At 36.3% G+C, this 115,343-nt stretch carries 110 protein-coding genes, 1 pseudogene and 3 riboswitches (1 of these 114 running past the window's edge); of the genes and pseudogenes, 47 read left to right on the top strand and 64 right to left on the bottom strand.

Translation table 11 applies throughout. The features are described 5' to 3' along the window. A protein-coding gene (gene nhaC / locus BM012_RS04920; RefSeq protein WP_061803485.1) for a Na+/H+ antiporter NhaC crosses the window boundary here: on the bottom strand, window positions 1-72 show its start. It extends 1,308 nt beyond the left edge of the window; only the first 72 of its 1,380 coding nucleotides appear in the window; the start codon lies at window positions 70-72; its stop codon lies beyond the left edge, outside the window. A gap of 414 nt (window positions 73-486) precedes the next feature. On the opposite strand from nhaC, the gene BM012_RS04915 reads away from it, so the two are divergent. After that, complete coding sequence (locus BM012_RS04915) at window positions 487-2,607, top strand: ATP-dependent Clp protease ATP-binding subunit (RefSeq protein WP_061803829.1); 2,121 nt, start codon at window positions 487-489, stop codon at window positions 2,605-2,607. 41 nt (window positions 2,608-2,648) lie between these two features. Here the strand turns inward: BM012_RS04915 and BM012_RS04910 are convergent, their stop codons facing one another. Then, complete coding sequence (locus tag BM012_RS04910; protein WP_061803484.1) at window positions 2,649-3,020, bottom strand: hypothetical protein; 372 nt, start codon at window positions 3,018-3,020, stop codon at window positions 2,649-2,651. 332 nt (window positions 3,021-3,352) lie between these two features. Between BM012_RS04910 and BM012_RS04905 the strand changes: the two genes are divergently transcribed. Next, on the top strand, window positions 3,353-4,945 hold the full coding sequence (locus BM012_RS04905; protein ID WP_161939291.1) for a PAS domain S-box protein: 1,593 nt from the start codon (window positions 3,353-3,355) through the stop codon (window positions 4,943-4,945). 24 nt (window positions 4,946-4,969) lie between these two features. Here BM012_RS04905 and BM012_RS04900 read toward each other — a convergent pair whose 3' ends face one another. Continuing rightward, on the bottom strand, window positions 4,970-5,428 hold the full coding sequence (locus BM012_RS04900) for a MarR family winged helix-turn-helix transcriptional regulator (RefSeq protein ID WP_061803483.1): 459 nt from the start codon (window positions 5,426-5,428) through the stop codon (window positions 4,970-4,972). A 246-nt stretch (window positions 5,429-5,674) separates the two neighbouring features. On the opposite strand from BM012_RS04900, the gene BM012_RS04895 reads away from it, so the two are divergent. From BM012_RS04895 to BM012_RS04885, 3 genes are all read left to right on the top strand, one after another. Further along, window positions 5,675-7,201, top strand: coding sequence for an ATP-binding protein (locus tag BM012_RS04895; RefSeq protein ID WP_061803482.1), 1,527 nt, complete (start codon window positions 5,675-5,677; stop codon window positions 7,199-7,201). 76 nt (window positions 7,202-7,277) lie between these two features. Next, window positions 7,278-8,051, top strand: coding sequence for a DUF4931 domain-containing protein (locus tag BM012_RS04890; protein WP_061803481.1), 774 nt, complete (start codon window positions 7,278-7,280; stop codon window positions 8,049-8,051). Between the two features lie 130 nt (window positions 8,052-8,181). Beyond that, window positions 8,182-8,913: a ZIP family metal transporter gene (locus BM012_RS04885; protein ID WP_061803480.1), complete on the top strand. Its 732-nt coding sequence runs from the start codon at window positions 8,182-8,184 to the stop codon at window positions 8,911-8,913. Between the two features lie 155 nt (window positions 8,914-9,068). Here BM012_RS04885 and BM012_RS04880 read toward each other — a convergent pair whose 3' ends face one another. The 6 genes from BM012_RS04880 to BM012_RS04855 form a co-directional block, all read right to left on the bottom strand. Further along, window positions 9,069-9,323: an aspartyl-phosphate phosphatase Spo0E family protein gene (locus BM012_RS04880; RefSeq protein WP_061803479.1), complete on the bottom strand. Its 255-nt coding sequence runs from the start codon at window positions 9,321-9,323 to the stop codon at window positions 9,069-9,071. 369 nt (window positions 9,324-9,692) lie between these two features. Next, complete coding sequence (locus BM012_RS04875) at window positions 9,693-10,217, bottom strand: cupin domain-containing protein (protein ID WP_061803478.1); 525 nt, start codon at window positions 10,215-10,217, stop codon at window positions 9,693-9,695. A 12-nt stretch (window positions 10,218-10,229) separates the two neighbouring features. Continuing rightward, window positions 10,230-10,862: a methylthioribulose 1-phosphate dehydratase gene (locus tag BM012_RS04870; RefSeq protein WP_061803477.1), complete on the bottom strand. Its 633-nt coding sequence runs from the start codon at window positions 10,860-10,862 to the stop codon at window positions 10,230-10,232. Beyond that, complete coding sequence (locus tag BM012_RS04865) at window positions 10,859-11,521, bottom strand: 2-hydroxy-3-keto-5-methylthiopentenyl-1-phosphate phosphatase (protein WP_061803476.1); 663 nt, start codon at window positions 11,519-11,521, stop codon at window positions 10,859-10,861. Before BM012_RS04865 ends, BM012_RS04870 begins: the two co-directional genes overlap by 4 nt. Next, window positions 11,518-12,735, bottom strand: a complete 1,218-nt coding sequence (locus BM012_RS04860; RefSeq protein WP_061803475.1) for a 2,3-diketo-5-methylthiopentyl-1-phosphate enolase — start codon at window positions 12,733-12,735, stop codon at window positions 11,518-11,520. The genes BM012_RS04865 and BM012_RS04860 overlap by 4 nt, the downstream gene beginning before the upstream one ends. Before the next feature lie 71 nt (window positions 12,736-12,806). Further along, window positions 12,807-12,905: riboswitch (SAM riboswitch) on the bottom strand. Between the two features lie 76 nt (window positions 12,906-12,981). Continuing rightward, entirely contained in the window at window positions 12,982-14,154 is a 1,173-nt protein-coding gene (locus BM012_RS04855; protein ID WP_061803827.1) for a pyridoxal phosphate-dependent aminotransferase, read from the bottom strand. 205 nt (window positions 14,155-14,359) lie between these two features. Continuing rightward, window positions 14,360-14,497: riboswitch (SAM riboswitch) on the top strand. A 127-nt stretch (window positions 14,498-14,624) separates the two neighbouring features. Between BM012_RS04855 and mtnK the strand changes: the two genes are divergently transcribed. From mtnK to BM012_RS27015, 3 genes are all read left to right on the top strand, one after another. After that, entirely contained in the window at window positions 14,625-15,836 is a 1,212-nt protein-coding gene (gene mtnK, locus BM012_RS04850; protein WP_061803474.1) for an S-methyl-5-thioribose kinase, read from the top strand. A gap of 16 nt (window positions 15,837-15,852) precedes the next feature. Then, entirely contained in the window at window positions 15,853-16,899 is a 1,047-nt protein-coding gene (mtnA, locus tag BM012_RS04845; protein ID WP_061803473.1) for an S-methyl-5-thioribose-1-phosphate isomerase, read from the top strand. A 132-nt stretch (window positions 16,900-17,031) separates the two neighbouring features. Further along, window positions 17,032-17,154, top strand: coding sequence for a hypothetical protein (locus BM012_RS27015; RefSeq protein WP_019392904.1), 123 nt, complete (start codon window positions 17,032-17,034; stop codon window positions 17,152-17,154). Window positions 17,155-17,179: 25 nt separating this feature from the next. Here BM012_RS27015 and BM012_RS04840 read toward each other — a convergent pair whose 3' ends face one another. From BM012_RS04840 to BM012_RS04815, 6 genes are all read right to left on the bottom strand, one after another. Continuing rightward, window positions 17,180-17,680 carry a methylated-DNA--[protein]-cysteine S-methyltransferase gene (locus tag BM012_RS04840; RefSeq protein ID WP_061803472.1) on the bottom strand — a complete coding sequence of 167 codons (501 nt, stop codon included), beginning with the start codon at window positions 17,678-17,680 and terminating at the stop codon, window positions 17,180-17,182. Next, window positions 17,677-19,875: a PAS domain-containing sensor histidine kinase gene (locus BM012_RS04835; RefSeq protein ID WP_061803471.1), complete on the bottom strand. Its 2,199-nt coding sequence runs from the start codon at window positions 19,873-19,875 to the stop codon at window positions 17,677-17,679. The genes BM012_RS04840 and BM012_RS04835 overlap by 4 nt, the downstream gene beginning before the upstream one ends. Before the next feature lie 143 nt (window positions 19,876-20,018). After that, complete coding sequence (locus BM012_RS04830) at window positions 20,019-20,720, bottom strand: LutC/YkgG family protein (protein WP_061803470.1); 702 nt, start codon at window positions 20,718-20,720, stop codon at window positions 20,019-20,021. After that, entirely contained in the window at window positions 20,717-22,141 is a 1,425-nt protein-coding gene (locus tag BM012_RS04825; protein ID WP_061803469.1) for a LutB/LldF family L-lactate oxidation iron-sulfur protein, read from the bottom strand. Before BM012_RS04825 ends, BM012_RS04830 begins: the two co-directional genes overlap by 4 nt. A 15-nt stretch (window positions 22,142-22,156) precedes the next feature. Next, on the bottom strand, window positions 22,157-22,873 hold the full coding sequence (locus tag BM012_RS04820) for a (Fe-S)-binding protein (RefSeq protein WP_061803468.1): 717 nt from the start codon (window positions 22,871-22,873) through the stop codon (window positions 22,157-22,159). A 122-nt stretch (window positions 22,874-22,995) separates the two neighbouring features. Next, on the bottom strand, window positions 22,996-24,777 hold the full coding sequence (locus BM012_RS04815; protein WP_061803467.1) for an L-lactate permease: 1,782 nt from the start codon (window positions 24,775-24,777) through the stop codon (window positions 22,996-22,998). A gap of 290 nt (window positions 24,778-25,067) precedes the next feature. Here BM012_RS04815 and BM012_RS04810 point away from each other — a divergent pair, with 290 nt between their 5' ends. After that, window positions 25,068-25,847 carry a YtvA family blue-light photoreceptor gene (locus BM012_RS04810; RefSeq protein WP_061803466.1) on the top strand — a complete coding sequence of 260 codons (780 nt, stop codon included), beginning with the start codon at window positions 25,068-25,070 and terminating at the stop codon, window positions 25,845-25,847. A 36-nt stretch (window positions 25,848-25,883) separates the two neighbouring features. Here BM012_RS04810 and nadE read toward each other — a convergent pair whose 3' ends face one another. The 3 genes from nadE to BM012_RS04795 all read right to left on the bottom strand — a co-directional run bounded on the left by nadE (window position 25,884) and on the right by BM012_RS04795 (window position 29,212). Beyond that, the gene (gene nadE, locus BM012_RS04805) at window positions 25,884-26,717 is read right to left on the bottom strand and encodes an ammonia-dependent NAD(+) synthetase (RefSeq protein WP_061803465.1); all 834 of its coding nucleotides are present in this window, start codon (window positions 26,715-26,717) and stop codon (window positions 25,884-25,886) included. Window positions 26,718-26,809: 92 nt separating this feature from the next. Beyond that, the gene (locus tag BM012_RS04800) at window positions 26,810-28,330 is read right to left on the bottom strand and encodes a nicotinate phosphoribosyltransferase (RefSeq protein ID WP_061803464.1); all 1,521 of its coding nucleotides are present in this window, start codon (window positions 28,328-28,330) and stop codon (window positions 26,810-26,812) included. Between the two features lie 162 nt (window positions 28,331-28,492). Continuing rightward, window positions 28,493-29,212, bottom strand: coding sequence for a FadR/GntR family transcriptional regulator (locus tag BM012_RS04795; protein ID WP_061803463.1), 720 nt, complete (start codon window positions 29,210-29,212; stop codon window positions 28,493-28,495). 209 nt (window positions 29,213-29,421) lie between these two features. Between BM012_RS04795 and BM012_RS04790 the strand changes: the two genes are divergently transcribed. Beyond that, window positions 29,422-31,191: a B12-binding domain-containing radical SAM protein gene (locus BM012_RS04790; RefSeq protein ID WP_061803462.1), complete on the top strand. Its 1,770-nt coding sequence runs from the start codon at window positions 29,422-29,424 to the stop codon at window positions 31,189-31,191. A 27-nt stretch (window positions 31,192-31,218) separates the two neighbouring features. Here BM012_RS04790 and BM012_RS26285 read toward each other — a convergent pair whose 3' ends face one another. From BM012_RS26285 to BM012_RS04785, 3 genes are all read right to left on the bottom strand, one after another. Continuing rightward, complete coding sequence (locus BM012_RS26285) at window positions 31,219-31,365, bottom strand: hypothetical protein (protein ID WP_161939290.1); 147 nt, start codon at window positions 31,363-31,365, stop codon at window positions 31,219-31,221. Further along, the gene (locus BM012_RS26280; protein WP_167360131.1) at window positions 31,365-31,535 is read right to left on the bottom strand and encodes a hypothetical protein; all 171 of its coding nucleotides are present in this window, start codon (window positions 31,533-31,535) and stop codon (window positions 31,365-31,367) included. The genes BM012_RS26285 and BM012_RS26280 overlap by 1 nt, the downstream gene beginning before the upstream one ends. A 114-nt stretch (window positions 31,536-31,649) precedes the next feature. Then, complete coding sequence (locus BM012_RS04785) at window positions 31,650-33,011, bottom strand: TrkH family potassium uptake protein (RefSeq protein WP_061803461.1); 1,362 nt, start codon at window positions 33,009-33,011, stop codon at window positions 31,650-31,652. Window positions 33,012-33,198: 187 nt separating this feature from the next. On the opposite strand from BM012_RS04785, the gene glcD reads away from it, so the two are divergent. Together glcD and BM012_RS04775 are read left to right on the top strand one after the other, a co-directional pair. Continuing rightward, on the top strand, window positions 33,199-34,611 hold the full coding sequence (gene glcD / locus BM012_RS04780; RefSeq protein ID WP_061803460.1) for a glycolate oxidase subunit GlcD: 1,413 nt from the start codon (window positions 33,199-33,201) through the stop codon (window positions 34,609-34,611). Further along, window positions 34,608-35,945, top strand: coding sequence for a (Fe-S)-binding protein (locus BM012_RS04775; RefSeq protein WP_061803459.1), 1,338 nt, complete (start codon window positions 34,608-34,610; stop codon window positions 35,943-35,945). Before glcD ends, BM012_RS04775 begins: the two co-directional genes overlap by 4 nt. A 17-nt stretch (window positions 35,946-35,962) precedes the next feature. Here BM012_RS04775 and phaC read toward each other — a convergent pair whose 3' ends face one another. The 3 genes from phaC to phaR form a co-directional block, all read right to left on the bottom strand. Then, the gene (gene phaC / locus BM012_RS04770) at window positions 35,963-37,024 is read right to left on the bottom strand and encodes a class III poly(R)-hydroxyalkanoic acid synthase subunit PhaC (RefSeq protein WP_040058519.1); all 1,062 of its coding nucleotides are present in this window, start codon (window positions 37,022-37,024) and stop codon (window positions 35,963-35,965) included. A 112-nt stretch (window positions 37,025-37,136) separates the two neighbouring features. Further along, complete coding sequence (gene phbB, locus BM012_RS04765; protein WP_082802550.1) at window positions 37,137-37,880, bottom strand: acetoacetyl-CoA reductase; 744 nt, start codon at window positions 37,878-37,880, stop codon at window positions 37,137-37,139. Between the two features lie 68 nt (window positions 37,881-37,948). Beyond that, window positions 37,949-38,665, bottom strand: coding sequence for a polyhydroxyalkanoic acid synthase subunit PhaR (gene phaR, locus BM012_RS04760; RefSeq protein ID WP_061803457.1), 717 nt, complete (start codon window positions 38,663-38,665; stop codon window positions 37,949-37,951). A gap of 297 nt (window positions 38,666-38,962) precedes the next feature. Here phaR and phaQ point away from each other — a divergent pair, with 297 nt between their 5' ends. The 3 genes from phaQ to BM012_RS04745 all read left to right on the top strand — a co-directional run bounded on the left by phaQ (window position 38,963) and on the right by BM012_RS04745 (window position 40,323). Further along, window positions 38,963-39,403 (top strand): poly-beta-hydroxybutyrate-responsive repressor, encoded by a 441-nt coding sequence (phaQ, locus tag BM012_RS04755; RefSeq protein WP_061803456.1) that lies wholly within the window; start codon window positions 38,963-38,965, stop codon window positions 39,401-39,403. Window positions 39,404-39,518: 115 nt separating this feature from the next. Then, a complete protein-coding gene (phaP, locus tag BM012_RS04750) occupies window positions 39,519-40,031 on the top strand; it encodes a polyhydroxyalkanoic acid inclusion protein PhaP (RefSeq protein WP_061803455.1) in 513 nt (170 codons plus the stop codon). Window positions 40,032-40,137: 106 nt separating this feature from the next. Continuing rightward, on the top strand, window positions 40,138-40,323 hold the full coding sequence (locus BM012_RS04745) for an alpha/beta-type small acid-soluble spore protein (RefSeq protein ID WP_019392882.1): 186 nt from the start codon (window positions 40,138-40,140) through the stop codon (window positions 40,321-40,323). Window positions 40,324-40,370: 47 nt separating this feature from the next. On the opposite strand, the gene BM012_RS25810 is transcribed toward BM012_RS04745, so the two are convergent. From BM012_RS25810 to BM012_RS04720, 4 genes are all read right to left on the bottom strand, one after another. Next, window positions 40,371-41,513 carry an anti-sigma factor domain-containing protein gene (locus BM012_RS25810; protein ID WP_061803454.1) on the bottom strand — a complete coding sequence of 381 codons (1,143 nt, stop codon included), beginning with the start codon at window positions 41,511-41,513 and terminating at the stop codon, window positions 40,371-40,373. Next, window positions 41,510-42,241, bottom strand: coding sequence for an RNA polymerase sigma factor SigI (gene sigI, locus BM012_RS04730; protein ID WP_225985064.1), 732 nt, complete (start codon window positions 42,239-42,241; stop codon window positions 41,510-41,512). The genes BM012_RS25810 and sigI overlap by 4 nt, the downstream gene beginning before the upstream one ends. A 218-nt stretch (window positions 42,242-42,459) precedes the next feature. After that, entirely contained in the window at window positions 42,460-43,266 is an 807-nt protein-coding gene (locus BM012_RS04725) for a TerC family protein (RefSeq protein WP_061803452.1), read from the bottom strand. 280 nt (window positions 43,267-43,546) lie between these two features. Then, window positions 43,547-44,185 (bottom strand): DedA family protein, encoded by a 639-nt coding sequence (locus tag BM012_RS04720; protein ID WP_061803451.1) that lies wholly within the window; start codon window positions 44,183-44,185, stop codon window positions 43,547-43,549. A 216-nt stretch (window positions 44,186-44,401) separates the two neighbouring features. On the opposite strand from BM012_RS04720, the gene BM012_RS04715 reads away from it, so the two are divergent. The 3 genes from BM012_RS04715 to BM012_RS04705 are packed head-to-tail and all read left to right on the top strand — an operon-like array spanning window position 44,402 to window position 48,127. Further along, window positions 44,402-45,910 carry a spore germination protein gene (locus BM012_RS04715; protein WP_061803450.1) on the top strand — a complete coding sequence of 503 codons (1,509 nt, stop codon included), beginning with the start codon at window positions 44,402-44,404 and terminating at the stop codon, window positions 45,908-45,910. 5 nt (window positions 45,911-45,915) lie between these two features. Next, window positions 45,916-46,998 (top strand): Ger(x)C family spore germination protein, encoded by a 1,083-nt coding sequence (locus tag BM012_RS04710; protein ID WP_061803449.1) that lies wholly within the window; start codon window positions 45,916-45,918, stop codon window positions 46,996-46,998. Window positions 46,999-47,017: 19 nt separating this feature from the next. Next, window positions 47,018-48,127 (top strand): GerAB/ArcD/ProY family transporter, encoded by a 1,110-nt coding sequence (locus BM012_RS04705; RefSeq protein ID WP_061803448.1) that lies wholly within the window; start codon window positions 47,018-47,020, stop codon window positions 48,125-48,127. A gap of 17 nt (window positions 48,128-48,144) precedes the next feature. Here the strand turns inward: BM012_RS04705 and msrB are convergent, their stop codons facing one another. From msrB to BM012_RS04685, 4 genes are all read right to left on the bottom strand, one after another. Further along, window positions 48,145-49,104 (bottom strand): peptide-methionine (R)-S-oxide reductase MsrB, encoded by a 960-nt coding sequence (gene msrB, locus BM012_RS04700; protein ID WP_061803447.1) that lies wholly within the window; start codon window positions 49,102-49,104, stop codon window positions 48,145-48,147. 145 nt (window positions 49,105-49,249) lie between these two features. Beyond that, complete coding sequence (locus tag BM012_RS04695; RefSeq protein WP_064504963.1) at window positions 49,250-49,675, bottom strand: MarR family winged helix-turn-helix transcriptional regulator; 426 nt, start codon at window positions 49,673-49,675, stop codon at window positions 49,250-49,252. 191 nt (window positions 49,676-49,866) lie between these two features. Then, on the bottom strand, window positions 49,867-50,355 hold the full coding sequence (locus BM012_RS04690) for a MerR family transcriptional regulator (RefSeq protein ID WP_061803446.1): 489 nt from the start codon (window positions 50,353-50,355) through the stop codon (window positions 49,867-49,869). A 154-nt stretch (window positions 50,356-50,509) separates the two neighbouring features. Continuing rightward, window positions 50,510-51,670 (bottom strand): hypothetical protein, encoded by a 1,161-nt coding sequence (locus tag BM012_RS04685; RefSeq protein WP_139210306.1) that lies wholly within the window; start codon window positions 51,668-51,670, stop codon window positions 50,510-50,512. 452 nt (window positions 51,671-52,122) lie between these two features. Here BM012_RS04685 and BM012_RS04680 point away from each other — a divergent pair, with 452 nt between their 5' ends. Together BM012_RS04680 and BM012_RS26725 are read left to right on the top strand one after the other, a co-directional pair. Then, window positions 52,123-53,418 (top strand): NCS2 family permease, encoded by a 1,296-nt coding sequence (locus BM012_RS04680; protein ID WP_061803444.1) that lies wholly within the window; start codon window positions 52,123-52,125, stop codon window positions 53,416-53,418. A gap of 103 nt (window positions 53,419-53,521) precedes the next feature. Further along, window positions 53,522-53,707: pseudogene (locus BM012_RS26725) on the top strand (NAD(P)H:quinone oxidoreductase, type IV); the annotation flags it as partial. A 24-nt stretch (window positions 53,708-53,731) separates the two neighbouring features. Here BM012_RS26725 and hpaB read toward each other — a convergent pair. From hpaB to BM012_RS04660, 4 genes are all read right to left on the bottom strand, one after another. Continuing rightward, window positions 53,732-55,165, bottom strand: a complete 1,434-nt coding sequence (hpaB, locus tag BM012_RS04675) for a 4-hydroxyphenylacetate 3-monooxygenase, oxygenase component (protein ID WP_061803443.1) — start codon at window positions 55,163-55,165, stop codon at window positions 53,732-53,734. A 256-nt stretch (window positions 55,166-55,421) separates the two neighbouring features. Continuing rightward, entirely contained in the window at window positions 55,422-55,664 is a 243-nt protein-coding gene (locus BM012_RS04670) for a DUF2164 domain-containing protein (protein WP_019392868.1), read from the bottom strand. Window positions 55,665-55,728: 64 nt separating this feature from the next. Next, entirely contained in the window at window positions 55,729-57,354 is a 1,626-nt protein-coding gene (locus tag BM012_RS04665) for a M20/M25/M40 family metallo-hydrolase (protein WP_061803442.1), read from the bottom strand. Between the two features lie 426 nt (window positions 57,355-57,780). Then, complete coding sequence (locus tag BM012_RS04660) at window positions 57,781-58,026, bottom strand: hypothetical protein (RefSeq protein WP_019392866.1); 246 nt, start codon at window positions 58,024-58,026, stop codon at window positions 57,781-57,783. 86 nt (window positions 58,027-58,112) lie between these two features. Continuing rightward, window positions 58,113-58,214, bottom strand: a riboswitch (SAM riboswitch). A 237-nt stretch (window positions 58,215-58,451) separates the two neighbouring features. Here BM012_RS04660 and BM012_RS04655 point away from each other — a divergent pair. The 6 genes from BM012_RS04655 (at window position 58,452) to BM012_RS04630 (ending at window position 63,058) form a co-directional block, all read left to right on the top strand. Next, a complete protein-coding gene (locus BM012_RS04655; protein ID WP_061803441.1) occupies window positions 58,452-59,177 on the top strand; it encodes a YgjP-like metallopeptidase domain-containing protein in 726 nt (241 codons plus the stop codon). A 93-nt stretch (window positions 59,178-59,270) separates the two neighbouring features. Continuing rightward, a complete protein-coding gene (locus BM012_RS04650; protein ID WP_061803440.1) occupies window positions 59,271-59,627 on the top strand; it encodes a LapA family protein in 357 nt (118 codons plus the stop codon). A 90-nt stretch (window positions 59,628-59,717) separates the two neighbouring features. Further along, complete coding sequence (gene lepB, locus BM012_RS04645) at window positions 59,718-60,281, top strand: signal peptidase I (RefSeq protein WP_061803439.1); 564 nt, start codon at window positions 59,718-59,720, stop codon at window positions 60,279-60,281. Between the two features lie 335 nt (window positions 60,282-60,616). Beyond that, a complete protein-coding gene (locus tag BM012_RS04640; protein ID WP_064504962.1) occupies window positions 60,617-61,198 on the top strand; it encodes a YiiX/YebB-like N1pC/P60 family cysteine hydrolase in 582 nt (193 codons plus the stop codon). A 74-nt stretch (window positions 61,199-61,272) separates the two neighbouring features. Continuing rightward, window positions 61,273-61,644, top strand: coding sequence for a PilZ domain-containing protein (locus BM012_RS04635; RefSeq protein WP_061803437.1), 372 nt, complete (start codon window positions 61,273-61,275; stop codon window positions 61,642-61,644). Between the two features lie 109 nt (window positions 61,645-61,753). Further along, window positions 61,754-63,058 (top strand): MFS transporter, encoded by a 1,305-nt coding sequence (locus BM012_RS04630; RefSeq protein WP_061803436.1) that lies wholly within the window; start codon window positions 61,754-61,756, stop codon window positions 63,056-63,058. Between the two features lie 30 nt (window positions 63,059-63,088). Here the strand turns inward: BM012_RS04630 and BM012_RS04625 are convergent, their stop codons facing one another. Both BM012_RS04625 and BM012_RS04620 read right to left on the bottom strand, forming a co-directional pair. Continuing rightward, a complete protein-coding gene (locus BM012_RS04625; RefSeq protein ID WP_061803435.1) occupies window positions 63,089-63,907 on the bottom strand; it encodes a squalene/phytoene synthase family protein in 819 nt (272 codons plus the stop codon). A gap of 99 nt (window positions 63,908-64,006) precedes the next feature. Beyond that, window positions 64,007-64,561, bottom strand: coding sequence for an ion channel (locus BM012_RS04620; protein ID WP_161939289.1), 555 nt, complete (start codon window positions 64,559-64,561; stop codon window positions 64,007-64,009). A gap of 492 nt (window positions 64,562-65,053) precedes the next feature. On the opposite strand from BM012_RS04620, the gene BM012_RS04615 reads away from it, so the two are divergent. Next, complete coding sequence (locus BM012_RS04615; RefSeq protein WP_061803433.1) at window positions 65,054-65,542, top strand: sigma-70 family RNA polymerase sigma factor; 489 nt, start codon at window positions 65,054-65,056, stop codon at window positions 65,540-65,542. Between the two features lie 21 nt (window positions 65,543-65,563). On the opposite strand, the gene BM012_RS04610 is transcribed toward BM012_RS04615, so the two are convergent. Together BM012_RS04610 and BM012_RS04605 are read right to left on the bottom strand one after the other, a co-directional pair. Beyond that, window positions 65,564-66,019 carry a hypothetical protein gene (locus tag BM012_RS04610; protein ID WP_061803432.1) on the bottom strand — a complete coding sequence of 152 codons (456 nt, stop codon included), beginning with the start codon at window positions 66,017-66,019 and terminating at the stop codon, window positions 65,564-65,566. A gap of 70 nt (window positions 66,020-66,089) precedes the next feature. After that, window positions 66,090-66,722, bottom strand: a complete 633-nt coding sequence (locus BM012_RS04605) for a TetR/AcrR family transcriptional regulator (protein ID WP_061803431.1) — start codon at window positions 66,720-66,722, stop codon at window positions 66,090-66,092. 159 nt (window positions 66,723-66,881) lie between these two features. On the opposite strand from BM012_RS04605, the gene kynU reads away from it, so the two are divergent. The 7 genes from kynU (at window position 66,882) to BM012_RS04575 (ending at window position 73,909) form a co-directional block, all read left to right on the top strand. Further along, entirely contained in the window at window positions 66,882-68,168 is a 1,287-nt protein-coding gene (gene kynU / locus BM012_RS04600; protein WP_061803430.1) for a kynureninase, read from the top strand. 36 nt (window positions 68,169-68,204) lie between these two features. Continuing rightward, a complete protein-coding gene (kynA, locus tag BM012_RS04595; protein WP_061803429.1) occupies window positions 68,205-69,044 on the top strand; it encodes a tryptophan 2,3-dioxygenase in 840 nt (279 codons plus the stop codon). A 17-nt stretch (window positions 69,045-69,061) separates the two neighbouring features. Next, a complete protein-coding gene (gene kynB, locus BM012_RS04590; RefSeq protein ID WP_061803428.1) occupies window positions 69,062-69,685 on the top strand; it encodes an arylformamidase in 624 nt (207 codons plus the stop codon). Window positions 69,686-69,832: 147 nt separating this feature from the next. Continuing rightward, window positions 69,833-70,510, top strand: coding sequence for a hypothetical protein (locus BM012_RS25805; RefSeq protein WP_061803427.1), 678 nt, complete (start codon window positions 69,833-69,835; stop codon window positions 70,508-70,510). A 108-nt stretch (window positions 70,511-70,618) separates the two neighbouring features. After that, window positions 70,619-71,017 (top strand): hypothetical protein, encoded by a 399-nt coding sequence (locus tag BM012_RS25800; protein ID WP_061803426.1) that lies wholly within the window; start codon window positions 70,619-70,621, stop codon window positions 71,015-71,017. A 16-nt stretch (window positions 71,018-71,033) separates the two neighbouring features. Further along, a complete protein-coding gene (locus tag BM012_RS04580) occupies window positions 71,034-72,389 on the top strand; it encodes a M20/M25/M40 family metallo-hydrolase (RefSeq protein WP_061803425.1) in 1,356 nt (451 codons plus the stop codon). A gap of 119 nt (window positions 72,390-72,508) precedes the next feature. Continuing rightward, on the top strand, window positions 72,509-73,909 hold the full coding sequence (locus BM012_RS04575) for a right-handed parallel beta-helix repeat-containing protein (RefSeq protein ID WP_061803424.1): 1,401 nt from the start codon (window positions 72,509-72,511) through the stop codon (window positions 73,907-73,909). Window positions 73,910-73,948: 39 nt separating this feature from the next. Here the strand turns inward: BM012_RS04575 and BM012_RS04570 are convergent, their stop codons facing one another. Continuing rightward, entirely contained in the window at window positions 73,949-74,713 is a 765-nt protein-coding gene (locus BM012_RS04570; protein ID WP_061803423.1) for a MerR family transcriptional regulator, read from the bottom strand. A gap of 110 nt (window positions 74,714-74,823) precedes the next feature. Beyond that, window positions 74,824-75,213, bottom strand: coding sequence for a tautomerase family protein (locus BM012_RS04565; RefSeq protein WP_061803422.1), 390 nt, complete (start codon window positions 75,211-75,213; stop codon window positions 74,824-74,826). Window positions 75,214-75,538: 325 nt separating this feature from the next. Between BM012_RS04565 and tagU the strand changes: the two genes are divergently transcribed. Continuing rightward, window positions 75,539-76,480, top strand: a complete 942-nt coding sequence (gene tagU / locus BM012_RS04560; protein ID WP_061803421.1) for a polyisoprenyl-teichoic acid--peptidoglycan teichoic acid transferase TagU — start codon at window positions 75,539-75,541, stop codon at window positions 76,478-76,480. Between the two features lie 171 nt (window positions 76,481-76,651). Further along, on the top strand, window positions 76,652-77,125 hold the full coding sequence (locus BM012_RS04555; RefSeq protein WP_082802530.1) for a MarR family winged helix-turn-helix transcriptional regulator: 474 nt from the start codon (window positions 76,652-76,654) through the stop codon (window positions 77,123-77,125). Window positions 77,126-77,457: 332 nt separating this feature from the next. Here the strand turns inward: BM012_RS04555 and qoxD are convergent, their stop codons facing one another. From qoxD to BM012_RS04500, 11 genes are all read right to left on the bottom strand, one after another. Then, the gene (qoxD, locus tag BM012_RS04550; RefSeq protein ID WP_082802529.1) at window positions 77,458-77,775 is read right to left on the bottom strand and encodes a cytochrome aa3 quinol oxidase subunit IV; all 318 of its coding nucleotides are present in this window, start codon (window positions 77,773-77,775) and stop codon (window positions 77,458-77,460) included. 2 nt (window positions 77,776-77,777) lie between these two features. Further along, entirely contained in the window at window positions 77,778-78,395 is a 618-nt protein-coding gene (gene qoxC, locus BM012_RS04545; protein ID WP_061803419.1) for a cytochrome aa3 quinol oxidase subunit III, read from the bottom strand. Window positions 78,396-78,398: 3 nt separating this feature from the next. Beyond that, window positions 78,399-80,351: a cytochrome aa3 quinol oxidase subunit I gene (gene qoxB, locus BM012_RS04540; protein WP_061803418.1), complete on the bottom strand. Its 1,953-nt coding sequence runs from the start codon at window positions 80,349-80,351 to the stop codon at window positions 78,399-78,401. 57 nt (window positions 80,352-80,408) lie between these two features. After that, entirely contained in the window at window positions 80,409-81,314 is a 906-nt protein-coding gene (gene qoxA / locus BM012_RS04535; RefSeq protein ID WP_061803417.1) for a cytochrome aa3 quinol oxidase subunit II, read from the bottom strand. 290 nt (window positions 81,315-81,604) lie between these two features. Continuing rightward, entirely contained in the window at window positions 81,605-83,401 is a 1,797-nt protein-coding gene (cstA, locus tag BM012_RS04530) for a carbon starvation protein CstA (RefSeq protein ID WP_061803416.1), read from the bottom strand. 134 nt (window positions 83,402-83,535) lie between these two features. Then, window positions 83,536-84,273, bottom strand: a complete 738-nt coding sequence (locus BM012_RS04525) for a LytR/AlgR family response regulator transcription factor (RefSeq protein WP_061803415.1) — start codon at window positions 84,271-84,273, stop codon at window positions 83,536-83,538. Beyond that, complete coding sequence (locus BM012_RS04520) at window positions 84,251-86,005, bottom strand: sensor histidine kinase (RefSeq protein WP_061803414.1); 1,755 nt, start codon at window positions 86,003-86,005, stop codon at window positions 84,251-84,253. Before BM012_RS04520 ends, BM012_RS04525 begins: the two co-directional genes overlap by 23 nt. A 98-nt stretch (window positions 86,006-86,103) precedes the next feature. Continuing rightward, window positions 86,104-86,802, bottom strand: coding sequence for a CpsD/CapB family tyrosine-protein kinase (locus tag BM012_RS04515; RefSeq protein WP_061803413.1), 699 nt, complete (start codon window positions 86,800-86,802; stop codon window positions 86,104-86,106). Further along, the gene (locus BM012_RS04510) at window positions 86,795-87,523 is read right to left on the bottom strand and encodes a YveK family protein (RefSeq protein WP_061803412.1); all 729 of its coding nucleotides are present in this window, start codon (window positions 87,521-87,523) and stop codon (window positions 86,795-86,797) included. Before BM012_RS04510 ends, BM012_RS04515 begins: the two co-directional genes overlap by 8 nt. Before the next feature lie 490 nt (window positions 87,524-88,013). After that, window positions 88,014-88,904, bottom strand: coding sequence for a UTP--glucose-1-phosphate uridylyltransferase GalU (gene galU / locus BM012_RS04505; RefSeq protein ID WP_061803411.1), 891 nt, complete (start codon window positions 88,902-88,904; stop codon window positions 88,014-88,016). Between the two features lie 347 nt (window positions 88,905-89,251). Next, a complete protein-coding gene (locus BM012_RS04500) occupies window positions 89,252-89,980 on the bottom strand; it encodes a CpsB/CapC family capsule biosynthesis tyrosine phosphatase (protein ID WP_061803410.1) in 729 nt (242 codons plus the stop codon). 172 nt (window positions 89,981-90,152) lie between these two features. On the opposite strand from BM012_RS04500, the gene BM012_RS04495 reads away from it, so the two are divergent. Next, the gene (locus tag BM012_RS04495) at window positions 90,153-90,620 is read left to right on the top strand and encodes a VanZ family protein (RefSeq protein WP_064504976.1); all 468 of its coding nucleotides are present in this window, start codon (window positions 90,153-90,155) and stop codon (window positions 90,618-90,620) included. A 371-nt stretch (window positions 90,621-90,991) separates the two neighbouring features. On the opposite strand, the gene BM012_RS04490 is transcribed toward BM012_RS04495, so the two are convergent. From BM012_RS04490 to BM012_RS04480, 3 genes are all read right to left on the bottom strand, one after another. Continuing rightward, on the bottom strand, window positions 90,992-92,341 hold the full coding sequence (locus tag BM012_RS04490) for a nucleotide sugar dehydrogenase (RefSeq protein WP_082802528.1): 1,350 nt from the start codon (window positions 92,339-92,341) through the stop codon (window positions 90,992-90,994). A gap of 16 nt (window positions 92,342-92,357) precedes the next feature. Further along, window positions 92,358-93,656 (bottom strand): glycosyltransferase family 2 protein, encoded by a 1,299-nt coding sequence (locus BM012_RS04485; protein WP_082802527.1) that lies wholly within the window; start codon window positions 93,654-93,656, stop codon window positions 92,358-92,360. 470 nt (window positions 93,657-94,126) lie between these two features. Beyond that, the gene (locus tag BM012_RS04480; protein WP_064504975.1) at window positions 94,127-96,910 is read right to left on the bottom strand and encodes a bifunctional diguanylate cyclase/phosphodiesterase; all 2,784 of its coding nucleotides are present in this window, start codon (window positions 96,908-96,910) and stop codon (window positions 94,127-94,129) included. Between the two features lie 218 nt (window positions 96,911-97,128). Between BM012_RS04480 and BM012_RS04475 the strand changes: the two genes are divergently transcribed. Further along, the gene (locus BM012_RS04475) at window positions 97,129-97,719 is read left to right on the top strand and encodes a YdbC family protein (protein WP_061803407.1); all 591 of its coding nucleotides are present in this window, start codon (window positions 97,129-97,131) and stop codon (window positions 97,717-97,719) included. Between the two features lie 75 nt (window positions 97,720-97,794). On the opposite strand, the gene BM012_RS04470 is transcribed toward BM012_RS04475, so the two are convergent. Further along, window positions 97,795-97,998, bottom strand: a complete 204-nt coding sequence (locus BM012_RS04470; protein ID WP_061803406.1) for an alpha/beta-type small acid-soluble spore protein — start codon at window positions 97,996-97,998, stop codon at window positions 97,795-97,797. A 234-nt stretch (window positions 97,999-98,232) separates the two neighbouring features. Between BM012_RS04470 and BM012_RS26025 the strand changes: the two genes are divergently transcribed. The 4 genes from BM012_RS26025 to BM012_RS04450 all read left to right on the top strand — a co-directional run bounded on the left by BM012_RS26025 (window position 98,233) and on the right by BM012_RS04450 (window position 101,788). Continuing rightward, a complete protein-coding gene (locus tag BM012_RS26025) occupies window positions 98,233-98,436 on the top strand; it encodes a hypothetical protein (RefSeq protein WP_139210303.1) in 204 nt (67 codons plus the stop codon). 888 nt (window positions 98,437-99,324) lie between these two features. Beyond that, entirely contained in the window at window positions 99,325-99,885 is a 561-nt protein-coding gene (locus BM012_RS27010) for a BclA C-terminal domain-containing protein (RefSeq protein ID WP_061803404.1), read from the top strand. A gap of 149 nt (window positions 99,886-100,034) precedes the next feature. Further along, the gene (locus BM012_RS04455) at window positions 100,035-101,129 is read left to right on the top strand and encodes a tetratricopeptide repeat-containing glycosyltransferase family 2 protein (protein ID WP_201030242.1); all 1,095 of its coding nucleotides are present in this window, start codon (window positions 100,035-100,037) and stop codon (window positions 101,127-101,129) included. Window positions 101,130-101,293: 164 nt separating this feature from the next. Next, window positions 101,294-101,788 carry a hypothetical protein gene (locus BM012_RS04450; RefSeq protein WP_061803402.1) on the top strand — a complete coding sequence of 165 codons (495 nt, stop codon included), beginning with the start codon at window positions 101,294-101,296 and terminating at the stop codon, window positions 101,786-101,788. A gap of 84 nt (window positions 101,789-101,872) precedes the next feature. On the opposite strand, the gene rpiA is transcribed toward BM012_RS04450, so the two are convergent. From rpiA to BM012_RS04435, 3 genes are all read right to left on the bottom strand, one after another. Next, window positions 101,873-102,538 carry a ribose-5-phosphate isomerase RpiA gene (gene rpiA, locus BM012_RS04445; protein ID WP_061803822.1) on the bottom strand — a complete coding sequence of 222 codons (666 nt, stop codon included), beginning with the start codon at window positions 102,536-102,538 and terminating at the stop codon, window positions 101,873-101,875. 152 nt (window positions 102,539-102,690) lie between these two features. Continuing rightward, entirely contained in the window at window positions 102,691-103,125 is a 435-nt protein-coding gene (locus tag BM012_RS04440; RefSeq protein ID WP_061803401.1) for a hypothetical protein, read from the bottom strand. Window positions 103,126-103,213: 88 nt separating this feature from the next. Continuing rightward, window positions 103,214-103,738, bottom strand: coding sequence for a DUF1643 domain-containing protein (locus BM012_RS04435; RefSeq protein ID WP_061803400.1), 525 nt, complete (start codon window positions 103,736-103,738; stop codon window positions 103,214-103,216). Window positions 103,739-103,969: 231 nt separating this feature from the next. On the opposite strand from BM012_RS04435, the gene trhA reads away from it, so the two are divergent. Then, on the top strand, window positions 103,970-104,614 hold the full coding sequence (trhA, locus tag BM012_RS04430) for a PAQR family membrane homeostasis protein TrhA (protein WP_061803399.1): 645 nt from the start codon (window positions 103,970-103,972) through the stop codon (window positions 104,612-104,614). Window positions 104,615-104,900: 286 nt separating this feature from the next. Then, window positions 104,901-105,197: a hypothetical protein gene (locus tag BM012_RS04425; RefSeq protein WP_061803398.1), complete on the top strand. Its 297-nt coding sequence runs from the start codon at window positions 104,901-104,903 to the stop codon at window positions 105,195-105,197. Window positions 105,198-105,204: 7 nt separating this feature from the next. Here the strand turns inward: BM012_RS04425 and BM012_RS04420 are convergent, their stop codons facing one another. Further along, the gene (locus BM012_RS04420) at window positions 105,205-106,155 is read right to left on the bottom strand and encodes a TIGR03943 family putative permease subunit (protein WP_061803397.1); all 951 of its coding nucleotides are present in this window, start codon (window positions 106,153-106,155) and stop codon (window positions 105,205-105,207) included. A gap of 10 nt (window positions 106,156-106,165) precedes the next feature. Then, window positions 106,166-107,143, bottom strand: coding sequence for a permease (locus BM012_RS04415; RefSeq protein ID WP_061803396.1), 978 nt, complete (start codon window positions 107,141-107,143; stop codon window positions 106,166-106,168). 243 nt (window positions 107,144-107,386) lie between these two features. Between BM012_RS04415 and BM012_RS04410 the strand changes: the two genes are divergently transcribed. From BM012_RS04410 to BM012_RS04400, 3 genes are all read left to right on the top strand, one after another. Next, window positions 107,387-108,547, top strand: coding sequence for an NAD(P)-binding domain-containing protein (locus BM012_RS04410; RefSeq protein ID WP_061803395.1), 1,161 nt, complete (start codon window positions 107,387-107,389; stop codon window positions 108,545-108,547). 102 nt (window positions 108,548-108,649) lie between these two features. Continuing rightward, window positions 108,650-109,816: a GTP-binding protein gene (locus BM012_RS04405; RefSeq protein WP_061803394.1), complete on the top strand. Its 1,167-nt coding sequence runs from the start codon at window positions 108,650-108,652 to the stop codon at window positions 109,814-109,816. A gap of 14 nt (window positions 109,817-109,830) precedes the next feature. Further along, the gene (locus BM012_RS04400; protein ID WP_061803393.1) at window positions 109,831-110,793 is read left to right on the top strand and encodes a metal ABC transporter solute-binding protein, Zn/Mn family; all 963 of its coding nucleotides are present in this window, start codon (window positions 109,831-109,833) and stop codon (window positions 110,791-110,793) included. A 31-nt stretch (window positions 110,794-110,824) separates the two neighbouring features. On the opposite strand, the gene BM012_RS04395 is transcribed toward BM012_RS04400, so the two are convergent. Together BM012_RS04395 and BM012_RS04390 are read right to left on the bottom strand one after the other, a co-directional pair. Next, on the bottom strand, window positions 110,825-112,192 hold the full coding sequence (locus BM012_RS04395; RefSeq protein ID WP_061803392.1) for a S8 family peptidase: 1,368 nt from the start codon (window positions 112,190-112,192) through the stop codon (window positions 110,825-110,827). Between the two features lie 13 nt (window positions 112,193-112,205). Then, a complete protein-coding gene (locus BM012_RS04390; RefSeq protein WP_061803391.1) occupies window positions 112,206-115,106 on the bottom strand; it encodes a type 2 lanthipeptide synthetase LanM family protein in 2,901 nt (966 codons plus the stop codon). Window positions 115,107-115,343: the final 237 nt, after the last annotated feature.

The following is a 115,343-nucleotide window of genomic DNA, read 5'->3' as shown; positions in this document are numbered from 1 at the left end:
ACAAACAAAAATGAGGGCTAATATAAGAACAATAATTCCGAGCGCCTCTATAAAGGATAATTTCTTTTTCATGCTGATACGAGACTCCTTTTCTACTTCAACGCTTTTGTGCAACAGAGTAAATTATAACGCCTTCCACTGTCTTCTGTAAATTTTCTTTTATTTCAGTTTTTAAGAGCAGTTTACTTGCGTAAAAAAACGGGAAGATTTATACTGAACCTCACAATTTAATATCAATTTCTCAAAAAAAGAAGAGCAATTTTCTTGTTATCATCACCAGCAAAGTGTATGATAAGAATCATAAAGGTCAAAGATAGTCAAACAAAACTCTTGATAAACAAAATTAAAAGGTGTACAATAATCTTACAAAGGTCAAAGATAGTCAAAGTCAAAGCAAAATTTTTGACTTTATTACTCTATTTTTGGTATAACTTTTAAAATTACTATTGGTTTTATAGAGACAGAAATATAGGAGGCAGATATATGATGTTATGTCAAAACTGTGGTCACAACAAAGCCAATATTCAGCTAAATCTTCAAATTAATGGTGAACGTAATCAATATCAACTTTGTCATACATGCTATCAAGAACTACAACAAAAACATAAGACTCCTGCAGGATCTGGAGGTGGATTTATGAACATTGATGATTTATTTAAACATTTAGCATCATCTTCTTCACAACCTGAACAACAGAACACTCCATCCTCTTCACAAAATGGTGGTGGAGGAGGCTTCCTTGATCAATATGGAAGAAATGTTACAAATGCAGCGAAAGCTGGTCTTATTGATCCAGTCATTGGTCGTGACGAAGAAGTAGAACGTGTAAGTGAGATTTTAAATAGAAGAAATAAAAACAATCCTGTTTTAATTGGAGAACCTGGTGTTGGTAAAACAGCCATTGCTGAGGGTCTTGCTTTAAAAATTGCAAATGGTGATGTACCAAGCAAGCTAATGAATAAGGAAGTTATTCTTCTTGATGTAGCATCTCTTGTTGCAAATACAGGAATTCGAGGTCAATTTGAAGAACGCATTAAATCGCTAATTACAGAACTACAGTCTCGTAAAAATATTATTCTCTTTGTGGACGAAATCCACTTACTTGTTGGCGCTGGTTCTGCGGAAGGTTCAATGGATGCTGCTAACATCTTAAAACCTGCTCTTGCTCGCGGCGAGCTTCAACTTATCGGAGCAACAACGCTAAAAGAGTATCGCAACATTGAAAAAGATGCTGCGCTAGAGCGTCGATTCCAACCTGTAATGGTTCATGAACCTTCTGAAGAGGAAGCTGTTGCTATTCTTCAAGGTATTAAAGAAAAATATGAACAATATCATGGAGTAACGTTTACAGATGAAGCGCTAAAAGCATGTGTATCTCTTTCACATCGTTATATCCAGGACCGCTTCTTACCTGATAAAGCAATCGATCTTCTTGATGAAGCTGGTTCAAAAATGAACTTAAAAGCTGGCGTGCGAGATCATAAAGAAGTTGAAGCTCGTCTAGCTGAGATTGCAAAGGAAAAAGAAGCAGCGCTGAAGGAAGAAAAATACGAAGTTGCAGCTAAACTTCGTGATGAAGAAGTGAAACTAGATGCTTCTCTCAAAGGCAATAGTAACGACTCACTTACTATTGAAATTTCTCACATTGAAGAAATTGTAGAGAAGAAAACCGGCATTCCAGTTGGAAAACTTCAAGAAAATGAAGCAACTAAAATGAACAACTTAGCTGACAGCTTAAATAGCCACGTGATTGGCCAAAAAGAAGCTGTTTCTAAAATTGCTAAAGCAATCCGTCGTTCAAGAGCTGGGTTGAAAGCAAAACATCGTCCAATTGGTTCTTTCCTCTTTGTAGGACCAACAGGTGTTGGTAAAACTGAGCTTACGAAAACACTTGCAAAAGAGCTGTTCGGTACGAAAGATTCAATGATTCGGCTTGATATGAGTGAATACATGGAGAAACATGCCGTCTCTAAACTTATCGGTTCACCTCCTGGTTATGTTGGACATGAGGAAGCTGGTCAGCTTACTGAAAAAGTGCGTCGTAACCCATATTCACTAATTTTGCTTGATGAAATTGAAAAAGCACATCCAGATGTTCAACATATGTTCTTGCAAATTATGGAAGATGGACGTCTAACAGACAGCCAAGGACGAACAGTAAGCTTTAAAGATACTGTTATTATTATGACAAGTAATGCAGGGGCTGGCGTTAAGAAAATTACGGTTGGGTTTGAAAATAGCGCTATAAAAGATACTTCTGTTCTTGAGTCACTTTCCGCTTACTTTAAACCAGAATTTCTTAACCGCTTTGATAGCATTGTTGAATTCAATTACCTTGAAAAAGAAGATCTTATTAAGATTGTAGATTTAATGGTTGAAGAACTTAACGAAACGCTAAAAGAACAAAATATTGATGTCACTATTTCACAAGAAGTGAAAGAAAAAATTGCTGAACTTGGATATCATCCAGAATTCGGCGCTCGTCCGCTGCGTCGAGCAATTGAAGAACATCTTGAAGATGCTATTACAGACCGTATTCTTGATGAGCCTGACGTGAAAACACTGAATATTATTATTGAGAATGACGATATTGCAGTCAAAGCATAAATAAAAAAATCCCCTCTTAGCTAAGAGGGGATTTTTTTATATTATTGCTGATCGTCTGCGTTGTCTTCACCTTCAGTTTGATCATCACTATTATCATCTGTATTTCCTTCTTCAGTTTCAGCTGCGTCATCTGTTGCATCATCCGCCGCAGCCGGCTCCTCTTCTGTAGAGGTACTATCATCTGTAGAAGTTTCTTCCTCAGTAGAAGCGTCCTCTTCTGTTGAAGTTTCTTCGTCTGTTGAAGTCTCCTCTTCTGTACCAGACGTATCTTCACCAGTACCGCTTGTTTCTGTTTCTTCAGTGTTGTCTGTGTTGTTTTCCGTTTCGTCTTCTCCATTTGCATTACAAGCTGTCACAAGCGTTAGAGCTAAAGCAGAACCAACTAATTTGATTAACAAACCTTTGTTTTTCATATGCAAGCTCCCCTTTTCTAATTCAGATTTTGGGCAATACATGGTAAGTTGTCCGCCCTACAGAAATTATATATAATTCTCTTTGTCGAAAGGAGTATTTTACCATTTTATCATTCAATCTTTACAGCTTCTTCATTCATTTACGTTGTGTCTACACTACATAGGAAAATAGAGCTGTCTTTCTTAACAATCTTAACAATTAGAAAAAATCTATTATAATTTTTACGTCGTTTTTTTTAACTTTATCAAAACTTATCCTTTATTATGGTATGATGGGAATGTTAAACATTTGTCGAATATTTGTGAAAGGTCGATGTAGGATGTCAGAAAGTATGAAGTTGATCCAAAATCGGAATACGATTTTAGTAAAGCTATTGTGGTTCTTCTTTATGGCAGATCTTATTGCCATTTTTACTGTTAACTCGAAAGTGGAAGTTGTGTATACTTTTATCGGGTTTTCAGCAATTGTGGGATTATGTTTGCTTATTCCATTATCTGCACTTATTCTCTATTGTAAAAATCATGCGATAACAATGTATAGCATTATTACAGCATTTTATATTTATATCGTATATCTGATTATGTCTAACCCTTCTTGGGTAAATTACCTTTTTCTACTACTCGGCATTATGATTTGCTTCTTTTATCAAGATGGAAAATTAATCGTTTTGTCGTCAATTGTATCCATTCTGTTACTCGGATACTTTTATACAACTCAGTTTTCTCTCATAGTAGAATCCATGACAAAGTTTGATGTTATTTATTTCATTCTATTTATCATATTTTCAGCTATTTTATACGGATACTATGCTCGGTTTACCAATCGACTATGGTTGAAAGTATTTAGCGAAGTCAAAGAGAAAGAGGAAGCGCTTCACTCAGCACAAGAGCATTTTCAAGCTTTTTTTATGTATAACAATGACGCAATGGTTGTTGTAGACTTACTAGGAAATGTTATTAACGTAAATCCAGCTTATGAACGAATTTATGGATGGAAAAAAGAAGAAATCTTAGGGGAGTTTCTCCCTTCCATTCCGAGAACGCACATAAAAGAAGCGAGGCAGCGCTTTTGTCGTGTTGAAAATGGAGAGCGAATCATTGGATTTGAAACCGTCGACATGTGTAAAGATGGAACGCTCATCCATGTAGAGATCACGATATCTCCCATTTATGACCAGTTTGGGAAGGTGATTGCTCTTTCTGAGATTTGTCGGGATATTACGGAAAGGAAAGCAACAGAAGAACTTTTAAGACAGCGTGATAAGCTTGTCTTAGCTGGAGAAATGGCTGCTGGAGTAGCACATGAGGTACGTAATCCGCTCACATCCTTGAACGGATTCATTCAGCTTATTCATGAGACAGATTCAAAGCATAGAACATATACAACAATTATGCTATCGGAATTAAAGCGAATTAATGATATCGTAGGCGAATTTCTTTTGCTTGCAAAGCCCCAATCCCTTCATATGGAAATTGGCCTTCTTGAAAAAGTATTGTCAGATGTTACTCTCCTGTTTAAAACAGAAGGTGCCTTAAATAATATTTCAATCTCTCTTGAACCATTTCAAGAACCAGCTTATATTCAAGGAGACACAAATCAGCTTAAACAAGTTTTTATTAATTTGCTCAAAAACTCGCTTGAAGCTATGCCTAACGGGGGGAAAATTGTCATCACGCCAAAGACTACAGAAGACGGCTTTGTGGACATATTTATTAAGGATAACGGAGTTGGAATTTCCAAAGCCCTTCTTTCTAAAATTCAAGAACCCTTTTTCACAACAAAAGAAAAAGGCACAGGGCTTGGACTTGTCATTATTCAAAATATTCTTCATCAACATCAAGGATCATTTGTCATTTATGATTCAAAGATAAATGAAGGAACAACAGTAAGAGTTCGTTTACCTGTCGTAAATATTTCACAGTAAAAAGGCGCTAAAACTAGCGTCTTTTTATTTATGAAAAGAACTTGCGTGAAGTCCTACCTTTTTCAAAAGCTCAATAGCAGTCTCTTTTTCATCTTGTGATAAAGGATTGAAAAGTTCATGTATTCTCTCAGCATGAGGTTTAAAAATATCTTCAATAATCTTCTTACCTTCATCGGTAATTTCTGCATATGTAACACGTCTATCTGTTGGACATGCTACACGTTTTAAAAACCCCTTCTTTTCTAACTTATCTACAACATAGGTAATACTACCGCTAGCTAATAAAATTTTTCCTCCTATTTGCTGAAGTGGCTGTCCTCCTTTATGATAAAGAAGTTCTAATACCGCAAACTCTGTTGGGTTCATACCATAACCTTGAATAATGTGTTGCACTTGGTCATTTACTGATCTACTTGCTCTAGATAAAACGATAAAAAGCTTTAACGATTGGTCAAGCTCTTTATTTGTTAATTCATTTCCCATCTCTAAACTCACCCTCTATTTATCTCAACTTCAAGATATAATCATACTAAATTAGAAATTTATTTGTCAAACCTTACTTACAATTTATTCTACTTTCTTCTCTTAGCTTTTCATTTACCTTTAATATCCATTATACAAGAAATTTTCCCCTCTTCCTACTCTTATGAAACGTATACAAAGATAGTTTTACTCTTTTTCATTTGATATAATCAAAAAATGGATAATGTATAAAGGAGCTATTCGAGTTTGATACTTCGATCACTTTTTTCTAAATGGCGAACATCTCATTTACTTTTATATTTAGTCATTGTATTAATCCCTTCCCTTCTTATCAGTACAGTTGCAACCCAATGGCGGATAAACGTTTTACAAGAACAAGAAACAAAACAAGCGCTTCACATTGCATCTCTGCATAAAAATTACGTGGATCGCTTTATTAGTGAAATTATTACGAGTATTGAAACAATGGCAATCTCTTCTTATGCTGAAGATCAGTCTTTTGAACAGCTTCAAACTATCTTTGAAAGAGCACAGCAGAAGGACGCAAGGTTATCCGGTATTTACTATTACGATGTAGATGGAAATACAAAATTTGGTTCAAATGCTCTGCTGCAACCTTTTAATGTAAGTGACCATCCCTTTTTCAAAGAACTTCTAGAAACTAGAAATACAACGATTTCAAATGCCTATTACGAGCCAACAACAGGCCGATATATTATTACAATTGCTACTCCATTACTTGATGACCAAGGCGAAATTAAAGCTGTAATCGCAGCAAATTTGCGTGTTCGGTATGTAGCAACCGTTTTAGAAGAGCTTACACCAGATGAAAGTGTGAAGCTGCTTGATGAAAACAATAAAGAAATTTTCCATACCGGGAAAGGCCTGAAAACCGAACACAAAACAACAATAGATACCCAGCTTGAGCGAGTTCCGTGGACAGTTTCTGTAGCTACTTCTAATGTTAACCAAGGAACCTTTGGCCCATTCTTTGCTCTTTCCTTTTTTGGTTCTTTTATTGTGATGAGCGTTCTTTTTTTAAACTTTAGAATTAGAATGCTAAAAAGACAGGCGCTTCAAGAAAGAATCCAAAATGAAGCTCAAAAACTTGAACTTGTTGGAACTCTTGCAGCAAGTACTGCACATGAAATTCGAAATCCCTTAACAGGAATTAAAGGTCTTGTAGCCCTTTTAAGCGAAAAACATAAAGGAGAACAAGATCAGTTTTATTTTTCAGTTATTCAAACAGAAATTGAACGAATCAATGAAATTGTTAGCGAATTTCTTATTCTTGGGAAACCTGTCGTAGAAAAACAAGGATACTATCACCTACAACAAATACTATCCGATGTTACACCTATTATAAAATCAGAAGCTAACTTACATAATATCGAGGTCAAAACAAACCTTCCAACAGAGCCTCTTTATGTTCTTTGTACGAGAGATCATTTAAAACAAGTTATTTTGAATTTAGCAAAAAACGCCTTAGATTCAATGCAAGAGGGAGGAACATTAACCCTTTCTCTTTCCAAAAGACAGGAAGTTGCCATTTTGCATGTCCAAGATACGGGTACTGGGATATCAAAAGAAATGCTTTCAAAAATTTTTCATCCTTTCTTTACGATGAAAGATACAGGGACAGGACTTGGACTTGTTGTTTGCAAACGAATTATTGAAGCTATTGATGGGACAATTGAAATCGATAGTACAGTAGGAAAAGGAACAAATGTTATTGTCACAATCCCAATTCAAACAAAGCACACCGAAAGTTAAAAATTCATGTTACTTTCGTTTTACTCTCTCATTTGCGATAATAAAAGAAATCTATGTATAGGTTAGTGGTGAAAATATGACACGAGCACATCTTATTTTTGATTCATCAATTGGAAAACAAAAACCTGAAACAATTGTTAATAGACAAAATCCTTGTCCATTTTGTAATGTAGAAGCTCTCACTCATATTATGGATCAAAAAGACTCCATTATTTGGCTTGAGAACAAGTATCCGGTTTTACAAGATGCATTTCAAACCGTCATTATTGAAACAGATGAATGCACATCAGAACTTTCTTTATATTCAAAAGAACACCTTCATAAGCTCATCGACTTTGCGTTAAAAAAGTGGAAAGAAATGCAGGAAAATAGCCAATATAAATCTGTTCTATTTTTCAAAAACCATGGTCCTATGTCTGGAGGTTCTTTGCGTCATCCACATATGCAAATTGTAGGACTTAAAAATGTTGATGCATATAGAGAATTAGACGAGCGACAGTTCGAAGGATTAACTATTCATGAGGAAAACGGGGTAATATTTAACCTTTCTACTCTCCCAAGAGTTGGTTTTTTCGAATTTAATGTTCGTTTAAAACAAGGTGGAGAGCAAACAATATTCGCTGATTTGCTGCAAACGGCTGTTCACTATGTATTACATCATTTTCATAGAAATTGTACGAGCTATAATTTATTTTTCTATCCCCTTGAAAATAAGGAAGTTGTTGTGAAAATTCTACCGAGATTTTCAACCTCTCCTCTTTTTATGGGCTACGATATTGCTCAAGTTTCTAACAAGCTCTCAGACGTCGTCCAACAAGTTCAAGAACTGTACTTTTCTCAAAAAAAATAACTTAAATAAGCTATATTCCTTCTTTGAGAGGAATATAGCTTATTACAGCACAAGACATCCCTTCTTATGCATATTGTAAAAAAGTGACTCTCTATGATCATTGACGACTATTAAAGGAGCTTAAACATTTATGAAGGAAGTTTTAATTGGGAGCATTTTATCAGCTCTTTCAACAGGTTTAGGAGCTCTTCCTATCTTATTTATTCAACATCTCTTAACACACAAATGGCGCGATACTTTATTAGCTTTTACAGCTGGTGTTATGACAGCTGCCGCTACAATGAGTCTTATTCCAGAGTCGCTCCAAACAGGCGGTCTTCTCCCTTTAACAATTGGATTATTGTTAGGAACCATTGCTTTAACATTACTTGAACGTAATATCCCTCATATTAATTTAGAACACCAAAAAACAGGAATTCAGTTTGATGAGAAAGCTTTCCTGATCGTTGCAGCGATTACTTTGCATAACATTCCAGAAGGTCTTTCGGTTGGAGTTAGCTATGCTTCTGATGTGGATAACACAGGTAACTTAATTGCTCTTGCCATTGGATTGCAAAATGCGCCTGAAGGATTGCTTGTTGCTTTATTTTTAGTGCAGCAAAAAATGAATCGTTTCAAAGCTTTCATTATAGCAACACTAACAGGTACTGTAGAAATAGTTGCGGGTCTTCTTGGCTTTTATCTTACATCTTTCTTCGACTCTCTCGTTTCCTATGGTCTTGCTTTTGCAGCAGGAGCGATGCTTTATATCATTTATAAAGAACTGATTCCAGAAAGTCACGGAGATGGTAATGAACAGACCTCCACTCATTCTTTTATCATTGGTGTTCTTTCCATGATTCTGCTCATCAATTTATTTTAAATTATAAAAAGCCTGATTGAATTATGATCCATTCAATCAGGCTTTTTATATATATTTTTTTATACAAATTATCTTGGCATACTCTATAATAATCATAAACTCTTAGTTGTTAAGCTTTTCTCTTCTCTATGTTGAAAAACGATAAAACAAATCATTTATTTAGAAAAAGCAAGTGACGTTGGTAAAATAGTAAAGAAAGGCCTCTTGTCTTCTTGCTTTTGCTCAAGACATCGCTGATATCTATTTAATAGCTCGTCCAATTCTTGGCTGCAGACAATGGTATCTTTATGTGTATAACCTTTTTGCTCAGCAAGTTTACACATCTCTTGTCTTTTGTGTAAAATTTCGCCCAGCAATGCCTCTGCTTTACCATTACTATACATTTGCAACATTTTATCCTCCCTTGCCATTAAAAGTAACCCCCTTATGCTTCATTACAAATTCTACTAAAATTGTAAACAGGTTTGCAATAAGAAAAAAAACTTTTTCATTACTTCTTAACAGCTTTGTAAAACAAATGTCGTAAATAACATGATTCACATAATGTTACAGCATAGATGTGATATACAAAAAGACGTATATGAGAAGCTACTAAGAGTATAGCTATATTCTTTTGTTTAGATTAACAGTATATTTTGATTTTGTAAAATGATAGCATTTATTGGAACAATACCCCACAAAATACCGTCTAAACATAAATATATTATATAGAAAAGTGTGCCTTTTTAAATAAAAAATGATTTCTGCATTTTTGCAGAAATCATTTCTTTAAGAGCATATTATTTAGTATCAGCGTAGATTGGTACCCATCCTTCTGTTGTAACAAAAATACGGATTGCAACAACTTTTCTGTCATCCATAAGGGTAAAGTAATGCTGAATATTTTCAGGAACGGAAATAAGATCGCCGGGTTCAAGCTCAACATCGAAAAAGTGGCCATCTTTTCCTTGGATAACAAAAATACCGTGTCCACTTACAATAAATCGAACTTCATCATCTGTATGATGGTGTTCACGCTGAAAGTTATTTAGCAGTTCATCTAGATTGGGAGTTGCATCAGATAAAGAAATAACATCTTGAGCTTTATAGCCACGACGATCCGAAATGTCTGCAATTTCTTCTTTAAATGTTGTTAAAATCTCTTCTTTTTCTTCTTCTTTTAAACGATAATTCTCTTGCAGGTGAAGAGGTAATTTTGAAATATCCCAATTCTCATAGATTACTTCTTGACTTTGCAAAAATTCCGCAACTTCCTCTTGATTTTCAATGCGTGCATTTGTTTTATGTAAACGAATGTTTGCCATGTTTTCTCCTCCTTAGTTTGTAAACTGAATTTGTTTTGCAAAAAGCTTAAGTTTTAATAGATAACTACATAAAAACTCATATGCTTCTAAATGACGTTTAGCTTCAAAAGATGTTTTTCCCCATACTGTGATTCCATGATTGCGAATTAATACAGCTCCTGTATCTTCCTTAATATGCTTTTTAAATACATCACCAAGTTTTTGCAAATCCGCAAAATTCGGGATGATTGGAATCTCTACTTTCGCATCTTCTTCCCAAAGTCCTAATGCTTTAATAATCTCCTGTTTTGTAAACACAACTTTTCCCTGATCACCATAAAGCTCTGAAACAACGTTGTTATCAACTGTATGCACATGCAAAACACATCCTGCCTTAGTTTTCTCATAAATAGCCGTATGGAGGACAGTTTCTGCAGAAGGTTTAAGCCCTGTTTTTTCTGCAGGAAAACCATTTTGATCTACAAGTAAAAAGTCTTCGTTTGTGCGTTTGCGCTTATCTTTTCCGCTTGCTGTAACAAGAAATGTTGTAGGACTTTCCGTTACTCTAATTGATAAGTTACCGCTTGTGCCAAAAAACCAGTCTCTTTCTGCCAATTCATCCTTGATATCAGCTAATTCAAGCCACTTTTCTTCGTACCCACTCATTTTAGTTCCTCCCTCACCTGATTAATCTCAGAGATAACATCATAAAATGTGTCAAATGAAGCATGTGGAAGCTCTAATTTTTCACATTTCTCTAACAAGTAATCTCTAGCAATTACGTAATCAGCTTGCTTTGCAGCTTGAAGATCTGTTACAGAGTCGCCAATAACAATTGTAAATGCCTCATCTTTTTGCAACGTTCTTAACAGTGATGGTTTACAGCACCCACAACCGTTATTACACTGACTATCACAGCTATGTGGCCAACGAATTTTTACATTCTCTCCGCTAAAATCTCCTTCATTGCAATAAATAAAGCCTTTTTCTATATATGGAGAGAGAATGGGATGAACAAAAAAGTCAATACCTCCACTTACAATATAAAGAGGAATGTTATGTTCTTTCGCATACAAAACAAATTCACTGAAGCCATCGCGAATTTGCGCATTTTCTAGTACATACTCTGTCATATCTTCTTTAAGAGACGATGGTAAAAGATTAAACATCTTTCCAACTCCATCTTTGATGGCAATTTCTTCAGCAAGCACTTGATCTTTTAATGTAACCCATTCTTCCGGCGCGAATTTTTTCATGATTTCAATAATATTATCTTTAGATGTAACCGTTCCATCAAAATCACAAAACAAGATCAAATTCTTCATTTCACAACCTCTTTAGCTCCCCAAAGCTCAATCGCTTCTTTGAGGTCTTGGCTTGTTTTTGAAGCCTCTTGTAATGTTACTCCAGACACCGCAGCATCAATGGCTGCTCTGAATGCTTTCCCTCCACCGACTGCTCCATTTGGGTGTCCATGTACGCCTCCACCAGCATTAATTATCGTATCCTTTCCAAAATCATGATAAATAAGAGGCACAAGACCTGGATGAATCCCAGCTGATGGAACAGACCATCCTTTTTTCAGAGAGCTAGTTGCTGTTAGATATTCATGGGTCTTAATTGCCTCATGGTGATCAAGGGCAACACTTCCATATGGGGAAGGAAAAAGGGAAAAATCAGCTCCTACTAAACGATTAAGTTTTCCAAAAAGCAATGAAGCACTTACTCCGTAAAAAGGTGATGAAGTCATTGCGCCACTAAACGCTGGGTGCGCCATAATTGGCAGCCCGATTTCTTCATCTTCTCGAAGAGATTGCAAAACATCTAAGCCGTATGAATAAACGTTAAACAAAAGAGCATCTGCTCCAAGTTCTTTAGCACGCTTTGCTTTATCTTTTAGTTCAAATGTTTTGCCAGATAAGTTTACAGCATAAAGCGTTCTTTTCCCTGTCTGTTCATAAACATCATCAAGTACTTTCTTTCCTTCACTAATTCGATTTTCAAAAGGTGTGAGTTTATTTTCAAATAAAATCTCATCATCCTTAATTAAATCTACGCCACCTAATGCCTGGCTTTTTAACTGATTTTTCAAGTATGACATGTCACGTCCAATCACACCTTTAAAAATACTCATCACTAGAGGGCGATTGTGAACGTTAATTTTTGTACGTATTTCTTCGATGCCAAAGCGAGGTCCTGGAAATACTTTTGTTAGTGCTTCTGAAAGTTTTAGATCAATAAGTTTAATCTTCCCGTCTAAAGAAAGTTTTCCAAAAACTGTTGTTAGAATAGCTGGTATGTCATGAGAAAAGTTAGCAGAAGGGTAAGCAATAGCCATTTCTGCTTTATAACCTCCCTCTTCTTCTCCAATGATTTCTGTATACACAACGCGACCTTTGTGTTGTTTTAACTGCTCTCTTTCTAAAAGAGGCAAGTCTGTCCATGACCCAACAGTAAGGCCTAACGCTATCTTTTCTGCCTGTTCTTCGATTTTTCCATTTTTTAAAATACTATGATATATTGCAATTACTTCGCTCATGTAGCGTCACCTCTTTATGTAAAAATAAAACCTCTCTTCAATCACTGATTGAAGAGAGGTTTTGTATGGTCCTCTTATCTCTCAGCATTGCTGTAAGATTTAGCACCGTACTTTATAGCCGGTTGCCGGGCTTCACAGGGCTTATTCCCTCCACCTACTCTTGATAAGAATTATATTTATGTTTAGTTGTTTATGAGTCAATTCACTTTGGATTATGACATTCAAAGAAAAGATTGTCAATAATTTTTAGAAAATTCCTAATCCCTTGATTCGCTCAATAGCTTCTCGGATTCGCGTTTCCTCTGTTAGCAATCCTGTTCGTACATATCCTTCACCATGCTCACCAAAACCGATTCCAGGAGCTACCACAACATGTGCTTTCCTCAAGAGTAGATCGGAAAATTCCGTTGATGTATATCCTTTTGGGACACAAAGCCAAGCAAAAAAAGAGCCTGCTGGAGCTTTCACATCCCATCCGATATTTTGCAATCCCCCTACCCAAACTTCACGTCTTCTCTCATAAAGAGACAAAAGGTCCTGAACACTTTTATGACTATGCAGAAGCGCCACTTCCGCCGCTTTTTGAATAGGGCTAAAAATACTAACATAAAGGTGATCTTGTAAAAGTTCAATTGCTTTAATAACACTCTCGTTTCCAACCGCAAAAGCAATGCGCCAGCCTGCCATATTAAATGTTTTAGAAAACGTATAAATCTCAATCCCAACGTCTTTTGCTCCTTCAGTTTGCAAAAAACTTCTTGGCTTCTTGCCATCAAACCCAATTGCTCCATAAGCAAAATCGTGAACAACACAGATATCATTTTTCTCGGCAAAGCTCACCGTATCTTCAAAAAATTCTTTTGAAGCAACAGCACCTGTTGGATTATTTGGATAGTTTAAAAACATCAGCTTAGCACGTTGCTTCTCTTCTTCTGACAGCGAACTATAGTCAGGTAAAAAATCATTTTGCTCTGTTAAAGGCATTTTAGTTAATGTTGCACCAGCTAGCGCAACCCCTGATAAATAGTCCGGATAACCCGGATCTGGAACAAGGATACCATCCCCTTTATTAAGCAAACACTGGGGAATTTCAACCAATCCTGCTTTTCCGCCAAATAAAATGGCTACTTCTTTTGTTGGATCGATTGTTACTCCATATTCTTGTTTATAAAAAGAGGCTGCAGCCTCTTTTAAAAAACTGTGCCCTTGAAAAGGTGGATAACCGTGAAATTGAGGGTTATTACTTGCTTCTTGAAGCGCCTTTACGATATGATCAGGAGTCGGCTTATCTGGATTTCCCTGACCGAAATTAATTAAGTCATGTCCTTCATTCGCTTCTTTTGCTACTTTTTTAACAAGAGAAGCAAAAAACTGTTCTGGTAAACCTTTTAAAAGGTCTGACTGCTGAAATATTTTCATCATAAACAACCTCTCGAAAAATTCTACAAATTCTAATGATTCATGATATCTGCTTCTTTCATTTCTGTAAAGATGAAAAAAGAAAAGTTTTTCTCGCTCTGAGCAAACAACCTAATCTTAAATTTACGTGTTGACAAAATCTATAATCGTTGCTAGTATACTTTTCAAACAGTGTTATTTCATTTCCAATTTAAAATCACATATACTCTTATCAAGAGTTGGCTGAGGGAATTGGCCCTTTGACGCCCAGCAACCGACCATTTGTTCATTCTGTATAAAATGAACGTAAAAGTGGCACGGTGCTACTTCCAACAGAAAGGATATCCTTTCTGAAAGATAAGAGGTTTGACTATATCTTCAAGCCTCTTTCATAAAGGAAAGGGGCTTTTTCATTGTTGAATAAGCACCCCTACTCCCTTTCACTTCTTAATTCCGATTAAACAAATCTATTTTGGAGGTTTACTTCTCTTATGACTTTTCAATTTGATGTTTATAAACCGTTAACAGAAGAAAGCGCTATATCTCTTTTAAAAGAACTTCATTTTTTTGCTAAAAATGAACATGTAACATGCCGTGAAATTGGCGATGGGAACCTTAACCTTGTTTTTCAAATGAGTACTCACACTAGCACAAAAAAATGGATTGTAAAGCAAGCTTTACCATACGCTAAAGTTGTGGGAGAAAGCTGGCCATTGACGCTGAAACGAGCCAAAATTGAAAGCGATGCTCTGTTACAATTTGCAAAATTCACACCTCATCTTGTTCCTGAAGTGTTGTATCGTAATGAGACGCTCGCACTAACAATTATGGAGGACTTATCACATCTTTCCATTGCAAGAACAGGACTTATTAAAGGTGAGTCTTATCCGAATTTAGGAAAAGATATTGGCACATTTTTGGCTCATATTCTCTTTAAAACATCTGATTTAGGACTAAGTCCAACTGAAAAGAAAGAAAAAGCACAGCAATTTTCAAACCCTGAGCTTTGTAAAATAACAGAAGACCTCGTTTTTACAGATCCGTTCTTTGATCATGATACAAATGATTTTGAACCAGAACTATCAGAAAAAGTAGAACAACTTTGGAAAGAAGATGAACTTAAGCTTGAAGTAGCTAAATTGAAGAGACTGTTTTTAACAAATGGCGATGCCCTTATTCACGGTGATTTACATACAGGAAGTATTTTTGCTAGCGAGCATGAAACAAAAATTATTGATCCTGAATTTGCTTTTTATGGACCTTTTGGTTTTGACTTAGGTCATTTCATCGCAAATTTATTGTTTAATGCACTCCGTCGTCCTCAAGCTCAAACTGAGCTTTTTGGCTTTATTCATGATACATGGGAAACTTTTTCGTCTGTATTTACGTCTCTTTGGAAAGAGGATAAAAACAATCCTTTTCTACAAGTTAACGGCTATCTTGACTATACACTCCAAACGATTTGGCAAGATGCATTAGGTTTTGCAGGATGTGAAATGATCCGCCGAACAATTGGGCTTGCTCATGTAGCAGATCTTGATACGATTGAAGAAAGTGAGCTTCGCATTCGTACAAAAGAGACTGCTTTAGACATAGGAAAATCTCTCGTTTTAAATCGAGTAGAGATTAAAACTGTTCAAGACTTGCACGATTTTTATATTGAAAATAATGAATTTTTAGGAAATAACGCTAGAACTGTTTAGAAAGGATGAAAGAAAAATGGCAATACCAAGATCGGTAGAATGGAAAGAGGATTCCATTAAAATTTTAAATCAACAACTTATTCCCAATTCTGTTGAATTTCTAACTTTAGAAACAATTGAAGATGTATGGGATGCTATTAAAACTTTAAAAGTGCGTGGAGCACCAGCAATTGGAATTGCCGCTGCTTTTGGATTAGCCCTAGCTGGATCAAAGTTTGAAGGAGAGGACTTACAAGAATTTCATACACACATTCGTGAAAAAAGCTTATACCTTGCTTCTTCTCGCCCAACGGCCGTTAATTTAACATGGGCCCTTCGTCGTTTACAAAATAAAATTGAGAATGCGGCTTCTGTCAATGAAGCAAAAACAAATCTTGTTCATGAGGCTATTTTGATTAGCGTTGAGGATGAAAACATCTGTTATAACATTGGACAGCATGCTTTGTCACTTTTTAATAAGAATGATTCTGTAATGACTATCTGTAATGCAGGGTCGATTGCCACCGCTTATTATGGTACAGCATTAGCTCCTTTCCATCTCGCAGCAGAAGTTGACTTTCCTATCCATGTATTTGCTTGTGAAACTCGCCCTCTCTTACAAGGTGCGCGATTAACAACGTGGGAACTCTTACAAAGTGGGGTAAATGTTACATTAATTACTGATAGCATGGCTGCCCATACAATGAAAACAAAGAAAGTCGACGCTGTTATCGTTGGAGCCGACCGCATTTCCGCAAATGGGGATACAGCTAATAAGATCGGAACCTACGGATTAGCTATTTTGGCAAAACAGCATGGAATTCCATTTTATGTGGCGGCTCCTTTATCAACATTCGATATTTCTCTTAAAAATGGAGATGAAATTCCAATTGAAGAACGAAAAGAGGAAGAAATCCTTAAAGTAGGAAATGAGTGGGTTGCACCTAAAAACACATCTGTTTATAATCCTGCTTTTGATGTTACACCTGCAGAACTTATCTCAGGTATTATTACAGAACAAGGTATTATACATGAAACTGAATTCGATAAAATTCCTGACTTATTTACAACAAAGAGCTTATAAAAGAGAAGAAGCATTGCTGCTTCTTCTTTGTTTTTTACAGAAGTGTAACATTTCATTATAGAGAACATATTCTTCTCTTTAACTGCTTATTATAATAATGAAATTTTTAAAAAGTGTAAGGAGGACAAGAAAGTGAAAAAAAATGAGAAAGAATTCACAGAATCCGAAAGCTCCATGCACGAAACAGATGAACAACAATCTGTTGATCTCGTTTTTATAGAAGGACAAGGGTGGAAAGAAGAAGAAAGCGAATAAGCTAAGCGAATGTATCGCTTAGCTTTTATATTTTTACTGTGCCATTTTGAACTGTTAATCCTTCAACGATTAACAGAAGTTCTTTTTGATGTATTTTATTTCCCGCATATCCTGTTAAAGATGCATCTTTTCCTATTACACGGTGACATGGAATAATAATAGGCAAAGGATTAGCTCTATTGGCCCCTCCTACTGCTCTTACTGCTTTTGGACGCTGAACCTCTGCTGCGATATCACTATAAGACCAGACGCTTCCATAAGGGATTTTTGATAATGCATTCCACACTTCCCGCTGAAATAGCGTACCTTTTTCAATGCAAAGCGGTAAATTAAACGTTTGTCGTTCTCCTTTAAAATATTCTTCAAGCTGTTGCTTAGCAGTAAGCGCCCAACCCTGATTTTTAATTTCATCATTTTCAATAACAAGCTCTTCTCCAATGCAAAGAGCTGTCACTCCTTTGTCGTTTGAACGGATGACAATGTTGCCAAGCACCTCATGAACAAAGACGCTATAATATTTGGTCATTCTTTCTTATTCTCCTCATTTGGGTTGATTGGTAAGATGATGGAAAAAGTTGTGCCACGTCCTATCTCACTATGAACGTCAATATAACCGCCATGTTCCTCAATAATTTTATATGACACCATAAGGCCTAATCCTGTACCTTTTTCTTTTGTTGTATAAAAAGGCTCGCCAAGACGCTTAATTCGCTCTTCAGGCATGCCTTCTCCTTCATCTTTAATAGAGACTACAATAAACTTTTCATCTTTAGCGTGTACACTTACAGTTAGGGTACCACCTATAGGCATAACTTCCAATGCATTTTTCATAATGTTAATAAATACCTGTTTCAGCTGATTCGGTTCACAGTAAAGAAGAGGCAATGAAGGATCAAATTCTGTATGAAACTGCACGTTTACAAGGGTTGCTTGTGCTGTTAATAAGTCCATTGTTTCTTGGACAATTTGAATAATATCTTTTTGCTCATGTTTAATTGCCTGAGGTTTTGCTAATACAAGAAAATCTGTGATAATGTTTTCAATACGTTGAAGCTCTGACGTAATGACATCAAAATATAAAGAAAAATCATCTTTCTCTTCATGATCAATACTATTTTGTAAAAGCTGAATAAACCCTTTTAATGCTGTCATTGGATTTCGGATTTCATGAGCAATTCCTGCAGCAAGCTGCCCTACAACTTGTAGGGTATCTGATTTTCGGATTTGCTCTTCCATCTCTTTCTTTTCAGTGACATCTCGGAGCATTGTCATATAGACCCCTGGAATAATATCTTTCTTCGTTGAATATTCAATGGTTCGCTTGCGACCGCTCTTCATTGTGTAAGTTAATTCACCTTCATGCTCTCTGTATTCCTTAAGAAACGATAAATGAGCATCTAATATCTTTTTGTTTCCTTCATCTAGCAGGTTTCGCACGTTCAATGAGCATACTTCTTCTTTTGTTAATTCAACAAAATCACACAAAACAGAGTTAGCATCAATAATCTTTAAATTTTCATTCCAAAGCAGAACACCGTCCACAGATCCATTGAAAATCGTTCTAAATTTTTGCTCACTTTCTCTTAATTCTTGTTCCATCTTCTTTCGTTCACTTATATTACGGAAAATAGTTAGATTATGGCCTTTTATAATACCTTGTTTTGCTGTAAACTCTAAATCTTTCTTTTCACCATTTGGCATATAAAAAGGAAGTTCTTCTCTTATCGCATTGAAATCATAAAAACGATTTGTAATTTCTTTTGTTTTTGGCTGTGATAAATCTAAAAATTCTTCAAGATTACTTCCAATAAGTTGATGAAGAGGAAGCTCAAATGTACGAGAGGAAGAAGGATTTGCATCAACAACTGTCCAATCTTCATTCCAAATAATAATGGCATCAACAGCGCTTTCAAAGATTTCTCTAAATTTCTTTTCACTTTTAGCTAGCTCTTGCTCCATGTCTCTCTTTTCTGTAACATCGCGCATAATAGACATATAATAATCACTATTAATATGAGCTGTTGTTGTAAAATCAAAGTACACTTCTTCTCCCTGCCTAGTTTGAATAGGAAGTTCTCCTTGCGATTTCCCATTCCTTTTTAGCGCATGCCAAAGACGCTCAATCTTATAATGATAGATCGGAAGAACAAGCTCACTTAATGTTTGCACAAGCAGTTCATTTTTAGTGTAGCCAATCCTTCGGCAAAGGGACGGATTCGCATCAATAATTCGCCCTTTCTTGTCAAAAATCAGAATACCATCAATCGCTTGATTAAAAATATCTTGAAACATTTCTTGACTAATAAACCGCTCATTTTCTAAATTCTTTGTCTTCGTAATATCCCGAAACGTTGTCATTAAAATCGCATTTTTCCCATCATGCTTTTCTGACTGAAATTCAATATACTTTATCGAGCCATTTGGCAAATATAACGGGCCCTCAAAATAAAAATGATCTCCGCTTGTAAGCGAATAGTCATACCGCTCTAATGCCTCACTTGACATCATTTCCAAAAAATCTCGCACATGAAGTGAGAGGAGCTCCTCTTTTGCACATTCAAACAAGCGACAGGCTGCTTGATTGACGTCTGTAACGCGCAAATCACCATTAAATACAATCATTGCATCCCGTGCTCTGTCAAATACGATTCTAAGCTGCTCCAATTCTGCTGTTTCATCTCGACTTTTCTCAGTTGCTTGAAGTGATCCTTCAGCCGACATAAACGTTGCTCCTTTCACACATATATAGTGACAGCTTTCTTATTATCTTATGGTTATTCTACATATTACTCCAAATTCCTCCTATCTCTTTTTGAATAGACAGGAAAAGATGCTTGACTAGATTTCTCTAGCCAAGCATCTCTTTAACAGTCTTCAACAATTATATAGGTTGCTTTGACAGGCCCATGAACACCAACGACAAGGTTCATTTCAATATCTGCTGAGTTACTCGGTCCTGTAATAAAATTAATGCAAGAAGAAATATCTTCTCCTCCTTCAACTTTTTGATGAATATACTGAGCAGCTTGCGTCATTCTCGGCACGATTGTACTCTTGAGAATAATAGCAATATATGTTGTAGGAAGAAGGCTAACTGAACGTCCCTTTCCTCCTCCGTTAAATAAAACAACCGTTCCTGATTCTGATAGAGTGATATCGCTAAACGTAATCCCAACATTAGCTTGCGCTGCTTTTTGGATATTCTCTTCTCGCTTATCTGTGTCCCATACATGAACATTTTGTCTATCTAGAAGGGAAGATAGGCCATATTGAGAAAAACGAGGGTCATCCCATACAATAACCTCTCCTCCTCCATTTGTTTCAACTACTTTTTCCACTACTTCTTGCAAGCTTATGGATAAGGTACGAATACATTTTGTATGAATCTGTTCACAGTATTCTTCAAGATGATCTGCTAGTTCATCACTCGAAGCATCTTGAAAAACATATTGTTGGGGAGAGTGCGTCCAAGTTGGACGTTCTATATGTTTACTTCTTTTCCTTCCAAGCTGCTTAGCAATATCATTCAGGAAGGAATCTCTATTGTGAATTGTTCCATAGCTCATTTGTTTTCCCCCTTTCTTGCCTGAAACCAATCTCTGAATCGCTCTTTGTTTGGAGCAGGAAATTCTCGAATATTAGTCCAGGCTTTAAGCGGTCCAGGCCCTTTTGATATTTTGTCATCTGTTGTAAAAGGACTTAGTGCAGACTTGGCCACCTTACCACCCAAATTATATAGTTTAGGAGTTGATGCCCCTAATCCAAAGACTTTCATAGCCATCTTCTCTGAAATAGGAGCACGTCCCTCTCTTTCTACAATAACTTCTCTATGCTTGTGCAAAAGTTCATGAAGCGGAATTTTAACAGGACATGCTTCTGTACATGCTGCACAAAGGGTAGAAGCATATGGAAGTTCTTTATAATCATCATAGCCTCCTAAAAGTGGAGACAAAACAGCTCCTATTGGTCCTGGATAAATAGATCCATAGGAATGGCCACCAACGTGTCGATAAACAGGACAAACATTTATACAGGCTGCACAGCGAATGCACTGTAAAACAGATTGAAATTCAGTTCCAAGAATGTTAGACCTTCCGTTGTCAACAATTACGAGATGAAATTCTTCCGGACCGTCTACATCTCCTTCACTTCTTGCACCTGTTAAAGCTGTGACATAGCTTGTTAAGCGTTGTCCAACAGCACTTCTTGTTAATAAACTAACAAGAACCTCAAATTCTTCAAACGTTGGCACAATTCTTTCCATTCCCATTACTGTGATCTGAGTTTTAGGAATACTTGAAACAAGCCGAGCGTTCCCTTCATTTGTAACAAGACCAATAGAGCCTGATTCTGCTATAGCAAAATTACACCCTGTAATTCCAATATCAGCTTTTAGAAATTCTTTACGCAACATTTCTCGAGCATGAAGGGCAAGTTCTTCTGGCTTCTCACTTTTCAAGTAAGACAACTTTTCCTTAAACACTTCGCGAATTTGTTCTTTATTTTTATGAAGAGCAGGTGCCACAATATGTGAGGGCGGATCGTGTTCATCTAGCTGAAGAATGTATTCTCCTAAATCTGTTTCAATCACTTCACACCCTATACTCTCTAATCCCTCGTTCATACTAATTTCTTCTGTTACCATTGACTTTGATTTCACAATCTTCTTAGCTTCTTTACACTTTACAATATTTTGGATATACTCATTTGCTTCTTCACTTGTTTTAGCAAAAAAGACATGGCCACCTCTTTTAGCAACATTATCACTTAGCATTTCTAAATAATAATCAAGATGATCAAGGGTATGTTTTCGGATTTCTTCCCCTAGTGAACGCCATTCTTCCCAATGTCCAAGCTCTTGGGCCGCGTGTAAACGTCTAGCTCTTAAACGTTCCTGAGCACTTGACACGGCGGAACGCATAAAATCGTCTTGCAGGCCATCACCAACACGTTCTTTAAACTGCTTTTCTCCAATTTTCATCCCCATATGTTCTGCCTCCTTCTAATGGCTATTCAATACTTCCGCAATGTGAAGCACTTTGATTTCCTTTCCTCTCCGTTCTATCCTTCCGCCAATGTTCATCAGACAGCCACAGTCTCCACCAATTAAATAGTCTACTTCTGACTCGTCAATATGGTTCACTTTTTCATCTACCATTCTTTCAGAGATATCTCCCATTTTCACCGCAAATGTTCCACCGAAACCACAGCAGTTGTGTGAATTAACAAGCGGTTCAACTTCTAGACCTTCTACATGCTGTAAAAGCTTAAACGGGGCATCTCCAACTTTTAAAAGCCGAGTCATGTGACAAGAGGTATGGTAAGTCGCTTTTCCTCGTAGCTTTGCTCCTACATCCTCGACTCCTAATACTTCAACAATAAACTGAGTAAGCTCATACGTTTTAGCTGCTAAGCTCTCAGCTTTTTCACGCCACTCGCTGTCATTTTTAAAAACGTGAGGATAATCGCAAAACATCGTTGCACAAGATCCTGATGGTGTGACAACATACTGGGCATGCTCAAATGTCCGAATCATATTTTTCATTGCTTCTCGCGCTTCCTTGACGTATCCGCTGTTATAAGCAGGCTGTCCACAACACACTTGCGTAATCGGAAAATCAAGTTCACATCCTAATCTTTCTAAAAGCTCCACTGTTGCTTTTCCTACTTCTGTTTGAAACATGTCGACAAGGCACGTTGCAAATATGGATACTTTCATTTTTATCCCTCCGCATTAAACAGGTCATCTGATGACTTATGTTTAACTTATTTAAATATAAGAATATTCGTAATCTATATTTTACCATAATCGTACTGTTAATTTATGAATTATGCTACTTTTTATATACTTTTACGCTCCTCTTTTTCATATACCCTTGTTTTTCTTGTTTGCAAAATGATGGTGATAATGAGTCCTGCTACTATTCCTCCAAATAATAGAGTACCCATGTTAAAACCCATTCCATATAGAATCATATACCCTGCTGCCCCTGTAATGAAGACGTAGAAAGTCATCGGTAAAAGAAGCTTGCGAATCAGTGAACCTTCTTTTCCAGCTAAACCTGCGGCAGCTGATGCAGCTACAACATTATGCACACATATCATATTCCCAGCAGCTCCCCCTACAGCTTGCAAAGCAACAATAACGCTTGGAGTTGCGCCAATATTATCTGCTACTCCAAATTGAAAAAGAGCAAACATCATATTGCTGATCGTGTTACTTCCAGCTACGAAAGCTCCAAGTGCTCCTATTGCTGGTGAAATAAGAGGCCAATTCTCATTGAAAACCCCTGAAATTCCCTCTGCTATTGTTAGCGGCATACTAATATATCCTTCTAAACTTCCTCCTGTATTAATAAAAACTTGAACCATTGGTACGGAAAAGATTAGAGCAACCATAGCAGCACTTACTGTCTTCCCTGATTCTCCTATCGCTTTTTTAGCACGTTTCCATTCCATCTTATGAAGAAAGAATACGATAAAGCTTGTAAGTAAAAACACAACTCCAGGAATATTAAGCGGAACTGTAGAAAAACCAATTTCACTTCCAAATAAATGGTCTACTCCCACTTCCCAGCTTTTCAACCAAGATGAAAATGGCAAAAAGTTAACTCTTGTCATAACTAAAAACACAGCTACAATAATGTAAGGAACCCATGCTAAAAGGGGTGAAATAAAACGACTAGGCTTTTCATTTTTTATTTGTAACGTTCCGCTCCATTCTTTACTCCATTTTTCCTTATGTTCAAAATCCCAAGATTCTTTTGGTACAAACAAACCTTTTTTAACTGCAGGAATTACAATAGCTAGTCCGACAAGTCCTCCAATAAGGGAAGGAAACTCAGGACCTAGAAAGACCGCTACAAGCATATAGGGAACCGTAAATGAAAATCCTGCAAAAAGAGCAAACTTCCAAACTGCAAAACCTTCTCTAAATGATTTTTTCTCACCGAAAAATTTTGTGAGCATAGCAACTAAGAAAAGTGGAATAAAAATTCCTGCAATACTATGGATGATTGCTACCTGTCCTCCGATATCAATAAGATAGCGCTCATATGTTGTGCCAAGAGTTGTAATATGTTTATCAACAAGATCTGAACCGTTTAACCCTGTTCCAACTCCTGTTAAAATTGGAGTTCCAACTGCTCCGAAAGAAACAGGTGTTGATTGAATAATAAGGGCTACCATTACAGATGCAAGTGCAGGAAATCCAACGGCTACAAGAAGTGGAGCAATAACAGTTGCTGGTGATCCCCATCCTGCTGCTCCTTCTAAAAATGAGCCAAAAAACCAGGCGATAATGATTGCCTGAATACGCCGATCAGGAGTAATCCTCATAAAACCTCGACGAATCGTATATACTGCTCCACTTTCCTTCAACATATTTAAAAGGAGAATAGCTCCAAAAACGATAACACCAACTTCAAGAGCAGACACAACTCCCTTTACACTTGCAGCTAAAATATCTGTCAGCGGCACCTTCCATACTCCATAGCTCATTACAGCTGTAATGAGTAAGGATAAAGGCATTGCCTTATTTGCTGGCCAACGCAAAACAACAAGAAACAAGAAAACTGAAAAAATAGGTACAACCGCTAGCAGTGATAGCATCCCCATGCTCATTGCTAAATTCCTCCCTCTCCTTATAACATACGGTCATCAGATGACTAAAAGTAATCATATATAATTATATTAGAAAACGCTTACAAATAACAATACTTAAAAATGTTTTTTCCTTTTTATTCTAAAAATATATGAATGGGAGATAATGAGAAGAAATGAAGGTTCTTTTCTTATCCATATCTGATTATCTATCCTATTTTCTTTTCTAGCTATAGCATCGCTAAGCTTTTATGAATGATATAAAATCGTTATAATAAAACTAGGCTATTAAGGAGGGTTCTCGTATATTTATGGAAAACAATCAACCCCAGTTGAAGAACAACTTAATTTCAAAAGCAATTGATTACACACGTGTGGGTGTCGTTATTACAGATCCTTCACTTCCCGATAATCCTATTGTCTATACAAACCAGGCATTTTTGAATCTAACAGGCTATGATGAAGAAGATGTCATTGGAAGAAACTGTCGTTTCCTACAAGGAGAAGCTACAAATGGAGAAACAGTTCGAGAAGTTAGAAAAGCAATTCAACAAAAAAAACCAATTTCTATTGAAATTCAAAACTATCGAAAAGACGGAAGTATGTTTTGGAATGAGCTTGCGATTGATCCTGTTTATTCTGAGGAAAATCAAAAATGGTATTTTGTTGGAATACAAAAAGATATTACGGTGCAAGAAAACTATAAACAGCTTCTAGAAGAAGCTTTAAAAGAACTAACCGTTCTCTCAACCCCAATTGTTCCAATTGCTGAGAAAATCTCTGTTCTTCCTATTATCGGAACACTTACAGAAGAACGATATGAAGAAATGATTAACCAAGTAAGTCACTACTTAACGAATGCTAAAGATGATGTTCTTGTGATGGATTTATCAGGTCTCATCGGGATTGATACACATGCCGCACATAAAATCTTTAAATTTCATGAACTTCTCAAATTAATGGGAACAGATCTCATTTTAACTGGAATAAAGCCAGAGCTTGCTATCAAAACAGAGAAACTCAATCTTGATTTTTCATCCCTTCAAACGTTCCTAAATGTAAAAGATGCAATCAAACAGCTTAAAGGTTAAAAAAACCAGCGAAGAGTTACTTCTCCGCTGGCTTTTTTATTTCTTCCAGAAATCGTCATAAACAGTGATTGGTAGATGACGTTTATGCTCTGTTTTAAGGAAATGTGCTTGAATTTTCTCTGCTGCTTCTTTTCCTACGTCTTTTCCTTCTAGATAATCGTCAATTTGATCATATGTGACACCAAGTGCTTCTTCATCAGGAAGCTGTGGGCGATCTTCTTCAAGATCTGCTGTTGGTTTCTTATTATAAAGATGCTCTGGACAGCCTAGCTCTTTTAAAAGCATCTTACCTTGACGTTTGTTTAAACGAAATAGCGGGACAAGATCCGCGCCACCGTCACCATATTTTGTATAGAAACCTGTTACAGCTTCAGCAGAATGATCTGTTCCAATTACAACTCCGCTATACATACCCGCAATTGTATATTGAGCAATCATACGCTGCCTTGCCTTCACATTCCCTTTGTTAAAGTCAGAAACTGAATCACCAGTATCTGTTTCAACAGCAACAAGCATTTGATCAACAGCGCCTTTAATATTCACTGTCACTGTACGGCTAGGTTGAATAAATTTAAGCGCATCTTGACAATCTTTTTCATCCATTTGTGTTCCGTACGGAAGACGAACTGCAATAAATTCATACTTTCCTTCTCCAACCTCTTCATTGAGCTCGTCTACTGCCATCTGAGCAAGCTTTCCTGCTAATGTAGAGTCTTGTCCACCAGAGATTCCTAAGACAAATGTTTTTAAAAAGTCGTATTGTTTCATATAGTCTTTTAAAAAGTCTACACTCTTACGAATTTCTTCTTGTACATCAATAGATGGTTTTGTATTCATTTCTTCAATAATACGTTTTTGTAAATCACTCATAGTTTTCTTAACTCCCCTTCCAGCTTTTCACGATAGTTCTTATTAATGTTCCCTATTTCTTTTGTAACACATTGGAAAGTTTTTTAAACTCATTAACGTGTTTGCATGACTCTTGTCGCTTCTCTGCGCGTTTCCTCAATATTGTGCATTTTGTTCTGCCAACATTCTGTGCTTAAATCAACAGGATATTCTGTTGGTCTTGATACATCTTCATCTGATTTTGAGATAATTTTATAATCGTCCCACAAATATTGGAGGTTCTGCAGACAGTATGCTCTCATTTGTTCAATGGACGGCTCTTTATAAACAAGCTCCCCTCCAGCAAAGATGTTTTGATGAATGTTTGTTGCTCTAAAGTCTGTAACATATTTACTTACATGCGTATGTACAGGATGGAACATTTTTAAATGATCTTCTTCGTTTGGCTTTTCATTTTCCATTGCAATGTAATCGCCTTCCCATTTTCCATTCATCGTATTTGCAATACGATATACGCTTTTTAAACCTGGGGTTGAAATTTTCTCTGGGTTTTCTGACAGTTTAATTGTATCTACCATATTCCCGTTTTCATCTTCAATTGAAACAAGCTTATATACAGCTCCTAATGCGGGCTGTTGATAAGAGGTAATCAGCTTTGTTCCAACCCCCCAGCCATCAATCTTAGCTCCTTGAGCTTTTAAATCTGTGATGGAATACTCATCAAGATCGTTTGAAGCAAAGATTTTCGCATTTGGAAACCCTGCTTCATCAAGCATTGCTCGGGCCTGTTTAGACAAATATTGAAGCTTTCCACTATCAAGACGGATGCCAATAAAGTTAATACGGTCACCCATTTCTTTTGCAACGCGAATAGCGTTTGGCACGCCAGAGCGGAGCGTATTATATGTGTCAACTAAAAATACGCAGTCTTTGTGCGTTTCAGCATAATGTTTGAAAGCCTCATACTCATTACGATACACTTGAACAAGGGCATGTGCGTGAGTACCTGAAACAGGGATGCCGAAGATCTTTCCTGCGCGCAAATTACTTGTTGAATCAAACCCACCAATATAGGCTGCTCTTGTTCCATAAAGAGCGGCATCTAATTCATGGGCCCGTCTTGAGCCAAATTCCATAAGCGCTGGCGCATTTTCTCCTTCAATAAGCGTATCTGCTCCCACAGCTAACCTGATGCGTGATGCTTTTGTCGCAATAAGGGGATGGAAGTTTAAAATATTAAGAAGCGGCGTTTCGATAAGCTGTCCTTGTAAAAGAGGAGCATCAATTCGCATAATTGGCTCATTGGCAAAAATAATCTCTCCTTCTACAACAGACTGAACGTCCCCAGAAAAACGTACGCCCTTCAAATAATCAATAAACTCTTCCTCAAATCCTAGTACATTATATAGATAATCAAGATCTGTCTCACTAAAACGAAAATTTGCTAAATAATCGATTACGCGTTCAAGACCCGCAAAAACCGCATATCCTCCCCCAAAAGGCATTTTGCGGAAAAACGTTTCAAAAACAGCTCGACGATTGTGCATGTTGTTTTTGAAATACGATTTCGCCATATTAATTTCATATAAATCTGTATGAAGTGCTAAACTATCATCCTGGTAGCATTTACCCATTTCCTGTTCCTCCACCGACAATTGGTTATTTTCGTTCACATAATTCATGGTGAGTGCAACCTATTTCCTCTATAATTAGAAGAATGTTAAACTTGCTACTATATAAAAAAGCTGAACTCTTTTTAAATCGAACTAATTCTATTATTTTTCCCACCTGCTATTTTACTTCTCCTCAACAACATTTTCTAGTAAAACAGCTTCAACACTCATTAAATGAGAAATCATTAAATCTTGGGCTCGCCTAACATCCATTGCTTCAATAGCCTTATAAATTTGCATATGCTCATCATAAAGGCGCTGAGAAGTGGTTTCTTTAGAATACAGCCATACTCTCCTTGTTTCCCTCATTGATTGAAGCATCATTTCCCCTACATTGTTCATAAGTCCTACTAAAAGGGGGTTTTGAGAAGCTTTCGCAACAGCGAGATGAAATTGAAAATCAGCTTTCTCACCAAGTTCCTCATCACCAACAGAATTCATCATTTTTTCTAATATGTTTTTCATATTTATTAAATCTTCTTCTGTTCGCTTTGATGCTGCAGCCCCTGATGCCCCAACTTCTAGCACTTTTCGAACTTCTAGCAAGTTTTCAATATCTTCTTTCTTCATAAGAACGGCTGTTGTAATAGGGAGAGAAATCATAGATGGATCAAATTCCCTTACAAAGGTGCCTTCGCCTTGTCTCATTTCAATAAGTCCCATTGCTCTTAATGCACTTAGTGCTTCGCGAATAGCAGAACGGCCAACTTGAAAGTTTTCAGCAAGCTGCCATACAGAATCTAACTTATCACCAGGTTTCAAATCCCCATTTTTTATATTTAAAAGCAGCTCTTCTGCTACTTGTTCATAAATTTTCCTTGGTTTAATTTTCTTATATTCCAAAGCCGTCACCTCTGCCTTGTTACTGCCCTTATTGTAACGAAAACATGTCGATCATACAATCACCACTTAAAGTAAGAAGGAAAGATGATTGCACGTATAGAAAACCTCGTTACAAGGCTAAAATGTGATAAAATGAACTATTGATAGGAATTAGTTTACCATTTGTTAACGCGAATTTCACCCTAATTCTAAGGAGGAGTTTCTTTCTTGTGAACATTATTGTCGCAACATTAAATGCTAAATTCATTCATACCAACCTTGCACTACGCTACTTGAAAGCGTACGCAGAGCCTGATTATACTGTGGAAATGGCTGAATATACGATTAAAGATCCTCCAATGAACATTGTGACTGATCTTTACCAAAAGAAACCTGATATTATCGGATTCAGCTGCTACATTTGGAATATTGAAGAAACAATTAAAGTAATAAGCATGATTAAAAAAATTAGTCCCCACACCAAAATTATTTTAGGGGGTCCTGAAGTAACCTATGATGTTACATATTGGCTTGATCGACTTTCTGATGTTGATTTTATTGTTATTGGTGAAGGAGAAAAAACGTTTAAACATCTTCTTGATGAAATTCATGGGCAAGAAAACTTCACAGATGTGAGCGGTATTGCATTCAAAAAGAATGGAAGCTACCATATAAGCCCACAGCGTAATAAAGTAGATTTGCGTGAAATGCCTTCTCCATACCGGTTTGAAGAAGATATTAAAAATCTTTCAAAACGCGTCGTGTACATTGAGACAAGCCGTGGTTGCCCCTTTAGCTGTCAGTTTTGTCTTTCTTCTATTGAAGTTGGCGTGCGCTACTTTGATCGAGAAAAAGTGAAAGACGATATTCGTTATCTCATGAAAAATGGTGCCAAAACGATTAAATTCGTAGACCGTACCTTTAACATTAGCAGAAGCTACGCAATGGAAATGTTCCAGTTTTTAATTGATGAGTATATCCCCGGAACAGTTTTCCAATTTGAAATAACGGCAGATATTATGAGACCTGAAGTTATTCAGTTTTTAAATGATAATGCTCCGAAAGGACTGTTTCGCTTTGAGATTGGCGTTCAATCTACAAACGATTCAGTTAATGAACTTGTAAAGAGAAAGCAAAACTTTGCTAAGCTTACAAGAACGGTTACCATGGTGAAAGAAGGGAGAAAAGTTGATCAGCACTTAGACCTAATCGCAGGACTTCCAGATGAAAATTACGAATCTTTTCGCAATACGTTTAATGATGTTTTTCAACTTCATCCAGAAGAGCTTCAGCTTGGCTTTTTAAAATTGCTTAGAGGAACAGGACTGCGCCTAGAGGCTTCAAAATATGGGTATGTGTATATGGATCAAGCTCCTTATGAAATGCTCTCGAACAACGTTCTTTCTTTTGATGAAGTTGTACGTATTAAACAAGTAGAAGATATTTTAGAAAAGTATTGGAATGCCCACCGTATGGATGAAACCATTCATTACTTAGTGAATCATCATTATGAATCCCCATTTGATTTCTTCCAAAGGTTTGGAACGTTCTGGGAGGAAAAAGGTTGGAGTCGTATTGGCCATCAGCTTGAAGATTTATTTAAACGTCTTCAAGAATACTTACTAACTGAAGATTTTCCTGAAGAAGACGTAGTACTAGGATTTATGAAAATAGACTATTTAGCAAACCAGCGCTACAAGCCAAGAAAGCCTTGGTGGCGCTCTAGTGTAGCAAAAGATCATCGTTCAAAGTATTATCAACAGATACTGAAAAATCCGCTCCTACTAGGCAAAGAATTTCAAGAAGAGAAACTTGATGAAAAGGATTTGTACAAGCATACTGTTCTTGAAGTTTTACCATTTGATTACACTAAATATCAAAAAACAGGGGTTTTAACAAAACAAAAAACGCTCGTAATGGCGTATTATGATCAAAAACAACAGAAAACAAAACTATATATGAGCACGCTTGATTCCTTCAATTTATCAAGCGTAGGATAATTAAAAAGAAGCAGCATGCTGCTTCTTTTACTTTTTCTTACGTTCGCACTCCGCTTTTCGTTCAATGCTTCCTTCATAAGGCTTCATGAAGTTATAGTCTCCAAGCTCAGGACCAAATTCTTCATGCATAGCACTTTCTTTTTCATCTCTTGAACGTTTTTCATTCTTCTTCATCACGAAAAACTCCCCTTCTTACCTTTTCGGCCTTTCTTAGAGTTACGATTTGCTGCTTTGTGGCTGTCTTCCCCACTGTACTCTGCGGAAAATTCAGTGTCTGGCATACTTTCAGTTGGAGTTTGATTGTTCGTCTTTGCTGCGTCAAAAGAAACTTTACGCTTTGGCATTTTTTCACCTTCTTTTTTAGATTCTACCTTTAGTTTGGAGCAGTAAAGAGAAAATCATAAGATGAAATAAATAGAAAAAAGCCGAAAAAAGAATCTTTCTTTTTTCGGCTTTTTTTATCCAATAATAACTCGTTCTTTCGGATAATGGAAATCAGGTTGAACACCTTTTCCTCTTAAAATAAACAAGCAAAGTAAAATCCCAACGCGACCAATAAACATTAAAATCATAATAATAATCTTGCCAATATTACTCAGGTCTCCTGTAATCCCTGTTGAAAGCCCTGTTGTCCCAAAAGCTGAACAAACTTCAAACATAATATTCACAAGCGGAAATGGCTCAAGGACGCTTAATATAATAACTGAAATCGAGCAAAGTCCAACTCCTATGATTGTTACAACAAGTGATTTTATAATATCTTCTTCATGCAGCTCTCTTTTAAAGATACGAACTTGCTTTTTTCCACGTGCGTAGTTATATATAAACAGGATATTAAGAGCAAATGTTGTTGTTCGAATACCTCCTCCTACTGAACTTGGAGAAGCCCCAATAAACATTAGCGCACTTAAAACAAGAAGAGTTGAGGTTGTAAACTCTGAAACGTCCATTGTAGCAAGTCCTCCACTTCTTGTTGAAGATGACTGAAATAGAGCATAGAAAAAACTTTTATGCCATGATTCTCCTTTTAAGAAATGATTTCCTTCAAGGAGAAGAATAGCAATCGTACCAATCACAAGAAGTAAAAGAAACATAGAAGACGTAAGCTTTGTAAAAAGCGAGAAGCGGAATTTTCGCTTTGATTTTACGTTTAGAAAAAATTGTTTAATCTCAATTAAAACAGGAAAACCAATAGCTCCAAGTGCAATAAGGAAGATATGAATCATTTGCACATAGTAATCATCTGCATATGGAACGAGAGAGTTCCCTGTAATGTCGAATCCTGCATTTGTTGTCGCACTAACAGACGCGAAAAGCCCTCTTAACAGAGCTTCAGGAAGACTGTGATAATAATATAAATAGAAATGAATCCCTAAAAGAAGAGCACCAATCAACTCAACAATAATAATGATAAATAAGATTTGTCTCATTAAGTTTACTAATCCTGATAAATTCGATTGATTTTGATCAGTCATAATAAGCTGGCGCTGTTTCAGCCCAATCTTCTTTCTTGCGATCAACCAAATAAACGTGCTCAACATCATTACACCAAGGCCACCAAATTGAAACACAAACATCAATATAAACATCCCTGTTGTGCTGAACGTATCAACTGTTGAGATGGGAGAAAGTCCTGTTACACTCACGGCGCTGATCGCTACAAAAAGAGTATCAATTGTTGCAACATGTACCCCTTGTTTATGAGCAATTGGTAGACTCAATAACAAAAAAGAAATGGTGACTGCCATTATGTAAAAAAGCACAATAATTTGTGCAGGTGAAAACTCCCGTACCGTTTTATTATATTTTCTTAATAACATGTTTTGACCTTCTTTCTTCAAACCCACTGCAACATTATTACCACACTTTCTTTCTTATTAAAAGACTTTTTACACAAATTTAAGTTACAATTATAATGTAATGCGTTTTCATAAGTAATCGTTTCGCTAACATCTATTACCATAAGAACTCAATTTCTTGTGAAGTGTAAATGGAGGGAAAAAACGTATGATTTCACCGGAAGCTAGACAACGATTTATCTCTATTGTTGGCCAAGAAAGTTATTACGATTCAAAAGCAGACCTTCTTGCCTATTCATATGATGCTACTCCTGGTTTTCAAGCTCTTCCAGATGCTGTCCTGGCCCCATCATGTACAGAAGACGTCAAAAAAATTGTAGAAGTGTGTTCTTCCTATAACATTCCAATCGTACCACGAGGCTCAGGAACTAACCTTTGCGGGGGCACCTGTCCAACTCAAGGAGGCATTGTTCTTCTCTTTCATAAGATGAACAAAATTTTAGAAATTGATGAAGATAATTTAACTGCCACTATTCAACCTGGTGTTATCACTTTGAATTTTATTACAGAGGTAGAAAAAAGAGGGCTTTTCTATCCGCCAGATCCGAGCTCCATGAAAATTTCTACACTCGGTGGCAACATCAGTGAAAATTCCGGAGGTCTTCGCGGCTTAAAGTACGGTGTTACACGGGACTATGTTTTAGGTCTCGAAGTTGTGCTTGCCAACGGAGATATCATCAAAACCGGTGGTAAGCTCGCAAAAGACGTTGCTGGATACGATTTAACCCGCCTTTTTGTTGGATCTGAAGGAACGCTTGGCATCGTTACAGAAGCCACGTTAAAGCTCATCCCAAAACCTCAAAGTAAAAAGACTGCGCTTGCTCTTTATAATGATTTAGAAAGTGCTGCACGCTCTGTTTCAAGTATTATTGCCCATAAAATCATTCCTACAACACTTGAATTTCTAGATCAACCAACCCTTCAAGTTGTGGAAGATTTTGCTCATATTGGTCTTCCTACAAATGTAGAAGCTGTTCTGCTCATCGAACAAGATGGCCCCCTCCATGTTGTAGAAAAAGAAATGGATAGCATTGCTTCTCTATGCCAAGCTCACGGCGCCATTTCTGTTGACGTGGCATCTTCAGAAGAGCATGCAGAAGCTTTAAGAACAGCCCGTCGTTCTGCTCTCAGCGCTTTAGCACGTCTTAAGCCAACAACTATTCTAGAAGATGCAACAGTTCCACGCTCACAAGTAGCGAAAATGGTACTTTCGATTAAAGAAATTGCTCAAAAATATAATATTACCATTTGTACATTTGGTCATGCAGGTGATGGCAATCTTCACCCTACTTGCCTTACCGATGAACGAAACAAAGAAGAAATGCACCGTGTTGAACAAGCTTTTGAAGACATTTTCGCGCGCGCTCTCGAACTTGGTGGAACAATTACAGGAGAACATGGAGTAGGTGAAATGAAGGCTCCCTATTTAGAATGGAAACTTGGAGAAGAAGGAATAAAAGCGATGCAAAATTTGAAGAAAAGCTTTGATCCTCAAAACATTTTAAATCCTGGTAAGCTGTTTGCTAAAGACACAAAAAAACGGGTGGTTATTTCCTCATGAATAAAACATTACAGATGACTGAAATGATGGAGCGCTTTGCAAAAGAAATGGATAGTGATGAACTTCTTAACTGTATGCGCTGCGGATTTTGTCTTCCTTCATGTCCAACATATATTGAATCAGGTTATAAAGAAACACACTCACCACGCGGTCGTATTGCTCTAATGAAAGCTGTCTCAGATGGAATGATAGAACCTGATCAAGATGTCCAGCGCTCATTAGATTTATGCCTTGGCTGCAGAGCTTGCGAACCTGTGTGTCCTTCTGGAGTAAAATACGGTCACCTTCTAGAAGATGCACGGTACATTATAAACCAAACAAAGAAAAAATCTTTCAAAGAAAAAACCGTCCGAAAATTTGTCTTCAATGAACTTTTCCCACACCAAGAGAGGATAAGCCAAGCAACTGGGCTTCTTCATATGTACCAAAAGTCAGGCCTACAAAAACTGGCTCGAAAAACCCAATTAATTAACCTTCTTCCCGAGCAGCTAAGAACAATGGAAAAAGTATTGCCTGAAGTTCCAACACGAAAAGAAATAAGGAAAAGACCTCGCCATTTGCATGCTGTTGGATATGCTAAAAAGCGTGTAGCCTTTTTTTCAGGTTGCTTAATGGATACTATGTTTTTAAAAACTAATCAAGCAACAGCAGAACTTCTGCAGCTCGCTGGGTGTGAAGTAATAATCCCCTCAACACAAGTGTGCTGTGGAGCTCTTCACGGGCACAGTGGGGAAAAAGACGGTGCTAAACAACTTGCTAAAAGAAACATCGAGGCTTTTGAAAAAGAGAACGTAGACTATATTATTACAAATGCTGGAGGGTGTGGAGGTTTTCTTATTGATTATGCTCATCTCCTTCAAGATGAAAAAGAATGGAAAAAGCGAGCTCAATCTTTCGTTCATAAACTAAAAGATATCTCTTCCCTCTTAGTAGAGCTGGACTTCCATAAAAAAGAGCTTGCCCTTCCACCTCAAATTATTACGTATCAAGATTCTTGTCACTTACGCAACGTGATGAACATACATGAGGAACCAAGAAAGCTATTACGCTCTCTCACTAACGTTTCTTATATCGAAATGGAGAACGCAGAAAGCTGCTGTGGATCTGCTGGCATCTATAATATTTTAGAATCAGACATGTCAATGCAAATTTTAGACCGCAAAATGAGCTCTGTGCAAAAAACATATTGTCAAACTGTTGTAACAACAAATCCTGGCTGTCTGCTCCAAATGAAGCTCGGTATTGAACGAGAAGGACTTAGTGATAAAATAAGAGCTGTTCACTTAGTCGATTTATTAAAAGAAGCTTTGGAATATAAAAAGCATGCTCTTTAAAGAGCATGCTTTTTGTGTTACGAACGTTTCACTAACCAATCTCCAATGCAAGGATATGTTTCCTTTACAGCTTTTGGTCCAAATACAACTGAAACATGCCCTGTATTTAGAAGCTTAAATTCTTTGTCCTTGCTAGAAATAACATTCATTAGTGATTCTACTTGCTGCGGCATTGCAATATGATCTCGATCTGCCGCAATATTTAAAACGCTTGCTTTAATTTTAGACAAGTCTACTTTTCGACCTCTTACAGTAAGTTCACCTTTAATTAGCTTGTTTTGTTGATAGAAATCGCGAATCCACTGACGATAAGCTTCACCCGGGAATGGAATACCATCTCCTACCCACTTCTGCATCAGTTTCCAGCTCTCAACAAAACGCTGATTTTCTGATCGATCCATAAGGGTAACATATGGGCCATAGAAGTTCGTAATCGGTTTAAGCATCTTATTCCCAAAATCAATCATATCAGGAGGAATATTCCCAAGTGTATCAACTACTTTATCAAGGTTAAAGTAACGTTCATCTAAGAACACACCATAAAGTCCTGTTTCTGAGAAATCAAAAGGACTAGTCATAAAAATAAGATTCTTAATTGGTAAATCATCATGTAGAGAAGCGAAGATAGACGTCATCGTTCCACCCATACAATATCCTAAGATGGACAAATCACTAGCTCCTGACGTACGCAACACTTTTTTCACTGCTCTTGGAATGTAGTCTAAGATATAATCATCAAGCTTCATATCTTGGTCTTCAAGCCCAGGAGTGCCCCAATCTAATAGATACACGTCAAATCCGCGATCAAGAAGATATTCTACAAGACTGTTCCCCTTTGTCAAATCAAGAATATACGGTTTATTGATAAGAGCGTATACCATTAAGATAGGTGTACGGTGAGTAGTTTCTTGTTTTGGCACATATCTATAAAGCTTTGCTTTATTCTTCTTCCAAATTGTCTCCTTAGGAGTTAACCCTACTTCAGGCTCGGGTTCTGTTGTTAAAATTTCCACTGCCCGTTTAAAGCGTCGAGCAGAATGTTTATATTCCTTCGGCATTGTAGCTAACAATTTTTCCATCTGCTCTGCATATGGTCTAGTTCCAATTGACACACGTACTCACTCCTTTTCATTTTTTTATATAACCTGACGGAAGACGCTATCATGTTGCAGACAACGTCTTGATGGTCACTTACATATATAAACCGCCGTTAATACTTAGCTCTTGACCTGTGATATAAGCTCCATCTTGGCATAAGTATAAAACGCCACGAGCAATTTCTTCTGCATGACCGAGACGACGCGCAGGGATTTTTGAAATAACTTGTTCACGTACATTTTCAGGCATAGCCATTACCATTTCTGTCTCAATGAATCCTGGACAAATTGAGTTTACTGTTACGCCTGTGCGTGCAAGCTCTAAAGCTAGAGATTTTGTAAATCCTAACAAACCAGCTTTCGCAGCAGCATAGTTTGTTTGACCAAATCCTCCTGCTTGTCCAATAATGGAAGAAATGTTAATTACTCGCCCACCTTCTGATTCTAAAAGGTATGTAAGGGCTGCGGAAGTAGTGTTGTAGACGCTATTTAAGTTTACATCAATAACTTTTCTCCAATCCTCTTCCCCAAGCTTCTTAAACGTTCTATCGCGTGTAATGCCCGCATTATTTACTAAAATATCAAGCTGTCCAAATGCTTCTTTTGTTTCTTCAATAAGGCGTTTAGCTTGTTCACTATAAGAAACATCCGCTCCAATAGCAACCGCTGCTCCACCATCTGCTTCAATTTGCTTTACAATCTCTTCTGCACTTTCTTTGTTGCTGTTATAGTTGACAACAACCTTCACTCCGTTTTTCGCCAATTCCTTTGAAATAGATGCTCCGATTCCTTTAGATCCACCTGTTACGACTGCTACTTTTCCCTGTAATGAAGTCAACATCATTCTCCCCTTTGTTTTAAACTAGTTGTTTTTTTCTCTTTATCTTGACGTTTTTATACTTAACTTTATTTCTTTGATGAAGATTGCTGTTGTTGCTTTGGTGAGTTTCCAGCCGGTTTTTGGGTTTTTGCTTCTCCCTTTTCAGAAGATACAGCCGTTTCTGCTCCTGCAGATTGCTTCACATTATCTTTAATAACAGACTGAATTTGTTCGTTTTGAGAAGAAAGTTCCTCTCGTAACGTTTCTGGCAACGCTTCCTGTAGTTGCTGTTGCGCTTGTAGAAGTTCCATTACTTGGTCAAGCTTTTTAATCTTTTCGTTTTGAGAAGAAAGTTCCTCCCGTAACGTTTCTGGCAACGTTTCCTGTAATTGCTGTTGCGCTTGTAGGAGTTGAACTACTTGGTCAAGCTTCTTATCTAATGTTTTCACATCAGATTTGATTTTCGTAAATTCTCGTTTGAAGTTTGGCGCATTGCTTTGCTCATCTTCGAGATTATCAAAGCGCTCTTCAAGAAAATCCACCTTTTCTTCCACATTTACAACAAGAGTTGCTACATTTGCAATGTCTTCTTTCGAAGGAATGTTAATATGTTCCAAGCATTTTGTTGTTACTTCATTAACAGCTTGCTGGTACTGAAGATTTAAGTTTAATACTTTTCCCATCCAGTCAGAGAATTCATCCTTCTTCATGTTTTCTCCTAAAACCTTTCCCCAGTACGATTCAGTTTTGTCATACATATCCTTCCATGCTAAAAACGGGTCGAATAATTTTTGCTGATCCATTTTCTCCACTCCCTTCTTTTCTCGATGATGACCTTTCCTTGAGAAAAATTGAACAATCTAAAATATGTGGAAAGGGTATATATTCATTATAGAATTCTTTCTGACAATAAACAATTCTAAATTTTTGATATATTTTGATGTTTTTTGGAGAATGTTGTCGAAACTCTTCAATTAATTGTTAAACTTCAGAATTTTTTTATTGACACACACATCATGTAGGTGTAAATTACACTTATAGACATAGAAAAACATTCCATCTACTCATACCAGCTTATTATTCTAGATTGGGGGGGTACGATGTCATCGAAAGAAACAAAACCAAAAAAAGAGGCTGACAAATCGTTAGGTGGAGCGCCAAAAAATTTAATGATTCCGTTTTTACTACTGAGTTTGCGGGAATGGAATCTACATGGCTATAAGCTTATTCAACAGCTTATGAACTTTGGATTTACATCAATTGATCAAGGGAACGTTTATCGTACTCTTCGTCAGTTGGAAAAAGACGAACTCGTAAAGTCTGAATGGGATACTTCTTCAGACGGACCAGCAAGACGCATTTATTCTATAACAGAAGCTGGGGAACAGTATTTAACAATCTGGGCTAAGTCTCTTGAGCAATACCAAAGCATGTTAAATTCATTTTTTGATCTTTACGCAAACATGTTTTTCCCTTTCAATTCTTCAAAAAAAGTAGAAAAAGAAGAAGAAAAGCAATCGAAAGAAGATTCACAGGTTTAAGGCTGTGTTTCTAGATACAATGGATCGTGAGATAGACAACTATGACTGTTCTTTTTAGATTATTGCACCTTCACGCTCCGCTTACTTTTTCATTATCCAAAGGAGGAAATACGCAATGGCAAACGTTAAGTATGATGCAGTAATCGATATGATGTGGGATCAATGGTCTAAAGGATTTAACACTCTTCTAGAAGGTAGCAAAAACTTCGAAGAATGGACGCTTAAGGCTCTTTCTGGTCAAAAGCAATTTGTTGAAAAAGCAATGGAACAAGTGGAACAAACAGATGAGCAATGGCAACAAGAACTTCAGGAAGTTCAAGCTCAAACAGTTGAAAACATCCGCAAAACAGCAGGAGAAAGTGTTGCTCAATCTTATGACCAATGGATGCAGCGTGTAAATGAAGCAATGGTAAAAATGAAGCAGCTTTCTTCTGAACAACAAAAAGCTGGTTATAATTTCATTAAACAAGCTCAAGAACAATATGAAGCATCTGTTCAACAATTTGTGAACGAACATCATAAACTTCGTATTGAGATGCAATCAGCATCTGAAAATTATATGGATCAACTTAAGTCATTCCAAAAAACATTTCTTCAATCAATTGAGCCTTATACATTAGCGAAATAAGCATTTATTCCTTGCTTGGAAAGCGATAACAGGTATTTTTCGTATTGTAACTCCTATACTATAGATACAGCCTGAGCGCTGTAAATGTATAAAAGGAGTGAACGAGATGGCTCGTCGAAATAAATTACTTGTACCGGGTGTTGAAAGCTTTCTTGATCAATATAAATATGAAATTGCTCAAGAGTTTGGTGTAACGCTAGGATCTGATACAGCAGCTCGTGCTAACGGCTCTGTTGGTGGCGAAATCACAAAACGCCTTATTGCACAAGCACAGCAAAACAACCTAAAATAATATGAATGGCAAAAGGCACAAGCAATTGCTTGTGCCTTTCATTTGCGCTATTCTTCTTCTGTTTCTTCATTTTGATTGCTATTCTCGTTTTCAGCATGAGGTGGAGGCCCTTTTGATCCAGAATGAGGCGGTACAGTTTGTTCGTCTTTTCCTTGCTGCTTAGAAGGTTCAGCTGGTTTTTGGTTCTCATCCTCAGGTGTTGAGTTTGGAACTTCTGGAACTTCTTCATTATTTGCTTCACTTTGATTTTCATTTGGCTTTGTTGGTTGAGCATTATCCTCGTCTTTTTCTGTTTCTTTTTCTTCTTCATCCTCTTCTGTTTCTTGTTTGGAATCTTGCTCTGTTTCTTCTGGCTTTGTTTCTTGTTCATCTTTCTCTACATCCTCTTCTGAAGATGTAGGTTCTTCTTCCACATCAGTCTCTTCTTCTTTACTTTCTTCTTTTTCTATTTTTTCATCTTCTTCCGTTTCTTCGGTTAACACATCATCATTATCTTCAAGTTGTTGATCTTTTGGGTCTTTTTCCGGATCTTTTTCTTCTATATATTTGCCCGCTGAGAGTCCTTTCTTTTGAGCTTCATTTCGCTTCTTAAAGGAACAATCTTTTTGAACAAATTTATATTCTGACTCCCGCCATGTCTTTGTTGAGTCTTTGACAACTTTTGAAAAGTTTTCCTTTTCTTTACTAGTATCATCTCTATAAGAAGTCGTGACAAGAATTTCCTTATCTTTATGAAGATAGCCCTCTTCTTTGCTTTTCTCTAAAATTCGATTTGCTACCTTTTTAAATGACTCATATTTCCATTTTTTCTTTAACTTTGCAATAATCTCTTTTCCTTCTTCATTATATCCTGTTAGTGAAATTACTTCGTATGAAGGATTAACCCCGATTTCAATGCTTGGGTTAATATCAATTGATACATAAGCGAACACTTCTTGTTTGTTTTGACCAAAGGGAATAAAAAATAATAAAAGAGCGGCTGCAATTACTAAGCTTGTAAAAGCCATCCTTCTCCACTTTGAATGCTGTCTTTGCTGATTTTGCTGTTTTCTTGATGAATAAAGCTTAACGGGAACTTCTTCGCCAAGCTCATACGTCGCTTTCTCTCGCTTCGCTTTTGCAAATTCACCATCAGGGGTTAGTACAACAATATACTCACGGTTTATATCCATCACAATACCTTTTTTCAAGATGTGAGCACCCCTTTTATATAGTCTTTTAAATACACGTACTCTCCTGCTAAAACTATCGTCATTGCAATAATATATTTTCGGTTGCGCTCGATGGTTTTCCGGCTAACATGGACACCTTTTTCGATTTTCCCAATTTGAAGCCTTTTCTTCAAAAAGAGCGCTTCTAATACATCAGGATGACGAACAATCCACTCCGCAACTTCCATTGCATTTTTTCTCGCCTGTTTATGCTTTGGTGTTTCATTCACAATTTCCTCCAATGAGAGACTAAAAAGCTTTAACTGCTCATTGTAGTGAATGATTTCTTCCTTTCTCATTTCTTGCTCAAGCTTTTGTGAATGGTAGTTTATCGACAAGTCTGCATCATATTGTGTACTATCATCAATTGATGGATCCTGCAGCTGACGTGAACGAACTTCTTTGCGTATATAGTCAATAACACGTCTTTTTATCACTAATTCACAGAAACTTAAGAAAGAACTTCCTTTTGCAACGGTGTATTTTTCGATAGCTTCGTGAAAAGCAATGAGACCAATACTAAATTCATCGTCTGTTTCATATATGTAGCGCTTGCACACGCTTGACACCGTTTTTGCAATAAACGGCTTATACTGTTCTAAAAGCTCGTTCTGCACAATATCATCACCATTCTGAGCCTGCATAACAAGCTCTTCTACCGTGTGTTTCCGTTTCACTCCAAATAGAATGCTCAGCATTGATCTCACCTTCTTTTCATAAAGTATTCGCGACTAATGTCCTATTTCAGGGTATATTCCAAGTAATTGTTTATTATACATTAACACTTACAAGGTGACTATACGCAAAAAGATGTGCTTTTTCCACAATCTCACATAAAAAAAGAGAGTAATGACACATGCTTTTTTACTTAGCACACTCATTGCTCTCTTTCCCTATCTTTTATAAATAACTTCCTTAAATGAAGTTAGTATGTTGCTTCTTTTTTCTGGTCCTTTTCATGTGAAGGCTCTTTTTTAGATAAGAACCATCCACCAAGACCAATTAAAACTAACACAATCCAGAATGAAATTTTCCATAGTTTTGATTCAGGGAAGTGTTCGTTAATAACCCCTAACTCTGGATGTGCCAATGTGTAAACAGCAAGTTTCACACCAACCCAGCCTACGATTAGAAAGGCAGCTGTCTCGAGACCTGGACGTGTTTTCAGAAGCTTCACAAATGCATTTGCAGCAAAACGCATAATAATTAAACCAATTAATCCTCCGAGGAAGATGATAGCAAATTGACCTCCGTCAAGTCCTCCAATTTCAGGGAAAGTTGTTGGAGGTAACGTTACTGCTAAAGCTACTGCAGCTAAGATCGAATCAACAGCAAACGCAATGTCTGCAAGCTCAACTTTTAAGACTGTAACCCAGAAACCAGATTTTGCTCGCTTCTTATTAAGCGCTTCTTCATCTGGTTCTCCATGTTCATCGCCTTTCTTTTTAACAAATTTCTTAAACAAATGGTTAAATGCAATAAACAATAAGTAAATCGCTCCAATTGCTTGAACTTGCCAAACATCAACAAGGAAAGAAATAATGAATAATGAACCAAGACGGAAAACAAAGGCCCCCGCTAATCCATAAAACAATGCTTTTTTACGTTGATCATCAGGCAAGTGCTTAACCATAATAGCAAGCACAAGTGCATTATCTGCTGCCAATACTCCTTCTAAAACAATTAAGACAAGTAACACCCAGCCATACTCAAGTAATAGTGATGTATCCAATCCTTTTGCTCCTCTCTTTTTTGCCTTTCTATCTATAGTTGCTATTCCCTACGTAAAGGTCTAAAACACATAAAAAAGACCTTTGCCAAATATGGCAAAGGTCTTGCTAAGCATATATATGCCAATACAGCCGATGAACACAATGTTCATGTAATGACGACTATATTTCAGGTTTCCCTGACGCTACTCCCCTTTACGTGGAAGGAATTTATATTTTATTATAATTTTATTCTAAATGGATATGACTTACATGTCAATAAAAAAAGATAGGCTTTTTTATTTATTCTGTTTTTTTAGACGTGAAGTCTTTTACATTGTATTTTTCATAAGCTTTCTTTCGCTTCTTTTTGATAAGAGCATAAATAACAATAAGAACGACCACGCCAATAATAACTTCCCATTTATATTCATCAAGAAGTTTGGAAGCAATCTCTTTACCTTGATCTCCGAACTTATAGCCAATATATACATAAAAAAACGTTGTAGGAAGCATTGCTAAGAAGGTATAAACGCTAAATACCCAAACGTTCATTTTCGCCATTCCACAAGGAATGGAAATCAACGTTCGAATCCCCGGAAGAAATCGCCCTGTAAAGGCAACAATTGCTCCATGCTTTTGGAAAAAAGCATCCGCTGCATTAATCTGTTTGTCTTTAATAAAAAAGAACCTGCCAAACCTTTGCAGAAAAGGGCGGCCTCCGTATCGACCTACAGCATATAGAGTAAGTGGACCTGTTACTCCTCCAATTGTTCCAGCTAAAACGGTTAACCATAAATTCATATCTCCATCTTGTACCCATGTTCCTGCTAAAGGTAAAACAAGCTCTGCTGGTACGAATTCAAATGTCAAAGCAAGCATAATTCCGAAGTAGGAAAGACTTTTAAAATACTCAATAAAATCTAAAATCATCTGCTCCATGAAGGAAACATTCACCACCTATTTTATTTAAAATCCAATATTTATCATAAAGAAAAGTTTCTTAATATACAAGCTATAAAACGAACGGGATGAAAGAAAGTTTCGCTTTTATCTTCAAATATTGACAACTTTTTTATTCTTTTCTCTATATTTTGTATAAGGAAGAAAAAAGCAACAAAGAATATAGCCAATGATAAATGCAACGGGGGATTTTATATGTTTTCATGGCTTAGAGGCTCATCCAAAAAAGAAGAAATAAAGCTTTCTGTTCCAGAAGCGCTCGAAATTCTCCATTCATCAAGTGACTTTTTACCTGTTTCAATTGGAGATGATGAAAACATATTTGTTATGTCTTATTATAAATCTCTCATTGATGCCCAAGATTTACAGGAGCAGTTCATTTGTAGTGTAAAACGCGCTCGTGATGATATCAAAACACTCGAAGATTTAAAGACATATATCCCATATGAAGATGTCACGATTACATCAGATGGAAAAAAAGTAATGGATAAGTTGCTTGAAGGCTATATTGCTTTTCAAATATATAAAGAACAAAAAGAATGTGCACTTATTAAAGTTCTGAATATTGAAGGCGGCTTTCGTACTGAAAATGATACTGAAAATGAATTTAGTGTAACTGGCCCAAAGCTTGGATTTGTGGAAGATCTTGATATGAATTTATATATGTTACGGAAAACTTTCGTAACAGAAAAGCTATCATTTAAAGAAGTTTCTCTTGGTAATTTATCCAAATCACGTATTGTCATTGTTTATGTAGAAGGCATTACAAATGAGAAGCATATTGAAAATGCAACAGAGCGAATCAACAATATTGATTTTGATGTTGTATTTGACGGCTCTCTTCTTGATCAGCTTCTTTCGGATAACCAAAACACCCCTTTTCCACTTTTCCTTGGAACAGAACGAATTGATCGTGCCATCCAGACGCTCATAAATGGTCAACTTGTTATTTTCACAAGTGGTTCACCTTATGCAATTACAGGTCCTTCATCTCTATTTGATTTTTTCATTTCACCTGAAGACTATTATTTACCTTGGATCATCGGCTCTTTTCTAAGAGTGACCCGTTTTTTTGCTGTAGCTTTTTCAATTTTTGCTAGTGCTATGTATGTTGCTGTATTAACGTTTCACTACGAAATGATTCCAAAAGACCTGCTTGGCCCTCTTGTTTATTCAAGAGCAAACGTTCCATTTCCACCTGTACTCGAAGTACTCTTTTTAGAAATTACCATTGAGCTCCTTCGTGAAGCAGGAGCTCGGTTACCTACTAAAATCGGCCAAACGCTTGGTATTGTTGGAGGTATTGTGATCGGACAAGCGTCTGTTGAAGCATCATTAACAAGTAGTGTGTTGTTAATTATCGTCGCCCTAGCAGCTCTCGCTTCTTTCACAACACCTACTTCCCGCATGTCTAATACAATTCGTCTGTTGCGTTTCCCTTTCATTATTTTAGCCGCTTTTTTAGGTGGATTAGGAATTGTGATCGGAATTGTCTTTTTACTCGTTCACTTAATGCGCCTTCAGTCGCTCACAAGTCCTTATCTTGCTCCACTATATCCGTTCCGTCCAAAAGATATGTGGGGATTTCTGTTTCGCCCACCGTACAACTTCTCAACCGCAAGACCAGCTTATTTAAGACCTCTTTCCAAATGGAGATATAATCCAAAAAGAGGAAATAAAACAAAAGATATAGACAAGGAATGAACAGGATGAAAAAAAGATCCCTACTCGTTCTTTTGATGTTTTCTATCCCCTTTTTATCAAGTTGCTCTTCCTTTGTTATTGATGATGTTTTAGTTGTTCAAGGAATAGGACTAGATTATACAAAGGACGGAAAGATTCGTGGGACTGCTCTTTTTCCTCTTTTCCGAGAAAGCACAACAGAGGAACCGAGTACAATTAGTGTTACAACTGATAATACGTATAATATTTTACAAAAAATCAATGAAAAATCGGCACTTCGAATGGTGGAAGGCCAAACGCGTATCCTTTTATTTGGAAAAGCTTATGCTAAACATAATATAGAAGAAATCATTCATAGTTTCTCAAGAAGTCCCTCTCTCGGACGGCGCGTTCATGTAGCTGTTGTGGATGGAAAAGCAGAAACAATGTTACAAGCTGTAACAAAAAAAGATGTAAAGGAATCACTTTACATTACAGATTTAATTGAACAAAACATCCATACAGAAAACTTGCCATATACAAACCTTCATGTTTTTTTCTCAAATTACTATGGAAAAGGGCGAGATGTTTTTCTTCCTTATTTAGGGGGCGAAAAAAACGAAATCAAATTGAAGGGGCTAGCCATTTTTGATAAAGAAAGGCTTGTCACAACATTAAATATGAAAGAAACGTTTTTATTTAAACTCATTCGCAGCGGCTCTAAAAATGGTCTTTATCATACATTTATTAAAGCAGAAGGAAAAAAAGGAGCGGTTGTTCTTCGCAATCTATATGCCAGACAGTCTATGACATATTCAAAAAAGAACAACTCAATTAAAGTTGATGTACACATTAACGGACTCCTAAAAGAATATCCTGCTTGGGTGAATGCGAAAGACAGAAAACAAGTGCACAATATTGAAGATCAAATTAAAAATGAACTCACCAAAAATGGAAATAGAATTGTTCAAGACATGCAAAAACTGCAAGTTGATCCAATTGGATTTGAGGATTTTGCAAGAAGCAAAACACGTCACTTCGATTGGAAGGAATTTCACAGTAATTATCCAGACATGGATATTAAAGTAAACATCGATGTAAAGCTTACTCAAACAGGAATTGGTGAATAAAGAAAGGAGGCAATGCAACATGTCTAAGCTTGTGGATGAAAAATTTCAAGTTTCCCCTTTTCTAGTTTTCTTTCTTATTCACGGCTTTCAAATTGGGGTTGGTATTTTAGCTTTTCAACGATTAGTAGCCAAATATGCAGAGCAAGATTCATGGATTTCCCTCTTCCTAGCTTCTTTTGCAATTCATATTGTGATTTGGTTTTGCTATAAAATGCTTTCTGAAGAGCAGCCTGACATCATTTCTGTTCATCAGTTTTTATTTGGAAAATGGATAAGCAAACTATTAGATTTTGCTTTTTTGGTCTATATTTCCCTCATTTGTTTAACTATCTTTCGAACTTATATAGAAGTATTGCAATTATGGATGTTTCCACTTCTTCCAACTTGGGTCCTTTCCCTTGTTATCATTGCTATTACCTACTACATTCTTACTTCAGGATTTCGAATTGTAGCAGGTGTTGCTTTTTTCAGCGTCATTCTGCCATCTTTTCTATGGGTTATGCTCATTTTCCCTCTTCAGTTTGCAAATTACCGAAATTTACTTCCTGTGTGGGATCATTCTGTTCAAGATATATTGATGGCTTCAAAAGTTTTTATGTTTGAGTTTAGTGGATTTGAACCATTACTTATTTTTTATCCTTTTATAAAGAAAGCCCATAAATCTCAAAAGTTTGCTCATGGAGCAAACGCTCTGACGTTTTTCACTTATTTCGCTATTCTTCTTGTGTCACTTGTTTATTTTAATAAAGACGAACTTCAGCACACTATCTATCCTACGCTGTCGATGGCTAAAATTATTGAAATTCCATTCATTCAACGTTTTGAATATATCTTGATTTCCCTTTGGTTTCTTGTCGTCGTTCCTGGAATTTCCATTTCAACCTGGTGTTGTGCAAGGCTATGTAAGAGAAGTTTCTCTCTGCGTCCATCTCGATTTCTACCTTTCTTTTTTGCCTTTCTTTTTGCTGGAGCTCTTTTTTTTGATACCCGTTATGAAATTAATTCGCTTGGGAAGTATTCAAGTTTTGTCGGTCTTTTCCTCTTTATTTTATACATTCCGCTGCTCAGCATTTTAACAATGCTTAAGCGGAAATGGCAAAGAATGAAAAAAAAGCAAAAGGAAGCATAACGCTTCCTTTTGCTTTTTTATGAGAATAACTTTTTGTATTCCCCATATCCTTCTCTTTCAAGTTCTGATTTTGGAATAAAACGAAGCGCTGCTGAGTTGATACAATAACGTAAACCACCATGTGAAGAAGGACCATCATCAAACACATGTCCTAAGTGGGCATTTCCTCCTTTGCTACGTACCTCCGTACGAATCATGCCGTGCGATGTGTCTGTTTCCTCTTTCACAACACTTTTATCAATTGGTTTTGTAAAAGAAGGCCATCCACATCCTGCATCGTATTGATCTTGTGAACTAAAAAGAGGCTCACCTGATACGATGTTAACGTAAATTCCCTCTTCTTTGTTGTCCCAATATTCATTACGGAAAGGAGGCTCAGTCCCATTATTTTGAGTTACTTCATATTGCATTGGGGTAAGGCGATTGCGAAGCTCTTCTTGCTGTTCTTTATTGCTCCAAGCTTCTTTTAAAAATCCTTCACGTCCAGAACCTTTTCGATACATTTTGTAGCGAATTGGATGTTTTTTATGATAATCTTGATGATATTCTTCAGCTGGATAAAACGGCTTAGCTTCTATTATAGGCGTAACGATAGGTTTCGAGAATCGACCGCTTTTTGCTAGGTTCTCTTTTGACTTTTCAGCAATTTGACGTTGTTCTTTACTATGATAGAAAATAGCTGTTTTATATGATTCTCCTCGATCAGCAAACTGTCCGCCTTCGTCTGTTGGATCAATTTGTTGCCAAAATAATTCTACAAGTTTTTCATATGGAAAAATCTCTGGATTAAAAGTGATTTGAACAGCTTCAACATGTCCTGTTGTATCTGAACATACTTCTTCATATGTTGGGTTTTCTTTATGGCCGCCCGTATATCCTGAAACGACTTTTTCAATGCCTGGCTGTTCGTCAAATGGTTTAACCATACACCAGAAGCAGCCACCTGCAAATGTAGCAATATGATTGTGACTTGTCATAATTCCAGCTCCTTTATAAGCTTTGTTTTCTTATTATATCGTCTCCTTGTTCACTTTCAAAACAATATGCTATTTTCAGCATGCGCTCTCTTTTTCTCATTCATACAAAAAAGCGAAAACAGAATACTGTCTTCGCTTTTTTGGTCTATTCTTTGAACCGATCTAGTCGGTGTAAGGCATTAATAAGTTGTTGAAGTTCTTCATCGCTGATTACTTCAAATTTCTCGGTTAAATACTTAAGTTTTTTATCTCCAAACTTCTTAAATATTTCTTCCCCTTTTTCTGTTATCACAATCTCAACAACGCGACGGTCATTTGGGGATCTCCGTCTTGTAATGTACTCTTTATCAATCATTGTATCGGTTACCGCTGTAATATGACTAGCAGATACACCAAGTGCTTTTGACAGCTCTGTTGCCTTTTTACCTCCGCCTTCTGATAAAAGACGTAAAATTGCAAATTCACTGCTTGTCATTTCCGATTGCAATAGATCGTTGATTTCATAGCGGATTTGTCGAAATACGCGACGCATTGATTTTTCTAAATCAACCATCATCGTATGACGTTCCATACAATCGCCTCCTCTTTTTCATATCGTAAACTTGAAGCCCGCTTGTTACTAGCTACATCATACATCTAGTAACCATCGTTCTTTATTTAATTGTACCACTGTTATTACAATAATTCCTCTACTACTTACCAAAGGAGAAAATAAAAGACTTTTAAATAAAAAAAGACTTGATAGCAGTGCAAGCTATCAAGCTACAAACTCCATAAGTTCATAAAGAGCGTCTTCCACCTTGGGAGTTTCTTATTTGCAATAAACCCTTCTTTCTTTTCTAACTGTTCCTCTACCATTGCCAAACGTTCTTCTAGCTCATATATCTTCTTTTGTAAATTCGTAATTTCAGTTCGATGTTCTAGAACTTGGAAGGTGACAACTTCACCTGCTTTTTCTTCAATTCGACGATCATTTTCTGCGATTCTCCCCATCATACTTCCCATCTGTTTACACATCTCTTGAATTTGCGCTTCTAAGGCATCAAAATCTGTAGAACTCTGAATATGTCCTTTTCTAGCTGAAGAGCGCGGCTGAATGTTATGAGCTTCCCGAATTTGCTTAATATTCTCTTTTGAAATATCAAAATGACCGCGCTCGTTTTTAGCACAATCAATATTATAATGCCGAATCCATTTTATAACGGTTTGAGAACTAACTCCAAGTTCACGTGCAGCTTCATGTGTCTTCATATCCGCTCACCCTTTCGTTTCTTCTCCTTACCAAACTACATTCGAGCGGAAATGATGAATCCCTTTCTGTTTGACAAAACTAGTATGAATTCGCCAAAAAAAGAAGAGATATTACAAAAAAGCCCCACTACAAGGAGCGGGGCTTTTTTGTAAATTATTGAGCAGATGTTGCTGGTGTCTCTTCACCAGCTGCTGGAGCTTCTGGTGTTGCCGGTGTTTCTTCACCAGTTGCTGGAACTTCTGGTGTTGCTGGCATAAAGTATTGCTCAAGTTCATCTGTTGTAATTAAATTTTCTTTCTTTGTATCAACTGTAAATTTCACATCTTTGTTTATAGACTTGTAGTTTGTTTTCGTATCGATTGCAAATGTACCGCCGCCATCTTCTGATTCAACGTTCATGTTCACTTTAATATCTGAAGACTTCGGAAGATTATCATTGTATTTAGAAGAGAAAGTAAAGTCCATTGAAACTTTGTCACCTTCTGGCTCAGCAGTCATAGAGAATTTGCCAGAATCAGATACAAGTTGGTCTCCATCAACTTCACTTGTTAATGTAAGACCGCTGAATTTTGCATTTGCATCATTTAACGCTTTATCAAACTCTTCACGCTCTTCAGCTGTTAAGTCTGCTTCTTTAAGGTAATTATCAATAAGACCTTTAACCTCTTTATCAGAGAAGTTAACTGTAATTTTTCCATCTTCTTCTTTAAAATCATCTTCTGATTTATCTTTTAGAAGTTTTTCAAGTTCTTTACGCATATTTTCTTGAAGCTGCGCAGTGTCTTGAGAATTTTTCATTGCATCAAGTTCTTTTTGAAGCTCTGGATCGTCTTTTGCTAACTCATTAAGATCAATAGAAATTGTCTTTCCTTTGAATTTACTAATATCGATTCCAGATCCTTGTAGGAATGGCGAGATGTTATCAACAAGGCTATCTGCCTCAATATAGAATGTATTTGCTTTCTCATCAAAAAGCATTGGTACTTTAGCATCTAGAGCCATCATACCCATTTTTGCTTTAATGTTTAATACCACTTCTTGTTTCTTCGTTTTTTGATCATACTTCGTATCCATTGTTAAAGAAGAGTTTTTCAATACGTCAACTACTTGCTGCATCTCTGGATCAGACTCAGCTGCATCAATTTTAATATCTTTGAAAGATAATTTTGTTGTTGCTTCAAAAGATTTAACCGTTTCCAGATTGCTGTATGCTTTTGTCAATTGTTCTCCTGGAGCGCTATTACACGCCGTTAAAGCGATTGCTGCTGTACCAAGTAAAGCTGTGTTTGTAATAAGTAATTTACGTTTTTTCATATAGTTCGAAGCTACTGCATATAAATTGTAGCTTCTTACCTCCTCTCGATTTCCCAATCTCCATTTTGCACTACTTCTACTAAAACATAAAGACAAAATTAACGTCAATGTTTTTTGGAAGAAATAGGTCTTATACTTCACAAAAATTTCTACTTATCTAGTTCTTTATTACCCTTGGTTAATATTTGAAAAACTTCAAATTAAAAACTTATCAGGAACTCTTATTCCAGAATCCTTCTCCAAAAGTAATAAACTTTCTGTACTGTACTTATATTTACGGGCCAGAATTCATTCGGTTTCAAAAATATTTTTCTTTAAATTGGTCATTACTAATTACAAAAGAATGATTTACTGTATTTCTATTAGAAATATGAAAAACTCTTGCACTATACTCAAAAAACGAATATTATGGATGTTGTTTCAGAAAAAATGTTCGTAATTTGGAGGTAAACATGTTTAAATTACAAGAAGCAAATACGAGCGTTCGTACAGAGCTATCAGCAGGGCTTACAACGTTCCTTACAATGGTATACATCGTAATTGTTAACCCTGTCGTGTTATCAAGTGCAGGCGTTCCTTTTGAGCAAGTTTTTACAGCTACTATTATTTCAGCTGTAATTGGAACCCTTTGGATGGCCCTTGCAGCTAATTATCCTGTTGCAATTGCTCCAGGTATGGGTTTGAATGCTTATTTTGCTGTTATTTGCTCACAGGAAGGCATTACGTATACAACAGCGTTTTCTGCGGTATTTATCGCTGGGCTTATTTTTCTTATCCTTTCTCTAACTTCTTTTCGAGAGAAATTAATTGATGCGATTCCAGATAGTTTAAAGAACGCTATCACAACTGGAATTGGTCTTTTCATTGCTTTTATCGGTTTACGAAATGCTAACATCATTGTTGATGATCCAACAAACCTCGTAAAACTAGGAGATTTAACAGAACCAGGCACTTTCCTTACCATTGTTGGACTTGCCATTACGCTTCTTTTAATGGCATTACGTATAAATGCAGCCCTTTTCCTTGGAATGATTGCAACCGCAATTATCGCTCTGTGCACAGGGCAACTTTCATTTAAAGAGGGATTTTTCTCTTTCCCATCGTTACCAGAAGGACTTATTGTTTTTAATCCTATTACAGCACTGAACGATGTCATTACACACGGCCTTTATGCTGTTGTATTCTCTTTCTTGCTTGTTACGATTTTTGATACAACAGGCACAATGGTTGGCGTTGCTCAAAAAGCAGGACTTATGAAAGATGGAAAGATGCCTCGCCTGCGTCAAGCACTTCTTTCTGATTCATTTGGAACAACATTTGGAGCAATGTTCGGTACAAGTCCAACAACAGCCTTTGTTGAATCGTCTTCAGGAGTTGCTGCTGGAGGTCGTACAGGGTTAACAACACTAACGGTTGGCATTCTGTTCATTGTTGCTGCTTTCTTCAGTCCTCTTGTAGGAGCTGTTTCAGGAATTGCTGCGATTACATCACCTGCTTTAATCATCGTTGGAAGTTTAATGATGGAATCTGTTGCTAAGATTGAATGGAAAGAACTTGATGAAGCTTTCCCAGCCTTTCTTGTTATTTTAAGCATGCCTTTAACATCAAGCATTGCAACAGGTATTGCACTGGGTTTCATTTCTTATCCCCTGATTAAACTAGTAAAAGGGAAAGGAAAAAACGTTCACCCTCTTGTTTATATTTTTGCCCTTTTATTCTTTATTCAACTTATGTTCTTTTCCCATTAAAAAAGACAAACGAGCCGTTCTGCGGTCCGTTTGTCTTTTTTTATATAACTGTTCATCTAAGCTTCCACAGATAACAATTATTTTAGAGTGAATAATGCACTAGGGGGCTATCAGTGCGCCACCAGGCTATACAGATTCTTCTGCATACTCTGCTGGTGGAAACCCTTATGGGACAAGCATTACTGTTGATGAAAACGGAAATATGCAAGAGGATGTGGATGAGGCTGTAAAACACCAAGCAAACCGAACAGCTATGATTGCTTCTTGGATAAAAAACGACAAACAATAAAAAAGCGGATGACCCTCCGCTTTTTTATTGTTTTAAAAAGTTTTCTACAAATTCTTGATAGTTTTTTTTCGGATATGAATGATACATATTGCTAAGAAGACGAATAGGATCGCCAAAAAAGAAACGTTCATACAATGTTTGACGTGTACCAAAAGCACTTAGAGTCATATCCCATGCAAGGCGGAAGAGTTTGACACGCTCATATCCTCCTTTTGAGAAACTTTGCAAATAGTAATCAAGCTTTTCTCCCATTTCAGAGTCAAAATCAGCTTCTGTTGGAAGAGTAATAAGACCGCTTGCACCAAGGAGTTCTACTATTTCAGTTAAGCGGGGATATGTGTTAGAAAAAAGAGTTACAGCAACATAGAGAGGATGTACGCTCGGAGCCATGATACCAAACTGATCCTTTTGAGCTTCTTTTTCTGATGTCAAAAGTAATCCTCTCATCGTTTCTAAAGCGATCACAATTTCACTTATTTTCGCTTGCACGTGCTGATATTCACTAATATTAATAGTATCTACAATTGACTGTGCTACACCTAATGTAAATTCCAGCTTAACAACTTGACGGGATACAACTTGATGAAGGATAAGGGCAACATAGCTACTTCCCAAAAAAAGACTTTCCGCTGCTTGTTTATCTTCGTAGAAAAAGAGCCTCTCCCACGGCACTAAAACGTTGTTGAATATAACCACTGCATCAAGCTCATCAAAACGCGAACTTAATGGATAATTAAAAGGGGAAGAATGATAAGAAAATGGTTCTCTGCACAAGAACGTAAGTCCTTCTGTATTACTAGGAATCGAAAAAGCAAAAGCTCCTTTGTCATCCAATCCTCTTCCACCTGTTGAGAAAACGAGAAGTTCATCCGTAAGACCACCTTGTGTAGCAAGTAATCTTGCTCCTTTAAATAAAAGACCATCCTTCGTTTTCTTTACTGCCTGAGCTGCAATTGGTTCCTCTTCTAATTCTTCATAATAAAAAGATCCTCTATTAACCTGCGGACTTACATATGTGTGTGTAAAAGATAAATCAAGGTTCTTTGCTTCTTCATATAGCTGGACAATGTTCTCACTACCTTTTTTATGCTTCTTTTCAATTAACGAAGCTCCTGAGGAAAAAGCCATAAGAGCTGTGTTCATATAATCAGGGGCCCTTCCCATCATTCCACCTGATTTCCTAGCCCAAATCTGTGTCGCTTTTCTCCTCTTTTCTAAATCTTCCTTTGTTTTTGGTTTCATAAAAGATGTTCCGTATGTTTTTCCTTCTTCAGAATGAGTAAGGACTGATTTATGCTCGCCAGCTTGCATGTCATAAAGTTCCGCTTTGCTTTTTACAACTCCTTGAAAAGCACTGTGCTCACTAATATCTCCTTTTACTCTTTCTCCTTTTACCCATACATCATTTTTTAAAAGGTTTAATCTTGTAACAAACTCTTTTCCATCTATGATCCCCAAAGAAACTCGCTCCTCTTCTCTGTTATTGTCTTCTATATCGTATTCACTCTTTTTAAAAAAGAAACAGAGTATATAACCTAAATAAGATAGAGAGCACTTCAAACGAAAAAGATGGTGAAGAGCCTATAAGTCTTTACTTTTAAAAGGAGAAAAATGATGAAGCAGACTTTATAAAAGTTCACTTATAAATATGTTTACCAAGCGAACATAAAAAAGAAGAACATCATTTAAAATCTGTTCTTCTTTTGATCTATTTTTATCTTTTGATTCTTTTTAAAGCTTCTAAATCTTCTTCTACAGAAAATATTTTCTGCTCTACAATTGTTTTGCTGTCTTCAATTCCCTTATTATAGAAATAAGCTCCTACATTTTCTTTTATAAAATAAAAAACCGTTTCAGCGGCCAGTTCTCCTATCTCTTCTCCTCGTTCTTCTAGGAAAAAGCGTTGAATTTCATTAATCACTTCTGCCTTTTGTTCTTTTGATAATAAGATTTCCATACAGTGTAACCTCTCTTTTCTAGCTTTCTACTATTGTTCTCTTCCATGTTATCGAGAATCTCGTCTATTTAAAACACTCTTTTACAGTCATTTGTAGCAAATCCATAAGAGGACCAAATGAATAATTAACATCAAGTCGTTCTGTCCACTGATGCGCGTCTCTCCCTCTAGGACCTAAGTTAAAGACAGGTACTTTAAACTGTTCTAGGTCAGAAAATGGAATATCATAGCCTTTCTTCCATAATGGCATGTTGTGAACAAGCGGCAAGAAAGTTTCTAACGCATGATTAAGTCCAACATAGCTAAGGTCTGAAATGCCTCCAAAGTAAAGCTGCTTATGAAACGCTATCCCATACTTTTCTGCACCTGTTTTTGTTAGTATTTGAACAAGTTTTTTTACAAGCGGATGATCATCTGTACATACAGCAGGATAGTATGGTGGCGCGAAAAAAAGGATAATCATTGGTGAAAGCTCTTTGCATAAAAGAGCAAGCTCATTCAAAATAGCCGTTGTTTGTTCCCTATGATCGAGAGAGGACGTCTCATGTTGTACCTTCTTAATTAAATTATCAACGTGCTCCTTCCCGTAAGTATCTACTCCATATTTATAAAGTTTCTCATACGTAAAAACGTGAACATTTACAGACTTTGGAGTAGAAGATTGCATCATTCCATAATGAAAAGCACGATTATTATAGTGCTTCTCTACTTCACGTGCTGCTTGCTGAGCACTTTCTAAGAGAGAAGAAACAAACTTATCCATCGGCTTCTTCATCACAAGGAAATTATAAAGAGCTAACGCTCTGTTTGGTGTTTGTGTTGAATACTCTTTCTTTAAATCTCCCTGAGACAAAATAGTTGGAGGAGGGCTTACTTCCCCTTCAATCACTTCACAATAGTCTGTATTAAGCTCTAATGCTCTTGCAAGCTCACTGACAAGTAAATTAGCATTAAGGCCTGCAAAAGGCTCTCCAACATGACTTTCTTTTCCATAGCAAAAGAAACCTGGCAATACCTTTCCAATCGATCCAACATATAAATAATCTTTTGTATCACCAGGATAACGACTGAACATCGGTTCTCCATTCAAGACAAGAGAATATTGAAAACTGTGTTGTTTTGCAAGATCAAGCAAAACAGGTACTGCTCTTCTCATTCCTATAGAACTTACTTCTTCATCTGGAACAGATAAAAACAACAGATTTCCTTCAAAGTCTCCATTTGTCGCTCGTTCAATGAGAGACATTTGAGTCGCCATTCCGCTTTTCATATCCATAATTCCACGTCCAAAAAGCCATTCTCCTCGATCTAAGTCTTGGCGGACTTCAAATGGTACAAGCTCACGCTGCCCATAAAATCGTTTTGTTAGTTCAATGGGGTTAAAGGCAGCATCTTTCCAAATCCCATATCCCTCAACTCCAACAACATCATGATGATTAACAAGAATAACCGTTTTATTTGTTTTTTGACCTTTTACAAAAGCAGTTACAATAAATCTGCCGTCTTCCGTATCATGTAATTGAGCATAAGAAGGGTATTTCTTGAAATATGGAAGCTGCAGAAACTTACGATGAATAAACTTGGCCATCTCTCCTTCTGCAGAGCTTCCAGTAATACTCGGAACGGACACAAGTTCACAAAGAAGGTCGATGAGCTGTTGTTTTGTTTGAAAGTAAGTTTGCTCTTTCATGTTCTCCCCCCTGTTCAACTTTTTAGAAAGCAATGTTTATGCTGCTATAATTAAGCCCATTCTCCGCTATCTTCCTTTTTACGTCAACCACTTTTTAAAGAAAGAAAACCAAATAAAAAGAGCAGCTCTTTCACTTGTAGGCTGCTCTTTTTTCTTATTTTGCTTCTAAATAGTCCAAGATGTGATCAATTAGTTCTTCACTGCTTTGATCGCTTCCATATTCAATGGAATAATCCATGAACGTCGCCCCTTCCTCAATTTACCTTTTATATAAGATAACACAGTTTTTGACTATTTAGGATGTGTATTTTTTAAAAAATTTCGACAAATTTATTTTGTGCTACTCATAGCTTTCTTGCAAACATCCTATAGAGGTAGTTTGCTCACTTTATTATACGTGATAAATACCAGATTCGTTCTCTCTTTCTAATAAGAGGCAAGCACTCTTTCTTTATGCTCAAAACCTACTCTCTGAAGCTTTTCTAATAGAAGGTTAGACACTTTCTCATCATCACTTCTCTGTAGTTCCTTGTAATCAATAGCTACTGAATATGTACAGTCACAATCTTTAGCGATAATTTGAATAAATGTCTCAAGGGAATGAATATAAACTTCTGACACCACGTTTTCTAAATTTTTTTCAACATAAGCTTTCCACTCGACATGTTTCATTTTATCTCTCTCCTTTTAATATACTTTTCGACAAAGGCAAAATAAAAATGCCAACCGCTAAAAGCGATTGGCATCTTTTCTCTGCACATTTATCACTCAAAGCGTTTGCTTTGCTGGTAGTAGCACCTTGCATACGCAGGTTGCTGTGGAATCACTGAGCCAGTTCTCTTATCCACTCTTGATAAGTTGTATATTTTTCTATTGTTAATAAAGTTGACTGTCTTAATAAACAATATATGTTTGTGAATAATGGAATTATACCAACTATTCTTTACTTTGTAAATGAGCATTTTGAGTAAAAATAAAAGAACGGTTTGAGCATATGTATCAATTTCCTGATATTATTAATAAGAAGTTATCGGTGTAACCTTGACCTTCACCTTAGTTTACATATACAATGAAAATTTGTAGAAAGGAGTTTCAATATGTATCATTTTAAAACAAAAAAGCATAGTTTCAATTACACGATTCACCAAGTTCAAAATACAACAAACGTTCAAATTTCAGTTTGCAAAGATGAAGGGGTTCTGCTTACTGTACCGAAAAGTTTTACAAAAAGCAACCTTCAATTTGTGTTAGCTCGCAAAGCTGACTGGATTGCTGAGCAGCTAGGAGACGTCCAACCTTCTGAGGAAAATCATACTCAAGATGAAGAAAAGATCAGAGAAGCGGAAAACGTTGTTCAATCTGATGAAAAGAAATCGTTTCAATCTGGAGAGCGTTTCTTTTACCTTGGACGTCAGTACCGTTTAAACATCGAAACAACTGAAGATACTCCATCTTTCGCTTTTAAATATTCAAAATTCACGGCCCAGATTCCAACAAGCTGGGATGAAGCAAAAACGAATGAAGAAATCTTTACTATGTTAAAAGAATGGTACATAGCAAAAGGCCATGATAAAACAAAAGATATTTTAAAAAGCCTTAATCCTCTTTTAACAAACGATGTAGCTTCTATCACATGGGAAGAATCGCCGAACCTTGTTTCTTACAACAACGGAGATGTAAAAGCAGATTGGCATTTACTTATGGCACCAATGGCAACAATTGAAGCTGTTATCGCCAAAGAAGTGGAACAAAACCCTTCTTCCCTTTTTGAAGACTATAATGAACGCTTAGAGTGGCTAAAAGAACATACGCTCTCTCTATAAATTAAAGGAGTAGTATAGCTGAAATGGTTTCATACTTATAATCAAGGGGTACAAACATAAAAATACTGATCCATCTAAAAAGGAGAGTTTTTTATGAAAGGACAACGCTATTTTATTTTAGCTCTTGTTTTTGCTCTTATCGTTGCTATTTTAGCTATTGTAAATGATGAACCCGTTCAGTTTAACTACGTATTTGGTACACAAGACTGGCCACTGATTCTCGTTATTCTTGGCTCTGCCGTATTTGGTGGCGTTGTAGCTGTATCATTAAGTTTGGTTAAAATCATTCGTCTTCAGAGTCAAATCCGTCAACTTCAAAAAAATGGAGCATCAGTGCCTCCTTCTGTTGAAGCTAACAAAGACAATACAACGGCCGCAAAAAAGAAAGAAAAAGAATTATCTTCTTCAGAAAATAAAAATGTTGGTATAAAGAGCAGGCTAAATAAATAAAGATGTAGAAGGTTAGTACAGGGAAATGTACTAGCCTTCTTTGCGTTGCATAGCATCCAACTATCTTTATTAAAAGGAGCGAATTGTAGCTTGACAAAAAGTACAAAAAGCGAGCTTTGGTCTTATGTAAAAACCATCATATTAGCTATTATTTTATCCTTTTTTATTCAACATTTCTTCTTCCAACCTTATACAGTAAAAGGGGATTCAATGCTACCTAACTTAAAAGATGGAAACAAAATTGTGGTCAATAAAATAAACTACAAATATGGAAAACCCCAGCGAGCAGATCTCGTCGTTTTAAAATCTCCCGAGCATAAGGAAGAATATCTTGTAAAGCGGATTGTGGGCCTTCCTGGTGAAAATATCTCGTTCAAAAACGATGTTCTTTATGTAAATGGACAAAAAACAGCCGAACCTTATTTAAACAAAGCAAAGCAAGAAAAACTACCCTATGAACAAGTAACGAATGATTTCACCTTAAAAGAAATAGTAGGGCTAGCTAAAATCCCTAAAGACTATGTACTTGTATTAGGAGATAATCGTCCTATAAGCAATGATGGGCGCCATTTTGGACTTATTAAAATCGATAATATTGTTGGGGAAGTGAACATGAGATATTGGCCGCTGAATGAGATCACTTTTATGCATTAACTCTCACCTCTCTGTTTTTTTACATAACTGTAATATTATTTTGATACCGAATTTACGTTTTTCCTTTATACTAAAAGTAGCAAAAGCAATTAGAGCAAGGAGGAATTTTAATGCTACTTTTCCGCTCCCTTATTGCGTTTTTAGTAATCTGTTTTCTGACTGCTTAGCTTCCTGAAAACAGCTCTATTCAAATAAAAACAACACCTTATTTTCGAAATTAAAAATAAGCCCTATATAAAGAGAGCCATTCAATATGAATGGTTTTTTTCTTCTATATATTGTTTCCATTTCCCCCATACCAAATATAAAAAAATCGATATAATACAGCAAAGGAGATGATTATTATTCAAAATTTGCCTTTTTATTCTTATGACGAAGCTTTATCAAAAGTTCAGACAGGCGACATCTTACTTTGCTCTGGTCATTATATAATAAGTCGTCTCATTGGATTTTTTTCACGTTCTTCTTTCAGTCATGTTGGGGTTATTGTCAAATGGGAAGATCGTATTCTAGTAATGGAAAGTGTTGAGGATGATGGTGTACGTATTGTCCCCCTCTCCCACTACTTTAAAAATTATGAAAATAAAAATGAAAGCTATAGAGGCAAACTATTTATCGCTAGACATGATAAATTTATGAGCGATAACGTCTCAAAAGAAGAGAAAAAAAGACTAATTGATAAAGGGATTTCCCTTCTAAATAGACACTATGATAAATTTGAAATTCTAAAAATTCTACTTCGTATTGTATTTAAAGTTCCTAACTATAAACAAAACAACCAATATATTTGCTCTGAGCATATTGATATCCTTTACAAAGAAGCAAATATTACCCTTGCCCCATTACAGCGTCGCCCTCTTTTTCCAGAGCATATTGCGAAAGATAAAAGTATTACATTTCTCTTTCGCCTTCTGTAAAAGAAAATAAATTCCTTTTTCTTCCCTACTCTTTTATAATAAAGAGAGAGTAGAGCAGCGGGAGGAATAACTAGATGCAATATCGACGCAATGAAGGTTTTCGCTTTCAATTCGAAAAACCGGTAAAAGGGCTTTTTTCCATTATTCGGCGGAATGGTAAACAGGTGCAAAGCAGAAGCGGCAGCGTCACAGTTATCGACATAAGCCCAAACGGACTGCGCCTTCAATCTCCATTAGAACTTCCTATTGAAACCAATCAAAAAATTGAAATTAGCGTTTCCTTCACAATAAATAGTACTAAGCTTTCTTACAAAGGGACAATCCTCTGGAAAAGACCTGTTCAAGAAAGTTTTCAATATGGAATTTTACTTGAAAATGGGGAAGATGAACGCCAAGAAATTATCGATGAAATTAAACTTTATCAGAAACGCTTAAAAAAAGAGTAGTGTACAAAGCTAAACGTTTTGTACACTACTCTCTTTTCTGACTTTTCTGTTTATTAAGCATTCTATTAGGCTAAATAACAAGAAAGACAATTGAAAGGAGAAAGGAGAAATGGTCAAAAATCAGGCGAACACAAAAATGAAAAAAGCAACGATAGCTACTGCTATGGGAAACGTTGTAGAATGGTATGAGTACGGCGTATATAGCTACACAGCGGGAATTATCGGTACTCAGTTCTTCCCTTCTGGCAGTACAACAACTGCCTTTTTATATGCTTTTGCTCTTTTTGCTATTTCCTTCTTTTTTAGACCGCTTGGTGGTATTATTTTCGGGTCTATTGGAGATCGACTAGGTCGAAAAAAGATTTTGACGATAACAATCATTCTTATGTCGCTTTCAACAGCAGCTATTGGAATTATTCCTAGTTATGAGTCATTTGGAATAGCAGCTACTATTTTGTTAGTTGTAATGCGAATGATTCAAGGACTAGCTGCAGGGGGAGAATATGGAGCAGCTACCGTTTTTATGACAGAATCTGCTCCATATCAAAAAAGAGGTTTATTTACAAGTTTCCTTGAATCTGGTGTGCTTTTTGGTTATATCATTGGAGCCAGCTCTGTTGCTCTTCTTACATCCATCTTAAGTGCAGATGCTATGAATCTATGGGGTTGGCGCATCCCGTTTATCTTATCTCTACCTTTAGCTTTAATTGGTATGTATTTACGTACAAAAGTAGATGACACACCCGTTTTTTCTAAATTACAGAAGGAAGATTCTTTATCCGAAAAACCGTTTAAAGAAATGTTCTCAACTGCTCGGAAACCTCTCTTGACAACTTTTTGCTGTATCGCTTTTGCAAATGGAGCATACTACACCCTTTTAACTTATCTCCCTTCTTATTTTGAAACCAAAATTGGACTTTCGGCAAGCAGTTCCTTACTTATAACCATCATCGGAATGATATTTATGATTTTTCTTATTCCTTTTGTTGGCATTTTAAGCGATCATTTTGGACGCAAACTTTTTATGTTTTTATCAAGCATCCTAGCTATCATAAGTTCTGTGCCTATTTTTTGGTTCATCAAGGATGGAGGAAACTTCGGACCTCTCTTTGGCTTTTTATTATTAGGAATTCTTGTTTCTCTTTTCGTTGGCGCTCAGCCTGCAGCTCTTCCACCTTTATTTCCAAGTCGGGTTCGCAACAGCGGATATTCGTTTTCGTATAATATCTCCACAGCTATATTCGGAGGAGGAGCACCTTTTATTATTACAGCTCTCACTTCCTTATCTCAAAGTTCGCTTACTCCTTCCTTCTTTCTTGTAGGAGTTGCTATTATAGCTGTGATTGGGCTTTTATTTGTTCCTGAAACAGCCAAAAAACCAATTCACCAAGATGGCATTGACAATAGCACATAAAAAAAGAACCCAGAGCCTGGGTTCCTTTTTTTACTCAACAACACGATTTACAACACTGTTAACATCCTGTCTCGTCATCTTCTCTTTTCCTTCTTCTAATGCTTGAAGTGTAGCCTTTGCAAGAGCAAGTGGAATTTTACAAAAATCTAGAATTGGGCCAGATTTGATTGCTTTTGTATACTCTTCACCAAGCTTTAAATTGCGACGAGCATATGCAAACATATCTGCGACTTCCCACCCTTCTGGAAAGAAATCAACGCCGCCTCTTTCTAAATCTTCGCTTCTATTTCTTAGAATGTTCACTGACTGCAGCCCACGTCCAAATCCGATTGCTAGATCTTTATCTGTTTCGATACCAGAGTGCCATTTCCAAATGTCTGAAAGCATAACGCCAACCAAGCCTGCTACATAGTACGTATAGTCATCTAAATCTTGTTCACTTTTAATCTCCCAATCTTTCAAAGCCCAATCAGCCATTCCTTCTCCCATAATAGCCGTTGCATCTAGCACTTGATCTACAACTTTTTTAGGACAATATTCAATCCAGTCTGCTAACCTAAGCGTAACTTCAGGAAGAATATTTTGATAAGGAGCGAAAAGCTTTGCTAATTCCTCTTTAGAAACACCCTCTCGTAAAAGGGAACTTACAGAACGAAGCAACGTTGCTTTTGCTTTCTTTTCTAATTCAGGATGATCTTCAATTTCATCAATTGCTCTCATGCATAAGTAGGCAGAGCCGACAGCTTCTTTTAAACCTTCTGACAAATACGTAATTGGAATAAAAAAGGTACGGCTCGTCTCCTTAAGCATTTCAATCGCATCTTTATGTAAACGTATGTTTTCACTCATCTTTAATTATCTCCCTTTCTCAATATGCTCCATTCTCTCTATTGTATCATTTATAGGTGAACAGATTAACAAACATTTATTATCTTTATGCATCATCTGCTATTCTTTAGAACGGTCGTCTCCTTTAACAGTGATTCCTTTATTAAGAAGCCTTGCTGTCAATATCCCCATTAAGAGAGTATTACTCATAAAACCTGTTATCATTTCAAGAGAAGCAACAGCATTTGAAACAATATGTGATGACGAGACATCGCCATAGCCTGTTGTTGTAAATGTTGTAATGCTATAGTAAAGGAAATCTTCACCTGTAAGGTACGTTCCCGAAAAGGTTTGCCCACCTTTTAGATGATAAATTTGTAAATAAATATCCGCATACGTAATGATCATTAAAAAAATCACTAATGCCGAACCAATAAAAATGCTAGGAAGCGATTCTTTTGTTTTTGGAATAAGAATGACAAATTCAGCAAGTAAAAAAAGACATAATCCTAAAAGCAAAAGAAAAAATATTAACAAACTAGTCCCCCAAAAACCAGGTGGAACCTTTATAAATGAATTCAAGATAAGTAAAGCTAACGCTACAATATTAAGGATAAAATAAAGCCACAGTTTTTTTCGATTGAACTCCCGCTTCATAAACAGTTTTCTTATCATATACATCCTCAACTATATTCTTTTTTTGTATCTTTTCCTACGTTTCTTTTTTTATACAAAACATCATTTTTAGACAATGACGAAAAGCCCTCTGCTAAGCGTTAACAGAGGACTTTTCCCTGAGAAGTGAGAAGGTTTGAACCTGCAGTGTTACTGAATGTAGGCAATAATCAGAAGATTTTCTTATGTCTAACTCGTGCATTGGCTCCGCCTTCGCCATATGCCATGGTAGCCACGCATGCTACCCAACCTATAACCATTATATTTGAAAACGCTTTCAAAGTAAAGAATAAATTTTTTTCGTCCCAAAGAAAATTTCATATCATTCCCTACATTTTCGGTCTTTAATGTACGTAATTATTACATAATTTTGTTCTTGCAGATAACATTTTTAACATTTTTTTAGCTTTTTAGCTTTTTCATCTTTTATTACGTACAGTGAAATTACCGCGGCAATATATGCAAAAGCTTTTGCACTGAAGGAGTTTAGCAGTGGAGAACAACGAATTCGAAACATTAAAAGAAGAATATGATCCAATGATTCATTCCATCTTACACAAGTTACACATTAAATTGGATTATGAAGAATATTATCAAACTGCTCTTATCGGCCTTTGGTATGCAGCAAATCGATTTGAAGAAAACAAAGGAACTTTCACAACATTTGCTTACACAACAATACGCGGTGAAGTGTTAAAGATACTTTATAAACAAAGTCTCTTTCTACAGCGAAGCGTCCAAATGGAACACGATACGCTAGAACTAATAGCAGAACCTGCTCAAGATCAGATTCTTCAACAACTTCTCCTTGCCGAATACTGTACATGCCTAACCCCTCGTGAGAAAGTTTATGTTGAAGAGAGGATTATAAACGATAGGAGCTTTGAAGAGATTGCATCCCGCTACAATGTTTCCCCTGAAACTGTAAAAACGTGGGGAAAGCTTGCCAAAAGAAAACTTCGAAATAAATATAAAAAATAATAAAATAAGAGTACAGGTTTTTTATTCAACAAAAAGCCCGTACTCTTGTTCTGACTTAAAAAAGATTTTTCTATACCCTGCCCAGCTTTTCACATGGCGAAGTTCTAATGAGGAAACAATGGGGCCATTTAACTTAAAAGAGGGAGAGAGCCTTCCATATTCATATTCTATATTTTTCCTTCTGATTATTACTGCTGCTCCACCTAAAATATACTCTTCTACTTCCTTTGCATCTAGTCTTTGAAATGTATAGTCTTTCATCTCGTTCTGAATCCAGTACGTATAAATTCCATTTGCAATCTCTCCATCTATCTTATATGTCCATTCTTCATCATCGTACAACATTTGAACCCAAAGTGTAATATAAGCAGCTAGTTCATCATGGAATTGCTTTTTAGATGCTCTATAGAAACAGAATTCTGGTGCATATTCTCTAGGGATTCGTGCGCGAATCCGCTGAACTTCTTTTTGTTTCACGTCTAAGATCGCTTCTATTACTTCTCTATTACTTCTCTTTTTCTTTCTTTTATCACTTTGTGACTAATGTTCATTTCTTGTCCTTCTCTTCCCTGTATAGACCATTAACATATAAAGAAGAAATAGTTTGTGAAATTTCTTCCACACTTCCATCATGTTCTTCTTGAACAATCTCCCATAAATACATCTCATTCATAAAAAACCAGCCTTTTGCAATAATATGGGCCTTCATATCACATCGTGCTAAATGATGTTCCTGAACGTAAAGAATGTCTTTTGATATACGTGCAACAAACTGTTCTCGTATATCTTTCCACTGATGTGCAATAACAGCTGACATACCAATGGCTTCTTGAAACACCCTCATAATCTCTCTCTCTGTTTCAGCCATCTTGAGAAAACGGTATGCTTGTTTTTCGATAATTTCTTTAGCTTCTTGTTTTGTTTTTGGAAAAAAAGGCATTTCTGCAATTTCGTAAAATTGATTCATTACTTCCTCCATTAACACAGAAAGCAGCGCTTCTTTTCCATTAAAATGAACGTATGCTGTTCCATATCCTACTTTTGCTCTTTTTATCACTTGTGAAATCGTCGTTTTTTGAAATCCTTCCTGCAAAAATATATATTTTGACGCTTCTAAAATTTTTTGGCGTGTAACAAGCGATCGAAGATGACGCTTGTCTTCTATTTCATGCTCTTTCAACGCACTTTCCTCCTCTTTCTATTAGCATATAAGTTTCCCAAATAAAAGAAAAGCATAGGAAGCTCGAAAATAAAATAAATTTTCTGAAAATTAAATTGACATCATGTCATATTGTTGATATGATTTCTAAAAATAATGTAGCAAGGAGATTGATTAATCATGCCTTTCTCTTCGTTTCAACCCACACTCGAATATGCTAAAAATCTTGATGAACAGGATATTCTAGCTTCTTTTAGACAAGAATTCTATTTAAAGGAAGACTCCATTTATATGGATGGAAATTCATTAGGGCTTCTCTCTAAAAGAGCTGAGAGAACCCTTTTGGAAGTTGTTGAATCTTGGAAAAACTTAGGAATTGATGGTTGGTCATCAGGCAAGCATCCTTGGTTTACGTTATCAGAAAATCTCGGTGAAAAACTTGCTCCACTCATAGGTGCCTCTGCTGAAGAAGTGATTGTAACAGGCTCAACAACCGTTAACCTTCATCAGTTGCTCTCTACATTTTATCACCCAAAAGGAACACGAACTAAAATCTTAGCTGATGAACTTAATTTCCCTTCCGATATTTACGCTATTCAAAGTCAACTGCGTACACATAGTTATGATCCTGAAACACATCTTATTAGAGCAAAAAGCAGAGATGGTCGCTTTTTATATACGGAAGACATTATCGAATTGATGACTGAAGATATTGCTATTATGATTCTTCCTACTGTCCTATATCGAAGCGGCCAAATTCTAGATATGGAGACATTAACAAAAGAAGCTCATAAACGCGGCATTTTAGTTGGATTTGATGCTTGTCACTCTATCGGTGCTATCCCTCACCTTTTCAATAAATGGGACATTGATTTTGCCTATTGGTGTAATTATAAACATCTTAATGGCGGACCAGGAGCTGTTGGAGGTTTATATGTAAATCGTAAACATCTTGGCACTTCTCCAGGTCTTGCTGGTTGGTTTAGTTCCAATAAAGAAAAACAGTTTGATATGGAGCATACATTGACACCTTCTGGCACAGCTAGCGCTTACCAGATTGGCACTCCTCACCTGCTAAGCCTCGCCCCTTTAATTGGGTCTCTTGAAATCTTCCATGAAGCTGGCATTGAAAAGATTCGTAAAAAGTCCGTAGCCATGACAGACTACCTTATCAAACTTGTAAACCATTATTTAATACCCTTTTCTTTCACTATCGGAAGTCCTGAAAATGCTAATGAACGCGGAGGTCATCTAAGCCTTGAGCATAAAGAAGCCGCTCGTATTTGTAAATCCCTTAAAGAATACAGCATCATACCCGACTTTAGATCACCAAATATAATTCGTCTTGCTCCTGTTGCGCTCTATACCTCCTATGAAGAAATATGGAATGTTGTTCAAGCATTAAAAGAAATTATGCAAAAAGAGCATTATAAACAATATAAAAATGAACGTGAAATTATTGCTTAATATCAATTGCTGAATTTCATAGGAGGAATTAAAAAGATGACGTCAAAAAACAATTCTCGCCCCGAGCAAAATATTCAAACTGACTTTCAAAAGGAAATGTCCTATGGTGACTACCTTCATCTTCATAAAATCTTAGATAGTCAGCAAAGACTTTCTGGTCATCATGATGAAATGTTATTTATTATTATTCATCAGACAAGTGAACTATGGATGAAGCTTATTTTGCACGAAGTGAAGGCCGCTATTAGCTGCATACGCAATGGTAATTTAGAATCTTCTTTCAAAATGCTTTCTCGTGTTTCTCGTATTCAACAACAGCTCATTCAATCTTGGAACATCCTTTCAACGTTAACACCTGCTGAATATATGGAATTTAGAGACGACCTCGGAAAGTCTTCTGGGTTTCAGTCGTACCAAAATCGTCTTATTGAATTTTCTTTAGGAAACAAAAATGCTCATACTCTAGCTGTCTACAAACATGATAAAAATCTTTTCAATCAAATGCAGCAAGCACTTTATGAGCCAAGTATATATGATGAAGCAATCAAAGCTATGTTTAGGCGTGGCTTACCAATTGACGAGCAATGTCTGAACAGAGACTATTCCGAACAATATGAGCCCAATGAAAGCATTGAATTGGCTTGGCTTGAAGTTTATCGCAATGTTAACCAATATTGGGATTTATATGAGCTAGCTGAAAAGCTAGTTGACATCGGAAGCCAACAGCAATTGTGGCGCTTCAATCATGTGACAACAGTTGAGAGAATTATCGGTCATAAAACTGGAACAGGGGGGTCTTCTGGGGTAACGTACTTAAAAAGAGCACTTGATCAGCATTTCTTCCCTGAATTGTGGAGCCTTCGCACAAAAATTTAAAAGATGGAGGAATTGTGATGTGGATAGATGTTTCACAGCGACTTGATAACAATATAGCTGTATGGCCAGGAGATACCCCTTTTTCATACGAAGTGGACGTATCAAAAGAAGAAAGTGGGTCTGTTAATATTGGCAAACTCACCTTGAGCACTCATACAGGCACTCATATTGATGCCCCTTTTCATTTTGATAATGAAGGGAAAAAAGTAATTGATTTAGACATTAACTTATATATTGGTTCTGCAGTTATTGTTCACTTGCCAAATCGGCAATTAATCCAAAAAGAAGAATTAGAAAAGTTAAAATTAGATAATGTAACACGACTCCTAATACGTACTGATGCATGGCAGAATCGTACTGTCTATCCAGAAGAAATTCCGACGCTTGAATCAGAAGCCATTGACTATCTCGCTAGTATAGGAGTGCTTCTTATTGGTTTTGACTTGCCTTCTGTTGATCATATGGAAAGTAAAACACTGCCTAATCACCATAGGTTAGCAAGCTCTGGCATTCATATTTTAGAAGGACTCATATTGGACGATATTCCTTCTGGACTCTATCAGCTTATCGCCCTTCCCCTTCCTCTTGTAGAAGGAGACGGTAGCCCTGTGCGTGCCCTATTAAAAAAAGAGAAAAAATAGAGTTCTAAAGGGATAGGGAATGGAATCTTTTCTTTTCCTTTCCCTTTGTTTCTGCACCTACTCCCCTTACATACCTACCTTTAATACTTTCAATATATTATAAAACACGATGTATAGTAGAAAATAACCTTTAGAGGAGGCAATGAAATGGCCATTCAGGAGCCTGTATTTGCGACGATGTTTATCCTTGCTCTAATTGCACTAGGAGAAGTTGTTTCAATTGTAACAAAAGCAAAAATCCCCATGCTTCTTGTTACACTTATTGGATTTTTAATTCTTATTTGGACGGGTGTACTTCCAAAAGATATTGTAGACACTTCGTCATTTAACCAAATTGGATTTTTACTCGTTACCCCACTTGTTGTTCATTTAGGAACACTCATTCCATTAAAAATGATGTTTAAACAATATAAAGCCGTCCTCATTGCATTAAGCGGCACCTTCTTCGCCGTGTTACTCGTCATTCCGATTAGTACACTTATATTTGGTTATGAAACAGCAGTTTCAGGGGTTGGTCCACTTGTCGGTGGAATCGTTGCATTCATTATTACATCAACTGAATTAAAGGAACAAGGATTCGGCTACTTAGTAGCTATTCCTGCTCTTATCTTAGCCATCCACAAGCTTTTTGGCATTCCGGTAGCAACTCTATTTTTACGGAAATATGCTCTTATTTTAAGAGATAAATTTTCTCGAAATGGAGAAATAGCAGCAGCACTAGAAGCACCTGTGCAAAAAAAAGAGCATCATCATAGCTCAAATATCTCATCTCCAAAATCCAAATTTAATACAGCAAACGTTCTTCTCTTTAAGCTTTTTGTTTGAGGAGCTCTTGCTATTTTATTAGAAAGTTTTACGGGCCTTCATAACACGGTATGGTGTTTATTAATTGGGATTCTCGGAGCGCGAATTGGATTCTTTGAACAAAATATTATGGATAATGCTAAAGCATCTAGTGTAGCCATGATAGGAGCTATTTTTATTGTTATTGACTCTATGAGTGAAGTCAGCCTGCAAACATTTATCAATTTCATTCCTCAAATTCTAACAATTATTATTTTAGGCTTAATCGGGATTCTTATTGGAAGTTTTCTCTGTTCAAAGCTGCTTAAAGTAAACCCTTATCAAGGAATGGCCCTTGCTCTTACTGCTATGTTTGGATTCCCTTCGGATTACATTTTATGTCAAGAAGTAAGTCGGAGTCTTGGACGTACAGATGAAGAGGAAAAGTTCTTATTAGATACACTCTCTCCTCCAATGCTTATTGGTGGTTTTACAACCGTTACGGTCGCATCTGTTATTATTGCAAGCTTTTTAATTCAAACATTATAAAAGGAGAGAAAAAAGAATGGATGAACTAAACACCCTAGAAAAGATAGTTGAAACAAAAGAAAAGGAGTATCTACAATCTCTCTTTACGCTTCTTCGTCAAGAAAGCATTAGTACACAAAACGTTGGAATTGCTGAATGCGCCGAACTTCTGCAAAACATGATGCATGAAATTGGAATCCATACTCGTCTTATTGAAACAGATGGACATCCTGTTGTATATGGAGAAATAATAACAGATCCTAATGCTTTTACTTTGCTTATTTACGGTCACTATGATGTACAACCTCCAGAACCGCTTCATAAATGGGAGTCTCCCCCATTTGAACCAACAATACGAGACGGAAAAATTTTCGCACGTGGAGCAGGAGATAATAAAGGACAACTGATTGCTCAGCTTATGGCTATCAAAACATATAAAGAGCATTTCTCAAAGCTTCCTATTAATCTAAAATTGGTTTTTGAAGGAGAAGAAGAGAAAGGAAGTCCTAATCTTGCTTCTTTTGTGGAAGCACACCAAGATCTCTTAAAAGCAGATCTTGTTTACACTTCAGATGGATCTTCCCATAGCAGTAGTTCCCCTCTTATGCTATTAGGGGTACGTGGAGCTCTTGCTATTGAAATGAAGGCATATGGAGCTGATTGGGATAACCACTCAGGGAATGCTGGAAACATCGTTCCAAATCCAAGCTGGAAATTGATTGATGTCCTCAAAACGATGAGAAACAGCGACGGAAAAGTTCTTATTAAGGGTTTTTATGACAATATTATTGCACCATCTCAACAAGAAAAAGAACTTCTGCAAAAGCTGCCTTTTGATAAGGACGATATAGCTAGTAAGCTTGGTTATACTGACTTGAATATGGATGGAGTAACTTATTATCATAAGTTAACAATGGAACCGACTTTTAATATTGGTGGTATTACGAGCGGATATGGAGGAGATGGGATAAAAACCATTATTCCCTCTCATGCAACCGTGAAAATGGATATTCGCCTTGTTGTTGATCAAGATCCGGGAGATATTTATGAAAAAATTATCCATCATGTTCATAAGGTTGATCCAAGCATTGAAGTAAACATGTTAGGTTCTATGCTTCCTTCCAGAACGCCAGCAAATTTGAAACCAGTAAAAGTAATTGCCAAAGCAATGGAAAGAGCTTATAAAAAAGAACCTCTTATTCAACCAAGTTTGGGTGGTTCACTTCCTGATTATGTTTGGACAAAAATTCTAAAAACTCCCTCCATTATTGTTCCTTATGCTAATTTTGATCAGCGTAATCATTCTCCAAATGAAAATATTCGCATTGATTATTTTTTAAATGGTATTAAGTGTACTTGTCATGTTATCCATGCACTCTGTTATGAAATGTAGATTAAAACCGGTAGAATTATTTACTCTACCGGTTTTTTGTTCTTTTTAAAAACATAGCCAAAAGAAATAAGTTGTGAGAGTATGAAGAGATTAAAAACTTCAAGGAAGGAATTTTACGAATGAAAAAGAGCCTGTTTTTTATCGTATTAATCGCCCTTATTATTAGTATTGTTATCGTTTCAAATAAGCGCCAATCTTCCCTATCTGAAATGCGTAGCTTATATATTTCAGCTGAGGGAGATGATCATAATAACGGAACAAAAGCGCATCCTTTTAAAACGCTTCAAAAAGCAAGCAAGGAAGCAACGAAAGGAACAACGGTCTTCATTCGAGGTGGGACATATAAAGAGGCCTTGACGATTAAACATAGTGGTACATCTACATCTCCTATCGTATTTCGCCCTTATAAAAAAGAACGTGTCATTTTAGATGGCAGTCATATTCCCCAGAAAGAAGAGGAAACAGCCCTAGTTAAAATTCAAGATAAGAGCTACATAACGATTCAAGGTCTTGAGATTCGCAATTTATCTACTTCTCTCACAGATCAAACTCCTATGGGGATTTATGTTACAGGCAAAGGAACAGGAATTAAACTGCTATCTAACAAAGTTCATCATATAAAAACAACAGGACAAGATGGTAATGCTCACGGTATTGCGGTTTATGGAACAAAAGAGATTACAAACCTCACTATTAAAGGAAACTTACTAGAGCATCTGACACTTGGATCAAGTGAATCACTTGTGTTAAATGGGAACGTTTCAAACTTCTCTGTTTCAAACAATACAGTAAGATATTCCGATAATATTGGCATTGATTTAATTGGCTATGAAGGAACTGCCAAAAAACATGACTACGTAAGAAACGGAAAAATTAAAAATAATATTGTACATCATATTTCAAGTTATAGTAATCCTGCTTATGGTGAGGATTATGCAGCTGGTGGAATTTATATTGATGGAGGACATCATCTTATAGTCAGCAACAACGTGGTTTACAAAAACGATATTGGCATTGAAGCTACTTCAGAGCATAAAGGGAAAGATGCTCAGGATATTACGATTTCTCATAATACCCTATATAATAATGACTACACTGGTATCTCTATTGGTGGATATGACAAGAAACGTGGAGGTACTAAAAACTCTTTAATCACTCACAATGTTTTATATAAGAACGATCTTAAAGAATTAGGTGGCGGGCAACTTCTTCTTCAATATAATACAAAGGGCAATACAATTGAGAACAATATCTTTACAGCAAGTTCTTCAGGTATTTTTATTAGCAATGATTTTAAAGAAAATAAAAACAATCATTTGAATCGTAACGTATATGATTCTCGAATTGGCGAGGATGCTATTTGGATTTGGAAGAAGCAAGAAGTTTATTCTCTTTCCTCATTTAAAAAGCTAACAAATAGTGATGAAAAGTCCATTTTTGCTAACCCTCATTATAAGCACGAAAAAGAATTTAACTTTTCACTTAAAGAAGGAACAAAAGCAGACCTCCTTATCCATTAAAAAAACGGGCACAAAAATTGTGTCCGTTTTTTAGATTCCCTATTTTCCCATGTTGGTGTACGCATAAATAGCATCTCTTAAAAATTCAGCTAATCCATCACCATGTTGATCATAGTATTGCTTAAATCGCTCATCTGATACATACATCTCACCAAGACCTCTATGAGCTTCCTTACTATAGCTATTCCAGTAATAAAGAAGCCATTTTTTATGGAGTTCTGCTGCTCTTAATGCATTTTCACTTTGGGGGTCGCCTTCTTCAAACGCTTTTTTTAGTTTTTCGAACATTTCCTTCTCAGTAGCCGTTAGTTCTTTATATTGCTCTTCTGTCATATTTAGTACTTTTTGATTTGAATGTTCTACTTCCTTTTCTCCATACTTTTGACGAATTTCTTTTCCATATTTTCTCTCGTTCTCTTCAACAAGCTCTTTTTTAAATCCTTCAAACTTCTCTTTGTCATTCATCTTCTCGTTTCGCTCCTCTGCATATATTGTTTTTTCTACATTTTGGATAAGTTTGTTTATCCGTTCTTTTTCTTCAAGAAGCCCAAGATGGTGTTCTTTTAATGCTTTGTAACGATCAAAAGTTGGAGAAGCTACAATTTCTTTAATCTTTTCCAAATGAAGACCTAGCTCTCTATAGAATAGGATTTGCTGCAGTTGATTGATTTCATGTTCTCCATAAATTCGATATCCTGAAGAATTTATGCGCGCTGGTTTCAAAAGGTTGATTTCATCATAATATCGAAGTGTTCTTGCACTTACACCAGCTAAGCGGGCTAACTTTTGAACGGTATATTCCATTTCTTCCCCTCCTTACAAATTAACAATACACTTTGACGTTGCGTGAATGTCAAAGTAATTTATATAAAAAAAGAAGAAACGATTAACGTTTCTTCTTTCATGCTCCTTATTTATAACTTACCTGTTAAAAACTGCGCTTCACCCATTCCAAAGCTCCAGTCCGCATCTCCATTTGTTACAATTGAAACCATAATATCTTCTGGACGAATTCCGCAGCTTTCATGAAGTTCTTGTGCTAAAAGTTTATATAACTTTTGTTTTTGCTCTTCTGTGCGCTCTTTACTTGTAACTGTAATAACAACAAGGTCTTGGCTACGTTCGAATCCTAACCCTGTATCTTGGATAATCAATTCATGTGGTGGATGCTGATGGACAATTTGGTAACGATCGCGCTCAGGCACGCCAAATGCTTCTAGCATAGCACGATGAGCTGCATCAAGTAGATTTTTTAAACTTTGTTCATCTCTTCCTTCAATAACGTCAAATTTAAGTAATGGCATTGTAAACCTCCTATATGTTTGTCCCATGATGAAAGATGTTCCAGATATAAAAACGAAAGTGTTTCTAACTAACAGAACTTCCCTCTTCGTCTACTATTCTAACCTCATCCCTTACTATCCTTCTTTCTTTTAAAAGGAATTTATTTTTCATCAAATAAGCTATTAAAAATGGCTTTTTTTAACGTATTCAGCTTTACACTTGTAAAAAAATACAAATTACACATTCTTTATACCTATATAAACTTCTTTCTTTTTTAGGAAGTCTTGTAATATAATAAAAAAGAATTTGTTTCTACCTATAGGAAAGATGAGGGCTTAACACATAATGGAAAGCAGAGCAAAGAAGAAACCAAAGAAAAAAAGAACGCTTTTAAAGACAATCATCATTATTTTTATTCTCCTGATTTTAGGCGGACTTGGATTTGCTTATTATATGTACCATTCACTTGCAAATACACTTGATGGCACACATCAAGCACTACATCGTAAAGTTTCTGAAAAACGAGATGAAGGTGTGAAATTTTCCGAAAAAGATCCAATATCCATTCTTTTACTAGGGGTAGATGAGCGTGAAGGTGACAGAGGTCGCTCAGATTCCATGATTTTAATGACGGTGAACCCTGAAACAAAATCAATGAAAATGGTCAGCATTCCGCGCGACACAAGAACTGAGATTATTGGCCATGGCACAACAGATAAAATTAACCATGCTTATGCTTATGGTGGGGTTAATATGGCCGTTGATACAGTTGAAAACTTTTTAGATGTTCCTGTTGATTATTATGTACAAGTGAATATGGAAAGTTTCAAAGATATCGTTGATGCTGTAGGAGGAGTAACGGTAAATAACTCTCTTGATTTCACATATGATGGTGTTCATTTCAAAAAAGGTCAAATTTCTTTAGATGGTGAAGAGGCATTAAAATTCTCACGCATGCGTTATGAGGACCCGCGTGGTGACTTTGGGCGCCAAGAACGTCAGCGTCAAATCATTCAAGCTGTAATTAAAAAAGGTGCTAGTTTTAACACCCTTGCCAACTATGGGGATATTCTAGATACCATTGGAAAAAATATTAAAACGAACTTAACATTTGATAATATGAAAGATATCCAAAGCAACTACAAGGAAGCTAGACACAGCTTAGAACAGCTTCAAGTAAATGGAGAAGGACAAAAAGTAGACGGCGTTTATTACTATGTTGTTTCAGAGGCAGAACGTGAAAAGCTTTCAACAGAACTCAAAGAACACTTGAATATTAAACAATAAAAAAGAAGATCTCTTTCCTAGAGATCTTCTTTTTATTATTTAGCATACAATGATTTTTAAAAAGTAGTTTAATAAATAAATAACAGGGTATATTGTCATAATGGAATAAACCTTATCTCACTTTATTTCAATAATTGTATGACATTTGTAGAGACAGTGGTGATAAATCACGTGAATGAGAAATCACGCTTTAATGTGCCGAAGGAAAGGCCTGGATTTCTGATGTGGAAAGTAACTGGAGCTTGGCAAAGACTCATTACAAAAAAACTTAGTCCCTTTAATTTAACTCATGTGCAGTTCATTTTGCTATCTGCGAATGAATTTTTAAGTGCGCATGGAGAAAATGTAACGCAAAAAAAGCTTTCAGATTTTACTGGAACTAATATTATGATGGTATCTGATGTAGTAAGAACGCTGCAGACAAAAGGACTTATTATCCGTTCAAAGAACCCATCTGACAAACGTGAAATGATCTTGTCTACAACAGAGCAAGGGACTCAAAAAATAAAAGATGTTTTGCCTATTGTAGAAGCTGTTGATGAAGAGTTTTTTGGTAACATCAATAACGAACAAGAGACACTCGTAGCCATGCTCTCTTCCCTTCTTGAAAGTGAAAGAGAAAAAGAACAGATAAAGCTGAAATAAGGTATTCCATAACAAACGAAAGCCCCTTGCAACATGGCAAGGGGCTTTTTATTATTTCAAAGCTTAATAGGTGTGTTTCAGATTTCAAGTAGTAAAAGGCTTCATTCATGTCTTACTTATTGGAGCGCTATTAGTACAACAATCAACATGGTGATTGTTGGATATACATTACATTTGTTATCGTATTTTCTTAATAACATACTCTACAATACATGCAAATTCCCCTAATGAAAGAACACTAATTAGGGTTTTTCACTAAACAATCAAAAGGATATATACTCGACAATAGATCATGACTAAAAAATTTAATTCTTTTACATTGATGAAAGTCTTTAATGATTATGCATCCCAAATGACATTACCCAAACAGAACCGGCTACGATGATAATAGCTGTAAAAAAGGCATGAACCATGTTACTAACTTGCACAGTTCCCTCTCCTTCTCTTACATGCATGAACAGTACAAGTTGCATTCCCGCTTGTAAGAAGGCCAACAGTAACATAAGAGAAAGAACCATTTTGTCTTGAAACCCGGATCTAAAGGCTACCCATAATGTCAAAAGGGTCAAAACGATTGATAACACAAAACCAATTACAAGTTTCCAAGGGAAACGATCATGATTCTCTTGTATATTTTCTTTTTCATTCACAGTTACAACACCATCCCTGATAAGTAAACTAGCGTAAAGATAAACAACCAAACAATATCTAAGAAGTGCCAATAAAGACCGATTACAAAGACTTTGCGGGCCGTTCTCGGTGTGAACCCACGTTTTTTTAATTGAATTAAAATAAGGGTTAACCAACCGATTCCAAGCGTTACATGAAGTCCGTGTGTTCCAACGAGCACAAAAAATCCAGATAAGAATGCGCTTGTCTTAATTGATACACCTTCAAGGGCAATGTATTCATGGAATTCATAAATTTCACATCCTAAAAAACCAAGCCCAAGCAACATCGTGAGTAACAACCAAACAATCATTTTCTTCATATTTTGAGCACGTAAATAATGAATAGCCATACTTCCTGTAAAGCTGCTCGTTAACAAGAGAAATGTCATAATCAGAACAATTTCTGGCTTAAATAACTCAGCAGAAGTGGGACCATCTGCAGGACGTGAATGTAACACTAAATATGTCGCAAATAAAGTTGAAAATAATACAACCTCAGCTCCAAGGAAGACCCAGAAGCCTAGGATCGTCATCCGATCTTCGGCTTTTGAATATTCAAGTGGGACATTTTTGTCATGTATATGTGTAGACTCTGCCATACGCTAATTGCCCTCCCCAACTTTATGTGCTTCTTTAACTTCTTTAACACTTAAATAAAATCCATCATTATAATCAAAGGAACGAATAACCATGCAAGCGAGAACTCCAATTAAACCCGGGATGGCCATCCAATACCATTCCCAAACAAGACCAAACCCAGCAATAAAAAAGAAGACTGACATTATGGCTGGTACATGAGATTTGTTAGGCATGTGGATTGGTTTTAACTCTTCCTCTTTTACTTCACGTGCTTCCTTAAAGCCTTTTTCCTTTTTCAAGTACCAATATTCATCTAGACGGCTTACTTGCGGTATTTTAGCAAAATTATAATGTGGCGGTGGTGAGGGAATCATCCATTCAAATGTACGACCATCCCATGGATCACCTGTTACATCACGTTTTCCGTAGCGTGCACTGTAATAGATGCTATACACTAATACAATAAATCCTAATCCCATTCCGAATGCTCCAATGGTTGCTACAATATTTATGCCTGTCCATCCAAGGCCTGGTGAATAGGTATACATACGACGTGCCATTCCCATCAACCCTACAAAATATAAGGGGAAGAAACAGACATTAAATCCAATCATAAACAACCAAAAACTAATCTTGCCTAAACGTTCATTAAGCATGTGCCCAAATGCTTTTGGATACCAATAATAAAGCCCTGCGAAACAAGCGAAAACAGTTCCTGCGACTAATACATAATGAAAATGGGCTACTAAAAAATAGGTATTATGATATTGGTAATCAGCTGATGCCATGGCAAGCATAACTCCTGTTATCCCACCAATAACAAAGTTTGGAATAAACGCTAGGGACCACATCATGGCAACAGTCATTTTAATGCGTCCTTTATAGAGCGTTAAGAGCCAGTTGAATATTTTAACCCCTGTTGGAACCGAAATTGCCATTGTCGTTATAGAGAAAAACGAGTTAACGCCTGCTCCAGCTCCCATTGTGAAAAAGTGATGAACCCATACAATAAAACTTAAGCCTGCAATTGCAATCATTGAAAACACCATAGCTTTGTAACCAAATAACGTTTTACGGGCAAAAGTACAAATAATTTCAGAGAATATACCAAATGCCGGTAAGATTACAATATAAACTTCAGGATGTCCCCAAATCCAGAACAAGTTTGCCCACATCATTGGCATACCGCCATTTGCCAAAGTAAAGAAGTGAGAACCAAACAATCTGTCAAAGGTCATCAATGCTAATGCTACGGTTAACACCGGAAAAGCAAAAACAATGATGATTGATGTAATAAGCGTAGACCACGTAAAGATTGGCATTTTCATCAATGTCATACCTGGAGCTCGCATTCTTAAGATAGTGACTAAGAAGTTAATCCCTGTAGCTAACGTACCAATCCCTGAAAGTTGTAAACCTAATAAATAATAATTTTGGCCTGGCCCTGGACTTAACTCATTCCCAGCTAGTGGCATATAAGCTGTCCATCCTGCATCAGGTGATCCCCCAATAACAAAGGAAATATTAAAGAGCATTGCTCCCATAAAAAATGACCAAAAACTAATAGCATTTAAAAATGGAAAGGCTACATCACGTGCTCCAATTTGAAGGGGTACAACGATATTCATTAACCCAATGAGAAAGGGCATAGCCATAAATAAGATCATAATGGTTCCATGTGTTGTAAAAATTTCATTATAGTGTGAGGAACTTAAGACTTTTAATTCTGGAAGTGCGAGCTGTGTACGCATTAACATACCATCTATACCACCGCGAAAAAGCATAAGAAGGGAGGCAATGATGTACATAATACCAATCTTTTTATGATCTACTGTTGGAATCCATTCTGTCCAAAGCCATTTCCATTTTTTAAAATAGGTTAAAACGAAGATAATCCCTAAAGTTGCCACAGCAATGGAAACATAAGCACCATAGATTAAAGGTTCACCTGTGACAAAAAATTCATCAAGCTTCATTTTATAGCTTCCTCCTTCCCTTGTGTTACCAAGGCATCTTGATTATATGGAGGGAAATCAATGATCCATATGACTGTTATGTGGGTCATGTTCTCCCTTATCTTTGTAATACGCTTTTTGGGCTGCATGATTAACCCAGTCTAAGTGGGTATTTGAATAGGTCATACGCCCAACATGACTTGGCTCCAAAATTTTGTTATAGGTTGTTTTTGTAAGCTTTGGGGCTGTATCTTGAACTTCTGCTACCCAATCTTTGAAATCTTTATCTGTTTGAGACTCTACTTCAAACTCCATCTTAGCGAACCCTTCTCCATTAAAATTTGCATTACGTCCCATATATGTTCCTGGGTTATCAGCCAGTAGATAAAGTTTTGTTTCCATCCCAGCCATTGCATATTTCTGTCCACCAAGCTCTGGAATCCATAAAGCCGTTATTGAACTTGTGGATGTTAATCTAAATTCAACTGGTCGATCTTCTGGAATATTTACATAATTGACCGTCTCAATACCTTGTTCAGGATAGCTAAAAATCCATTTCCAGTCTGCTGATGTAGCGTGAATGACTAAAGGCTTTTGTTGCTCTTCTGCTGACGTTTTAGGTGGTTCTTCCAGTTCAAATATAGCTTGAACAGTTGGAATAGAAAGAGCAATAACAATAATAATCGGAATTCCTGTCCATATAACTTCCAAAAGTTTGTTTCCATGCATTTCAGGTGGTTCGTAGTCCATATTGTCCGGTCTTTCACGATACTTAATAAGAATGACAGTAAACAAAACGAAAACTACCACTACGATAATAAGCATAAAGATAATGGACCATATAATAAGGTCATATTGAGTTTGAGCTACAGGTCCTTTGGGATTTAGTACTCCCATCCTTATGTCACAGCCGCTTAATAATAAAACAAAAGCTAACGCTGCTACTAACTCTCTCTTTCGACTTATGTTTTGAAACCTTTTCATCGTTGTGTCTCCTTTCCTTATATAAAAAATGGCGAAATGAATTCCTTTGATTTTTAGATGCCGAAAGATAGGAAGTAATGATGAAACTAATTATTTTAACGAATGGTCACGAATGGTAATCATAATTGTCTAATTAGAGACTTTTTATACCACAAATTAAGAAAAGACCGAATCGCTAGATTTGATCTCTAAAGTTTGATCACTGAAAAAAACAAAAAAAGATTCTTTAGCATAGGCTAAAGAATCTCTATCTTATTAAAAATATTCTGCTTATAATGAAAATCTTTTTATCACATTGCCGATTTGATATTCGCCTTCAGATTTGGGTTGTTCCACAGCTCCATCCACTTCTTAATTGCTGTAACAACAATAATAATACCAAGAACAAGCATAATAATTGAAAGGATGGCATTTAAAACACTGTATCCTGTCGCATCTGGGTTCAGATAGACATTTTTCACCATCCAATATCCTGCATAGTTAACAGTAACATATAAGTAAGCAAGTGGAACGAGACATGTTAGCATATACCAGCGTTTGTCCGCGATTTTTAAAATGACCGTTGCTCCAACAATTAATCCAATGGAAGCCATAAGCTGATTCGAAACTCCGAAAAGAGCCCACACAGAACTAATGTCTCCTGAGAAAAGAAGATATCCCCACATAATACATGCTAATGCACTTGCAAAAATAGATCCTGGTAACCAATCTACTCGTTTTAATGGTTTATAAAATTCACCAAAAAAGTCTTGAATAAGATAGCGCGCAACACGAGTCCCAGCATCAATTGCCGTTAAAATGAAAACTGCTTCAAACATAATAACGAATTGGAAAAAGTAAGAAGCAAGGTTGCTAAACCAAGGAACTTCTGTAAAAATATACGTCATACCAACTGCAAGTGTGACAGCTCCACCTGTTCTTCCTTCAAGATCAAGTCCAACCGCTTGACTAAGCTGTGGTAGATTTTCAACGCTCATCCCAAGTGTTGCAAACACTTCAGGTGTAGAATTAATTGCAAAATAGTCACCAGGCTGAAGAGAAATAGCAGCAATTAAAGCCATAATAGCTACAACACATTCTACAAGCATTGCCCCAAATCCAACTACTTTAATATCACTCCAACGATCAAGCATTTTTGGTGTTGTTCCAGAGCTTATAAAGGCATGAAACCCAGAAATAGCTCCACAAGCGATTGTAATTGAAATAAATGGCCACACAGGTCCAGCCACAACAGGCCCTCCGCCGTGGATAAACTCTGTTACAGCTGGAAAAGGAATAGCTGGATTAACAATAAATACTCCTATAATAAGAGCTAAAAACACCCCAATTTTCATAAAACTACTCAAATAATCGCGCGGAGCAAGCAATAACCAAACAGGCAGTGCTGCTGCAAAAAAAGCATAAATAGGTAAAATAATAGCAAGCGTATTCATATCAAGTGTTAAAAAATCACCAATGGCTGTATTTTGAAGCGATGGTCCAATAAAAACACCAACCATAATAAGAATAAAACCAAGTGTTGCAGCACCTTTTAAATTTCCAGTTTTCTTGTGGTACAACCCAACTCCCATTGCAATTGGAATTGTAATGCCAACTGCAAATGTTCCCCATGGGTTACGTTCAAGTGCATGAAGGACGACCATTGAAAGTCCTGCCATTGTAATAGTAATAATAAAAAGCATTGCAAGTCCTGTACAAAATCCTGCTACAGGTCCTAATTCTGCCTTTGCTACTTCTGAAAGAGATTGACCTTTTTTACGCATTGAAGCAAACAATACAACTGCATCATGGACAGCTCCTCCAATAACAGCTCCAACAAGCAACCAAATCATGCTTGGTAAATACCCAAACTGTGCTGCTAGTATAGGACCTACAAGCGGACCTGCGGCAGCGATAGCAGCAAAATGGTGCCCGAATGTGACCCACCTGTTTGTAGGAACATAGTCTTTTCCATCTTCTTCTGTATATGCTGGTGTTGGCTTATCATCATTTAGTTTCAAAACCTTTACAGCAATAAATGTACCGTATAAACGGTAGGCAATCATTAAAATACAAATGGAAGCAATCATAATTGTAATCGCATTCATTTCTTCATCCCCCTCTTGCCTTCTCTTATAATATATATATATATCATACTAAATGAAAACGCATTCATATCGTTTTCATGCTGAAATGCTCTAGAGAGGAAATAAAAAAGCAAAAAAGCGTTATGAAATGCATACTAAAAACCTAAAAGTTCTCTAAGTTGTCGCACATAAGTACGGCTAACAGGAATAGTCGAATGCTCCTTCATTAAAAGATTATAAGTGGAGTTGAACCACGGCTGTATTTCTACAATATGTTGAAAGTTTACAAGATAGCTTCTATGCACTCTAATAAAGGAAAAGGCAGTCGCTTTTTTTTCGAGGGAAACAAGCGTCTCACTTGTAACAAATTGATCATTAAACGTCTTTACAATGGTTTTACCATCAAGAGCACCTATATATATAATCTCTTTAAAATCTAGTAGAATAATGCGTTCCTCTTCTAATACCGCTATTTTGCCGGAATTCTTCAAAGAATGAGGGGGTGGCTCTTCTACTATTAGATCCCGGGCAGCATAGTTTTTCACAAGTTTGTCTAATGCTTGATGAATACGCGCCTCTTCAAAAGGCTTTAATACATAATCGGAAGCACTTAAGTCAAAGGCTTGCAGTGCATATTCATCATACGCGGTCGCAAAAATAATAGCTGGAATTTTACTGAAAGATTGAAGTTTGTTCGCTAACTCAAGACCGCTTTTTTCAGTTAGTTCAATGTCTAAAAAAACAACGTCTGGAGCGAGCTCTTTAATTTTCTCTACTGCATCTTCGAAACAGTCTGTCTCTCCAATAACTTCTGCTTTTCGGCTTCTCTTTAACAAATATGCTAACTCATCTCTAGCAAGAGGTTCATCATCAACAATAAAAGCTTTCAACATCTTTTTTATAGTCTCCTTTCAATGGTACAGTGATTGTAACTTTTGTGCCGTTTTCCATGCTTTTAATTTGAAATAAAGCCTCTTCATTATAAATCCCTTGCAATCTTTCAGAAATATTGTAAAGGGCTGTGCCTGTCCCTTCACTTGAATGTACTGGTTCTTTTCCAAGCATATATAATCTCTCGCTTGAAATGCCATGCCCATTATCTTGAACGCTAATGATCAATTTTCCTTGTTCTGTATAAGCTTCTATTATAATTTCTCCCCCATTCTTCCGCGCTGACAAAGCATGTCGAACAGCATTCTCAACAAGTGGTTGAAGAATAAAGGGCGGGATAAGGGCTTCTTTAAGAGTCTCCTCAATATTGAATTTAATTTTATATTTGTCCGGAAAACGCGCTTGCTCAAGCGACAAGTATGCACGAACGTGCTGAAGCTCTTTTTCAAAAGGAATGAGAATATGCCTTGCTCCTTGTAAATTTCTTCTGAAATACCGACTTAATTCTAAAAGAAGGGCTCTAGCTTTTTCAACGTCGACACGACAGAGAGCTGAGATAGTATTAATAGCATTAAAAAGGAAATGGGGATGAACCTGTGCTTGAAGAGCTTTAATCTCAGCATCTTTCAAAAGTTTCCCTTGATTTTCTGCTTGAGCTAATTCAAGTTGAACAGAGAAAAGATTTGCCAAACCTTCAGCTAACTCTCTTTCTACTTTATTTAGTTTATTCGCACTAACAAAATAAAGTTTTAACGTTCCAACTGTTCCACCATGGAGTTTTAATGGTAGAACTACTGCTGCTTGTAAAGGACAATCAGGATGAAAACATAAAATATCTCTTTTACTATGAGCTGTTAAAATTTCACCTCTTTTTAGTACTTTCTTTGTTAATTCTGTAGCAAAATCTCCCGGAGCAATGTGATGATCCTCCGCCACTCCTACATGTGCAAGCACTTCTTTTTCATTTGTAACAGCTATTGCATCTGCCTCTGTTCTCTTCAACATAATTTCTGCTACCCTTTTACAAGACTGTTTATTAAGTCCTTTTCTAAAATGGGGAAGCGTTTCTTCTGCAATTTTCATAGCTTGATGTGTTTGAAAAGCTTTCGTTCGTTCTTCTTCTCTTAATATTGAAATAATAATTAGCATAAAGAGAAAAGCGCCAAGACCGTTCAATAAAATCATAGGAACTCCAATTGTTTCAACAAGTCTCCTAAACCCAGAACCCCACAAAATAATCATTTGTAGTACTTCCATTAACATACTTATCGTAACAGCAAACCAAGGTGATGTTGTAATTCTTCCTTTAAAATACTTTCCTACTATACCAGCAAAAAACCCGGCAATAACGGAAGAAATAGCACAAGAAAATGCTGTGTAGCCACCAAGTAAATAGCGATGAAACCCGGCAATAATTCCAACTCCTCCTCCAACTAAAGGACCGCCTAATATTCCTCCTATAACAATATTCATAATTCTTGTGTTAGCAATTGCATTTTCTGTTCCAATTTCATCAATCCATGTTCTTGCAGTGATCTCACGTTGATGAACTTCAATTCCAGTATAATTACTAATTATTCCAAAGACACCAAAGATAAATAAAATGAATAGCTTTTCTTTTATTCCTTGCTCATGTTGAACAACTTGCCGAAATGACTTCATTTGAGCAAGAATGAAAGCAGCAATCACAATAACGCCAACGCGTTCAATCATTAATGGAACAAGATGAATCAATCTTATTATCTCCTTTTCTTTTTAGTTTATCGAAAATTGCGAAATATAGAGAAATAAATCTTTTAATTATAAAAAAAAGCTAGTCATATGACTAGCTTTTAGCTCTGGCCGTAATAATAATATTCACCAATGTTTACTTTCTTTTCATTCAGTACAACTCCAAGCAGTTTTCCTTTCGCATTCTGCAAAAGATCTTTCGCCTTCAGCGCTGTATCAATAACCGTGCTACCGCTTTTTACAACCAGAATCGTGGCATCACATTGGTTTGCTAAAATTTGAGCATCTGTCACGGATAAGATAGGAGGTGTGTCAAAGATAATAAAATCATAATTTTCATATGCTTCTTCTAGCATATTTTTCATCACTTGAGAGCCGATTAGTTCAGATGGATTTGGTGGAATAGGTCCACTTGAAAGTAAATCTAGATTAGCTACTTCCGTTGTTTGAATAGCATCCGCCAATGTAGATTTTCTACTTAAAACAGTTGTTAACCCTTTGAAATTTTCTGCACGAAAAGTATAATGAGCAGTTGGTTTTCGAAGGTCAGCATCAATAAGCAATACTCTCTTTCCTTGCTGAGCAAATACGGTTGCTAAGTTAGCTGTTGTTGTTGACTTCCCTTCACTTGGGCTTGCTGATGTAATCATAAGAGAGCGGATATTTTGATCAACACTAGAAAATTCAATATTTGTTCGAATTGTTCTATACTGCTCAGCAATCGGCGCTTTTGGTGTTGTATGAGCAACTAAGCTACGCTTTGTTGTTTGCTGAACACTACTTTTTTTTCTTTTAAGCACCGTATGTTTCCCTCCTTGTCTTACGAAGCCCTAACTTTGACTGCTTTGTTGGATTAGCATTCCCATCTACTTTTGCAACAACACCCATTACTGGAAGTCCTAGTAATTCTTCAATATCATTCTCATTCTTAATTGTATTATCTAAGTATTCTAGTAAAAAGGCTAGTCCTACCCCTGTCATTAGTCCTACCACAAGAGCAATAGCTACATTTAACATTTTATTAGGCTTAATTGGATAATCGGGGATTTGGGCGACAGATAAAATTGTAACATTATCAACCTTCATAATTTTTGCAATTTCTGATTTAAATACAGTCGCGGTTGTGCTCGCAATTTTTGCTGCAAGTTCCGGATCGCTATCTTGCACAGTTACAGAAAGGACTTGGGAATCTTGTTCTGATGTAACCTGAATTTTACCTGCTAAACTACCTTGATAATCTAGTTGTTCCTTTACTTTATCTAATACAGCTGGGCTCTTCATAATAACAGTATATGTATTCACAAGCTGTAAATTGGTCTGAATTTGATAAGATTCATAGAGCTGTTGACCGTCTTTTGATTGGTTAACTAAAATTTGTGTTGAACTCTGATACACAGGTGTCAAAACAAAATAGCTTATAATGGCACTAATTAAACCTGCTGCTAACGTAATAATAATGATTAGTTTTAATCTTTTCTTCAACGTTGCAAACAGCTCACGAAGACTAATCGTTTCTTCCATGTTAACCTCCTAGTTTTGTTAAAATTTACACATCGTATTATACTCCAGTCCTAGTAGAATAGCTATAGGAAAATAAAGTATAGGTAAATCCCTTTTTACTACAACTTAAATATCGACAACCTTATCATTTTGTTTACAAAAAAATAAATTATAATTTTAAAATACTAATACTTTACCTCTTCTAGATGATATTGTAGTACAGTATTTTGTTCTCTTCATATTATATGTAGGCGAACTTCGGCCCCTTTGGATTGTTCAAGAGGAGGGAAATAAGGTGAGACCGTAACAAAAAGAGTATATTTTTTAAGAAACATAAAAAAGGATACGGATAAAGAGAGAAAACAACATGTATAAGTCTTTTCATGAAGCATTTTATAGACTCCTACTTTTTCGAAATAAAAGTGAGGAGTCTAGTTTCTATTAAAGTAAAAAACGGAGAATAGCCGCTAAGGAGGGGTACATTTTTCACCGTTTTAAAAATAAGGGACGGTTATTTTTTTTCTGTAATTTTCTCTTTTTGTAAAAGCTGTTCCATTGTCTCTAACATTGATTCTTTTAAGGCAGGATCTTGTAAAGCAAACTCAAGTGTTGTTTGGATAAATCCAAGTTTCTCTCCTACATCATAACGTTTGCCTTCAAAGTCATATGCAAAAACGCGTTGAATTTCATTTAACTTTTGGATAGCATCTGTTAATTGAATTTCACCACCTGCTCCAACTTCTTGGTTCTTAAGATACATAAAGATTTCCGGTGTAAATACATATCTCCCCATAATAGCTAGATTTGAAGGAGCCGTGCCTTGAGCTGGCTTTTCTACAAAGTTCTTTACTTGATAGCGTCGGCCAGAACTTGAAATTGGATCAACAATTCCATATCGATGAGTTTGCTCCTCTGGTACTTGTTGAACGCCGATAACTGAAGAAAGGGTTTGTTCATATTCATCCATTAGCTGGCGTAAGCAAGGTTTTTGCGCTTGGACAATATCATCACCAAGTAAAACAGCAAAGGGCTCATCACCAATAAAGTTACGCGCACACCATACAGCATGACCAAGTCCCTTTGGCTCTTTTTGTCTAATATAATGAATATCTACTATATTAGAAGCTTTACGAACTTCTTCAAGTAGCTCTTGTTTTCCTTTTTCTTCTAAATTACGTTCAAGTTCAGGTGCATTATCAAAGTGATCTTCAATAGCTCTCTTTCCTTTACCAGTTACAATAATGATATCTTCTATGCCTGATTCGATAGCTTCTTCCACAATATACTGAATTGTCGGCTTATCTACAATTGGAAGCATCTCTTTTGGCATTGCTTTTGTAGCTGGCAAAAATCTTGTTCCAAGGCCTGCAGCAGGTATAATAGCTTTTCTGACTTTTTTCATTATGTTCCTCCATTAGCTCTATATTTTGTAGTAGAATCTATCACTTTAAATATGAAGGATTTTCCCTTCTATATTATGTAGATTATGAAATGCAATTTAAAATCCATGCATTTAAAAGTATTAGCATTATGTTTTATATCTCTACTGGAGAAAAGTTAAACTTCTCATCTCTATTGTTTTGTATTTAATTGCCCAGGTCCCTAATTCGTTCATATTATAAACCTGAAATACAGAACCTTTGAACTAGTATAAAAGAATCAAACAAAACATCACTAATACTACCACAAAAACTTTCGTAATAAAAGCATCCATTCAATCTCTATTGTAAACTATTTCCTTACATTCCACTAGAGAAGAAACAAACGTCTGGAAGAAATTCGCTCTGGCTCTTCTCTTATAATCGATTCTCCTACGAGTAATGATGAGGCATTACGCTGAAGTTTAATAGCAGTACTTTCTCCAAATTTTTTTGCTATAAACTCATATCCTTCCTGAAGAGAAATGTACTCGTCCATATAAGCTGTGCCAACAAGATCAGCAAGGTTAGCATTTAAGAATTTAACAGCAAACTTCTTTGCTTTGCGCCCATTCTTACCAAGTAAACTTGCTATGCTAATTTGAGAAAGCGCTCCTTTTTTAATATATTCATAAAGAAGATTAGGCTGACTTTGAAAAATCTCCATTGCTTCAGGAGCAGGAATAATAGGAACAATGCCTTTCATTTGCAGGTCATAAAAAATCTTTTCAATTTCAAATTGATTTTTCTCTACTGCATAATCAATATAGACATAGCGTTCTCTCTTTCCTAATGTATAAACATTTCCCTGTTTCGTCTCATAAAAAAGAGCTTCGTTCAACTCACACAAGCTAATGATTTCAAGTTTTAGAGGAAGTGATTCTTTTGCTAACAGTCTGCTTAGCTCTTTTACAGACGATGCCTCATCTTCATTTTTCACTAATACAATAACGTTTGTTATTCCTTCTTGCACCATTTCTCTTGCATTCGAAATCATTTCTGTATTTGAACAAGACTTCATTTTTGAATGACTCATTAATAGACAATTGGTATCGATCATATTCAACATCAACCTCTTAATATATAAATTTGTTTTTAATTTATCGTATCACGAACTTCTAAACTATAGCTTAGTTTTCCATCTCTCTTTTTCGACAAATTCTGTAAATTGCTTTTTTTTATTTTTATCGATAATATAGAAAGGAATCTCTATATAGAAAGCTGTGAAAAACGTGCGTAAATTGCTTTTATTTCTTGTATTAATTAGCATCTTTTATGCTTCAAACACACCAGGGATTAAAGCCACAGACCCAACAACATGGGTCCATTCTCCATCACTCAAACCAAATGCAACGCTTGGAACTATCCTTGTTCCTCCAAGTGATTTTTATGAACCTTGGGAATTAGATAGTAGTGCTGAATTTATTGCACGTAAGCTCGCTCATTTCCTCTTTTTTGGATCCGTTGGTTTGCTTTTTCTTTTGAACTTAAAACCAAATAAGAAAGCACCTTGGCTTGCTTCAGTTTTTGCTGCTCTTTTTGCCTTCACTGATGAGATCCATCAAGCCTTTATCGTTAATAGAGATGGAAGAATAATGGACGTAGTTTTCGACTCTCTTGCGGCATTTTTGTTCATCCTTATTGCCGTAAAAATAAGAAAAAAACGCAGTTCAATTATACATAAAGCAAAAGACTGCTAGAAATTTCTTAGCAGCCTTTTGCTTATATCGAATTCTGAAATTGATTTTCTTTGTGATATCTATCGACAAGAATTTCATTTCTACGAGCTTCTCTACTTTTCAACAAAGTTTGCTTACTAATCGTTTATTATCCATATTCTTAGTGCACGAGCCCCATTTTCTAAATCTCGTTAAGTTCCTACAATTGCAGGTTACTATCACTATGATAAAGGATAAGGAATAAATACGGGATAGGAAAAAAGATTCTTTTTTTGCCACAATTAGTAAATAAGATCCACAAAAATCCTTTTTAATAACTAGGTGAAAAGGACTGTATACAAAGTTTTTATTACATAATGAACAATAAAAGTCGAGTTTTTCAACTCGACTTTTTACAATTTATAATAGGTTGGACTGTTCTTTTTAGATTGATACACGTTTTTTGTATCAAAGATAATCTGAGCATTCTTCTCAACCCGTTCATAATCAACATCATCATGATCTGTTAAAATAATAACAAGATCTCCTTCTTTAATCTTTTCATAATTAACATTTTCCACTTCAACTATTCTATCATTTATCTTTATAACTTCAACATGATTATCTTGAATGCTTACATTTGCTGCTAATGTGCTTAATTCTTCATACAGCATATAAACAGCTGATTCTCGTGCATCTCCTATATTCTTCTTATAAGCAGCACCTAGTATAACAATATTGCTGTCTTTTAGAAATTTATTTTCATTGTTTAAGATTTCAAGAATGCGTCGTACAGTATAATGAATCATGCTGCCATTTACTTCGTTTGCTAAATTAATCATCCTTGTATTAAAACCATATTCCTTTGATTTAAAAGACAAGTAATGCGGATCAACAGGTATACAATGACCTCCAACACCTGCTGTTGGATAAAAAGGCATAAACCCATACGGTTTTGTAGCTGCTGCATTAATTACTTCCCATACATCAATCCCCATTCGCTCACATACAAGAGCTAACTCGTTAGCAAGTGCAATATTCACGTATCTGAATGTGTTTTCAAATACCTTCGACATTTCTGCAACCTCAGGAGAAGACACAGCCCTCACTTCTCCTCCAAGTACTTCTAAGGCGAGTTGTGTACATTTCTCTGTTACTCCCCCTACAATACGAGGTGTATTTTTAACATTGAATGATGCATTTGCTGGATCAATACGCTCTGGAGAATATGCTACAAATATATCTTCCCCAACGAGAAAGCCTTTTTCCTCAAGAGCATTTACAACATATTCTCTCGTTGTGGCCGGATATGTTGTACTTTCTAAAATAACAAGCGTACCTTTTGAAACATGGGAAGCAATAGAAAGTGATGAATTTTCTACATATGTTAAATCAGGCTGCTTATATTTATCAATAGGAGTTGGAACACAAATATGAACAACGTCCACTTCTTTTAATTGAGAAAAATCATCAGTAGCTTGCAAATAGCGGTGCTGTACAACTTTTTGAAGTTCCTCCTGAGTTACATCATTAATATAACTTATCCCTCTGTTTACTTTCTCTACTTTGATTTCATCTAAATCAAACCCGATAACAGAATAACCGTTCTCAGCTTTCGCTACAGCATTTGGCAAACCAACATAGCCAAGTCCCAATATACCAATCTTCGCTTCCTTAGACTGAATTTTCTGCCATAATTGCTTGTAATGATGATTTTGAGCTTTCTCATTTAGTGTAGAAAGCATCTTTTCAGTTGTAGCCATAAAAAGCCCTCCTTTTTCATCTTGTTCCCCAACCATTTGACTTGATTGTTGCTAGAGCATAAAGTCGAAGTGGATATAAAATGCAAATATGAATTAACCCATATATTGGTGCTAACAAAAAGATATGTGGATAGCGCAAAACATAGAAAACGTTTCTTGCATAAGCTGACAAGCTTAGGTAGAAAAGATAATAAACTAGCAAAATATAACCCATTGTAGCGGATTTAATAATAATACTTCCAATAATGACAAAACCAAACATAAACCACATAATAAGTTCAAGGAGAACCCAAATTAGTGTTCGTGGTTTTTTAAAACCTATCTTTAATGCAATAAGACTTTCTCTAAAAAAGGACTTGTTCCACCTCACTTGTTGCTTAATAAATTGTCTAAGTGTTGATGGTACATCTGTAATACAGCGTGCCGTTGATTGATAGATAGTCTTTCCTTTTAAGATGGCATAGTTTGTAAGACAGCGATCATCTCCAAACTGCACAGGTTCCCCTAAAAACATTTGATTTTCATAATGTTCAATGTTTTCTAAAATCATTTCTGTACGGTAAGCGCTAAAACACCCGCTACATACTAAAATATTTCCTGTAACAGACTGCGCTGATCGCTCAACACGAAAAGCATTGTCATAACGCATATCTATTAGCCTTGTAAACAAACTATCTTCTCGGTTTCGAGCTCCTACGTGACCTGTTGTGGCCATTACTTTTTCGTCGTTGAAAGGTTTGATAAGTTCACGAATAGCATCAGGAAAAAGGTATGCATCAGAATCTACTGTTGCAATAATATTTCCTCTAGCCCTTTTGAATCCCCAAATTTGTGCGTGACGCTTTCCTTGATTTTTCTCTAGACGATGGACAATAAGAGCTGTATTGTGAGCTGTCTTCTCATATTCTTTCTTGAAATTCACCATCGCTTTATAAGCAGATATATCTTTACTTCCGTCATCAATAATCATAATTTCTTCAATTGGATAATCCTGTTTAAGAAGACTATCCACAGTAGCCATAACTGACTCTGGACTCTCATTGTAGCAGGGAATAATTGCTGAGACTTTGTGCTCAATTGGTTCTTCTTTTTTAGGATTGTACCAAAAAGAGAGAGCCATTTTTCCAACCATATATGTGACCATAATGCTCCCATATATGCCAAGGAAAATGTTGAATCCTCCTTTGATTGTTGCATTTACATAGAACAATACGCACACAAGTCCAATAAATAACGCAACTACAATCGTTTTTTGCCCATATGTATCACGATTAGAATTGAACGTTTTTTCTTTCTTTAAAGGTTGTACATCCACGTCTTTAACCTCCTCTTTACAAGCTTGTACACAAAACAAAGTAAGCTTTTCTGTTTTGGTCTCAACTTTCATGTCTAACAATATATTATACTGAGATAAAAATAGTCAACGAGACAAATGAACGTAATTATTCCCATAATTTCCTTTGGAATGAGTGGTTAAAAAAGGAATTTCTCTTCCTTTTCAAATCATAAAAAAAGGAATAATTATTATATAAAAATACATTATATAAAGAACTTTGTTTATTTTTCTAAGAGCTTCCTTTTCCTTGTAACGCATAGAAAAAGGGAGCTTCTCCTTGATAGAGAACTCCCTTTTTTAAATCTTCATATCTCTTCCGATATTATCTCTTACTGTGAAAATATTTCTTCATATAAATGAGTGGATTGCTTCTTATAAACTAAATCTTTCTAACTAAGACTACAGATGTTTTTGCCTCTCCTGGTGATAAACGTATGAAGCATTAGGACCTATAAGCTAAGTGAAGAAACATTTTCTTTTTGGCAATCTTTAATCTTTTCCCACATATCACCGGCTACTTTCTTCAACTCATCAGGGGGGATAGGACGTGAAAAATAGTACCCTTGAATTTCATCACATTTCTCCTGGTGTAAAATAAGAGCTTGGTCTCTTTCCTCGACTCCTTCTGCAACAATGGATAGATCAAGACTTTTAGCAAGTGAAATAATAGAACTCACAATAGCTGCCTCTCTTGAATCTGTATAAAGATTTTGAATGAAAGAACGGTCAATCTTTAGCGTATGAATAGGAAGTCTTTTTAAATAACTAAAGGATGAATATCCTGCTCCGAAATCGTCAATAGCAATCGAGATACCGTGTTTCTTCAATTTCACAAGCTTTTCAATTACAAGATCTACATGTTTCATAGCTACACTTTCTGTGATTTCTAGTTCAAGTTTGTTTGGAGAAAACCCTGTTTCTTCTAGGATATTAAGAATCATGTCAACAAAAGATGGTTCCGCAAACTCAACGCTTGATATATTAACGCTAATCTTTAAAGAAGAAAAACCTTCTTCCTTCCAACGTACTCCTTGAGAACACGCTTCTCTGAGTACCCACTGCGTCATTGGCACAATAAGTCCACTTTCTTCTGCAATAGGAATAAACTCGCCTGGAGATAAAAATCCCATCTCAGGATGATTCCAGCGAATAAGGGCTTCCACTCCTACGATTTCTCCCTTTATAATGTTCACTTTCGGCTGATAGTGAAGCGCAAACTCGTTTTTTTTCAACGCTTGTCTAAGTCCATCTTCAATTTCCATTCTTCTATTTACATATGTCTTCATAAGGGGCTCGTAGCATTTCCAACCGTTTCGCCCTAACTTCTTTACCTCGTTCATTGCAAGATCTGCGTTTCGTACTAGCGTTTCAACTGTAACTCCATCTTCTTGGAACTCACTTATTCCAATACTAACACTGTGATACAATTTGTATTTATTAACAATAAATGGTGGTACAAATGCCTCTAAAAGTCGATCCGCTAACTGAAATACTTCTTCTTTTGCTTGGGGGGAATACAACATAAACTCATCTCCACCCATTCGAGAAAGCGTATCAGTGCTACCCAAGCAGCTCTTTATTCTTCTTGTTGCTTCAATTAATACCTGATCTCCACCATGATGACCAATAGCATCGTTAATTTGCTTGAAGCGATCAATATCAATTGAGAGCATAAAAGCTTGTTTATTTTCTTGTTGCACTTTCCATAAATCTTGCTTAACAATTTGATGAAAAAGCGTTCTATTTGGTAGATCTGTTAAACTGTCATGAGAGTTCAAGTATTGAAGTGTCTCTTTAGCACGATGATTTTCCGTTACATCTTGAGTAATTGTTTGAATGTAATTTTCCCCATTCATAATAATCACAATCGACGTTGCTTGAACTGAAAGATAATGATTCTGGTTCGTTTTCACTTTCACTTCATCTATAAAAAAGCTATCCTCGTCTTTTAATTTCATAAATTGATCAATTCGACTTTTAATGTGTTGACGCTGACTTTTATCTATAAATTCTGTAATATTTCGTCCGACAATTTCCTTCTCATGTTCAAAGTGCAACATTTTTAAGAACCGAGCATTAACAGAGATAATTTCCTCTCCCTTATGAAGCACAATTGAGAGCGGAGAAACATCGAAAAGACTGCGATATCTATTCGTTGCTTCTTCTAACTGCTTTTTTTGTAAATGTTCTTCGGTTACATCTCTTACTGAAATAATATACTGCTCCATAAATTCAAAAGTTGCTTTCGTAATGTTAACGCAAATTCGGTATTGTTTATCATTAACAAATATAGTGCTATAAATCTGATCTCGAGAAGAGGATGAGACCTCTGTTAAAAAAGACAAAAAATTAGTAATAGGTTTGCCACTTACTTCTTGTTTTTTAATATGAAAAAACTCTTCACCTTTTTCATTTATACCAAGTATGTTGCCTTCCTCATTCGTAATGAAAATAGCTTCTGTTGAAGAATGAAAAATAGCTTGTTGAAGAGTATGCTGGTGTTTAGTTCGCTCGTCCATATATATAGTAAGGAAAATCATTGAAAACATTGTCATAATACAAATAGCAATAACAACTGAAAAGAAAGCAGGATTGATATATGAACCCACCGCTGTATCCACTTCTTTTGGATAAAACTGAGCCGCGTTCATTCCCATATAATGCATTCCTGTAATAGCTATTGCCATAAAAGCCGCGCAAATTAGTTTCACTTTCCATGTTAGTTGATAGTTAGTATAAAATGCTATCCTCAATGCGATAAACGATGCTATGAAAGCAATACAAATAGATAACAAAACTTTTGAGGAAGTATATGACACTATAACTGACGCTATTGCACTCATTCCAATATAGTGCATGAGAACAATGCCACTCCCCATAAAAAAAGTTGCAAATAATAAAGCAAATAAAGAATTTTCCCCATAATGAATATAGGCTAAAGCTAAGTAACAACCAGCCGTTGCAAAGAGAATCGAAACAACAATATATCCTATATGATAATGCACATTTAGAGGTAGAGAAGGAGCAAGCATTCCAACAAAATGCATTGACCAAATCCCCATTCCAAGTGCACAAGATCCGCTCCACAGCCAAATTCGCTCTCCTTGCTTCGATTGAAACCTAAGTCGGGTTGCAAAACTAAATGACGCATAGGCTGAAACCATAGCAATAGCAAATGATAGAAAAACAAGCCACACATTATAGTGACCGTGAAAAGGCCCAGCATCGTTCATATTGTTTGTTCGTTCCTTTCTTAACATGCACTAATTTCTAACTTCTATATCGGTCAGAAAAAGATATTGTTAAGAATTAAACTCCTCCTAATGTATATTTTAAACATTTAAAACATTTGAGATCATCCTTATATCCTGTTTACAAATCCTAAACTTTTTCTATATAGAAGAGAAGGAGTTCCTAATTATTATCTAGAAAGTATCTAAAGGTGATGATAATGTTAATCAAAGTGATAAACAGTTTCGTAAAACAAGATAAACGCTATGCTTTTTCTTATTCTCAAAAACATTGGAGCGCTCTTGCACATATTGAAGGGTTTTTAGGTCAATTTGGTGGGTGGAATATTGTAGAACCAACAGATGCTTGTATTATTGGTATATGGAAGGACACTGATAGTTATCGATCTTTTATGAATGACGTTCACGATGATATTTTTTATAAGAACGGGCAAAAAGCTTCATACGATAAATTAGAAACTACTTTGTCTTCAAATGGTCAATTTGTAAAAGGGATCTATCATCACACTCGCTCAAGTATTGTTGGAGCAAACTATATGATGATTACTTCTATTTCTCATAATAATCACGATAAAAGCCTTATTCCTTTTACTCTCATCTCAGAAAGAGATCGCTGTTTAAGCACCTTTGTTTTTGCTGACGAGCATACAAGTACATTCATATCCCTCTTTGGATACGCTCCGCCTGATGCTACAAAGCATGTTTTGCAAAAAAATAAAATTCCTGTTCAACAACAAAACATCTATAAATTAGAAAAAGAATGGACAGTGTTACAAACCTTTTCCTCTTAAACATTATAAAAGCTACCCGCTAAGCGGGTAGCCTAAGCCATGATATTTGATTCTGTAACGATGTTACAAATCATATTATTTATGACCAGCTAATTGTGATTGAGCAGTAGCAACTAAACGCTTTGTGATCTCTCCACCTACAGATCCGTTAGCACGAGCAGTAGTATCAGCTCCAAGTTGTACACCAAATTCGCTAGCAATTTCATACTTCATTTGGTCGATTGCTTGTTCAGCACCTGCTACAACAAGTTGGTTGCTGCTGTTGTTGTTGTTTGCCATGTTTTTCACCTCCTTTGTTTTCTATACCTTTAATATGTCTTTCTCCCCTTTCCTCAATACTATGTAATGTTTGGATGAAAAGGAAATTTTGCATCTTATATATCCTCTATTCTAACTACTTCTCTTTTCCCTTACATAATTCACCTCTCAACTAAAAACTCAACGATATGTAATTTCATAAAATACATTTTTTCACACACCCTCTAACGTTCTTTGAATACGATGTTGTTGGAGGTGAATATATGGAATTTCGCTGCAACAATTGTAAACGAAGAAAAGAATTTTGTGGATGTTATAAACCAAGAAATCAAAGGGGTAAAGATAAGTGTAGGCCTAAATGTGAGGACGTCAGTGGAGTACCAGGCCCTAGAGGACCTCAAGGAGAGGCTGGGCCAGCAGGTCCTAGGGGACCTCAAGGGATTGGGCTACAAGGTGTAGTACCTTTTGATCCGACTGAAGCACCTTTCTATCCAGCAGGACAAATTGTTACTTATATGGGAAGTCTTTATATTACTGATACTGCTTCACCAAGCGGTGTACCGAGTACTTCTTCAGACTATACGATCCTTGCCTCAGCTGGTGCAGATGGACCAACAGGGAATACTGGGACACCTGGACCGACCGGAGCTACAGGGATAGGACTTGACGGCATCGTTCCGTTCGATCCAGCGGCAGCTCCTTCTTATCCTGCCGGACAGCTTGTTACTTATAATGGCAGTCTTTATATTGCCGATGTCGCAGCTCCTACGGGTACACCAGATACGTCACCAGACTATACGCTTTTAGCCGCAGCCGGCGTCACCGAACCGACGGGCATTCAAGGACCTAGTGGTGCGACAGGCGTTCCGAGACCAACCGGAGCTACAGGGGCAGGACTTGACGGCATCGTTCCGTTCGATCCAGCGGCAGCTCCTTCTTATCCTGCCGGGCAGCTTGTTACTTATAATGGCAGTCTTTATATTGCTGATGTCGCAGCTCCTACGGGTACACCGGATACGTCGCCAGACTATACGCTTTTAGCCGCAGCCGGCGCGACCGGTGTGACTGGACCAACGGGACTTCGTTACTGGCCTTCCTGGACCGACAGGACTTACGGGTGCGACGGGCATTGGACTTGACGGCGTCGTTCCGTTCGATCCAACGGCATCTCCTTCTTATCCTGCTGGGCAAGTCGTTACCTATAATGGCAGCCTTTATATTACAGATGTCGCAGCCCCTACGGGCACACCAGATACATCACCAGACTATACGCTTTTAGCCGCAGCCGGTGCGACTGGTGTTACTGGACCAACGGGACTTGCAGGTGTCACGGGGGTTACTGGACCAATGGGACTTGACGGTGTCACGGGTGCTACCGGACCAACAGGACTTGACGGTGTCACAGGGGTTACTGGGCCAACGGGACTTACAGGCGCGACGGGCGTTACTGGGCCAACAGGGCTTACGGGCTTCACTGGATCAACAGGTGCTACTGGAACAGCCGTTACAGCTACTTCTCTAAATGCTGTTGACACAGGTGGATCAGTATATGCTGTTGTTTTAGGTGGAACAAATATTGCGCTTCCTACACAGAATATTGGTGGCGGAATTACTGCCAATGCTGGAAATACTGTATTTACTGTTCCTACAACAGGACGTTACTATATCACGTACCAAGTCAATATTACAGCTGCTTTATTAGTAAGCACTAGACTTGTTATAAACGGTGCAGGAAACCTTGCTTCAACTATTGCCCCAGTAGTTGGTCTCACAAGTTTCAATAATGATGTAATCGTACCACTTAATGCAGGTAGTACTATTTCTCTTCAATTTTTTGGGCTCATAGGTCTCGCAACTTTAATTGCTGGCGGAGCTGGAGCTACCTTGACAATTATTCGAGTAGAATAGTCAACAAACTTTATATGAAATAAAAAATGTAGCAAATTCACAAAAAAAATAGGCACCAATTTTATTCACAATAATAAAATAAGTAATGAAGAAAAGGCGCAACGTTACAATGCGCCTTTCTTCATGATCTCTTTTTAAAAAGCGAAAGGGTGAACAACATGGTCTCCATCAGCTTATGTATGATTGTAAAAGATGAGGAAGATACAATTGAAAGATGCTTGAACAGTGTAAAAGAGCTTTGTGATGAAATAATTATCGTTGATACAGGCTCAACTGATAAAACAAAAGAACTTGCTCGCCGCTATACGAAAAGGCTGTTTGATTTCAAATGGGTTCATCACTTTGCAAAGGCTCGAAATTTTGCGTTTAGCAAAGCAACTAAAGATTACATTTTATGGCTTGATGCAGACGACGTTATTTTAAAAGATGATCTTCAAAAACTTCTCCTGCTAAAACAAACACTTGATCAATCAGTAGATGCTGTAATGATGCCTTATAACCTCGCTTTTGATAGTAGTGGAAATGTTACTTTCTCATCTAAGAGACATCGACTTGTAAAGCGTTCAAGAAACTTCCAATGGATTGGGGCTGTTCATGAATACTTAGCTGTCGGAGGAAAGATCATTCGACAAGATGCGGCCGTTACACATCGCAGCACAAAGACAGAGAAAAGTGATCGAAATCTAAAGATTTACCAACAAAATTTAAAAGATGGAAAAACTTTTTCTCCACGTGACCTGTACTACTATGCAAATGAATGCTTTGATCATTCTTTATACGATGAAGCCATAGCTCATTATGAGAAGTTTCTAAAGAGCGGACTTGGATGGAGCGAAGATTGCATTTCAGCTTGTGATAAATTAGCAGAAATATTTATAAGAAAAAATGAACAAGACAAAGCTATTAAAGCTGCACTACGCTCCTTTGAATATGATTTGCCCAGAGCCGAACATTGCTGTAAATTAGGATATATTTATTTAACTCAGCAAAATATTGATAAAGCTATTTTCTGGTATAATTTAGCAACTAAATTAGATATACAACGAGCTGAAAATACAGGTGGGTTTGTTCAAAAAGCTTATTATACTTGGATCCCTCATATTCAGCTCTGCGTGTGCTATGACCGCAATGGCAACATTGAAAAAGCATTTGAACATAACGAAAAAGCTAGAGAATATGCCCCTACTAATCCCTCTGTTTTATATAACAAAGAATACTTTGAAAAACGCTTTTCTAAGAGCTAATCAGAAGTCCCTTAAGAGATATTTCTTAAGGGGTTTTTTAACTAAATTAACCTTATAATGACATTTTTGAACATTAATAAACTATCTACGGAATTTATAAGGAATTATGGTATGATTGGATAAAGATGTGTTAACGGACAAACTTACTAGATGAGGTGATCAGGGTGGGAGTAGCATTTTTTATTTTAGTCATCGCAGTCATTCTCGTTGTGGCTGTGCTTTACGTTTCCTACAAAAACAAGCAAAAACAGGAGTTTTCTTACAACGATGACAGCATGAAACCTACGATATATGGTCATGTTCATGGAGCTGAAGGAATAGAGGAAAACAAAGTAGGACGGATTGAACTTTTTCATGATAAGGTGATGATTAATCAAGTTGCCATCATTCCCCTACATAGAGTAGAAATGGCTGAGTACTCAAAAGTTGTTAAGAAAGAAAAAAGTGCAGATGGAAATAGTGTAAATAGGTATTATGGAAATCTCACAATCTTCTTTACTGATCGAAATGGAGCTGCATCCTCGATCAGGTGTGAGACCTCCAAACCTAACCAATTTAACTCTCTTCACCAGTATAAACATCTTGTTAAAGAAATTAATCGGGCTACAGGATCTGAGCTAGATGGAAAACTATTAAAACAGGAACCATATGAACTTTAAACAACACACCTTAGCTTGTAGAAATTCCTTCTACAAGCTTTTTATTTACAAAGGAGCGTTTTTCTTAACACCAGTCCTCCTATGCTATTTCATCTTTTTTACTACCTTTCCATCTTCAACAGTAAAAACAATTTTAGCCATATTGACAAATAAACCATTCTCTACTACGCCAGGAATTCTGTTTAATTTCTGAGATAATCCCTCTGGATCTTCGATAATCTCAAAAGAACAATCTAAAATATAATTTCCATTATCTGAAATATAAGGATCTGTTCCATTTAATCGACGTGTTGCAATACTACCTAGCTCTTCAATTTGTCGGGCTGTTCTTTCCCATGAAAACGGGGTTACTTCTACAGGGAGAGGAAACTTCCCTAGCTTTTCTACCATTTTACTTGAATCAGCCACAACGATAAATAAATCTGTTGCATCAGCTATCAGCTTTTCTCGAAGAAGAGCTCCGCCTCCTCCTTTTGTAAGCGCAAAATGACAATCCACCTCATCTGCTCCATCTATCACAACATCAAGGTGATTTACTTCAGCAAATGTTACAAGAGGTATGTTGAGATCAAGAGCTAGCTTTTTAGTTTCTTCTGATGTAGGAATAGCTCTTATGTTCATTCCTTCTTTTACATATTCTCCAACCTTTTGAATCGTATAATAAACAGTCGATCCCGTTCCAAGTCCAACGACCATGTCGTCTTTTACATATTGTGCTGCTGCTTCTCCAACTGCCTTCTTTTCAATCATTTCTTCACCTTTTTTCCGCATAAAATTCATCATCATTATAACATCGTTCTCATTGAAAAGAAAAATCACCTTCTCTATTCTTCATCTTTCTTTTCCTATCATTTCATATAAGAAAAACTTTGACCAAATTCGTCAAAGCTTTAAAATTAACCTTATCCTTCTTTTTGTACTTTCTTTGCATAAAGCAGTTCCTCAAGGGATGCTTTGAGTTTCTTTATATCTTCTAAAGCCTCTTCTATATACTGAGAACGCTTTTTTATATAACTAATACGGAGAATCTTTTCAATATCCTGTCGTTCGTTTCCTACAAAATCTGCTTTCTCCGCTATGTTTTCTAGCTCTGGCTCCCTTAATATAGAAAGCTTATATAGAAAGCTCTCATGATTGATGAGCGTTTGAATAGTTTTTATCAAACTCAGATTGTATAACTCTGTATGTTGTAAATGGCTAACCAACTTCTCGAGCTCAACAAGCGCAAGAGCATCTATTTTAATTTCTTCTTTATGTTTAGCAATGTGAGAAAAGCATTGCTCTGTCATCTGTTCATAAAGCGCTTCGATTCCTGTGAGCACTTCACTAATTTTCATAACAAATTCACATCCCTTTTGTAATCAACACAAGCTTTACATCCTTTGTATATGAAAAAAAGATGATGATTAGAACTCTGCTTTTCTCTTATCTATATAACGATGGAAAGGCTGAAAAAAGATATGGTTCTTCACTCTCTAATTCAAATGGCATAAGACGTGTGTCATATGAAATGAACTGCAATTGAGAAGGATGATTTTCTTGTCCACTAAAACATGCAAGATCCATTCCCTCAAAGAGCTGCTTTATGTCATTTTCTCTATCATGAAAAACATTTTTCCCCCATGCTGCTATAACAAGATCAGCATTTCTTGTTCCATAATATAAATATCGATCTGTTTCAGCGCCTATTGCATCTTCCTTATCTAGATCACTAAGATCCTCTGCCTTTTGAGCCCGATAAGAAAATAAATTTAAGCATTCCACAGCATTAAACCCCCACTTTTTTGCAAATGTAATACATTTGCTTGTAACGTAATCTTCACGAATTTCGTCCGCATTGTCCGGATAAAGGGTGATAAACGCAACTTTACGCTCTCTATCATTTCCCCATTTACGTTTTAACGAATATCTGTATGTTCCTGTTTCATCAAAAATAGCTTCTCTCTTCATCAAAGACCCACCTCGTTATAAAGTAGTTTCCTTTCGTCACTTTATTCTTATTATCATTACGGAAAACAATGACACTTTTCAATCGTGCCCAAAACAATTTGTTTTTTATACCCATGTACATGTAAATTGCCACTATATGAAAGTGGGAAAAACGTATGTAGCATTAAAAAGTGTTGTACACTATAATAGAATCTAACCTGAAACGTTTCTTCAAAAGAAAGGATGATTTTCTTGAGTGAAACACACACATTCTCACGTGGTGAAGAAATTGCTAATGCAATTACACACGGAATTGGGACTATTTTAAGTATCGTTGGTCTTACGCTGCTCGTTGTATTTTCTGTTCAATTTGGGGATGTTTGGCATGTAGTTAGCTTTACTGTTTACGGGACAACAATGCTACTTTTATACACTTCTTCAACGCTTGTACACAGTTTTCCACACGGACGTGTTAAAGATTTGTTCGAGATTTTTGATCATTCTTCTATTTACTTGTTTATTGCGGGGACTTACACTCCATTTTTATTTGTGATTATTCAAGGAACAGTTGGATGGACACTTTTTGGAGTGGTATGGGGACTAGCTGTAGCAGGAATAGTATTTAAAATTTTCTTTGTGAAACGCTTTGTTCTTGTCTCTACGCTTCTTTATATTGCAATGGGATGGCTAATTGTACTAGCATGGGATCCTCTTGCTTCTTCTCTAGCAGGACCAGGCCTGAATCTACTTGTTGTAGGTGGAGTTTTATATACGATAGGAAGTATTTTTTATGTTTGGAGAGGTTTTCCTTATCATCATGCAATATGGCACATTTTTGTTCTTGGCGGAACTATCACACATTACTTAGCGATATTGCTATACGTTCTTCCTCATTAGAATTTAGAAATTTATTAGGAAATCAAAAATGACCCTCTTTTTATAAGGGTCATTTTTGATTTAAAACAAGGACTTTTGTAAGTTTAATGGTAACATTCTATCCTACAATTATTTTTCTAATATAATCTCTTCATTAATCTATTTTTAAAATCCCTCATTTATTTCTTTTTAGCGAGATAAGTAAGTGTCTTTATCGTTTTGTAATTATTTGAACCATCTTCACACATTCTAAGACTAATAGTGTCTATGATACAATTTAAAAAACAAATACAGGTGTGTGAACATTATGATTCAAAAAAAAGGAAAGCTAATCGTTATTATTGTATTGTTCTTCTTTTTTGTATATTTGTTAGTCTTTTCACCATTTAATGCTATCCAAACGCTTTATCCAGAAAGTATTTTAAACGAACATACTCTTTCTGAGAAGTTTGAAGAAATGCAAGTTCAGGAAGTGGTTAAAAAAGGAAGATACACTTATATTGTAAAAACAAACAAACAAGACTACGTTGTTATTAAAGAATATAGCTCTATTATCCACTATAATTGGAGGGTTTATCCTTTTACTAAGGAAGAGAACTTTTAGCATTCCTTTATTTTGGAGTCATAAGCTTATTACCTTTGTACATTTCATACACATATGGATTTGTAGGAGCTTCTACCTTTTTAATCGTTTGAAGTTTGAGAGATGGCAAAATAAAACCTTCATACTCTTTCTTTTCAATCATGCCTGTTGCTTCAACCCAATCATCATCAGCGAATTCTTTAGACTCTTTAACATTAGCAAGCGTTCCATATACGGAGGCATCAGCTACACAGCATGACAATCCAAACCGTGCAATCACAAACTCATCCTTTTTAAAGTTATCCTCCCTATAAATAAACCCTTTCACTTTCACCTTTTTCCCAACAAAATCTTCAACATGTTCTTCAAGAATGTTCATCATTGGGATATACTCTTTTTCTGTTATCATAATTACGTCTTTTTGTAGCATCCTCTCTTTTAATTCTTCATAATATCCTTCAGGAGGTTTCTGAGGAACAAATCCTGCTTTGTGTTCAAGAGGAATCTCTCCATCCTCGGTTTGTGCTTCCTCTACTTCTCTATTTAATACTTCATCATAGTATTGTTCTAAAGCTTCATCACTTGTTAATTCTTCACGCTGTTCTACACTCGGTCTTTCTGTGACGTTTGCTCCAAATTTCACGCCTCGATTTTTAGCAACATCGCTTGTAAGAGCGTGATCAGGAAATAGAAATCCTGTTGCAATCGGCAAAAAGAATAGGCAATAAATCCACAGAGGAGCTTTACGGCTATGATGACACGAGCAGCTCTTTTGTTTTTTGTCTGAACCGCTTCGCCAAATGCCTATAGCTCCTAGAACAAAGAAAGTAAAAGAAGCAAAAGTAACAAAACCAAGCATTTTCGGTGCAACAAAGGAGGAAATATATCCAGTTAGCAGCAGTTTGAAAATAAAGAGAGCAAAACCAATCAAGAGCAGTCCTCGAATATAGTAATGGAAGCCTTCTTCGTCGTTTTTCATACTATACCTCCTACATAATAAAGTTATAAAGAACCGTTATGACGTAAACGGATATTGTGACAACAGCTATAAATATTAACACGAATCTTTTCTTAAAAAAGGCCAAATACATAACCGTATTTTTCAAATCAAGCATTGGTCCATAGATTAAAAAGGCAAGAAGTGAACTAGCTGAAAATGTATCTACAAATGAGGAAGCAACAAAAGCATCTGCTTCAGAACAAAGAGAAAGCACATACCCAAACACCATCATGACCGCTGGGGCAATAAAACCATTTCCTCCAATACTCATAAGTTCTCCTCTATCCAAAAACGTTTGAAAAAGACTTGCAACAAATGCCCCAGCAATTAAATATTTTCCCATATCAAAAAACTCATCAATGGCATGAAATAATGTTTGGCTCAATCGATTTCCATGCTGATGGGGCTCTTCGGCAGCAGCCTCATCTTTTAGTTGAGGCTTATTCTTTAGAAGCTTGTACATTACAATTCCAATTATGAAACAGAGAATAACCGTAAGCCCCATACGGCCATACACAATTTCTTTATTGCCTGGAAAAGCATAGAAAGTAGAAAGGAAAACAATCGGATTAAGAATCGGTGCTCCTACAAGAAGAACAACGCCTACGTGGATGGGCATTCCCTTCTTTACAAGCCGTCTGACAACAGGGATAATTGCACATTCACACACAGGTAAAAGTGCGCTCACTACCACACCTGAAGCTAATGCTTTATAAGGATTTTTAGGAATCCATTTCATTAACCATTCTTCTTTTACAAACACTTGAATAATTGCAGAAGCAAAAACACCTAATAAAATAAAAGGAATTGCTTCAAGCAATATACTTAAGAAAATCGTGTTTACATTCAGAAAAGCTTTTGGGAGGTTCATATCCAAATCTTTAACATCTAAAAAGAAAAAAGCATAGCCAAAAAATAAGATGAGTAAGACGCCTAGCACTTCTTTTGAAAGCCGTGATAAAGCCATTTTTTTCACCCTTTCTATTAAAAAGGTCTAGTATACGGCGATGACTTAGCTCCCTTTACGCTGAAAACAACAAACCTTTTCTATTAAAATTTAATAGTTAATAGATGTATATGGAGATACAAAAAATATATGATGCTCTTTTTTGTATTGCTCATTCATAAAATGTATGGTAGTTTAACTAATATGAAAAATAAAACGTAATTATTACGATTTGCATCACAAAACGGAAAAGGAGATATTGTTATGTTAGATTGGATTGTGATTGGCGGGGGAATTCAAGGAACAACAATGGCTCATTTTCTAGTACGAATGAGAAAAGTTCCGATTGAGAAATTAGCTATTGTTGATCCTCACGAAGCACCACTTGAAAATTGGCACTCTTGTACAGAAAAAATTGACATGCCATTTTTACGCTCACCGTCTGTTCATCATCTCGATGTTGAGCCATTTAGCTTGCAGAAATTTGTTTCGAAAAATCGCTCATTAACTAAACAAGATTTCTATGGACGTTATAAACGTCCTTCCCTCTATGCCTTCTCTGAACACTGCGGACATCTTATTCGGGACAGCAATCTTCTACAGGCATGGCACAAAGGCCGAGTTGTGTCTCTTTCTAGAAAAAAAAAATATTGGATGGTCATAACAGAAGAAGGAAAAAAACTTGAAGGCTTAAATGTTGTGCTTGCAATTGGTGTTAGCGAACAAACCTATTGGCCTGAATGGGCTAAATTATTGAAAAACAAGGATGCGCAGTCTGTTGGACACATTTTTGACTCTTCTTTTTCATTGAATAAAAGTCAAGAAATTACCATTATTGGCGGAGGAATTAGTGCTGCACATTTAGCTATTAAACTAAGTAAACAAGGACGCAGTGTTCATCTTATCACTCGGCATCCGTTCCGTATTGTTGATTTTGATAGTGACCCAGCTTGGCTTGGCCCAAAGAATCAGCTTATGTTTAGAGAGGAAGCATCATACCAAAAACGTCGTGCTTTTATTACAGATGCTAGACATAGAGGATCCATGCCCCGAGATATTTATATCAAATTAATTGAACAAACTCGGAAAAATAACTTAACAATTAGTAAAGATGAAATTCAAGAGGCAAACATAAAAGATAAAAAAATCATTTTGTATGGAAAAACAGCTCAATATGAAACAGAAACAATTGTATTAGCTACAGGGTTTTCTTCTTCTCTTCCAGGAAAAGAATGGTTAACTCCTCTGATAAACAAGGAAAATTTACAGTGCAGTGACTGTGGATATCCTATTGTTAGCTCATCTCTGCAGTGGAGTAATAACTTATATGTTGTAGGAGCATTGGCAGAGCTTGAAATAGGTCCAATTTCTCGAAATATTTCAGGAGCAAGGCAAGCAGCAGAGCAAATTGTGAAATCTCTATAAAACTTTTTTCTCTTTTCCCCTTGATAATTTTGTGTAGCAAAGGTATTATTGTAATGTTCAAATCGTAATAATTACGATTTTTCTATAAAAGGAGAAGCGTAAATGAAAAAAATTGGAGTCACCGTTTTAAGTGGATATCTAGGAGCTGGTAAGACCACATTATTGCACCACATTTTACATAATGAATCCTCTCTAAAACTAGGAGTTATTGTCAATGACATGAGCTCTCTTAATATTGATGGATCTCTTGTAAAAAAAGAATATTTCTCTCATACGAAAGAGACACTAGTGGAAATGCAAAACGGATGTATTTGCTGTACACTTCGAGAAGATTTGCTTTATGAAGTGGAAAACCTCACTAAAATTCAGGATTTAGATTATATCATTATTGAATCCTCAGGTATTAGTGAGCCTCTTCCTGTTGCTCAAACTTTTTCTTATGAGGATGAAGAAACAGGAATAGACCTTACAGTGAAGACATTTTTAGATACGCTTGTTACAGTTGTGGATGGATTAAATTTTATGAAAGATTATCGTTCAGATGAAGATCTTTCCGACCGAAATCAAGGATCAGATAGTACAGACGATAGAGGTATTTCCGAGCTTCTCATTGAGCAAATTGAATATGCAAATGTTCTTATCCTAAATAAAACCGATTTGCTATCAGTAGAAAAAAAAGACGAGTTGAAAGCACTACTACGTAAACTTAATGGAGAGGCTAAGATTATTGAAGCTGTTCAATGCTCTGTTTCTCTTGAAGATATTATAAACACTCGTTCTTTTGACTTTGACAAAATGAGCCTTTCTCCTGGATGGGTAAAAGAACTTAACAATGAACATACTCCTGAAACTGAGGAATACGGAATTACTTCCTTTATATATGAAAAAAGACGTCCATTTCACGCTCAGCGCCTGATGAATTTCTTTGAAACATTTCCTAATGAAATATCGCGTTCTAAAGGGTTTTTCTGGGTTGCTACAAGAAATGATGTTGCCTGTCTCCTTTCACAAGCAGGCGGTTCTATGACAATTAGTGAAGCAGGAAAATGGGTAAATACTCTTTCATATGAAGATAAAGAAGACATAGAACTGTCGAGCAGATTTCACCCTACTTATGGAGACAGACTTACAGAGCTTGTATTTATCGGAATCAAAATGAATAAAAACAAAATTATGAATGCTTTAGATGCATGCTTATTAACAAATGAAGAAATGAAAAAGGACTGGTCTACTTTCAATGATCCACTTCCTTCATTCTTGATTCAATAAAAGGAGAAGATACAATGAAAAAATTAATGATGTTATGCAGTGTTATGCTTTTATCTGCTGTATTTCTAGCAGGTTGCGGAAACGAAGACAGCAGTTCTTCTGAGAAGAAAAGCGACGGAAAACTAACCATTTATACAACAATTTATCCGATTGAGGATTTCACAAAGAAAATTGGTGGAGATAATGTTACCGTAAAAAGCGTTATCCCTAACGGTGTTGATGCTCATTCTTTTGAGCCCACAACAAAAGATATGCTAAAAATCGCTAAAGCTGATGCGTTCATCTACTCTGGAGCAGGTGCTGAAGGTTTTGCTGATGCAGCTAATAAAACGCTAAAAGATGAAGATGTGAAAATGATTAAAGCAGCTGAAGGCGCCGACCTTATTGCTGGTCATGATGATCATGACCACGAGCATGAAGAAGAACATGGTGATGAGCATGAGCATGGTGACCTTGATCCTCATTTCTGGCTTGATCCACAGCGTTCTATCGTCATGGCTGAGAATATTAAAAATGCATTATCTGAACTAGAGCCAAGCAAAAAAGATGAGTTTGAAAAGAATTTTAAACAAGTAAAAACTGATTTAGAAGAACTTGATAAAAAATATGAAGAAGCTATTAAAAATGCTCCTTCAAAAGAAATTTTAGTTTCCCATGCTGCATATGGCTACTGGGAAGATCGTTATGGCATTGAACAAATAAGCGTTTCTGGACTTTCTCCAACTCAAGAACCTTCACAAAAGGAACTAAAGGAGATTGTAGAAACAGCAGAAGAGCACAATATCAAATACGTTATCTTTGATGCAAACGTAACAAATAAAATTGCCACTCTTGTTCGTAAGGAAATCGGTGCAGAGTCTCTTACATTAAATAATATGGAAACACTTAGAGACCAAGACCGTGAAAACGGGGAAGATTACTTTAGCTTAATGAATAAAAACTTGGAAGCTTTGAAAAAGGCGCTGAACAGTAAATAAAGGAAAACCCCAAGGATATATCCTTGGGGTTTTATTTTATTGCTTTATAAGTGTTTAAAGCTTTTATATTTGTTTCCTCAGATCTTTCGCTTTTTTGAAGGAGTTTTTGCTTTGCTTTTTTAGGGTTGTCCTTTAAGTTGTATTGATCAATGATAAGCGCCAATGTTCCAGATACTTTTGGAGCTGCTGAAGAAGTACCTGCCATATAAATATATCCTCCCTTTGGAGACGTGCTAAGCACTTGTTCTTTCGTAAAAAGCTCCATTTTCCTCCATTGCTCAACTCCATATGCTTGAAGGAGCTTAATATCCCCTCCTGGTGCTGATAAATCAACATAACGACCTTTATTAGAAAAAACAGACAGATCTTTAGCAGGACCTGTTGAAGTTACTGCAACTACACCGCTAATATGAGCAGGTACATCTAAAAGATGTCCTTTCACTTTAACATCATTAAGTTGAAAATGCGATTTCATGAAGGAAGATACTTCGTTCTTGTTATTAAAATTAACTGAATCATTACCAACAGAAGCTACAACTACACTTCCCTTTCCTTCTGCATACATAACTGCTTTTTCATAAGCCAGAATTTCAGCAAGTTGACTTTTCGAACTTCCACCTTCTTCATTCATATGTTCAGAAGTTAGATACTCTCCTAAACTAAGATTAATAACATCTACATCATCTTTTGCAGCTTCAATAATTCCTTTAATAATCCAAATAGATTCAGCAGAAGAAGTACCAAATACTCGGTATGATTTAAGGCTAGTTTGCGGTGCTACTCCTCTCACTACTCCATTTGCAGCCACTTGCCCTGCGACATGTGTTCCATGTCCTGTCAAATCTTCAATATTATTTATTATGCCTTTTTCAGACTGTTCGGTTTCACGAAACCCACCTTGAGGAACCAGATTTTCAGATCCCTTTATTATATTATTTTGAAGAGCAGGATGATCTTCATCAATCCCAGAATCAATAATTCCCACTACCACTTCCTTAGAACCTTCAGAAATGGTATAACTCTTTCCATTGTTTGTAATCTCTTTCATATCCCACTGTCTGTCCCAAAGCGAGCTCGGTGCTCCAACGACATCTGACTGTTTAGCAGAAAATGCAGATGTAGAAGCTTTTAGAGAATAGTTATACGTCCGGACCATTTTATTTCCATTTAACCTCTGGACCTCAGCTTCACTTGCCTTTATTTGGATTAATCCGATTTCCCGTACCACATACGTTATTTTCATATTGTGCTGTTGGGCTTCTCTTAGAAACTCTTCTGTATATTCTGGGTTACTTAATAATACGCTATAGTAAGAAGTTCCATCTGCTTGTACTTTTGCATTCATACATAAAAAGAGAATACTACAAAAAAGAAGTGATATAAGATCCTTTTTTCTCACTGTTTTCCGCTCCTTAATCAAGTAGTAATAGTGATGGAAGGGATGGATTTTTCAATCTGAGCAGCGCATAAAGCTGACCTGTTATTCCAAGCATAAAGCCTACTCCCGAAAAATCATTCTTAATGCCATTTTGGAAATTGTACATTTCTAAATCCCTTCGGAAGTCTACAAGCCATTTCTCTATTGTGCTAGTAATCTCGTCTTCTTTATGACGAAAAGACTCAAGGCTTCTAATTTCGTTTAAGATATCTAAATTCCCCAATGTGCCATGACAAAGAGAATAGCCTTGATTATGTTTATTTCCACTATGCAGCGTGTTCTGCAAAGATTCTTCTAGATAGTTGACTTCCACTTCATTTCCTAAGTTATCCTTAATCTTACCTCTTCCAAGTAGAATTCCCGCTGAACCATGACACCATAGAGGAGCGGAATGAGTAGAATAATTCTCCCTATTGTCTTTCCATGCATGTTGTGACTCATCATAAAAACGATCTTCATAAAGAAGAGCCTGTTGAATGACAGAGATAAGCGAAGTATCATGATTCACTTTCGTTACATATTCACTCAATGCATAGCATATACCTGTTATTCCATGTGAAAACCCGCTTAAGGTAAGATTACGATTATGATCAGCTTCCCAATAAAGGTGCTGATCCTTTGTGATTGCTTTATTTACAATAGTATTCTTCACAACTTCCGCTGCTTTTTTTACAACTTCACTCTTTTCTACGTTGTAAAGGTTCACGAGCACTTTTAATAAACCAGCTAGTCCTCCAATAAAATCTAAACTTTTATAGGATTCAATGTCTCTAACTACTTTTTCAGCAAAGTCTTCATACTCCTTTATAGAATCATAAGATAGATTACCTGTCTTCTTCATATAGTGACTATAATAATAGTAAGAAGGCAAACCATAATACGCAGAAGCGTTTCGCCTATATACACTCTTTTCTACTAACTTGTTGATTGTACTATGAACCTGCGGAAGTATTATATCAACTCGTGAATCAGAAAATGTCTGAGCATATGAAGCCAAGTAAATCGCTATTCCACTGAGTCCGTCATAAATATTAAAATTCAGAGGACCTGATACAAGCTTTCCGTTTGGACTAAGATGGGGGGAAACCCACTGTATATATTTATCGTGGATTATGGCTCTTTCCAAAATACGATTTGTCTCTTGCTGAAGTAATGTGCTACACGATATTTCTCGACCTATCGTATGAACATGATGATAGCAAGAAAACTCAGGATTTCTTTCCCTATTTCCTTCTGTACTGCTCAATGCCATATTAATAAGCTGGATTTGATATTCCATATCTTTTGTTGATAAAGAGCTTATTTTATTGATTACTTCTTGCTTAGGGCAACAATGCAGGAGATTATAAGAAATCTCATGTCCACTACTACTGTAGACTTGCTCTTTATCAAAACTTGTATAAAAGTAAGGAACATCCCCTTTATACATGTCATCCATTTCAAACATATGGAGGAATTTAAAAGCTTCAAAACCTTCTGATGACCCTTGAAAAAGAGAAAGAATTCTTTTCCTTTCCTCTTTTTCCTTTAAATATTTAGGATGCAGCAACGAACTTAAAAATTTAGCATATATATATGTTGGACGCACAATAATTCGGACAGGAAAAGAAGAATGTTCTTCAATCATCTGCAAAATTAATTTGTCATCCTTTATAACTTGATAAGCTTTCGTAAATCCTTTTACAAAAGCATGTTCATATCCAAATATCTCTATTCCACTATCTTTATAAATTGGTAAGTTCGTTCCTCTTCCAAATTTACTTTCTTGAGACTCTACGGCAACCTTATCTGTCTTATTGTTCACAACGACTTCCTTGTCAAAAGTGTGAAGCTCAATATTTGTTAATCCACTTACATCTAACACATGGTTTTCTTCTGGGTAGCTTGTATGAGTAAAGAAAGTAGATTTATAAACTGTACGATTGATAGAAGATGAAACCTTTAATACGGAGTCTTTCTTTGATTCCTCTGTAAAGTAAAGAGTACTTTGAAAAAGAGTTTCAAGATCAATTAAGACGGGATGTAATCCGTTACATATAATATTTTCATAATGAAAATCAGATCCTTGAAAAGCATAAATAAAAGCTAGATGTATTCCTAATTCATAATAATAATTTGATACCTCATCAAGTGTCTGACAAGAGGTTGATTCTATATACTCTTGGAAACCATAGTTACTTTTGCTTACCATAATAGGTGTTTTCAGCTCGGTATCATATTGATGATTAAAATATCTAATAATCTTTTGATATAATTGATCTCCTTCTAATGAACGAGGTTTATAAACAATTTTTCCGCATTCACATATTAAAATAGCTACACTTTTCCCTTCACAATGAGAATCGCCTGCATCTACTTTTATAGATAAGAGCCGACCAAATTGTTGATGAAATGTTTCAGCTATTTCTTCATAATGGGCTATGTATGCTTTTATAATGGATAAGCTGTATTGGATAAATTGATCAGAAGTCCTATCAATCATTTCCCTAAGTACAGGATACTTCTTCAGTATGTTCTCCACAGCACTGTAATTAGAGAAAGCGTCATTAAATTGACGATAGAAAAAATCTTCTTCTCTATGGAATTCATCAAACATTTCGTGAAATTCATATATAACTGTTTTTCTTGCCAACTTATATAACATCTTCTTATATTGAATGGTTAGAGAATACAATAACGATTTTAAATCAAAAAAACTCTGATTCAACCGTCCTAGCTCTGTCACTAATTTTTCCGAAAAGCGATCTGTAAAATGAGTATAAAATGAAGGGAATTCATCTTCTTCAGTAAAGGGGGTAAATTGAAATTTTTGATTTCCAAGGAAAACTGTGTTAAAGTGAGGGGTATAAAATTTAGATTTATGAAACAACTTCATAGCTATCACATCCTATTTATCATAATAATCGGGTGCAGCAAGGCACCCGATTCTGTTTTCGTATTTTAGGCGACAAAGCTAAGGATATGTACGGCCATACATATTTTTAGCTTTTTAGTCGTTGCATGGTGATACGATTGATGCACATTGTGTTGTTGGGCATGCTGCTAGAGAAATGGGAATTGTGACTGTCCAAATTGCTCTTTCTTCTGCTCCACCCGCTAATTCCTTTAACTC

The organism is Priestia endophytica DSM 13796 (genome assembly GCF_900115845.1).
Classification (GTDB): Bacteria; Bacillota; Bacilli; order Bacillales; family Bacillaceae_H; genus Bacillus_I; species Bacillus_I endophytica.
This window is presented reverse-complemented; position numbering and strand designations above follow the sequence as displayed.

Excerpts from the sequence above, each read along its gene's own strand:
- phaR (WP_061803457.1), bottom strand. The coding sequence starts at position 38,665 with ATGGATCAGCAAAAATTATTCGACCCGTTTTTAGCATGGAAGGATATG.
- mtnK (WP_061803474.1), top strand. The coding sequence starts at position 14,625 with ATGACTTTTCAATTTGATGTTTATAAACCGTTAACAGAAGAAAGCGCT.
- BM012_RS04525 (WP_061803415.1), bottom strand. The coding sequence starts at position 84,273 with ATGTTGAAAGCTTTTATTGTTGATGATGAACCTCTTGCTAGAGATGAG.
- BM012_RS04720 (WP_061803451.1), bottom strand. The coding sequence starts at position 44,185 with ATGGAGCAGATGATTTTAGATTTTATTGAGTATTTTAAAAGTCTTTCC.
- BM012_RS04835 (WP_061803471.1), bottom strand. The coding sequence starts at position 19,875 with ATGTCGGCTGAAGGATCACTTCAAGCAACTGAGAAAAGTCGAGATGAA.
- BM012_RS04745 (WP_019392882.1), top strand. The coding sequence starts at position 40,138 with ATGGCTCGTCGAAATAAATTACTTGTACCGGGTGTTGAAAGCTTTCTT.
- tagU (WP_061803421.1), top strand. The coding sequence starts at position 75,539 with ATGGAAAGCAGAGCAAAGAAGAAACCAAAGAAAAAAAGAACGCTTTTA.
- BM012_RS04400 (WP_061803393.1), top strand. The coding sequence starts at position 109,831 with ATGAAAAAATTAATGATGTTATGCAGTGTTATGCTTTTATCTGCTGTA.
- BM012_RS04565 (WP_061803422.1), bottom strand. The coding sequence starts at position 75,213 with ATGCCATTACTTAAATTTGACGTTATTGAAGGAAGAGATGAACAAAGT.
- BM012_RS04905 (WP_161939291.1), top strand. The coding sequence starts at position 3,353 with ATGAAGTTGATCCAAAATCGGAATACGATTTTAGTAAAGCTATTGTGG.
- BM012_RS04625 (WP_061803435.1), bottom strand. The coding sequence starts at position 63,907 with ATGAGTGAAAACATACGTTTACATAAAGATGCGATTGAAATGCTTAAG.
- BM012_RS04890 (WP_061803481.1), top strand. The coding sequence starts at position 7,278 with ATGACACGAGCACATCTTATTTTTGATTCATCAATTGGAAAACAAAAA.
- BM012_RS04660 (WP_019392866.1), bottom strand. The coding sequence starts at position 58,026 with ATGAAACATGTCGAGTGGAAAGCTTATGTTGAAAAAAATTTAGAAAAC.
- BM012_RS04425 (WP_061803398.1), top strand. The coding sequence starts at position 104,901 with ATGATTCAAAAAAAAGGAAAGCTAATCGTTATTATTGTATTGTTCTTC.
- BM012_RS26285 (WP_161939290.1), bottom strand. The coding sequence starts at position 31,365 with ATGAAGAAGAATGAAAAACGTTCAAGAGATGAAAAAGAAAGTGCTATG.
- BM012_RS04620 (WP_161939289.1), bottom strand. The coding sequence starts at position 64,561 with ATGATAAGAAAACTGTTTATGAAGCGGGAGTTCAATCGAAAAAAACTG.
- BM012_RS26280 (WP_167360131.1), bottom strand. The coding sequence starts at position 31,535 with ATGCCAAAGCGTAAAGTTTCTTTTGACGCAGCAAAGACGAACAATCAA.
- qoxA (WP_061803417.1), bottom strand. The coding sequence starts at position 81,314 with ATGAAAAGGTTTCAAAACATAAGTCGAAAGAGAGAGTTAGTAGCAGCG.
- phaQ (WP_061803456.1), top strand. The coding sequence starts at position 38,963 with ATGTCATCGAAAGAAACAAAACCAAAAAAAGAGGCTGACAAATCGTTA.
- mtnA (WP_061803473.1), top strand. The coding sequence starts at position 15,853 with ATGGCAATACCAAGATCGGTAGAATGGAAAGAGGATTCCATTAAAATT.
- BM012_RS04580 (WP_061803425.1), top strand. The coding sequence starts at position 71,034 with ATGGATGAACTAAACACCCTAGAAAAGATAGTTGAAACAAAAGAAAAG.
- msrB (WP_061803447.1), bottom strand. The coding sequence starts at position 49,104 with ATGACAAGTCACAATCATATTGCTACATTTGCAGGTGGCTGCTTCTGG.
- BM012_RS04715 (WP_061803450.1), top strand. The coding sequence starts at position 44,402 with ATGTTTTCATGGCTTAGAGGCTCATCCAAAAAAGAAGAAATAAAGCTT.
- galU (WP_061803411.1), bottom strand. The coding sequence starts at position 88,904 with ATGAAAAAAGTCAGAAAAGCTATTATACCTGCTGCAGGCCTTGGAACA.
- qoxB (WP_061803418.1), bottom strand. The coding sequence starts at position 80,351 with ATGAAGCTTGATGAATTTTTTGTCACAGGTGAACCTTTAATCTATGGT.
- BM012_RS04480 (WP_064504975.1), bottom strand. The coding sequence starts at position 96,910 with ATGAACGATGCTGGGCCTTTTCACGGTCACTATAATGTGTGGCTTGTT.
- BM012_RS04815 (WP_061803467.1), bottom strand. The coding sequence starts at position 24,777 with ATGAGCATGGGGATGCTATCACTGCTAGCGGTTGTACCTATTTTTTCA.
- BM012_RS04635 (WP_061803437.1), top strand. The coding sequence starts at position 61,273 with ATGCAATATCGACGCAATGAAGGTTTTCGCTTTCAATTCGAAAAACCG.
- BM012_RS04710 (WP_061803449.1), top strand. The coding sequence starts at position 45,916 with ATGAAAAAAAGATCCCTACTCGTTCTTTTGATGTTTTCTATCCCCTTT.
- kynA (WP_061803429.1), top strand. The coding sequence starts at position 68,205 with ATGACGTCAAAAAACAATTCTCGCCCCGAGCAAAATATTCAAACTGAC.
- BM012_RS04825 (WP_061803469.1), bottom strand. The coding sequence starts at position 22,141 with ATGGGGATGAAAATTGGAGAAAAGCAGTTTAAAGAACGTGTTGGTGAT.
- kynU (WP_061803430.1), top strand. The coding sequence starts at position 66,882 with ATGCCTTTCTCTTCGTTTCAACCCACACTCGAATATGCTAAAAATCTT.
- BM012_RS04860 (WP_061803475.1), bottom strand. The coding sequence starts at position 12,735 with ATGAGCGAAGTAATTGCAATATATCATAGTATTTTAAAAAATGGAAAA.
- BM012_RS04910 (WP_061803484.1), bottom strand. The coding sequence starts at position 3,020 with ATGAAAAACAAAGGTTTGTTAATCAAATTAGTTGGTTCTGCTTTAGCT.
- BM012_RS04900 (WP_061803483.1), bottom strand. The coding sequence starts at position 5,428 with ATGGGAAATGAATTAACAAATAAAGAGCTTGACCAATCGTTAAAGCTT.
- BM012_RS04655 (WP_061803441.1), top strand. The coding sequence starts at position 58,452 with ATGTATCATTTTAAAACAAAAAAGCATAGTTTCAATTACACGATTCAC.
- rpiA (WP_061803822.1), bottom strand. The coding sequence starts at position 102,538 with ATGATTGAAAAGAAGGCAGTTGGAGAAGCAGCAGCACAATATGTAAAA.
- qoxC (WP_061803419.1), bottom strand. The coding sequence starts at position 78,395 with ATGGCAGAGTCTACACATATACATGACAAAAATGTCCCACTTGAATAT.
- BM012_RS04855 (WP_061803827.1), bottom strand. The coding sequence starts at position 14,154 with ATGAAAATATTTCAGCAGTCAGACCTTTTAAAAGGTTTACCAGAACAG.
- BM012_RS04885 (WP_061803480.1), top strand. The coding sequence starts at position 8,182 with ATGAAGGAAGTTTTAATTGGGAGCATTTTATCAGCTCTTTCAACAGGT.
- BM012_RS04870 (WP_061803477.1), bottom strand. The coding sequence starts at position 10,862 with ATGAGTGGGTACGAAGAAAAGTGGCTTGAATTAGCTGATATCAAGGAT.
- BM012_RS04390 (WP_061803391.1), bottom strand. The coding sequence starts at position 115,106 with ATGAAGTTGTTTCATAAATCTAAATTTTATACCCCTCACTTTAACACA.
- BM012_RS04665 (WP_061803442.1), bottom strand. The coding sequence starts at position 57,354 with ATGAAAGAGCAAACTTACTTTCAAACAAAACAACAGCTCATCGACCTT.
- BM012_RS04865 (WP_061803476.1), bottom strand. The coding sequence starts at position 11,521 with ATGAAGAATTTGATCTTGTTTTGTGATTTTGATGGAACGGTTACATCT.
- phaP (WP_061803455.1), top strand. The coding sequence starts at position 39,519 with ATGGCAAACGTTAAGTATGATGCAGTAATCGATATGATGTGGGATCAA.
- BM012_RS04840 (WP_061803472.1), bottom strand. The coding sequence starts at position 17,680 with ATGACCAAATATTATAGCGTCTTTGTTCATGAGGTGCTTGGCAACATT.
- kynB (WP_061803428.1), top strand. The coding sequence starts at position 69,062 with ATGTGGATAGATGTTTCACAGCGACTTGATAACAATATAGCTGTATGG.
- BM012_RS04830 (WP_061803470.1), bottom strand. The coding sequence starts at position 20,720 with ATGAGCTATGGAACAATTCACAATAGAGATTCCTTCCTGAATGATATT.
- glcD (WP_061803460.1), top strand. The coding sequence starts at position 33,199 with ATGATTTCACCGGAAGCTAGACAACGATTTATCTCTATTGTTGGCCAA.
- BM012_RS04915 (WP_061803829.1), top strand. The coding sequence starts at position 487 with ATGTTATGTCAAAACTGTGGTCACAACAAAGCCAATATTCAGCTAAAT.
- BM012_RS04880 (WP_061803479.1), bottom strand. The coding sequence starts at position 9,323 with ATGGCAAGGGAGGATAAAATGTTGCAAATGTATAGTAATGGTAAAGCA.
- BM012_RS04575 (WP_061803424.1), top strand. The coding sequence starts at position 72,509 with ATGAAAAAGAGCCTGTTTTTTATCGTATTAATCGCCCTTATTATTAGT.
- BM012_RS04800 (WP_061803464.1), bottom strand. The coding sequence starts at position 28,330 with ATGGGTAAATGCTACCAGGATGATAGTTTAGCACTTCATACAGATTTA.
- BM012_RS25800 (WP_061803426.1), top strand. The coding sequence starts at position 70,619 with ATGGATAATGCTAAAGCATCTAGTGTAGCCATGATAGGAGCTATTTTT.
- BM012_RS04510 (WP_061803412.1), bottom strand. The coding sequence starts at position 87,523 with ATGGAAGAAACGATTAGTCTTCGTGAGCTGTTTGCAACGTTGAAGAAA.
- BM012_RS27010 (WP_061803404.1), top strand. The coding sequence starts at position 99,325 with ATGGGACTTGACGGTGTCACGGGTGCTACCGGACCAACAGGACTTGAC.
- BM012_RS04630 (WP_061803436.1), top strand. The coding sequence starts at position 61,754 with ATGGTCAAAAATCAGGCGAACACAAAAATGAAAAAAGCAACGATAGCT.
- BM012_RS04690 (WP_061803446.1), bottom strand. The coding sequence starts at position 50,355 with ATGAAGACACATGAAGCTGCACGTGAACTTGGAGTTAGTTCTCAAACC.
- BM012_RS04810 (WP_061803466.1), top strand. The coding sequence starts at position 25,068 with ATGGAAAACAATCAACCCCAGTTGAAGAACAACTTAATTTCAAAAGCA.
- BM012_RS04650 (WP_061803440.1), top strand. The coding sequence starts at position 59,271 with ATGAAAGGACAACGCTATTTTATTTTAGCTCTTGTTTTTGCTCTTATC.
- phaC (WP_040058519.1), bottom strand. The coding sequence starts at position 37,024 with ATGGAAAAATTGTTAGCTACAATGCCGAAGGAATATAAACATTCTGCT.
- BM012_RS04695 (WP_064504963.1), bottom strand. The coding sequence starts at position 49,675 with ATGGAACGTCATACGATGATGGTTGATTTAGAAAAATCAATGCGTCGC.
- BM012_RS04500 (WP_061803410.1), bottom strand. The coding sequence starts at position 89,980 with ATGATCGATACCAATTGTCTATTAATGAGTCATTCAAAAATGAAGTCT.
- BM012_RS04685 (WP_139210306.1), bottom strand. The coding sequence starts at position 51,670 with ATGAAAAAACGTAAATTACTTATTACAAACACAGCTTTACTTGGTACA.
- cstA (WP_061803416.1), bottom strand. The coding sequence starts at position 83,401 with ATGAATGCGATTACAATTATGATTGCTTCCATTTGTATTTTAATGATT.
- BM012_RS04420 (WP_061803397.1), bottom strand. The coding sequence starts at position 106,155 with ATGAAAAACGACGAAGAAGGCTTCCATTACTATATTCGAGGACTGCTC.
- BM012_RS04775 (WP_061803459.1), top strand. The coding sequence starts at position 34,608 with ATGAATAAAACATTACAGATGACTGAAATGATGGAGCGCTTTGCAAAA.
- BM012_RS04410 (WP_061803395.1), top strand. The coding sequence starts at position 107,387 with ATGTTAGATTGGATTGTGATTGGCGGGGGAATTCAAGGAACAACAATG.
- BM012_RS04640 (WP_064504962.1), top strand. The coding sequence starts at position 60,617 with ATGATTATTATTCAAAATTTGCCTTTTTATTCTTATGACGAAGCTTTA.
- BM012_RS25805 (WP_061803427.1), top strand. The coding sequence starts at position 69,833 with ATGGCCATTCAGGAGCCTGTATTTGCGACGATGTTTATCCTTGCTCTA.
- BM012_RS04875 (WP_061803478.1), bottom strand. The coding sequence starts at position 10,217 with ATGGCAAACATTCGTTTACATAAAACAAATGCACGCATTGAAAATCAA.
- BM012_RS04475 (WP_061803407.1), top strand. The coding sequence starts at position 97,129 with ATGTTAATCAAAGTGATAAACAGTTTCGTAAAACAAGATAAACGCTAT.
- BM012_RS04440 (WP_061803401.1), bottom strand. The coding sequence starts at position 103,125 with ATGAAAATTAGTGAAGTGCTCACAGGAATCGAAGCGCTTTATGAACAG.
- nadE (WP_061803465.1), bottom strand. The coding sequence starts at position 26,717 with ATGAGTGATTTACAAAAACGTATTATTGAAGAAATGAATACAAAACCA.
- BM012_RS04415 (WP_061803396.1), bottom strand. The coding sequence starts at position 107,143 with ATGGCTTTATCACGGCTTTCAAAAGAAGTGCTAGGCGTCTTACTCATC.
- BM012_RS04435 (WP_061803400.1), bottom strand. The coding sequence starts at position 103,738 with ATGAAGAGAGAAGCTATTTTTGATGAAACAGGAACATACAGATATTCG.
- BM012_RS04405 (WP_061803394.1), top strand. The coding sequence starts at position 108,650 with ATGAAAAAAATTGGAGTCACCGTTTTAAGTGGATATCTAGGAGCTGGT.
- BM012_RS04490 (WP_082802528.1), bottom strand. The coding sequence starts at position 92,341 with ATGGCTACAACTGAAAAGATGCTTTCTACACTAAATGAGAAAGCTCAA.
- BM012_RS04570 (WP_061803423.1), bottom strand. The coding sequence starts at position 74,713 with ATGGAATATACCGTTCAAAAGTTAGCCCGCTTAGCTGGTGTAAGTGCA.
- BM012_RS04785 (WP_061803461.1), bottom strand. The coding sequence starts at position 33,011 with ATGTTATTAAGAAAATATAATAAAACGGTACGGGAGTTTTCACCTGCA.
- BM012_RS04705 (WP_061803448.1), top strand. The coding sequence starts at position 47,018 with ATGTCTAAGCTTGTGGATGAAAAATTTCAAGTTTCCCCTTTTCTAGTT.
- BM012_RS04820 (WP_061803468.1), bottom strand. The coding sequence starts at position 22,873 with ATGAAAGTATCCATATTTGCAACGTGCCTTGTCGACATGTTTCAAACA.
- BM012_RS04670 (WP_019392868.1), bottom strand. The coding sequence starts at position 55,664 with ATGGAAATCTTATTATCAAAAGAACAAAAGGCAGAAGTGATTAATGAA.
- BM012_RS04470 (WP_061803406.1), bottom strand. The coding sequence starts at position 97,998 with ATGGCAAACAACAACAACAGCAGCAACCAACTTGTTGTAGCAGGTGCT.
- BM012_RS04680 (WP_061803444.1), top strand. The coding sequence starts at position 52,123 with ATGTTTAAATTACAAGAAGCAAATACGAGCGTTCGTACAGAGCTATCA.